The 115,343-nt window shown below is 46.0% G+C and carries 104 protein-coding genes, 4 pseudogenes and 2 riboswitches (2 of these 110 only partly in view); of the genes and pseudogenes, 36 read left to right on the plus strand and 72 right to left on the minus strand.

The window, feature by feature from the left end:
* The 4 genes from PWYN_RS09285 to PWYN_RS09300 form a co-directional block, all read left to right on the plus strand.
* Positions 1–658 carry the 3' portion of a hypothetical protein gene (locus PWYN_RS09285; RefSeq protein ID WP_036650601.1) on the plus strand. The gene continues 242 nt to the left of window position 1, outside the view, so only the last 658 of its 900 coding nucleotides appear in the window; its start codon lies off the left edge, out of view; the stop codon is at positions 656–658.
* A gap of 46 nt (positions 659–704) precedes the next feature.
* Positions 705–2,585 (plus strand): FAD-dependent oxidoreductase, encoded by a 1,881-nt coding sequence (locus PWYN_RS09290; RefSeq protein ID WP_036650603.1) that lies wholly within the window; start codon positions 705–707, stop codon positions 2,583–2,585.
* Between the two features lie 204 nt (positions 2,586–2,789).
* Positions 2,790–3,239 (plus strand): hypothetical protein, encoded by a 450-nt coding sequence (locus tag PWYN_RS09295; protein ID WP_036653608.1) that lies wholly within the window; start codon positions 2,790–2,792, stop codon positions 3,237–3,239.
* A 16-nt stretch (positions 3,240–3,255) separates the two neighbouring features.
* On the plus strand, positions 3,256–4,236 hold the full coding sequence (locus PWYN_RS09300) for a polyprenyl synthetase family protein (RefSeq protein WP_036650605.1): 981 nt from the start codon (positions 3,256–3,258) through the stop codon (positions 4,234–4,236).
* Positions 4,237–4,355: 119 nt separating this feature from the next.
* Here the strand turns inward: PWYN_RS09300 and PWYN_RS28645 are convergent, their stop codons facing one another.
* Both PWYN_RS28645 and PWYN_RS09305 read right to left on the minus strand, forming a co-directional pair.
* Positions 4,356–4,523, minus strand: coding sequence for an aspartyl-phosphate phosphatase Spo0E family protein (locus tag PWYN_RS28645; RefSeq protein WP_084146665.1), 168 nt, complete (start codon positions 4,521–4,523; stop codon positions 4,356–4,358).
* A 267-nt stretch (positions 4,524–4,790) separates the two neighbouring features.
* A complete protein-coding gene (locus PWYN_RS09305) occupies positions 4,791–6,179 on the minus strand; it encodes a helix-turn-helix domain-containing protein (RefSeq protein ID WP_036650606.1) in 1,389 nt (462 codons plus the stop codon).
* Positions 6,180–6,447: 268 nt separating this feature from the next.
* Between PWYN_RS09305 and PWYN_RS29180 the strand changes: the two are divergent.
* Positions 6,448–6,692: pseudogene (locus PWYN_RS29180) on the plus strand (IS5/IS1182 family transposase); the annotation flags it as partial.
* 115 nt (positions 6,693–6,807) lie between these two features.
* On the plus strand, positions 6,808–7,104 hold the full coding sequence (locus PWYN_RS09310) for a hypothetical protein (RefSeq protein ID WP_052087861.1): 297 nt from the start codon (positions 6,808–6,810) through the stop codon (positions 7,102–7,104).
* A 290-nt stretch (positions 7,105–7,394) separates the two neighbouring features.
* Here PWYN_RS09310 and PWYN_RS09315 read toward each other — a convergent pair whose 3' ends face one another.
* From PWYN_RS09315 to PWYN_RS09360, 10 genes and pseudogenes are all read right to left on the minus strand, one after another.
* The gene (locus PWYN_RS09315; RefSeq protein ID WP_052087862.1) at positions 7,395–8,279 is read right to left on the minus strand and encodes a UbiA-like polyprenyltransferase; all 885 of its coding nucleotides are present in this window, start codon (positions 8,277–8,279) and stop codon (positions 7,395–7,397) included.
* A gap of 16 nt (positions 8,280–8,295) precedes the next feature.
* Positions 8,296–9,585 (minus strand): aspartate aminotransferase family protein, encoded by a 1,290-nt coding sequence (locus tag PWYN_RS09320; protein WP_036650607.1) that lies wholly within the window; start codon positions 9,583–9,585, stop codon positions 8,296–8,298.
* A gap of 46 nt (positions 9,586–9,631) precedes the next feature.
* A complete protein-coding gene (locus PWYN_RS09325) occupies positions 9,632–11,557 on the minus strand; it encodes a peptidase U32 family protein (protein WP_036650609.1) in 1,926 nt (641 codons plus the stop codon).
* A gap of 31 nt (positions 11,558–11,588) precedes the next feature.
* A complete protein-coding gene (locus PWYN_RS09330) occupies positions 11,589–12,383 on the minus strand; it encodes an energy-coupling factor transporter transmembrane component T family protein (RefSeq protein ID WP_036650612.1) in 795 nt (264 codons plus the stop codon).
* Positions 12,376–13,272 (minus strand): energy-coupling factor transporter ATPase, encoded by an 897-nt coding sequence (locus PWYN_RS09335; protein WP_036650614.1) that lies wholly within the window; start codon positions 13,270–13,272, stop codon positions 12,376–12,378. The genes PWYN_RS09330 and PWYN_RS09335 overlap by 8 nt, the downstream gene beginning before the upstream one ends.
* Positions 13,263–14,120, minus strand: coding sequence for an ATP-binding cassette domain-containing protein (locus tag PWYN_RS29185; RefSeq protein ID WP_052087863.1), 858 nt, complete (start codon positions 14,118–14,120; stop codon positions 13,263–13,265). Before PWYN_RS29185 ends, PWYN_RS09335 begins: the two co-directional genes overlap by 10 nt.
* 21 nt (positions 14,121–14,141) lie before the next feature.
* On the minus strand, positions 14,142–14,702 hold the full coding sequence (locus PWYN_RS29190; protein ID WP_036650622.1) for a Gx transporter family protein: 561 nt from the start codon (positions 14,700–14,702) through the stop codon (positions 14,142–14,144).
* Positions 14,686–15,072, minus strand: coding sequence for a NusG domain II-containing protein (locus PWYN_RS09350; RefSeq protein ID WP_036650625.1), 387 nt, complete (start codon positions 15,070–15,072; stop codon positions 14,686–14,688). Before PWYN_RS09350 ends, PWYN_RS29190 begins: the two co-directional genes overlap by 17 nt.
* Before the next feature lie 178 nt (positions 15,073–15,250).
* Positions 15,251–16,365: pseudogene (locus PWYN_RS30640) on the minus strand (HD-GYP domain-containing protein).
* Positions 16,366–16,842: 477 nt separating this feature from the next.
* Positions 16,843–17,781 (minus strand): alpha/beta hydrolase, encoded by a 939-nt coding sequence (locus PWYN_RS09360; RefSeq protein ID WP_036650626.1) that lies wholly within the window; start codon positions 17,779–17,781, stop codon positions 16,843–16,845.
* Between the two features lie 469 nt (positions 17,782–18,250).
* On the opposite strand from PWYN_RS09360, the gene PWYN_RS09365 reads away from it, so the two are divergent.
* Positions 18,251–18,670, plus strand: coding sequence for a YhjD family protein (locus PWYN_RS09365; RefSeq protein ID WP_052087866.1), 420 nt, complete (start codon positions 18,251–18,253; stop codon positions 18,668–18,670).
* A gap of 396 nt (positions 18,671–19,066) precedes the next feature.
* Here PWYN_RS09365 and PWYN_RS27985 read toward each other — a convergent pair whose 3' ends face one another.
* The 10 genes from PWYN_RS27985 to PWYN_RS09420 form a co-directional block, all read right to left on the minus strand.
* Positions 19,067–20,056 (minus strand): IS4 family transposase, encoded by a 990-nt coding sequence (locus PWYN_RS27985; RefSeq protein WP_240479706.1) that lies wholly within the window; start codon positions 20,054–20,056, stop codon positions 19,067–19,069.
* A 16-nt stretch (positions 20,057–20,072) separates the two neighbouring features.
* Positions 20,073–20,468 (minus strand): Imm7 family immunity protein, encoded by a 396-nt coding sequence (locus PWYN_RS09375; protein WP_036650628.1) that lies wholly within the window; start codon positions 20,466–20,468, stop codon positions 20,073–20,075.
* A gap of 9 nt (positions 20,469–20,477) precedes the next feature.
* Positions 20,478–21,662, minus strand: coding sequence for a restriction endonuclease fold toxin (locus tag PWYN_RS09380; RefSeq protein ID WP_036650630.1), 1,185 nt, complete (start codon positions 21,660–21,662; stop codon positions 20,478–20,480).
* 25 nt (positions 21,663–21,687) lie between these two features.
* Positions 21,688–22,032, minus strand: coding sequence for a hypothetical protein (locus PWYN_RS09385; protein WP_036650631.1), 345 nt, complete (start codon positions 22,030–22,032; stop codon positions 21,688–21,690).
* A 23-nt stretch (positions 22,033–22,055) separates the two neighbouring features.
* Positions 22,056–25,004, minus strand: coding sequence for a hypothetical protein (locus PWYN_RS29195; RefSeq protein WP_157261122.1), 2,949 nt, complete (start codon positions 25,002–25,004; stop codon positions 22,056–22,058).
* A gap of 197 nt (positions 25,005–25,201) precedes the next feature.
* On the minus strand, positions 25,202–26,311 hold the full coding sequence (locus PWYN_RS09400) for a glycosyltransferase family 4 protein (protein ID WP_036650639.1): 1,110 nt from the start codon (positions 26,309–26,311) through the stop codon (positions 25,202–25,204).
* Positions 26,305–26,550, minus strand: coding sequence for a hypothetical protein (locus PWYN_RS09405; RefSeq protein ID WP_036650642.1), 246 nt, complete (start codon positions 26,548–26,550; stop codon positions 26,305–26,307). The genes PWYN_RS09400 and PWYN_RS09405 overlap by 7 nt, the downstream gene beginning before the upstream one ends.
* A 579-nt stretch (positions 26,551–27,129) precedes the next feature.
* Positions 27,130–27,558, minus strand: coding sequence for an ASCH domain-containing protein (locus PWYN_RS09410; protein ID WP_036650645.1), 429 nt, complete (start codon positions 27,556–27,558; stop codon positions 27,130–27,132).
* 19 nt (positions 27,559–27,577) lie between these two features.
* Positions 27,578–28,351 carry a sugar phosphate isomerase/epimerase family protein gene (locus PWYN_RS09415; RefSeq protein ID WP_036650648.1) on the minus strand — a complete coding sequence of 258 codons (774 nt, stop codon included), beginning with the start codon at positions 28,349–28,351 and terminating at the stop codon, positions 27,578–27,580.
* 42 nt (positions 28,352–28,393) lie between these two features.
* A complete protein-coding gene (locus PWYN_RS09420; RefSeq protein ID WP_036650650.1) occupies positions 28,394–28,702 on the minus strand; it encodes an MTH1187 family thiamine-binding protein in 309 nt (102 codons plus the stop codon).
* A gap of 429 nt (positions 28,703–29,131) precedes the next feature.
* Positions 29,132–29,353: riboswitch (cobalamin riboswitch) on the plus strand.
* A gap of 206 nt (positions 29,354–29,559) precedes the next feature.
* Here PWYN_RS09420 and PWYN_RS09425 point away from each other — a divergent pair.
* From PWYN_RS09425 to PWYN_RS09440, 4 genes are all read left to right on the plus strand, one after another.
* A complete protein-coding gene (locus PWYN_RS09425) occupies positions 29,560–31,494 on the plus strand; it encodes an anaerobic ribonucleoside triphosphate reductase (RefSeq protein WP_420805762.1) in 1,935 nt (644 codons plus the stop codon).
* Positions 31,491–32,006 carry an anaerobic ribonucleoside-triphosphate reductase activating protein gene (gene nrdG / locus PWYN_RS09430; protein WP_036650656.1) on the plus strand — a complete coding sequence of 172 codons (516 nt, stop codon included), beginning with the start codon at positions 31,491–31,493 and terminating at the stop codon, positions 32,004–32,006. The genes PWYN_RS09425 and nrdG overlap by 4 nt, the downstream gene beginning before the upstream one ends.
* A gap of 56 nt (positions 32,007–32,062) precedes the next feature.
* A complete protein-coding gene (locus PWYN_RS09435; RefSeq protein WP_036650659.1) occupies positions 32,063–34,396 on the plus strand; it encodes a ribonucleoside-diphosphate reductase subunit alpha in 2,334 nt (777 codons plus the stop codon).
* A 230-nt stretch (positions 34,397–34,626) separates the two neighbouring features.
* A complete protein-coding gene (locus tag PWYN_RS09440; RefSeq protein WP_036650662.1) occupies positions 34,627–35,658 on the plus strand; it encodes a ribonucleotide-diphosphate reductase subunit beta in 1,032 nt (343 codons plus the stop codon).
* 380 nt (positions 35,659–36,038) lie between these two features.
* Here PWYN_RS09440 and ssuE read toward each other — a convergent pair whose 3' ends face one another.
* Positions 36,039–36,581: an NADPH-dependent FMN reductase gene (gene ssuE / locus PWYN_RS09445; RefSeq protein WP_036650664.1), complete on the minus strand. Its 543-nt coding sequence runs from the start codon at positions 36,579–36,581 to the stop codon at positions 36,039–36,041.
* A 436-nt stretch (positions 36,582–37,017) separates the two neighbouring features.
* Between ssuE and serS the strand changes: the two genes are divergently transcribed.
* The gene (gene serS, locus PWYN_RS09450) at positions 37,018–38,310 is read left to right on the plus strand and encodes a serine--tRNA ligase (protein ID WP_036653621.1); all 1,293 of its coding nucleotides are present in this window, start codon (positions 37,018–37,020) and stop codon (positions 38,308–38,310) included.
* 77 nt (positions 38,311–38,387) lie between these two features.
* Here serS and PWYN_RS09455 read toward each other — a convergent pair whose 3' ends face one another.
* The 10 genes from PWYN_RS09455 to PWYN_RS09500 all read right to left on the minus strand — a co-directional run bounded on the left by PWYN_RS09455 (position 38,388) and on the right by PWYN_RS09500 (position 53,119).
* A complete protein-coding gene (locus PWYN_RS09455; protein WP_036650668.1) occupies positions 38,388–39,026 on the minus strand; it encodes a histidine phosphatase family protein in 639 nt (212 codons plus the stop codon).
* A 394-nt stretch (positions 39,027–39,420) separates the two neighbouring features.
* A complete protein-coding gene (locus PWYN_RS09460) occupies positions 39,421–41,004 on the minus strand; it encodes a response regulator (RefSeq protein WP_036650670.1) in 1,584 nt (527 codons plus the stop codon).
* A complete protein-coding gene (locus PWYN_RS09465; RefSeq protein WP_052087868.1) occupies positions 41,001–42,932 on the minus strand; it encodes a cache domain-containing sensor histidine kinase in 1,932 nt (643 codons plus the stop codon). The genes PWYN_RS09460 and PWYN_RS09465 overlap by 4 nt, the downstream gene beginning before the upstream one ends.
* A gap of 54 nt (positions 42,933–42,986) precedes the next feature.
* The gene (locus PWYN_RS09470; protein WP_036650674.1) at positions 42,987–44,669 is read right to left on the minus strand and encodes a type 2 periplasmic-binding domain-containing protein; all 1,683 of its coding nucleotides are present in this window, start codon (positions 44,667–44,669) and stop codon (positions 42,987–42,989) included.
* Between the two features lie 111 nt (positions 44,670–44,780).
* Positions 44,781–45,671: a carbohydrate ABC transporter permease gene (locus PWYN_RS09475; protein ID WP_036650677.1), complete on the minus strand. Its 891-nt coding sequence runs from the start codon at positions 45,669–45,671 to the stop codon at positions 44,781–44,783.
* An 18-nt stretch (positions 45,672–45,689) separates the two neighbouring features.
* A complete protein-coding gene (locus tag PWYN_RS09480) occupies positions 45,690–46,619 on the minus strand; it encodes an ABC transporter permease (protein WP_240479762.1) in 930 nt (309 codons plus the stop codon).
* 233 nt (positions 46,620–46,852) lie between these two features.
* Positions 46,853–50,080 (minus strand): hypothetical protein, encoded by a 3,228-nt coding sequence (locus tag PWYN_RS09485; RefSeq protein ID WP_036650681.1) that lies wholly within the window; start codon positions 50,078–50,080, stop codon positions 46,853–46,855.
* Between the two features lie 25 nt (positions 50,081–50,105).
* Entirely contained in the window at positions 50,106–51,446 is a 1,341-nt protein-coding gene (locus PWYN_RS09490) for a glycoside hydrolase family 30 protein (RefSeq protein ID WP_036650684.1), read from the minus strand.
* A 114-nt stretch (positions 51,447–51,560) separates the two neighbouring features.
* Positions 51,561–52,583 (minus strand): LacI family DNA-binding transcriptional regulator, encoded by a 1,023-nt coding sequence (locus tag PWYN_RS09495; protein WP_036650687.1) that lies wholly within the window; start codon positions 52,581–52,583, stop codon positions 51,561–51,563.
* A gap of 53 nt (positions 52,584–52,636) precedes the next feature.
* Positions 52,637–53,119, minus strand: a complete 483-nt coding sequence (locus tag PWYN_RS09500; RefSeq protein WP_157261123.1) for a hypothetical protein — start codon at positions 53,117–53,119, stop codon at positions 52,637–52,639.
* Positions 53,120–53,373: 254 nt separating this feature from the next.
* On the opposite strand from PWYN_RS09500, the gene PWYN_RS09505 reads away from it, so the two are divergent.
* Complete coding sequence (locus PWYN_RS09505; RefSeq protein ID WP_052087997.1) at positions 53,374–54,177, plus strand: HNH endonuclease; 804 nt, start codon at positions 53,374–53,376, stop codon at positions 54,175–54,177.
* 440 nt (positions 54,178–54,617) lie between these two features.
* Positions 54,618–56,063, plus strand: a complete 1,446-nt coding sequence (locus PWYN_RS09510) for a transposase (protein WP_036647382.1) — start codon at positions 54,618–54,620, stop codon at positions 56,061–56,063.
* Between the two features lie 212 nt (positions 56,064–56,275).
* On the opposite strand, the gene PWYN_RS09515 is transcribed toward PWYN_RS09510, so the two are convergent.
* The 3 genes from PWYN_RS09515 to PWYN_RS09525 form a co-directional block, all read right to left on the minus strand.
* Positions 56,276–57,727, minus strand: coding sequence for an IS1182 family transposase (locus PWYN_RS09515; RefSeq protein WP_052087777.1), 1,452 nt, complete (start codon positions 57,725–57,727; stop codon positions 56,276–56,278).
* Between the two features lie 179 nt (positions 57,728–57,906).
* Positions 57,907–58,422 carry a YfiT family bacillithiol transferase gene (locus PWYN_RS09520; RefSeq protein WP_157261124.1) on the minus strand — a complete coding sequence of 172 codons (516 nt, stop codon included), beginning with the start codon at positions 58,420–58,422 and terminating at the stop codon, positions 57,907–57,909.
* Between the two features lie 36 nt (positions 58,423–58,458).
* Positions 58,459–58,653 carry a YwbE family protein gene (locus tag PWYN_RS09525; protein WP_036650698.1) on the minus strand — a complete coding sequence of 65 codons (195 nt, stop codon included), beginning with the start codon at positions 58,651–58,653 and terminating at the stop codon, positions 58,459–58,461.
* A gap of 108 nt (positions 58,654–58,761) precedes the next feature.
* Here PWYN_RS09525 and PWYN_RS09530 point away from each other — a divergent pair, with 108 nt between their 5' ends.
* The gene (locus tag PWYN_RS09530) at positions 58,762–59,064 is read left to right on the plus strand and encodes a hypothetical protein (protein WP_036653626.1); all 303 of its coding nucleotides are present in this window, start codon (positions 58,762–58,764) and stop codon (positions 59,062–59,064) included.
* A gap of 8 nt (positions 59,065–59,072) precedes the next feature.
* Here the strand turns inward: PWYN_RS09530 and sdaAA are convergent, their stop codons facing one another.
* The 4 genes from sdaAA to PWYN_RS09550 all read right to left on the minus strand — a co-directional run bounded on the left by sdaAA (position 59,073) and on the right by PWYN_RS09550 (position 61,682).
* Positions 59,073–59,951, minus strand: coding sequence for an L-serine ammonia-lyase, iron-sulfur-dependent, subunit alpha (gene sdaAA / locus PWYN_RS09535; RefSeq protein WP_036650700.1), 879 nt, complete (start codon positions 59,949–59,951; stop codon positions 59,073–59,075).
* On the minus strand, positions 59,948–60,667 hold the full coding sequence (sdaAB, locus tag PWYN_RS09540; RefSeq protein WP_036650703.1) for an L-serine ammonia-lyase, iron-sulfur-dependent subunit beta: 720 nt from the start codon (positions 60,665–60,667) through the stop codon (positions 59,948–59,950). The genes sdaAA and sdaAB overlap by 4 nt, the downstream gene beginning before the upstream one ends.
* Positions 60,668–60,802: 135 nt before the next feature.
* Positions 60,803–61,219 carry a GNAT family N-acetyltransferase gene (locus PWYN_RS09545; protein ID WP_036650706.1) on the minus strand — a complete coding sequence of 139 codons (417 nt, stop codon included), beginning with the start codon at positions 61,217–61,219 and terminating at the stop codon, positions 60,803–60,805.
* A gap of 16 nt (positions 61,220–61,235) precedes the next feature.
* Positions 61,236–61,682, minus strand: a complete 447-nt coding sequence (locus PWYN_RS09550; protein ID WP_036650710.1) for a GNAT family N-acetyltransferase — start codon at positions 61,680–61,682, stop codon at positions 61,236–61,238.
* A 272-nt stretch (positions 61,683–61,954) separates the two neighbouring features.
* Here PWYN_RS09550 and PWYN_RS27990 point away from each other — a divergent pair, with 272 nt between their 5' ends.
* Positions 61,955–62,410 (plus strand): hypothetical protein, encoded by a 456-nt coding sequence (locus PWYN_RS27990; protein ID WP_052087869.1) that lies wholly within the window; start codon positions 61,955–61,957, stop codon positions 62,408–62,410.
* A 9-nt stretch (positions 62,411–62,419) separates the two neighbouring features.
* Here PWYN_RS27990 and PWYN_RS09560 read toward each other — a convergent pair whose 3' ends face one another.
* Entirely contained in the window at positions 62,420–64,030 is a 1,611-nt protein-coding gene (locus PWYN_RS09560) for a bifunctional ADP-dependent NAD(P)H-hydrate dehydratase/NAD(P)H-hydrate epimerase (RefSeq protein WP_036650713.1), read from the minus strand.
* A 102-nt stretch (positions 64,031–64,132) separates the two neighbouring features.
* Complete coding sequence (locus PWYN_RS09565; RefSeq protein ID WP_036650717.1) at positions 64,133–64,765, minus strand: NAD(P)-dependent oxidoreductase; 633 nt, start codon at positions 64,763–64,765, stop codon at positions 64,133–64,135.
* Positions 64,766–64,953: 188 nt separating this feature from the next.
* On the opposite strand from PWYN_RS09565, the gene PWYN_RS09570 reads away from it, so the two are divergent.
* Positions 64,954–65,262: a hypothetical protein gene (locus PWYN_RS09570; protein ID WP_036650720.1), complete on the plus strand. Its 309-nt coding sequence runs from the start codon at positions 64,954–64,956 to the stop codon at positions 65,260–65,262.
* A 479-nt stretch (positions 65,263–65,741) separates the two neighbouring features.
* Here PWYN_RS09570 and PWYN_RS09580 read toward each other — a convergent pair whose 3' ends face one another.
* From PWYN_RS09580 to PWYN_RS09605, 6 genes are all read right to left on the minus strand, one after another.
* On the minus strand, positions 65,742–67,241 hold the full coding sequence (locus PWYN_RS09580; protein WP_036650727.1) for an alpha/beta hydrolase family protein: 1,500 nt from the start codon (positions 67,239–67,241) through the stop codon (positions 65,742–65,744).
* Between the two features lie 208 nt (positions 67,242–67,449).
* Positions 67,450–68,154, minus strand: a complete 705-nt coding sequence (locus PWYN_RS09585) for a hypothetical protein (RefSeq protein ID WP_036650731.1) — start codon at positions 68,152–68,154, stop codon at positions 67,450–67,452.
* Positions 68,155–68,699: 545 nt separating this feature from the next.
* Positions 68,700–68,915: a YezD family protein gene (locus tag PWYN_RS09590; protein ID WP_036650734.1), complete on the minus strand. Its 216-nt coding sequence runs from the start codon at positions 68,913–68,915 to the stop codon at positions 68,700–68,702.
* Positions 68,916–69,016: 101 nt separating this feature from the next.
* Positions 69,017–69,883 carry a sulfate ABC transporter permease subunit CysW gene (cysW, locus tag PWYN_RS09595; RefSeq protein WP_036650737.1) on the minus strand — a complete coding sequence of 289 codons (867 nt, stop codon included), beginning with the start codon at positions 69,881–69,883 and terminating at the stop codon, positions 69,017–69,019.
* 33 nt (positions 69,884–69,916) lie between these two features.
* Positions 69,917–70,756: a sulfate ABC transporter permease subunit CysT gene (gene cysT / locus PWYN_RS09600; RefSeq protein WP_036650740.1), complete on the minus strand. Its 840-nt coding sequence runs from the start codon at positions 70,754–70,756 to the stop codon at positions 69,917–69,919.
* A gap of 73 nt (positions 70,757–70,829) precedes the next feature.
* Positions 70,830–71,927: a sulfate ABC transporter substrate-binding protein gene (locus PWYN_RS09605; protein ID WP_036650744.1), complete on the minus strand. Its 1,098-nt coding sequence runs from the start codon at positions 71,925–71,927 to the stop codon at positions 70,830–70,832.
* A gap of 365 nt (positions 71,928–72,292) precedes the next feature.
* Between PWYN_RS09605 and PWYN_RS09610 the strand changes: the two genes are divergently transcribed.
* A complete protein-coding gene (locus PWYN_RS09610; protein ID WP_036650748.1) occupies positions 72,293–74,563 on the plus strand; it encodes a poly(ethylene terephthalate) hydrolase family protein in 2,271 nt (756 codons plus the stop codon).
* 245 nt (positions 74,564–74,808) lie between these two features.
* Here the strand turns inward: PWYN_RS09610 and PWYN_RS09615 are convergent, their stop codons facing one another.
* Positions 74,809–75,858 (minus strand): lactonase family protein, encoded by a 1,050-nt coding sequence (locus PWYN_RS09615; protein WP_036650750.1) that lies wholly within the window; start codon positions 75,856–75,858, stop codon positions 74,809–74,811.
* Positions 75,859–76,082: 224 nt separating this feature from the next.
* Between PWYN_RS09615 and PWYN_RS09620 the strand changes: the two genes are divergently transcribed.
* The 3 genes from PWYN_RS09620 to PWYN_RS09630 all read left to right on the plus strand — a co-directional run bounded on the left by PWYN_RS09620 (position 76,083) and on the right by PWYN_RS09630 (position 78,318).
* Positions 76,083–76,343, plus strand: coding sequence for a GlsB/YeaQ/YmgE family stress response membrane protein (locus PWYN_RS09620; protein ID WP_036650754.1), 261 nt, complete (start codon positions 76,083–76,085; stop codon positions 76,341–76,343).
* A 221-nt stretch (positions 76,344–76,564) separates the two neighbouring features.
* Entirely contained in the window at positions 76,565–77,065 is a 501-nt protein-coding gene (locus tag PWYN_RS09625; RefSeq protein ID WP_036650758.1) for a CcdC family protein, read from the plus strand.
* A 290-nt stretch (positions 77,066–77,355) separates the two neighbouring features.
* Positions 77,356–78,318 carry an L-lactate dehydrogenase gene (locus PWYN_RS09630; RefSeq protein WP_036653630.1) on the plus strand — a complete coding sequence of 321 codons (963 nt, stop codon included), beginning with the start codon at positions 77,356–77,358 and terminating at the stop codon, positions 78,316–78,318.
* 61 nt (positions 78,319–78,379) lie between these two features.
* Here PWYN_RS09630 and PWYN_RS29975 read toward each other — a convergent pair whose 3' ends face one another.
* Both PWYN_RS29975 and PWYN_RS29980 read right to left on the minus strand, forming a co-directional pair.
* Entirely contained in the window at positions 78,380–78,619 is a 240-nt protein-coding gene (locus tag PWYN_RS29975; protein WP_036653632.1) for a YiaA/YiaB family inner membrane protein, read from the minus strand.
* 45 nt (positions 78,620–78,664) lie between these two features.
* Positions 78,665–78,802: pseudogene (locus tag PWYN_RS29980) on the minus strand (YiaA/YiaB family inner membrane protein); the annotation flags it as partial.
* A 398-nt stretch (positions 78,803–79,200) separates the two neighbouring features.
* Here PWYN_RS29980 and PWYN_RS09640 point away from each other — a divergent pair.
* Positions 79,201–79,647, plus strand: a complete 447-nt coding sequence (locus tag PWYN_RS09640; protein ID WP_036650761.1) for a cytidine deaminase — start codon at positions 79,201–79,203, stop codon at positions 79,645–79,647.
* 45 nt (positions 79,648–79,692) lie between these two features.
* On the opposite strand, the gene PWYN_RS09645 is transcribed toward PWYN_RS09640, so the two are convergent.
* The 14 genes from PWYN_RS09645 to deoB all read right to left on the minus strand — a co-directional run bounded on the left by PWYN_RS09645 (position 79,693) and on the right by deoB (position 95,572).
* The gene (locus PWYN_RS09645) at positions 79,693–81,870 is read right to left on the minus strand and encodes a heavy metal translocating P-type ATPase (RefSeq protein WP_036650764.1); all 2,178 of its coding nucleotides are present in this window, start codon (positions 81,868–81,870) and stop codon (positions 79,693–79,695) included.
* 174 nt (positions 81,871–82,044) lie between these two features.
* A complete protein-coding gene (locus PWYN_RS09650; protein ID WP_036650767.1) occupies positions 82,045–82,410 on the minus strand; it encodes an ArsR/SmtB family transcription factor in 366 nt (121 codons plus the stop codon).
* 95 nt (positions 82,411–82,505) lie between these two features.
* Positions 82,506–83,240: an ABC transporter permease gene (locus tag PWYN_RS09655; protein ID WP_036650769.1), complete on the minus strand. Its 735-nt coding sequence runs from the start codon at positions 83,238–83,240 to the stop codon at positions 82,506–82,508.
* Positions 83,241–83,242: 2 nt separating this feature from the next.
* Entirely contained in the window at positions 83,243–83,959 is a 717-nt protein-coding gene (locus tag PWYN_RS09660; RefSeq protein ID WP_036650772.1) for an ABC transporter permease, read from the minus strand.
* On the minus strand, positions 83,952–84,866 hold the full coding sequence (locus PWYN_RS09665) for an ABC transporter ATP-binding protein (RefSeq protein ID WP_036650775.1): 915 nt from the start codon (positions 84,864–84,866) through the stop codon (positions 83,952–83,954). Before PWYN_RS09665 ends, PWYN_RS09660 begins: the two co-directional genes overlap by 8 nt.
* A gap of 70 nt (positions 84,867–84,936) precedes the next feature.
* On the minus strand, positions 84,937–86,379 hold the full coding sequence (locus tag PWYN_RS09670; protein WP_036650778.1) for a sensor histidine kinase: 1,443 nt from the start codon (positions 86,377–86,379) through the stop codon (positions 84,937–84,939).
* Entirely contained in the window at positions 86,376–87,050 is a 675-nt protein-coding gene (locus tag PWYN_RS09675) for a response regulator transcription factor (RefSeq protein WP_036650782.1), read from the minus strand. Before PWYN_RS09675 ends, PWYN_RS09670 begins: the two co-directional genes overlap by 4 nt.
* On the minus strand, positions 87,047–88,093 hold the full coding sequence (locus tag PWYN_RS09680; protein WP_036650784.1) for an EAL domain-containing protein: 1,047 nt from the start codon (positions 88,091–88,093) through the stop codon (positions 87,047–87,049). The genes PWYN_RS09675 and PWYN_RS09680 overlap by 4 nt, the downstream gene beginning before the upstream one ends.
* Before the next feature lie 268 nt (positions 88,094–88,361).
* Entirely contained in the window at positions 88,362–89,648 is a 1,287-nt protein-coding gene (locus PWYN_RS09685) for an NCS2 family permease (protein ID WP_036650787.1), read from the minus strand.
* 48 nt (positions 89,649–89,696) lie between these two features.
* Positions 89,697–90,650, minus strand: a complete 954-nt coding sequence (locus PWYN_RS09690; protein ID WP_036650788.1) for an ABC transporter permease — start codon at positions 90,648–90,650, stop codon at positions 89,697–89,699.
* Between the two features lie 4 nt (positions 90,651–90,654).
* Complete coding sequence (locus PWYN_RS09695; protein ID WP_036650790.1) at positions 90,655–91,722, minus strand: ABC transporter permease; 1,068 nt, start codon at positions 91,720–91,722, stop codon at positions 90,655–90,657.
* On the minus strand, positions 91,709–93,250 hold the full coding sequence (locus tag PWYN_RS09700) for an ABC transporter ATP-binding protein (protein ID WP_036650792.1): 1,542 nt from the start codon (positions 93,248–93,250) through the stop codon (positions 91,709–91,711). The genes PWYN_RS09695 and PWYN_RS09700 overlap by 14 nt, the downstream gene beginning before the upstream one ends.
* Positions 93,251–93,316: 66 nt before the next feature.
* On the minus strand, positions 93,317–94,351 hold the full coding sequence (locus PWYN_RS09705; RefSeq protein WP_205622740.1) for a BMP family lipoprotein: 1,035 nt from the start codon (positions 94,349–94,351) through the stop codon (positions 93,317–93,319).
* Between the two features lie 33 nt (positions 94,352–94,384).
* Entirely contained in the window at positions 94,385–95,572 is a 1,188-nt protein-coding gene (gene deoB / locus PWYN_RS09710; RefSeq protein ID WP_036650793.1) for a phosphopentomutase, read from the minus strand.
* A 49-nt stretch (positions 95,573–95,621) separates the two neighbouring features.
* Here deoB and PWYN_RS09715 point away from each other — a divergent pair, with 49 nt between their 5' ends.
* Both PWYN_RS09715 and deoD read left to right on the plus strand, forming a co-directional pair.
* Entirely contained in the window at positions 95,622–96,338 is a 717-nt protein-coding gene (locus PWYN_RS09715) for a Crp/Fnr family transcriptional regulator (protein WP_036650797.1), read from the plus strand.
* Positions 96,339–96,521: 183 nt separating this feature from the next.
* Positions 96,522–97,226 (plus strand): purine-nucleoside phosphorylase, encoded by a 705-nt coding sequence (deoD, locus tag PWYN_RS09720; protein WP_036650799.1) that lies wholly within the window; start codon positions 96,522–96,524, stop codon positions 97,224–97,226.
* A gap of 505 nt (positions 97,227–97,731) precedes the next feature.
* Here the strand turns inward: deoD and PWYN_RS09725 are convergent.
* On the minus strand, positions 97,732–98,172 hold the full coding sequence (locus tag PWYN_RS09725; protein WP_036650802.1) for a pyridoxamine 5'-phosphate oxidase family protein: 441 nt from the start codon (positions 98,170–98,172) through the stop codon (positions 97,732–97,734).
* 152 nt (positions 98,173–98,324) lie between these two features.
* Between PWYN_RS09725 and PWYN_RS09730 the strand changes: the two genes are divergently transcribed.
* The 9 genes from PWYN_RS09730 to PWYN_RS09770 all read left to right on the plus strand — a co-directional run bounded on the left by PWYN_RS09730 (position 98,325) and on the right by PWYN_RS09770 (position 107,356).
* Complete coding sequence (locus PWYN_RS09730) at positions 98,325–99,536, plus strand: MFS transporter (protein WP_036650804.1); 1,212 nt, start codon at positions 98,325–98,327, stop codon at positions 99,534–99,536.
* Positions 99,537–99,609: 73 nt separating this feature from the next.
* Complete coding sequence (locus tag PWYN_RS09735) at positions 99,610–101,052, plus strand: hypothetical protein (RefSeq protein ID WP_036650806.1); 1,443 nt, start codon at positions 99,610–99,612, stop codon at positions 101,050–101,052.
* Between the two features lie 28 nt (positions 101,053–101,080).
* Positions 101,081–101,191: riboswitch (TPP riboswitch) on the plus strand.
* A gap of 160 nt (positions 101,192–101,351) precedes the next feature.
* Positions 101,352–102,392, plus strand: coding sequence for an ABC transporter substrate-binding protein (locus PWYN_RS09740; RefSeq protein WP_036653635.1), 1,041 nt, complete (start codon positions 101,352–101,354; stop codon positions 102,390–102,392).
* Positions 102,393–102,623: 231 nt separating this feature from the next.
* Entirely contained in the window at positions 102,624–102,917 is a 294-nt protein-coding gene (locus tag PWYN_RS09745) for a thiamine-binding protein (protein WP_036650808.1), read from the plus strand.
* A complete protein-coding gene (locus PWYN_RS09750; protein WP_036650810.1) occupies positions 102,914–103,675 on the plus strand; it encodes an ABC transporter permease in 762 nt (253 codons plus the stop codon). Before PWYN_RS09745 ends, PWYN_RS09750 begins: the two co-directional genes overlap by 4 nt.
* An 80-nt stretch (positions 103,676–103,755) precedes the next feature.
* Entirely contained in the window at positions 103,756–104,538 is a 783-nt protein-coding gene (locus tag PWYN_RS09755; protein ID WP_240479763.1) for an ABC transporter ATP-binding protein, read from the plus strand.
* A 98-nt stretch (positions 104,539–104,636) separates the two neighbouring features.
* Positions 104,637–105,797 carry a trans-sulfuration enzyme family protein gene (locus tag PWYN_RS09760; protein WP_036650813.1) on the plus strand — a complete coding sequence of 387 codons (1,161 nt, stop codon included), beginning with the start codon at positions 104,637–104,639 and terminating at the stop codon, positions 105,795–105,797.
* Between the two features lie 102 nt (positions 105,798–105,899).
* Positions 105,900–106,637 carry a glycosyltransferase family 2 protein gene (locus PWYN_RS09765; protein ID WP_036650815.1) on the plus strand — a complete coding sequence of 246 codons (738 nt, stop codon included), beginning with the start codon at positions 105,900–105,902 and terminating at the stop codon, positions 106,635–106,637.
* A 2-nt stretch (positions 106,638–106,639) separates the two neighbouring features.
* Entirely contained in the window at positions 106,640–107,356 is a 717-nt protein-coding gene (locus PWYN_RS09770; RefSeq protein WP_036650818.1) for a glycosyltransferase family 2 protein, read from the plus strand.
* A gap of 9 nt (positions 107,357–107,365) precedes the next feature.
* On the opposite strand, the gene PWYN_RS09775 is transcribed toward PWYN_RS09770, so the two are convergent.
* Entirely contained in the window at positions 107,366–107,929 is a 564-nt protein-coding gene (locus tag PWYN_RS09775; protein WP_036650820.1) for a YdeI/OmpD-associated family protein, read from the minus strand.
* Between the two features lie 80 nt (positions 107,930–108,009).
* Positions 108,010–108,474, minus strand: a complete 465-nt coding sequence (locus PWYN_RS09780; RefSeq protein WP_036650822.1) for a VOC family protein — start codon at positions 108,472–108,474, stop codon at positions 108,010–108,012.
* A 118-nt stretch (positions 108,475–108,592) separates the two neighbouring features.
* Here PWYN_RS09780 and PWYN_RS09785 point away from each other — a divergent pair, with 118 nt between their 5' ends.
* Positions 108,593–109,504, plus strand: coding sequence for a helix-turn-helix transcriptional regulator (locus PWYN_RS09785; RefSeq protein WP_036650825.1), 912 nt, complete (start codon positions 108,593–108,595; stop codon positions 109,502–109,504).
* 90 nt (positions 109,505–109,594) lie between these two features.
* Positions 109,595–110,347, plus strand: coding sequence for an SDR family oxidoreductase (locus tag PWYN_RS09790; RefSeq protein WP_036650828.1), 753 nt, complete (start codon positions 109,595–109,597; stop codon positions 110,345–110,347).
* 129 nt (positions 110,348–110,476) lie between these two features.
* Here the strand turns inward: PWYN_RS09790 and PWYN_RS30645 are convergent.
* From PWYN_RS30645 to PWYN_RS09805, 3 genes and pseudogenes are all read right to left on the minus strand, one after another.
* Positions 110,477–111,998: pseudogene (locus tag PWYN_RS30645) on the minus strand (IS1182 family transposase).
* 330 nt (positions 111,999–112,328) lie between these two features.
* On the minus strand, positions 112,329–113,312 hold the full coding sequence (locus PWYN_RS09800; RefSeq protein ID WP_036650830.1) for an effector binding domain-containing protein: 984 nt from the start codon (positions 113,310–113,312) through the stop codon (positions 112,329–112,331).
* 174 nt (positions 113,313–113,486) lie between these two features.
* A complete protein-coding gene (locus PWYN_RS09805) occupies positions 113,487–113,849 on the minus strand; it encodes a helix-turn-helix domain-containing protein (protein WP_420805731.1) in 363 nt (120 codons plus the stop codon).
* Positions 113,850–113,966: 117 nt separating this feature from the next.
* On the opposite strand from PWYN_RS09805, the gene PWYN_RS09810 reads away from it, so the two are divergent.
* Entirely contained in the window at positions 113,967–114,605 is a 639-nt protein-coding gene (locus tag PWYN_RS09810) for a nitroreductase family protein (protein WP_036650838.1), read from the plus strand.
* Positions 114,606–114,780: 175 nt separating this feature from the next.
* Here the strand turns inward: PWYN_RS09810 and PWYN_RS27995 are convergent, their stop codons facing one another.
* On the minus strand, positions 114,781–115,343 hold the 3' end of the coding sequence (locus tag PWYN_RS27995) for a glycosyl hydrolase 53 family protein (protein WP_052087871.1). 3,781 nt of this gene lie beyond the right edge of the window; only the last 563 of its 4,344 coding nucleotides appear in the window; its start codon lies off the right edge, out of view; the stop codon is at positions 114,781–114,783.

Raw genomic sequence — 115,343 nt, forward strand, 5'->3', positions numbered from 1 at the left:
CGGCAAAATCACCAAAGCTGATTGGAATGCATTCAACGTTAACACTGCCGGCGACCTGAAGAAAAAGGTTTCTGAAGACGGTAAATACGGAATGAAAGAAAAAGGCGGAGCTAAAGCAGACTGGCATGAACAAGCAGCTACAGCCGAAGCTTTCCTGATCGAGAAACAAGATCCTGCAGCAATCACATTTAATGCTGAAGGTAAAACTGATGCAGTCTCCGGTGTTTCCATCGGAGTTAACGATTTCGTAGTAGCAGCACAAGCAGCTCTGGCTGCTGGCCCTGCACAAGCCGGCGCTCTTAAAGATGGCGGATACCATGCTGAAGGTGCTGAATTCGATCCAAATAACGGTTTCAAATCAACTGTTGATCTAACTGTTGCTAACGGTAATGTTGTTGCTGCTAAATTCAGCGGCGTGAACAAAGACGGCGTTGACAAACAACAATACTCCGCCGATGGTAAGTACGGCATGAAAGCTGCAGGCGCTCAAGCAGAATGGCATGAGGAAATCGCTAAAGTTCAAGCTTACTATGTTGAGAACAAAGCCACTGCTCCTGCTCTTAACGATGAAGGTAAAACAGACGCTATTTCCGGCGTTTCCATCAGTGTAGGTGAATACTTTACCCTGGCAGAAAAAGCACTCGAAGGCGCGAAGTAATACGCGATCCTCTTGCAGCTAATCAGATGAATGAGGTGAGTTTCTTTTGAAAAAAATAGTCATTTTGGGCGGCGGCTACGGCGGCGTACTAACGGCCAAAAAACTAGCAAAGAAATTTAAGAACAACAAAGAAGTAGAAATCAAGCTGATTGACCGAAATCCATATCACACCCTTTTGACTGAGCTGCATGAGGTTGCCGCGAACCGCGCTCCAGAGGATTCGATCAAGATTGATTTGAAGAAAATTTTTGCAGGTCTTAAAGTGGATGTAGTGCTTGATGAAATCAGCAATATTGATTTCAAAGGCAAAAAGCTGCAATCCGAAAAAGCAACATATGCATATGATTATCTGGTAATCGGTACGGGCAGCAAACCAACATTCTTCGGTATTCCTGGAGCAGAAGAGAACACTTTGTCCTTCTGGTCTTACGATGATGCTGTTGCCCTGAAACGTCAAACCCGTGATATGTTCACTCTGGCAGCCAAGGAAAAGAATGCAGCCGTTCGTCGCTCCATGCTTACCTTTGTCGTTGTTGGCGCCGGCTTTACCGGTGTTGAGTTGATCGGTGAGATGGCTGAATACCGTGAAGATCTTTGCAAAGAGTTCTATATTGATCCATCCGAAGTTCGCTTGATCGTTGCTGATATGGCACCTAAGATTCTGCCGATTCTTCCAGACAAGTTGATTCAGAAAGCTGAATCGTACCTTCGCAAGATGAACGTAGAAATCGTAACCAACGCTAAAATTACAGAAGTAGGCAAAGGCAGTGTTGCCCTCGGTGAGAAGAACGTTGTAGATACGCATACAGTAGTTTGGACCGCAGGTGTTGAAGGTTCCGAAATCGTCGGCACTCTTGATGTTCAACAACAAGGCCGTAAACGTATCGTTACCAACGAACATCTTGAAAGTGTGGACCACAAGAACGTATACGTTGTAGGGGATAACATTTTCTTCATTCCTGAAGGCGAAACACGTCCTGTACCTCAAATGGTTGAAAATGCTGAGCAAGCAGCTCCTGTGATTGCTGCCAACATCACTGCAGACATCAACGGTACGCCTAAAAAAGCATACAAACCAGGCTTCCACGGAACAATGGTATCTATCGGTAGCCGCTACGGTGTAGCAAACGTTGGTTTGCCAGGCAAGTTCTTCATGCTTACCGGATTCATGGCTATGTTGTCTAAACACTTTATCAATATGTTCTACCTGTCCCAAGTTGTTGGCTTTAACAAAGTATGGACTTACATGATGCACGAGTTCTTCCATGTTGAGAACCGCAAGAGTTTTGTGGGCGGCTACTTCTCCAAGCGTTCACCTAACTTCTGGCTCGTTCCGCTACGTATGCTGCTCGGTGGGATGTGGGTCTATGAAGGTGTCGACAAGCTCAAAAAAATCTGGGAAGATCCCGATAAGATTTTCCTGATTCCAGCCGCTCCTAATGCAACAGATGCAGCTTCGGCAGCAAGTCAAGCAGTGGATGCTGTAAAAGAAACGGTAGACGCTCAATCAGCAGCTTCAGCAGTTACAACTGCCAAAGAAGCAGTTGAAGCCCTTCCAGTTCCAGGTTTTATATACGATACTACTAACTGGTTCATGGATCTGATGTTCTACAACCCAGATGGAACTTACACTTTCTTGGCCAAATGGTTCCAACTTGGTATGGTATGTGCAGAAATCGTCTTCGGTATTATGCTTATCGTTGGTCTGTTCTCTGCTATCGCCTCTATTGCCACAATTGGTATGGCTGTAATGATCTGGTCTACAAAAATGGCATCCACAGAGATGTTATGGTACGTAGCTGCAGCTATTGCCTGCATCGGTGGATCCGGAAGTGTGTTCGGCCTAGATTACTATGTCCTTCCTTGGCTTAAGAAACATTGGAAGAAGATTCCTCTGGTCAGACGTTGGTATCTCTACACTGACTGACGGTAATAATCTTTCATACCCTCTTTGCACCATTATATAAACAAGATATGTAGATCGTATGTGCTTTTCCATAAAAATTAATATAGTTTTTTCTAGAGTAATGTGTCCTCCGGGGCACATTACTCTCCTTATTTAAAGAGTGGTTTTGTAGGGATGATCAGGGGATGGTTGCTCCAGCAAAACCGACAAGAAGGAGAGAATCTTGTGAACAGTCAACTCATGGAAGATAGCTTCCGGTTGCTTCAGGCGGATATGTCACCGATCGCCGGGATTCAGCTTCAGCTCTCTCCGGCGGAATGTGAGCGTCTGCTTCCGGTACTGGAACGCTATAATGTAGATGAATGCCGCAGAGCTCCATTACTGGGCATATACATCATATTGACATTGGCTGCACAGCGCCATATGGAATGCACTCCGCATCATCCCAACCTGATCCGAAATATATTGGATGGAGATTATTTGTATAGCTTTTATCTTCAGTTTGCGGTGAAATACCGGGAGCTGGACCTGGTTGCTTATTTAGCTCCTTCTATTAAAAAAATGCAAATTAGACGGTCAAATGGGAACTTAGCGGAAGAGAATCTGGCTTCTGGAATGGAACAATTCCTGATACAAGAGCGCAGGCAGCAAAGCCGCACAAGCAAAGCCATTTGACGGGTGGGATAAATAGATGAAATTGCACGAAGCCTTGAATATAGACCTTGGAGAAATTGACCGTGAGATCGAACAACTAGTGACTCGGGATAAAGATGTGCCTAAGCACTCTCAGCTATCCAGCAGTATCCTCGAGCTCATTGGTTCCGGCGGCAAACGTCTTCGACCGCTTATGGTTATCGTTGGCAGCCGATTTGGCAGGAAGACCTCCGGCCGCCGTACTATACAACTAGCCGCTGCTGCCGAATTTATACATGTTGCTTCACTAGTCCATGACGATATCATTGATTCTGCAGAGCTACGGCGTGGCCAACCTGCGCTGCATACCAAGACTGGCATTACTTCTGCTGTTCATATCGGTAATTATATGTCCGCACGGGTGATTGAGCTCTTAAGTAAATACACCTCAGACAAAGACAGATATGTACATGATTTATCAGCTGTCGCTACCGCTCAGCTATGTCTCGGGGAATATCAACAAATGGAGCTTGCCTACAATTACGACATTTCGATGGAGCAATACCTCGAGAAATCTCGTAACAAAACAGCCCTGCTGATGGCTACCTGCCTACGAGTCGGTGCTTTGTCCTCTGACAGCACAGAAGAAGTTGCTAAACTGTTGTATGCCTTTGGAGAAGCCTTAGGAATGTCTTTTCAAATCCAGGATGACCTATTGGACTTCACGCAGTCTGAGGCGGTACTCGGTAAGCCTGCGGGCAGCGACCTTCGGCATGGTCAGGTTACCCTGCCTGTGCTTTATGCATTGCAGGACCCGGCGCTGGAAGCTGTCATCCGTAAGATTGGCCCCGATTCGACCGAATCTGAGGTAGCCTATGTGCTAGAGCTTATTAAATTTAGCGAAGCCTTATCACGGGCTGAAGAGATCAGCCAGGACTACCTCGATCAAGCCGCATCCATCATACAACAGCTTTCCGCCTATCCGGCGCATGTTGACTTGGAAACATTGCTGCAATATTTTGCAGCACGTGATCGATAAATGCCAGTCCACATACCTGCTGATACCAAAAACACGGATACCGCCCATTAAATGAGCTGGAATCCGTGTTTTTGTGTATAGGGTATCCCCTGGAATAACTATTCTTAAAGCACTAAACATCAGCACATAGACTTTTTAGATGAGTATTGATTAAGAAGTCCATCCAATACGATAGATTGTTTGATAACCTCGGGATGTGTTAAGAGGCCATACCTTTGCTGAGTTTTATACAGTTTTTGTCTAGCTCTCTCCACACGAAGTAAAGTCACATCCTGATTTCTCTCCATGGTACAACCCCCTTATGTCATATATTAGAACATATCGTCTAAAAATGGAGATTACCATAAAGTGCAACTCCAAAAATGACTAAATCTGTATAGAAAAAGACGCCCCCCGGTTAATCAGGGAACGCCCACATTCATAGTATATGGTTTTCTTTTTCAAAATGAATACAGTTTGCTCTTTAGCCCCCAGCACCATGAGTCATAGGCTGAAGAATATCCGTTGGAATGCTAATAGACAAATCCCCTGCGGTAAATAGGACAAGCAAAATACTACCTGCTGCTAGCAATAAAGCAATCTTTCTCTTCATTGTTCCTTTGCACCTCGCTAATTAGATTTGAATACGTTCTCTTATATTCCGGACGAGCTACCTCAAGGTATTTTTCAAACAATCCCACACATCTCACAATATTGGAATTACTCCTAATTTTAACACAAGATTCCAAACTTTCTAGTAGATAATTTAAGCCTATATCAATTTTTTTTGCAGCCAAATGATAGATTGCTAGTTCCATAAGGAACCGAATATACCTGTCGGACGTTAATTGCTGATTAAACTCTCCCAGCCGACTATGTTGTGCTTTGTAGGATAGGTAGCTATCGAATCGCAGAAGAATAGGATCTACGTTGAACTTGTGGCGGTTAGCTGCCTGCATAATTTTAAACAGCGCAGGAAAGATTTCATCTTCCCGTGACTCCACATAATGGAGATAATCAGGCAGCACCTCTACTTGTCCGTCCATCAGGCGATACAGATAAGTATTTGCTTTTGCCCATTCCTTAAACTGTTCCATAACCCTTTGTTCACCTTCATTGGCTGGCGTCTTTATCCAACTCATATCCGAATACAATCTAGCATAATACAAAGCCTTTTCGTAATTGCCGCTTTCATCATAAACCAATGACCTTAGTAATTGAGAATATAAGATGTAATATATGTATGGGCGTACTGGGTGCTTTTGGAGATGATCTCTCTTCCAGAACTTGTATTGAGCAGACGCCTTTTTCTCTAATTCCTGAGCCAATTCATTAACCTTATCCCAACGATGCAGCGAACTAAACACATCAGCTAAGTGCTTAAGTGCATCCAGCTGTTCTGCTTCATCCAGCCGTTCCACAAAAGGCTCAAACCGATCGGCTAGTCGAAGATTTGCATCCTGGCACTGGCCTAAGGAAATTATAAACAAGCGGTATTGGCATACTGCCAAACGTTCAGAATGCTGGAATTTCTCCGCTTCGGATACACTCTCATACAGCAATGTTGCTGCAGCTCGTCGGCCTAGCCTTAATAATTCCTCTGCTGTATTAAAAAGCATGGACGAATACATAAGATTATCCATGATATGCTGAACTATTCTCTGAATAGAGTCGAGCTTGTCCAGTTCCGCACATCGATGCAGCAAAGGCCCAATCCGCCGCCAGTCCGGAGATCCCTCAATGATATAATTATCTATATACATATCATAATAATAGCCCTCAGAATGCCCCATTCCCTTAGTGATTTGATCCAACTGATGCATCGCTATAGGGCGATGTCCGTGAAGTAAATTACTAAGTGTTCCAGAATGAAGACCAGATCGCTCCGCAAATTGGGCTAGTGTTAGCGATTCTCTTTTTAAGTAGTTTTCTAGCTCTGCTAGGATCGTAGATGTAGGTTCCAAAACACAACCCCTCCCATACTTAAAATCCAAAAATAGGATAACATTCCCATTAATCTTTATTATACAAAATACCAGTGGTTAATAACATACATAGGACGAAAATTCTAATTTTCTCCTAATAGAATCAATTGCATAATTCCAAGACCTTGTTATGCTTGAGTTTTTAAGGCATAAAAAAAGGAGTACCTCCCCAAATTTCGAAGTGTTAAGTACCACTACAAAACACCGAAAGAGGAAGAAACTCCAGACGTATAGTATTGAACAAGAAAGTCTGTTGCAATCCCTTTTTATTCGAATCGCAGAACGTATACCGACGATTAAAGATTTATGGAAACGTTTGAAACGAAGTATCGAATTCAGCACAGATTGCGGTTTTAGTGGTTCCGATCGCATTCCAAGTGAAGCTTCTTACACCCGGTTAATCCAAAAGCTCTAAACATCTCAGGTTTTTCAGCGATCGCAATGGATGCCACTCACGTTGAAGCTAGGGACCGCCAGCCAGAGAAGAAAAAACACGCATCTGTTAACTTTTTTTCTCTAACTAGCGTAAATAGCGAACGAAGCATAGCTCGTAAGAAAAGATAAATGGCATCCAGACACCAATCAAATAACAACTCGGAGGAATAAAATGCGAAAAGTTGATCGGTTTATCCTGCTACTTCTGGCGGTTACCCCCCTTTTAATAGTGGCAAATATCGCCTTAGCTCAAAATTACTCTGCCAGTCTTGTTGAGAATAGCGAAGGTATAGGAATTTCAAATTCAATCGCTTCCCTCTTAATTAGAGAGGATGGTTGGTCTGTGGAATCGTTTAAACAGGCCTATCATTTATCAGCAATTCTAGTGATCCTGACTTCACTGCTCAACTTAGTTCTCATCATCTACCGCCTTATAACTTCAAACACACGAAAGGCTACCCTAGGTTAAAGGGTAGCCTTTTGTGTGTATTTTTTTAAAAAGCAAGGAAGGAAGAAAAGCAACATCACGCTTTTCTTCCTCCTACCCTCCCACGTTGGGTAGGCATGGTTGTCTTTTGTTGTTAGCTAAGGGAAGGTTGGGGCGGAACGCAGAGGAATTTTTGGAACTGGAGAAGCGTAGCGTTCGCCTTTATCGTTGGATTTCAACCGCATAGGCGGTTCCAATCAAGAAATCCAAGGATAACAGCGATCGGAAGTCCAAACATTCCGCGCAGTGACGTTCACCCAACCACCCGCTCCCTAGCTGACATAAAAATAATCAACCAGCGTACACAACAATATAACGATACTGATCACCTGATTCAAATTATAAGAAGCCACCTTCATCATGCGACGATTCGAGGGCTTAATAATTTTATGTTCCGTCATCAAGAGCAGCGTAGCCACACCAATTCCCACTAGGTACATCCACCCAAGATCACGCCATACATACAAGAAAAGCAGCAGCGTAACCATAATGAAATGCAGACCTTTCGATATACGAAGAGCATTCTCCAATCCAAAAAAGCTTGGTATGGACCACAGTCCGTGCCGCCGATCAAACTCAATATCCTGTGTACCATAGATAATATCGAAGCCTGCTATCCAGAGCATCACTACCGTCCCGATAACAAATGGTGTAAACGCGATATTACCCGTTACGGCAAACCATGCTCCAATGGGTGCTGAGGCGATAACAAAACCTAAGTAGAGATGGCTGAGAAAGGTAAACCGCTTCGTATAGGAATAAGAAGATATCAGGACTATAGCTATCGGTGACAGCAGCAGACAGAGCAGGTTCAACATTCCTGATGCAACTATAAACAGTGCGTAATTGATAATGATAAATAGAATAACTTCTTTTTCAGCAACCATTCGCTGCGGCAGGTGACGATGTGCCGTACGTGGATTTTGTCCGTCAAAAGTACGGTCCACAAGCCGGTTAAACGCATTGGCACCGTTCCGGGCACCGATTAAGGCAATAAGACCCCAGAGCATGAGATGACCTGAAGGCCATCCCCCTGCTGCCCACACCATCGAAATGATGGCAAACGGCAGTGAAAAAAGGGTGTGTGAGAACATCACCAGATCACTGAACAATTTTAGCTTAAGAGCTGTATTTTTAAAGACATTTACTATAGCCATAACTTTATCCTCTTTCTTAATTGCTGAATGCTTCCAACAGCACTTCATTCAGTGCAGCCAACATTCCATCAATATCGTCCTCTGTAATGATGAGAGGAGGCTGGAAAGCCAACACATTGCGATCCACACCGTTTTTACCGATTAGGTATCCGCGGTCCTTCATTAATTCCAGTACATCATCCGTTATTGCTGCCTTGCCGGCGGCATCTGCACCTACTAATTCCGCTCCCAGCATCAGTCCCGTCCCACGTACATCGGAAATCCACTCAGGGTATTGTTCCTGAAGAGATTTCAGCCCTTCTTTAAGCTTACCGCCAAGCCGCTCGGCTCGCTGTGGAAGCTGTTCCGCACGAATAAAGTCTAGCACAGCCAGCGCTGTAGCCGCCGATACCGGATTACCGCCAAAAGTAGAAGCCGAGGGACGATTTAGGGACAATGCAATCTCATCTGTAGTTGCAAATGCTGCAACCGGAACCCCGTTGCCGAGCGCTTTTGCCATACTCACGATATCGGGAACTACATCAAAATGCTCCATAGCAAACATTACGCCTGTACGGCCAAAGCCGGTCTGAATCTCATCCGCAATGAGCAATACTCCATATTGATCCAGCAGAGCCTTAACCTCACGGAAGTACCACGACACGGGCATAATCATACCGCCGTTACCTTGAATCGGTTCTGCAATCATTGCGGCAATGGTGTCACCCTTCTCTCTTAGAACCTGCTCCAGATCCTTAAGAGAACGTGTTGCAGCCTCTTCCATGGTTAGCTCCGGGTGGTAAGGGCGGCTAATGAAATACACATCTTCATCCAAAAAGGCATCGGTACGCCACATAGGGAGTCCGGTTACGCTCATTGTAAGATTGGTACGTCCATGTAATCCGCTCTCCAAGGCAATAAAGCCTTTACGTCCCGTATGCATTCTAGCCAGCAGCAGTGCGCCCTCATTCGCCTCAGAGCCGCTATTCACGAAGAAGCTGCGCCGTAGGTTGCCTGGTAAGATTTCCTCAAGCCGCTCGGCTAAATCCACACTAGGCTGCGTTAAGTAAACCGTGGTTGTATGCTGCAACTGCTGCAACTGTTCGATCGTCCGTGCAGTAATGATTGGATTGCAGTGACCGCAGGCTACCACAGATACTCCGGCAAAAAAGTCCGTATAGGCCTTATCATTTTCATCGTAAACAAACTGCATAGATCCGCGTACTATTTGAGGCGCATTCCGATAAAAGTGCTGTGTGCAAGGGTAGAAATATTGCTTGCGCTTAGCCGCTACCGCTTCTCTGCCGATGGCTTTTACTTGTTCCATGAAAGATTCCCTCTCTTTCTATTGCTCCCACACGAGCCTAAAAAAACTAATTAAATTGCAAGGACCCTAACGTATAACCCGCATAAACCGGTTTCATTCCACCCAGCAGGTCCTCTTTATCATCCGTGCCCTTAATTTTATGTTGGTAAGTTCTTATAACTTCCCGCAGCTGTTCTTCACTATAGGTAGATCCCTCAATACGGTAGCAGGAAATCCCAATTGCCGTCATCTCATCCAACATCGGTAAATAACAAAGCTCTTTAGCAAACAATAGGTGACATCGACCATGCTGATCACGATATACCGGGTTTTCACCTTTATCCGTCATAAGAACCAGTACATCATTGCTGACATAACGATTGTCTTCTTGACCAATAGGCTCCATAACTTCGGTATTCTCAAACAAATCATGATCCATATACATGAGTGCTGGCGTACCGTGAACGATAACTTCCAGCGGGAGTTGGCTGCGGGAGGTGAAGGATGCAAAGTGCTCCAGCGTCATTTCCGGTGATACGGTAAGTCTCGAAAGTCCAAGTCCAGCATACAGGCCGGCAGACAGACCATTATAAATATTAAGATTGGCATCGCCAACCAAAGGATAACCCGAAGATTTATAGCGGCGAATGGCGCCCAGATTCGTTACCAGCAATCCGTCAATTGGCAACCGTCCCCCGCCAAGAAGCTGGTCATATTGGTCAAAATCAAGCTCCATCATCATCCGCGGCAAACCCAAATATAGCTTAGTCTGTCCTTTGATCAAGCCAAGTTCTTCCACATCACGCTTCGTAAACGGCCGGTCCGGCTCGAATACATCGCCAGATAGATATAAGTGCTCTACGCCCAGCTCCAAGGCCACCCGTGCTTGGTTCATGTTATTGACACGTACGGCAAGCTCCGGCTTAGCTGTTGTTGGCCGTTTCTCTACAGACAAACGTTCCCGCAGCTCCATTACACGCTCTTCCGATAACTCCCGTTCAGCAGTCGGTGTACTGAATACTTTCCCCGTACTATAAAACTTACCTGTACCTTCATACCGGCGGTTAATATTAGTGAGCCCAGGCTTCCCGAAAGCATAGGCTGTTGAAAAGTCGCGCTTACGGTTTTTGTGCAGGATCTTGGAATCTACTGTACGGTCAAACCCTATCGGATCCTCAATATATCGATCAATGGCTTCGCCATAGCTGTTCGCTAGCATGACAACGAAATCCTTATCATGCATCCGTCCCTCAATTTTGAAGGAAGTGATACCGGACTGGATCAGCTCCGGAAGATGCTCATACATAAACATATCTTTAACAGCAAGCGGATATTCTGTTGGGAACACAAAGCCGTCCTTCTTGATCCGGTAATCCCAGCGGCATGGCTTCATACATTTACCCCTGTTACTGCTCATGCCGAATACCTGAGAACTGAAGTAACAGTTCGCGCCGTGCACGGAGCACATATCTCCATGAATGAAGTATTCCAATTCCATTCCGCTCTGCTGTCCCAGCAGCTTGGCAGTCTGCAAGTCCATTTCACGGGAGGTAACCACTCTGCTTACACCCAAATCCCGCAGAGCATAAATCATTTCTAAGTTGTGCACATTCATCATGACTGATGCATGTATAGGTACAGTAAGGCCCATCTCGCGTATCAATTCCAGCACTGCCATATCCTGAACAATTAAGGCATCCGGTCCGGCTTGATCGAGAAAACGCAGATATTCTCTAGCCTCCTCCACGTCCTCTTCACTGAACAGGTTATTAACGGTGACATATACCTTTTTGCCCAGACCGTGAGCGATAGCAAGCGCCTCGACAATCTCTTCATGCGACAGGTTATAGCCCTTGCGCATCATTCTCATATTAAGTACAGGCCCACCGAAGTAGACCGCATCACAAGCCGATTGAATAACCTCTTTAAAAATATCAAATGTCCCTACCGGTACAAGCAGTTCGATCTCTTTGCCATTAAAATAACGTGCCATTCCTTTTCCTCCTAAATAACGGTCCTCTAATTTACAGTATTGCTACAGCCAACCCCATCACGATAAACATACAAATAAAAACAGTATCTGCAAAACCCCAACTTAAGCGGTGGTACCGGGTACGCGGCGCATCCATGCGGAAGCCCCGAGCTTCCATGGAATACACTAAATCCTGCGCACGGCGAAAAGCACTGGAAATGACAGGCACGAGCAGCGAGACAAGCATCCGCGCTTTTTCCTTCAAGGGCAGCTCTGCCAGATCCGCACCGCGCGAGGCTTGTGCCTTCATAATAATCTGCGATTCATCCAGAATGGTAGGAATGAAGCGCAAGGCAATACCAATCATCAAGGTAAGTCTGTCCGGAGACATCCCGATCTTTTTGAGCGGTGAAAGAATGCCCTCAAGCCCCTGATTCAGCTTACCCGGTGTCGTTGTAAAGGTCAGCAGCGCTGTAAAAGAGACGAGAAAGAGCATTCGGATCACTGAAAATGCACCCAAACGCAGTCCCTCCTGATGCAGCGAGAATGACCCGAGGGTAAGCCATACCTCTCCCTCTTTAATGGACAGCACCTGAACAATAAAGATAAATAACATCAGGTAACGCAGCGGTTTCGCAGCTTTCACAAAATACTTAAGCGGAATTCTCGTGGAAGCCATTATTGAAATGGAGAACACTGCGAGCAGCGCCATTGTCTGCCAGGAATGGGAGAGCAAAATAACAGCAACATATAATAGCATTCCGATAATTTTTCCGCGTGCATCCAGCTTGTGTACCCATGACCCCGTCTCAATAGTACGCCCCAGCAACAGTTTCTCGCTACTCATGGATATCCCCCTTTTCAATCCCCGTGTGGGATATCTCAGATGACAAGGAAGCGATACATTCTGCAAGTGCCTTCGGTGTCAATCGGGGAACCTCGCCCTCCAGATGGAAACGATCTGCAAGTGCCCGCCAGTAACGGAGAGATTGCGGTATTGCCAGTCCGCAGCGCTCCAGAATGGTAGGATCGGAGGCCAACTCCTGAACACTTCCCTGAAAAGCAGCTTGCCCTTCCTTAAGCACAATCCAGCTGTCCGCAATAGGAAGCAGTTCATCCATTCGGTGTGTCACTATAATGATAGTCCGCCCTTGTTCCCGGCAGAGACGTTCCAGCAAAGAAATAAGCTCTGCGCGGCTAACAGGATCCAGTGTGGCCGTAGGCTCATCGAGCACAACAATTTCCGGGTCCATAGCCAATACAGAAGCAATGGCCGCCTTGCGCATTTGCCCTCCGCTCAAGCGGAACGGATTGCGTTCGAGCAGCTCCAAATCGAGGCCCATAGCTACCATTGCTTTACGCGCGCGCTCCTTGGCTTCTTCCAGACTCATCCCGAAATTAAGGGGCCCGAAGCATAGATCCTTCTCCACCGTTTCTTCAAACATTTGCTGTTCCGGAAATTGGAAGACGAGGCCCACACGACGCCGCAGCGCCATCAGCTTAGGAGATTTCTCTCCCGCCTGAAGAGTTACATCAAGCACTTTCACGGTTCCCTCCGTAGGCTTCAGAATCCCATTGAACAGTTGAAGCAGCGTAGACTTACCGGAACCGGTCGCACCTGCAATGCCGACTATGGAACCCTGCGGAATCGTAAGGTCAATGTTATGTAGTGCAGTCTGCTTCCATAGACTTCGGTCGGAGTATACATAGCTCACTTGCTGTAGTTCTATGGCCATAGCTTCTCTATAAGCTCCTTTTCACTGGCAGGCACGCCAGTATTTATGCCAGCCTTTTGCAATTCACGGGCCAACTGCCAAGAAAAAGGCATACGTAAGTTACATTTATCCAGCAGGTCATCATTGCTGAACAGCTCGGCAGGCGTCATATCCGCTGCAAGTCTGCCTCCGCACAGCGCCAGTACACGGTCTGAGGCCAATATCTCATCCGCATCATGGGTAATCATAAGGATTGTATAATTGCCCTCCGCACACACACGCTGCAGAATATCCAACAGCTCATTTCGGCTTCCTTCATCCAACATAGAAGAGGCCTCGTCGAAGATGACGATGCCTGGCTCCATAGCAAGAATGGAAGCTATAGCTACACGTTGCTTCTGTCCTCCGGATAATTCACCCGGATGCTTGTCCAGCAGGTGAGCGATTCCTAGCTTGTCGGTATATACTTGTAAACGGCGTCCCATTTCGGTAGGCTCCAGACATAGACCTTCAAGACCGAATAAAATATCTTCCTCTACGGTTGCACCAATAAACTGGTTGTCCGGATTCTGAAATACCATTCCTATATTTTGTCGGATCGCCCCGATATTTTCTTCATTTAGTTGCAGTCCGCAAACTACGATTTCTCCGCCACTCTTAGGCAACAGTGCATTCAACAACTTAACGAGTGTTGACTTACCGCATCCGTTTGCACCGACCAGGCTAACCCATTGCCCCTGAGGTATGGAGAGAGAGATATCTTGAAAAATGAGCTGTTTCGGATCGTACCCAAACGATACCCCGCTTAAAGTAATAACTGCAGGTTGTTCTTCTGCTTCGGAATTCTGTAATCTATTCGTTTCAATCATGTTAGTCTTCCTCCCGCCGCTTTAGGCCGTTCTATCCAGGAACTCTTCAAACAGCGATATTTTGGACAGAGAATCCACCAGATACCGAACTGCAAATCCTACGGCAATCCCAGTTACCACTCCAGTGATGAGCAGCAGCGGCAAGTAGTATAGAATACTTGATGAAGAAAATACGACAGATGCTGCCAAGAGTTGTCCTATATTATGCGCCAGACCTCCGGCAATACTGATACCTATCAGACTGAATTTCTTGCGGCCAAATCGTACCATCAGGAACATTATAAGAAAACTGAGCAAGGAGCCGCATAGACTGAAGAGCAAACTTGAGAAAGTACCAAGTAGAAAGGCGGTAAGCAAAGTCTTCAGAATAACCAGCAGGAGAGCATCCCGTCCGCGTAAAAAGTAAATACAAGTTAAAATCATGATATTAGCAAATCCAAGCTTAGCGCCGGGCATCAGCCCCATTCCAACCAAGGGAATCTGGGCCTCCAAAATACCCAGCACTACAGCTACTGCAGAAAAAATGGCTATAATTACAGTTCTTTTCAGCGCTGTGGCTGACTCACTACTGGACATAGGCATCTATTTCGTCCTCCCCCGAAGCACTTGCGATTTCTACTAAAACCCGATGCGGCAGACAAACAATAGTCTGCTTAGGCAGAGTAATAAATCCGAAACCGAGGCATACCTTGTCGGGACAGTCGGCGTCGTACATTTCAATACCATAATCATGTACCTTTATAATGTTGTAACCACGGTCTGTACGAATATCAATCGTTTGATTTTCTTTAGTAAGCTTGATTGTTCGATATTGCTTGCCGTCTACTGTTATATTGGCCACAAGGTTTTTACCTGGTCCGCCCTTATCATTGCTGGAAAACCATCTCGGCGCCATAAAAGCAAGAGCAGCAACCAAAACGATGGAAATCAGCAGCACATCCCCACGTTTCATAAAATTCTCCCTTATTTTTTAATTAAAAACCAGACTTATTAATTATAACGGTCTGCTGTCAATCCTTCAATAAATGTAGTCGTTTATTGTCACTTTTAGAGACCAGTTCACAAAATAGGCACCTAACTATAAAGTGTCCAACCCAAATAAGGATTTTCAAGAAATATTAGGATAAAATTTAGGCCAAAACATGATCTTCCGATTTGTTCCGCGCTTCTTCTATGTTCACTTTGTACTCTTTACCATTACCTAAGTAGGAAAGGAATAAACCGGCAAATTCAGGGTCCCATTGACTTCCTTTACCCTGCTCCAAAATATCCAGCGCCCGGTCGTGATCCATCCCCTTTCGGTAAGGCCGATCTGAAGTCATGGCATCATAAGCATCCGCAACTGCGATAATTCGCCCATACAACGGGATTGATAAACCAGCCAAGCCATCCGGGTATCCTTTTCCATCGTAGCGTTCGTGATGCGATCTTACCCCGCTGAGATACGGAGCCATCTTCTCTGCCGGCTCTATCTGGCGCAGTATATTCTCACCTTGCACAGGATGGCTCTTAATCTGATCAAACTCTTCATCCGTTAGCTTCCCATCCTTGAACAGAACACTGTCTCTAACACCGATTTTGCCGATATCATGCAGCAGTGCGGATTTGCGTAAATTATCGAGCGTCTTCCCGGACAGACCGGCTAATTGCCCAATGATAACGGAATACTCCGCCACACGCAGCGAATGGCCCGCCGTATATGGATCTCTTGCATCCAGCGCAACAGCGAGTGTGGTAAAATAACTGTCCAGCAATTGGGGATTATAGCTGAACTTGTAAGAAAGAATTCAATCAGCGCATGCATGCAGGCGATCAGAACCGCGCCGGCCACTCCGAGTCCCAGATAGAAATAAGGAAGATTAACAAGCCCGGATCGGATCATCCATACGGTAATCAGAACCGCCGGCACACTCAGTCCGAGCAAGTGAGGGCCAATAATACGATATACCGCCTTCTTGGGCAACTGATGGGTATGATAATAGGCCATTTCTAGAACGGCGAGTTTCGGTTTCGGTTCTTTTAGAGCGATACGAATAAGCCTGATATGACTCATAAATACTGCGATTTCCACTACGGCCATAATGACAAAGGAAATACTCATGCCAACCATAAGCCTCAGGTATTCAGGGGCCGTAATTTCCAGTGAGGAGAATAGAATCAAACTTCCTACAGCTAATACTGCAACAGCTGATCCGAATAAGTAATTACGAATTTGCTTTCTAAGAAATGCGGCATATAAATTCATTCGTCCCCTCGTTTCCAGCCCTACCAGCTTTAACTACTTGCATTCGTCTCTAATATATGTTATATTCATATAATATTTGATTTCCCCTATATCTGTTCCTACTTAAGAAAATGATAACCGATGGGTTACTGTAATATAGTTATCGGCAATTCTGACACATAATCTTACGTTTTCTTTGCAGGAATCTCCTTTTTATGAGACTAAATTCACACATAGCATCCGATTCACACTGGCGCGGTCACGGAACCGCAAGGACAAAAGAGAGGTAGGGCTTTTGTCGTATTGGAAGGATTATCTCGCCACAGTGCTGGTGGAAATAACAGGGAATTATACGACCCGTACTTACGAACGGCGGGAAATTAAATATACATGAACACAACCGACCTTTGTTAAAGGACGGTAAAGTGTGTGGAAACATATAAGCGCCCGATAACCGCTACTTGCGGATATCGGGCGCTGTCTACGTTCAGGGGCTATTTACATATACTTTGTTACAAAGTTTGTCACTCGACTTACATAACCAGTCTTATCTCTATCATAGGAGGTTCCGTGTCCGGCACCATGCACGATGAATTGCTCCTTGGGACTGCGACAAGCCTCGTACAACTCATTCATCATACTAAAGGGTACAAAGGTATCTGCGTCTCCATGAATGAATAGAATGGGCACCTTTGCTTTTTGTACCTGTTTTAATGCAGAGGCCTCACCAAAGAAGTAGCCTGCCTTTAGCCGGGTCACCAGACTGGCGCTGTTCACAAAAGGAAAGCCGGGCAAACGATACATACGCCGCAGCTGATAAGACAATTGAGCTTTAACGGAAGTATAGGCGCAATCCGACACGATGACCTTTACCTGCGGCGGCAGGTCTTCTCCGGAGGTCATCAGCACCGTTGCTCCGCCCATAGATACTCCGTGGAGGACAATTTTCGACTCGGGACCCATCTCGCCAATGAGATGCCTTATCCATTGCAGATAGTCACGGCGTTCATGCCAACCAAAGCCGATATAATTCCCCTCGCTCTCCCCATGACCTCTAGCGTCAGGAATTAGAACGTTATAACCCAAGAGCTCAGCGTATATTTTGGCGTAGGCCCCCATATCCTTACCTTTTCCGGAATAACCATGTGCAATAATTGCCGTGCGGCCCTCGGCACTGCTGGAAGGGATCATATAGGCACGAAGCTTCAAGCCGTCAACAGATAAGATCTCCACGTTCTGAATCTTCTGGCTGGATACCCAATTCTGCCCCTCCCCCCAAGAAGCCCCGGCAACCGGAGGATTAGCCTTCAAATCACGATTCGTACTTAAAAACACCTTCGGTGCCCGCCTAATAGCAATCTTGTAAAAAAAGAATCCGCTATATGCCACTACCCCGGCTATAACTATAATAATTAACCATCCGATCAAACTCCACACAGTTGTTGTCACCCTTCTGTTTAAAATTCCAAAGCAGTAGTTCTGAGTAGTTCTGACTAGAAAATAGTATAACATGTAGTCCGCGATCACTAAAAATCCGCAAAAAAAACCCAGTGCTGTCCATAAAGAACAGTACTGGGTTCAAGGAGAGAACTATTAAAAAGGTTAGAACTGATAAATTTATAAAAGCTGGATCCACCCGATCATGGATACCCATAAAGGAATACTTAGGAATACGCCAAATACCAACCCACGACGGAAATTTCCTTCATATTTCATTTTACGTCCTTCTTCCCCTAAGTAGATAGTAACAATTTGCTTATTTCAATTTTAATATAAACTATCCTTCCCTTTTCTTGTGTGAAATATGTCACAATTATCCTTATGTTTAGAAATACCATTGATTATTTTTTGATTACCGGGGTAGAATAGGAATATACGTTCCCATTTATCGAAAGGGTGGATAGCTATGCAGAGGGCTGGAAGTACAGAAAATATACTGGTTAAATCATATGTTCTTCTCCCACTCATTTTATCCGCTTTCGAGCGTGATGCAGGGCTTATATCCACCCATTTGCGGACACCTGCCCCATATTTGGATATGCTTAATGCAGCTGCGTCTGCAGCCACTGGAGATTTAAGGGATATACGACATGAAATGAGGAGATTAGGAGTTAAGGTATATGACCAACAACGCCTTAAGACCGGAATTGAAGCCAAATTCATCTGCCGGGGCTATCATGATCGAATGCTACTTCTCTACGATATGATTGCCGCGCAAGCTGCTATACATATGAGGAGATACCTTGGGATGGATATATCGGCTTTTAAGAGCTATGAAGAACAGTATTGGATTAAGCCGGGAGCAGGAGAAGGAGAAGGAGATTAGCTCTAAGATCTCCTTGAATGTCTACGATTTCAACCAATCCTCCAGGTCTTGATTCAAAGCCGATCAATGACTTCCAACGCGTTCGCATGATGCTTCTCATACACATAACAACGTTAATCCGAATGGCATGAGAGTAGAAGTATCCCCAGGTATCCGCGACAAATACGGCAAATCGTCTACCTACATGCGTTTCAATATATATAGTTGCACAATGTACACTTATATTTCTCTCTTAGCACACTTTAGGGTGTTTAATTGCACTTTTTACACTTATTTTTGGGTATTCCGGGGTTCATCCGGCATATTCGTATTTTTAGTTGTACAAAGTACATCTATCCATACATCCGAGCGCAAAAAGCTAGAAATAAGTGTATAAAATACACGTCTGTTGATTAGCTAATTTATGGGAGCGGAAAACGTTACATTAGCTAAATAGATCCTCCACTCCGGCGATAAAGTTTGCAACGTAAATAATCGGTCAAAGTCAGCGAATGTTAGTCTAGCACTTAAATGCACGGCTGCATTTCCTTGATCGAACAGGAATTTAAGCAAAACATAAATCAGTAAACCCATGTACAGCTGTCCATACACTGCATTAGGCGTTCTTCCAAACAGTTTTGGAATGTTGAGATGCTGCTTAATCCAACGGAAAAATACTTCTATCTGCCAACGTTTTTTATAAATATCTGCAATTCCCTCGGCAGAATGCCAGTGCAGATTTGTGGCAAGAATGACGGGATTGCCTTTAGGGTCCTTTAAGATGACTACCCGAAATCTATTCTTTGTGAGTGCTTTGTTTTTTCCCAATTGGCAGGTTAAATCCTGCTCAACGCTTCCCGTGAAAGGACGTTTTCGTTCTCGTAAAACCGGATTTTGGAAGGTTGTATTATCGCGAAGCCGAATCACAAAATACTGCCGGTCTTTCTGTTCCTGGTTATAGTCAAACCGTTCATGCTTACCATAAGGCCGATCTGCGACCAGAATGAATCTCTGGTCCAGCAGATGAGGACAACTTTTTAGATCAGGTTCATATCCCGTTGTTTCAGTAACTTTGTGCAACTCACCAGCATGATCATAATAACCTCCACCTGGTTTTGGAACAGGGTCACCAACTAAGTCCCTCTGTGCACCTGTTAAATCCATTTCGGTTAAATGTGAGTATGTTCTTTCCTGTTGATTCAAAGTAGCCCTCTGACTAGTAGTGATTTTTGATTTTGCAACATCTGATAAATCATCAACGTTTGAGAATATCCTGCCATGTATTTCAAAGGTTTCCGGATCGTAGCCTTGAGCCAGTGTGAACTGCTTAAATTTCAGCCCCTGTTCATTGTAATTAATTTCTAGCCCCCACCAAAAGAAAACCTTGACAGGCATAAAGCCAATCAAGGTTTGATAACACCATTTACTCATCTTCAACTATCGGAACAAATGGAGAGAGAAATGCATCCTTTTTGTGCTCTATTCTCCCTCGCGCTAAAATAAAAACTCTAAACTCATTATCAAAACCTTCGATGTCCTCATCATCCCTTGTATAGAGCAATCCATAAGAACCAGGGGCTTGTTGTGCAATGAATTGAAATAACTTGATTATTTCTTCGGCTTCCGTACCTTTACGATTCAGAAGTCCACCTACAGAAAGATGATAAGCACCGTTTGCCGGATAGACTTTTAGCAGTCCGCTATCCCAATGTAAATTCGCGACAAAATTTTGTATGTTTTTAGCAATTAAATCTAAATTACCTGCATCAGCTTCTGTAGTTGATTCATGGACTGTAGCCCAACCATGAAATTCGAACATTGTTATCACCTACTTTAATGGTTTAGTATCAATCACGACATCAATTCCATATCTACTGCTATACTCATTCAATTTGTCAATTACTGATTGTGCAGGTTGCCCTTCGAAATGGTAATAGACCTTTCTCCCCGTCTCCTGAGCCACTTCAAAGGTCGCTTTCATTTGGTCGCGAACACTTTTATTGACTGTTTGCAAAGCAGGTTTAGACTGAGCAACGTATTGGTCACTGATAGCATCAAACTCTCTACCTGCTGAGTCGCCGGAGAACTTCACACGGGATTGACCACCAATCCTATCTGCTAGTGCATCAGCCGCCGCATCAGGTTTATTAACCTTCTCTAAAGTACCTGAATAGCGACCTGCATCACCCGCCCCCTCAGTCTTGCCAAAATCAATCTTCTGAATTTCTGTACCTGGTGAATTCTTAACGGTTATGCGGACGCCTTCTGGAGTAGTTAACGCTACAGACGAACCAGACTGAGAGAGGCGGCGGGATGTTGCCTCTGCCGTTTCTTTTAGTACCCCTTTCACTTCAGTAGCTAAGCCCTTGGTCGCTCCTCCCGCTCCCTTCATCAGTAAAGCGTCGAATGCTAAAGCTCCCGTTTTATCCCCCAGCACGGTTGCGCGCGCCTCCGGCGACATTTGCTTCAGCTCATTGAACGTTCCTACTGCCGACTGATAAGCGCTTGTGACCGTTTTAATCGGATGACTTACGGCGTATGCGGTGTCGCTTAGCTGGTTATACACTGCATTGGCCGCTGCGGGCTTATCCGTTACCGCTAATCCGATGAATTTGGCTGTACCCTGCATTTCCTTCCAGGCTCCATCTACCATGCCTTCACCAAAAGCAGCTGCTACTTTGACTTTCATCGGAACCATGCCCTGATATGCATCCACCTCTGCTTGCAGATTACCGAAATATTCTTTGTCGTACTTCCGGTAAGCCGCCGATCGGTCTTGGGGGTTAATGTATTCAAAGGTTTCCGGATCGTAGCCTTGAGCCAGTGTGAATTGCTTAAATTTCAGCCCCTGTGCATTGTAATTAATTTCGCCTTGATACAGGGTGTATCCTTTTTCATTTCCGTACTGTTTAAGCAGACTCTGTATATTGTTATCATTTACCTTTACTGGTTGTGTGGCGGTGGTTGTGCTGAAAAGAAAAAAACCTTGATTGAGTGACGAGCACTCGATCAAGGTTAAGTATGATTGGTTCTGTTTTTTACAACAACACGAATTCCTCTATTGGCAAGATATTTCCGTTATCATCATCAACATAGATGCCTCTTAAAAAATTTTCTTGGCACAATATTTGTTTCATTAATTTTTCATTAGTATATGTCATCATGATAAATCGGGGATTTGAAAAAGGAATTTTCTTTAGATCTTCTTCCTCGTAATCATTAATAATATCCTCCGCATTCTCATAAAACACATGGTCATCACCATAATCCACAACAAATCTATCTGTATATAGACTCGTCGTTTTATTTTCACCATCATGTTTTATTTCACTAATTTGATTAAGATTCAAATATTCATTTCCAATAAGTATAATCCATTGCATTTCGTTCTACTCTCCCTTCTTTACTATCTGCCAACATGATTAATTAAGTCCTCTTGATTCGTAAAGACACTGAATCCTTCTTTTTGTAGTCCTTTAACAACTGCAGAATTTGGGCTTTGATCCGGCAAATAAACAATAACTTCTTTATTTGTGCTGGAGGCAGTATTAATTGCCTGTCTCGTAGAACCTTTTCCTCCACCTTGTTTAACTTGTATTATCGCATTATCAAGTTCAATATCATAATCTGTTAATGGCGTTCCATCTGGCCTATATACCTTTTTATTTACGTCTACGACTTTACCGGGATATTTAACTTCAATTGCATTTGCAGTTTCACCTACGTACTTGTCAGCAGAAGTAAAGGTTCTAACATCACCCGTCCCCTCAGCCTTGCCAAAATCAATCTTCTGAATTTCTGTACCTAGTGAATTCTTAACGGTTATGCGGACGCCTTCTGGAGTAGTTAACGCTACAGAAGAACCAGACTGAGAGAGGCGGCGGGATGTTGCCTCTGCCGTTTCTTTGAGTACCCCTTTCACTTCATTAGCTAAGCCCTTGGTCGCTCCTCCCGCACCCTTCATCAGCAATGCGTCGAATGCTATAGCTCCCGTTTTATCCCCCAGCACGGTTGCGCGCGCCTCCGGCGACATTTGCTTCAGCTCATTGAACGTTCCTACTGCCGACTGATAAGCGCTTGTGACCGTTTTAATCGGATGACTTACGGCGTATGCGGTGTCGCTTAGCTGGTTATACACTGCATTGGCCGCTGCGGACTTATCCGTTACCGCTAATCCGATGAATTTGGCTGTACCCTGCATTTCCTTCCAGGCTCCATCTACCATGCCTTCACCAAAAGCCGCTGCTACTTTGACTTTCATCGGAACCATGCCCTGATATGCATCCACCTCTGCTTGCAGATTACCGAAATATTCTTTGTCGTACTTCCGGTAAGCCGCCGATCGGTCTTGGGGGTTAATGTATTCAAAGGTTTCCGGATCGTAGCCTTGAGCCAGTGTGAATTGCTTAAATTTCAGCCCCTGTTCATTGTAATTAATTTCGCCTTGATACAGGGTGTATCCTTTTTCATTTCCGTACTGTTTAAGCAGACTCTGTATATTGTTATCATTTACCTTTACTGGTTGTGTGGCGGTGGTTGTGCTGCTGCCCGACGACGGACTTTTCACTGTGCTGCTTCCCGACGCGGTATATGCTAGTGGCACACCATTCGCTCCTACCGCTGTCGTCACCGGTCTGCTGATGGTGGTGCTTCCACCCGACGACGGGCTTTTCACCGTACTGCTGCCCGACGCGGTATACGCCAGTGGAACACCATTCGCTCCTACCGCTGTCGTCACTGGTCTGTTGATGATGGTGGTGCTGCTGCCCGACGTCGGGCTTTTCACTGTACTGCTTCCCGACGCGGTATACGCCAGCGGGACACCGTTCGCCCCTACCACTGTCGTCACCGATTTGTTGACGGTTGTGCTACTGCCCGACGACGGACTTTTCACTGTGCTGCTTCCCGACGCGGTATATGCTAGTGGCACACCATTCGCTCCTACCGCTGTCGTCACCGGTCTGCTGATGGTTGTGCTGCTGCCCGACGACGGACTTTTCACTGTGCTGCTTCCCGACGCGGTATACGCTAGTGGCACGCCATTCGCTCCTACCGCTGTCGTCACCGGTCTGCTGATGGTTGTGCTGCTGCCCGACGACGGACTTTTCACTGTATTACTTGTCGGTGCGGTATACGCTAGCGGTACGCCGTTCGCTCCTACCGCTGTCGTCACTGGTCTGTTGATGGTGGTGCTGCTGCCCGACGATGGGCTTTTCACTGTGCTGCTGCCCGACGCGGTATATGCTAGTGGCACACCATTCGCTCCTACCGCTGTCGTCACCGGTCTGCTGATGGTTGTGCTGCTGCCCGACGACGGACTTTTCACTGTGCTGCTTCCCGACGCGGTATACGCTAGTGGCACGCCATTCGCTCCTACCGCTGTCGTCACCGGTCTGCTGATGGTTGTGCTGCTGCCCGACGACGGACTTTTCACTGTATTACTTGTCGGTGCGGTATACGCTAGCGGTACGCCGTTCGCTCCTACCGCTGTCGTCACTGGTCTGTTGATGGTGGTGCTGCTGCCCGACGATGGGCTTTTCAATGTACTGATCGCCTGCGTGGTATACGCCAGCGGTACGCCATTGGAACCCACTTTTGTCGTTGTACTCGACGCCGCTGGCGTTGTCACTGGGTTTTTCGTCGTGTTGCTCGCCTGCGCGGTATACGCCAGCGGTACGCCATTGGAACCCACTTTTGCCGTCGTACTCGACACGACTGGCGCTTTGGGTGTGTTTGCCGCCACTGGCGTTGTCACTGGGTTTTTCGCCGTGTTGCTCACCTGCGCCGTATACGCTAGCGGCACCCCATTTGCACCCACTTTTGCCGTGGTACTCGACGCCGCTGGCGTTTTGGGTGTGCTTGCCGCCGCTGGCGTTGTCACTGGGTTTTTCGCCGTGTTGCTCACTTGCGCCGTATACGCTAGCGGCACCCCATTTGCACCCACTTTTGCCGTGGTACTCGACGCCGCTGGCGCTTTGGGTGTGCTTGCCGCCGCTGGCGTTGTCACTGGGTTTTTCGTCGTGTTGCTCGCCTGCGCGGTATACGCCAGCGGTACGCCATTGGAACCCACTTTTGCCGTGGTACTCGACGCCGCTGGCGCTTTGGTCGTACTTGCCGCTGCAGCTGGCGCTTTGGCCGTGCTAGTCGCCGCTGCCGGCGTTACCGCCTGGCTTTTCGCCGTGTTGCTTGCTGGTGTGGTATACGCTGTTGGTACGCCATTGGAACCCACTTTCGGGCTCGAACTTGGCGTCGTAGAAATTTTGGCCGCAGGCATGGATGTGGCGGTGTTAGTATTTTTGGCGCTGGTGGATATGTAACTTATAGGTACTCCGTTTGCTCCGACTTTTGTCGCCATCTTCTGAAGCTTCCCTTCTTCATTCGAATTGCGAGCTCCTGTTCTGTATGCTTGTCGAATCCGTTCAACAATACATGCAATGCCCGTTCCCTGTCAGAACCTGCTGTCCACACCCGGAATAATCTCCGGATTGGAGGATACGCGTTCGGTAGCGCTCGACACAACTCCCCCTTTCATAAAAGTTAATTTGTATCCTGTTATTGCGTGCCGGCTGTCACCTCCTTCACTAAATCCCCATAGGCCTTCCGCATCCGTTCCGATGTGAAATAAGGTTTACGCCGCTGCAATCCGGATAATTCTTCCCTCAGTACATCCTCGTCAGCTTCCTGAAAGTCGCGAATCGCCGCCTCGAGCGCACCTTTCTCATAGGGATCAAACTGGAAACGATAGTTACCCACAATTTCCGCAATTCCTCCGCGTTTGCTACATAGGATAGGAACGCCCACGTCCATGGCTTCCAACACCACATACCCGAAGGGTTCATACAACGATGGAACAATTAATGCGTCCAAAGACTGCAAAAAGCTTTGCTTCCGCGCACCTTGGCACCAGCCGTAAAATTTGACCTTCTCGGTCAGTCCGGCTGCCTCCCGATATAACAATATCTCGCTAAGATGCTGGGGATCCTCCCTGCCGCACGCCACCCGAAGTTCCCCGTCAACGTCCCGGAAGGATTTGACACAATCCAGCAACCCCTTCCGGTAGTCCATCCGGCCCAAGAATCCGAACACCTTCCGCTCACAACGAATGTCCCGTACTAGCTCCCCTGTATTGCTGAAGCTCATTCCATTGGAAATGACTCTGATTTTGGGCTGCATATCCGGATACAACGTCGCGAGCTTATCTGCTTCAGCAAGGCTAACGCAAACGATTGCATTCGCGCGAAAAAGGCACCGTTCAAATTGAGTCTGTACATCTGCGTTATCACCAAACGGCGCTTCCAGGGCAAACGGCTCCGTTGTTGGCACCGAATGTACAACATATATCAGAGGCCTCCCCTGCAAAATCGACTCATCCAGGACGAAAGACAATCCATAATAATGAATGACGGCTGCATCGAAAGACAATGAAGCCAGCCTGTCGGTCTCTGTCAGAGGAATCGCGGCCAGATCCCTATCTCCCGGATACAGTTCCGCCGCCAGATCAGGAATAGCCGCCGGGTCATACATATGAATAAAACCGGTGTCTTCTTCCCGCCCTTCATAGAGCTGGTTCATAAACGAGGCTATGCCTCCGATAATATATCCTCCAATTTCATTGGTAATATGAACAGCCCGGTAATGCCTTGCGAACCTAATCGTTACCATAAATCCTCCGCCGTTCCCAGAATGACTTCATACTTTCGGATCAAATAATCTTTTTCCAAACTATCCGAAGCAAGCAAAAGAGCAGGGAGACTGTTCAGATCTGCTTCCTCAAATTTACGCTGCCAGTCCAGCACTACATAACCTCTAAATTCCTTCCTTATCCGAAAATTCTCAATAAACACCACAGTTATGTCGTTTATTTCTACGGACTCCGGGATTTCAATCCATTCGTCACCCATTCGCTCAACTCCTTTGGTTGATTGTTGGCGTTAACCATTGACCCGGATAGGGCTGCCGATATCAAATTTCTAATACTGCGGTGCATAGCCTATTCGTGCCTTCACCGGTTTTCCGGTAGTCAAGATTGACTATACCTGTTTTTTTGCAAGCGTTTGCACGAAAGGCTGTTGAGTTTAAACTGATTAATTAACTGCTCTATTTCTTTATCGGGATTTTATTCCATTAAATTAATATCTATCCACACTACCCAATATTTTTACTGAGGGAGTGCAGATTTACCCGTACAGAACTCTCGAAATCTCTCGTTACTTACTTTCAGTTCCTATAATGTCTTTAGAAAAAAAATAGGCCTTGCCTTTGGTAGTAGGCAAGACCCGGATCATATACCACAAAACACTAGGGGGTGGGTGTTTGGTATTCCAATATAAACCCCCAACCTGAAAATTACCTGATCGATACAAATTACATTAAACCAAAACTAGCGGTTGACGATTGTGAACAAGCCGCTACGAGTTCGGAGAGTTCTTGCGATCACTATTAAAGTAAACCTCTGATTTTAAGATAGTGCGAAAAGGAAATCAGGCTTCTTGATCGTTACTAACTGATGGATATTCCCACAAACTCAATTTCCCCTTGGCCGAAATAGGTTGGATTAAAGGTGTGATATCCGCAAGCTTCCAAGCAAAACGCCCTTCGGTATAATCTCCAAAGGCGTATTCATTCCCACTGACCCAGCCCTTGCCGTTCCCATCATGTGTGATCTCATAACAGTCTTCCAGCAAACCTTTGGCTATAATGACTCCCACTGGCAGATTATCCTCTGTATAGCCATGTTTCAATAGCACAGATTTGAAAGGCTCCTGCCTGCAGATCGCTTTATCGATTTTTTTGCCGGCATGAATGGCCAGCTCTCCTCGATGGTTCGTTCTCCATGAACGCGTCTCGAATTCTTTCTCCCCAAGCGCAATTAGCGTCGCCCAGGGCTGCCGTATTGTTAAACAGAGCATCCTGCATAATCTCCTTGTCCTATATCAAATTCAACTTTCGGAAATAGTCCAGAGACTGCTTGGCGCTCTCCAGTGAAGAGGAGGCGTACGTTTCCTGTTCTACGATATAGTAGAGAATTCCCGCTTGATCGGCAATGTCGAAGATTCTACTGAAATCGACTTGCCCCATGCCCAGGTCGGTTTCGTTGTGAGCGATATCGAAATCCTTGATATGGACGAGCGGCACACGGCCTGCATATCGGGACACATAATCCACCGGATTTGCGCCGCCCACATACACCCAGCCCAGATCAAACTCAGCTATCATATGTTCAGCAGGAATTTTCTCCAGCCAAAGGTCGATAATGGCTTGCCCGTTAACTTTTTTAAATTCAAAGTCATGGTTGTGATAACCATATTTCATACCTGCTGCACGAACCATCTCGGAAGCCTTTTCAAAAAAGGGAATCAGTGAAATTACATCCTCTAAGGAAGGGTTGGCCGGTACAGGAGATCCCGGTGTGATTATATATTGAAGTCCAAGCTCTTGAGCATACTCAATTTCTCGGGACAATGCCGTTTGCATATTATCCAGACTGCTGAAATCAAGACCAACGTGTGCAGACGGAGCAGCCAGTCCAAGATCATCAAGAGTTTCACGCAACTCCTTGGCAGTAACGCCGAAGTAACCGGCAAATTCCACCGCCTCATAGCCGATATCCGCCACCTTGCGCAAGGTACCTAGAAAGTCTTGTTCAGTCTGATCCCGCAGGGTATACATTTGAATGCCTACCTGTTGTACTTTTGTCGCCATGAAAGTCCCACTCCTAATAGTTGGATTTGTGACTGAAGTATTCTAATTTCCTAGCAGCTTACGTTCCACAGATTCAATCTTCCCACGGCTGGTAGAGGTTGTATCGCGGCGGTCGTCAATTTTAACAGATGTCGATACACGCTGCGCACCACCTGTGAATGGAGACTCATGCAGCGCCTCTACTGCTGCGAGAATCCGCCCCAACGGGCCTTCGATAATCGTTCCCATGGAAGTAAGCTCGTAGGTTACACCTTCTACTGTCTCCAGCACACGCTGCATATCCGCAACATAGCTGCTGAGGCTTGTACTGCCTGTTCCAATCGGAATGACCGACACTTCAGCAATAGCCACCGGAATACCTCCTTAACGTTTATAAGAGTCCTATACATTCTTCATATCTATCTTCCTTCTATTGTAGCAACTACACCCTCGTCTCACAAACTTAGGTCCGTTATAATTTCCTCTACATATACATTGGATTACCTCTAAGGCTAAATTCCAGTACCACGCTCACCCTAATTATGGACGATTTGCGGCATATTTGAGGATGATTTATGAATCATTTACGGCATATTTGTGGATCAATTGTGGATTACCTGTGGACTAGCTGTGGATGGTTTGTGGAGTACTTGTTAGGAAGCCGCCCCCAGTATGGGTTTGCTAAAAAAATGTTTACAAACACAACATCTTGGGTTATTTTTATGTAACGACAACAAAATATAGTGGAGACAGGCGCTTTGACCCTTTGTTGACCTATAGATAAATGATAAGTTTCACAGCTTATTTTGGGTCTATATGTCCTATCGGATTCAAGCTTAATAGGGAAGTGCGGTTAGATTCCGCTGCGGTCCCGCCACTGTTAACCGGATGCCCGTGACTTGTACAAGTTAGTGTCGCGGACGATCTCCAGCATGAGCCACTGAGGGCGACAAACTGTCCTTCGGGAAGGAGCTAGGGAGAAAAACCGGAAGCCAGGAGACCTGCCTGTCTCGACGACACCATTAACAACTAACCTGCGATGAACAGGGACGGTGTCCGCATGCGTCTTACATAATAGACTCTGTAAATATCCAAGGTGGATAGTTACGTTACGCATACGGGCATTTTCTGCCATCCGGCAGGAAATGCTTTTTTAATATCGAGAGGAGAACGGTACAATGACGTTGCTGGAGAAGCGATACAACGCTGTGAACGAGACTAAGGGAATTATGCTGGAGGAAGTAATTAGTCTGGGACGGGATATTATCGAGAGTCTGGACCTGGATCTGCTGCGCGAGAATGCCAATTTGAACGGGGAAAGCTTTTCCGGTAAAATGAGCAAATTCGGCAGTGAGTACTCTAAGTGGTATGCCCGCAACTTCACCATGCCTCCACAACTGGTCCAAGCCATTGAGGATAACGTAGTATATGTCCACGATCTGGATCAATATGCCATTGGGACAACCAATTGTATATTCATTCCGTTCGAAAGACTTCTGCGCGAAGGTTTCAATACCGGCAACGGCAGCGTCCGTCCTCCGAATTCCATCATGACAGCAATGTCACTGGTGGCGATTATTTTTCAATCCCAGCAAAATGCCCAATACGGCGGTGTATCCGCGAATAAAATAGATTATGATCTGGCCCCTTATGTAACCAAATCCTTTGCCAAGCTGTTCCGCAAGGGTCTCGGATACTTCGAAGAAGGACAAGCTAGCGAGCATCTCGGTGAAATTACGATGAGCCGCACAGATCTTGCTGACCAATACCCAAGAGCCTTCCGCTATGCGTTGAAGGAAACGGAGAGCGAAACGCTGCAGGCTGCTGAAAGTATGATACATAACCTAAATACGATGTCCAGCCGATCCGGCGGACAAATCCCTTTTACCAGCATCAACTACGGAACCTGCACTTCTCCTGAAGGTCAGCTTGTCATCAGCTCTTTGCTGACAGCTACTATGAACGGACTCGGAAGCGGCGAAACGCCGGTGTTCCCGATTCAGATCTTCAAATGCAAACAGGGTGTGAACCAGCAGCAGGGCGATCCCAACTATGACCTGTTCTTGAAGGCTGCCGAGTGCTCCGCCCGCAGATTGTATCCTAACTTCGCTAATCTGGATGCACCGCTCAATATACAGTATTATGATCCGACGAATCCCGATACAGAGTTTGCTACCATGGGCTGCCGCACCCGCGTGCTGGGTGACCGCTTCGGCCGTGATCACTGCTCCGGCAAAGGCAATCTGTCTTTCAATACATTGAACCTGGTCCGGCTCGGTTTGGACTACGGCATAGCAACAGGCCGCCGCACAGCGGCTAATGAAGAAGGCTTCTATGATGATCTTACTCATTATATGGATATCGCTTTAGAGGGGCTCCTGCACCGTTTCCGTATTCAATCGGCCCAGAAAGCCAAAGCCTCTGATTTCATGATGCGTGAAGGTGTCTGGGAGGGCGGCGAACAGCTGCATCCCGAGGAAAGTGTAGGCGAGCTTCTGAAGCACGGCAGTCTGTCCCTGGGTTTCATTGGGATGGCTGAGTGCATGAAGGCGATGTATGGCAAACACCATGGCGAGGATATGGATGTTCATGCCAAAGCAGTGGCTATCGTGCGTCATATGCGCGAATATTGCGACCGCAAGAGTGATGAACTGAACCTCAACATCACCTTGTTCGCTACGCCGGCGGAAGGCTTGTCGGGTAAATTCACGAAGATTGACCGTAAAAGTCTAGGAGCTATCCCGGGCATCACTGAGCGGGAATACTATACAAATTCTTTTCATATCCCTGTCTATTACAACTTGGGCGCTGCCCAAAAAATCAGTCTGGAAGCTCCTTTCCACGAGCTCTGCAACGCAGGCGCGATCTCTTATGTCGAGTTAAACGGCAATGCCCGCAGCAACCCGTCCGCTTTTGTCAAAATTATCAAATATGCTCTTGAGCAAAAAGTTAGCTACTTCAGCATTAATCACCCGATAGACCGCTGTTCAGGATGCGGATATGAAGGTGTAATCGGTACAAACTGTCCTTCCTGCCATACGCATGAGAGTGAAGTACACATCCGTCGGCTGCGCCGGGTAACCGGTTATTTGACCGGTGATTACCAAACCCGCTTCAATGCCGCCAAGCAGGCAGAAGTTAGGGATCGGATTAAGCATCTATGAATATTTGCGGCTATTATCCGGAGTCCATTAATGAGGGAGATGGCATGCGTGCCGTCATCTTCCTCAGCGGCTGCCGTCACCGTTGCCCGGGCTGCTTCAATCCCGAGACGTGGAATTTTAACTTTGGCGATGTATTTACCCCTGAACGTCAGCAAGAAATCATTGGGGAGATTGCCGCAAATCCACTGCTTGACGGTTTGACGCTGGCGGGCGGCGATCCTTTCTTTTCAGCTGGTGAGGCTGCGGGGTTCATCAATGAACTTCGGTCCACACTTCCAGGCTTCCCTGTTTGGATTTACAGCGGATACACCTATGAGGAAATTACAGCTATTCCCGGATCTCCTGAATACCAACTGCTACAGCAGTGTCAGGTACTCATCGACGGACGTTTTGTGGAGGATTTAAAAGATACTACCCTTCCCTATCGGGGAAGCACCAATCAGCGAATTATTGACGTTGCCGCTAGTTTAACCGGTCCTGAGGTTGTTCTTTGGCAGCCTTCTGCGCTTTAATACATCAATTTTTGATATTGAAAATTCATTCTATTCTAGAAGGGAAGTTGAAAACAATGCCACAACTCGTAGTAAAACCGGATAACCGCCATCTGGCCTTTGATGAAATCCGTCTCTCCGTCTATGCCGACCGAATTTTGAAGGATCTGGATCAGCTTAGCAAAGAAACACTGCTTCGCGGTGTACAGTCCAAATTGCGCCGTGAAGAAGTCAGCGGAGAAGAAATCAGCAGTGCCTTTACCATGAGTGCCCTGGAGCTCGTAACTAAGGAAGAACCGGACTGGAAGTTTGCTGCTGCACGTTCTCTTCTAACCTCTCTATATAAAAAAGCTGCGGTCAACCGCCGCTACAAAGCGTATCCAGAAGAACCTTACGGTGAACTGTACCCACTGATCGTTGATTTGGTGAAAAAGGGGATTTATCGCGAGGAATTGTTGACCTTCTACACGAAAGAGCAAATTATTGAGCTGGAACACAGCATTGATTATACGCGCGACCTGCTGTTCGATTATATCGGCCTGCTAACCCTGTCTGACCGTTATTTGGCACATGATTTCGAGGGACGCGTCATGGAGCTCCCGCAAGAACGTTATATGATCATCGCCATGTACCTGATGCACCGTGAGCCTGCGGAGAAACGTATGGAGCTTGTTAAAGAAGCCTACTGGGCAATGAGCAACATTTATATGACGGCTGCCACTCCAACTATGTCCAATGCCGGTAAAAAAGTGGCCGGACAGCTCTCCAGCTGCTTCATCGATACCGTGGACGACTCGCTTGAGGGGATTTTTGACTCCAATACAGATGTTGCCCGTTTAAGTAAAATGGGCGGCGGTATTGGCGTGTATCTGGGTAAGGTACGGGCTCGCGGTTCAGACATTCGTGGTCATAAAAATACCAGCTCCGGCGTGATCCCATGGATTCGCCAGTTGAACAATACCGCAGTCAGCGTAGACCAGCTTGGAACGCGCAAAGGTGCTATCGCTGTCTATCTCGATGTGTTCCACAAGGATATTCTAGCCTTCCTCGACCTCAAATTGAACAACGGTGACGAGCGTATGCGTGCGCATGATGTATTCCACGGCGTATGTCTGCCTGACCTGTTCATGGAAGCGGTAGAGTCACGGGGACACTGGAATCTATTCTGCCCGCATGAAATCAAAAAGGTGATGGGCTGGAAGGACGCTAATGGTCGCCCTCTTGGACTAGAGGACTTTTACGATGAAGAGCTTGGACAAGGCGCCTTCCGTGAAAAATATGGCGAGGCAACCGCTAATTTAGAACTGTCACGCATCACCGTCCCTGCCATTGATATCATGAAACGGATTATGAAATCACAGTTGGAGACGGGTACACCCTACATGTTCTACCGTGATACCGTTAACCGTGCTAACCCTAACCGCCATGAAGGTATGGTATTCTCCTCCAACCTCTGTACAGAAATCATGCAGAATCAATCGGCTACCGTTGTCGAATCAGAAGAACTTGTGACCAAAGACGGCCAAACCCGTATTGTTATCTCCAAGATCCCTGGAGACTTCGTGGTCTGCAACCTAAATTCCATACATTTAGCACGCGCCATTCCAGCTGGAGTTCTGGAACGTCTTGTACCGATTCAGGTTCGTATGCTCGATAACGTAATCGACATCAATAATATAGAAGTACTTCAAGCACAATACACCAACAGCCAATACCGCGCTGTCGGTCTCGGCACGTTCGGCCTGCATCATTTACTTGCGCTGAAAGGTATCCGCTGGGAGTCTGAGGAAGCGATTGAGTTCAACAACCACCTGTATGAACACATTAACTATTTGCTCGTTCGTTCCAGCATGGAGCTGGCCCGGGAGAAAGGACGTTATCCGAAATTTGCCGGCTCCGATTGGGAGACGGGTACTTACTTCACTTCACGCGGCTACCTCAGCGGTGAGCAGGAAGGTAAGTACGTAACTACGGAACAATGGCGTCAGCTACAGCAAGAGGTCGCTCAAGACGGCGTTCGTAACGCCTGGATGTTCGCCATTGCGCCGAACGGTTCCACTTCAATCATCGCCGGCTCCACAGCGAGTATTGACCCGCTCTACGAGCTGCTCTCCTACGAGGAGAAGACTACTTACAAGATTGCTAATCCTGCACCGGATCTGTCCGAGAAGACAATCTGGTACTATAAAACGGCCTTCACGATTGACCAAAACTGGTCAATCCGTATGGCATCCGCCCGCCAACGCCACGTGGATCAGGGACAAAGCTTCAACCTGTACGTGCAGCCAGACATTAAGGCCACCGATTTCCTGGAGTTGCATCTCAACGCCTGGAAGGGCGGCCTGAAATCAACCTATTATGTGCGGAGTCGTGCACTTACGATCGAAGAGTGTGAGTCTTGCGCTAGCTAAGTACGTTTGAACTATAGACCGTCGCATAAGCGTCACTACGAGGAATGTTTGGACTTCCGGTCGCTGTTATACTCAGATTTCTTGATTGGAACCGCATTTGCGGTTGAAATCTGAGTATAAAGGCGAACGCTAACGCTCCTCCAGTTCCAAACTTCCTCTTCGTGACTACTGCGTAGTCTTTAGTAACAAACACAAATTTCACGCACAAGAAATAAGGAGGAGACAAATTAATGTTACTTCAAAAGATTTTTAATACAGAAGCGCCTAACCAATCCACTCGCATCATTGATGGGGAATGCTCGGGGATTTTGAACTGGAACGATATACGCATGCCGCATATGTATAAGCTGTACAAAGTTCTGCTGCTCAATCACTGGATCGCTGATGAAATTCCGATGTCGAAGGATGCTCAGCAATTCCAGATACTAGATGAAGAGGAACGGCGCGTATTCAAGATCAACATTTCGCTGCTAGCAGTGCTAGATTCGATGCAGACGATGTTCGTGGGCGATGTGAAGCGATATTTTACCGATTCTTCATTGGAGGCCATTTCGGCGATTATCGGACAACAGGAGGTTGTGCATAACCAGTCCTATTCGTATGTTCTGTCCTCTATTGTGTCGGATAGTGAGCAGAAGGAGATTTTTGAGTATTGGAAAAAGGACCCTGTCCTTCTGGAACGTAACCAGTTTATCTCCGAGATTTATCAGGAATTCCGGGATAATCCCACAAGACAGACGTTCTTCCACGCGCTGGTGGCCGATCTGATTCTGGAGGGAATTTTCTTTTACAGTACCTTTGCCTTCTTCTACAATCTGGCCCGTGACCAGAAAATGATGGCAACCAGTCAGATGATCTCTTACATTCAACGTGATGAGAACCAGCACTGCTACTTTTTTGCCGAAGTATTCAAACAATTGCTGGCTGATTTCCCGGAACTGAATACCAAAGAGAATATGGAATATGTGTATCGCACCATCGACCGTGCAGTGGAGCTGGAGACCAATTGGGCGCATTACACCCTGACTAATGTAAGGGGCATTGACCTGAATGAGCTTGGCGATTACATCAAATATACCGCGAACAAACGTCTTACGCTGATGGGTATGGAAAAAGCATACGCGGGTGTCGATGTGAACTGTATGCCGTGGATCAAGCCTTTCTCGGATGATGCACTGAACGCCACTAAAACGGATTTCTTTGAAGCCAAGTCCCGCAACTACGGCAAGGTCGGCGATGATAACGGGTTTGACGATTTGTAAAGTAACATTAGAAGTAAGGGATGCTTTTTAGTTGTATTTTATACACCTATATGGGATGATTTAAGCTATATTTCACTAATAAGTGTAGTTTGTACAACTAAAAGTTAAGAATTACCTGTTATATGACCTTTTCCCGCCAAATAGCTGCACTAAGTGCAATTAAGTAGCTTTTAATACGTACACAGTGATTTTAATTGCACAAACTGCAACTAAATAGAGAGCAGAGTAGCAGCCTTAACTCACCGTGCTCACCGTACACACAATTTCAGTTCCATCACGATCACATAACTTTTAAAAAAGCCCCTTCCTGCCTGAAATCAGGTCGAAGGGGCCTTTTGCTTTTTACTTTAGGAATCTGTAAGGGGCTATATCCCCAACTTTTATCGCAAAGCTCTATGTTTTATTTCCTCGGTTAACTCCTGCAAGGCTTCACTTAAACGCAGCTTCAGCTCATCTGCAAGCTCTACCTCGCCAAGATCATTACGGACAGCCTGAGAGTCCACTGCATATACACCGCCCAGAATATATCGTGCGCCAAGCACAGACAACACCGGCTTCAACGCATAATCAATCGAGAGTAGATGTGCAAGACTGCCGCCCATGAAAAGCGGAAGTACAATTTTGCCGGCTAAGCCTTTTTGCGGGACAAGGTCTAAGAAGGTCTTGAGTACACCGGTATAGGAGGCTTTGTACACAGGGCTTACAACAATAACAGCGTCCGCTTCTGCTACTAGTCCGTTGGCTTTTACAATGTGTTCACTTTCAAACTTGGTATGAATCAAGTCCTCTGCCGGGAGCTCCACTACATTAATCCGATCGACCTCAAGACCATTGTCCCTTAAGTGGTCCTCCGCATACTCAATCACAGAGTTGATACGGGATACCATAGAGGGTGTTCCGTTAATAACTACAATTTTAGCCACTGCTTCCACCTCTTCTATCACTTTTATGGGCTGTATCAATAATTCCGACAAAAATACTATAGATTAGTTAATGATGATCGTAACAAAAAGGACACATAGTTGTCAAACTCCCTTGCATCCGCTGTTATACTACGATATACTAAGCGGCAATAATACATTTAATCAGGCCAATGAACGGCATCCAACCGTGAGGCGTCTACGACCGGAGCACAAGTGTTATGCTCTCTAAGTTCACCGGGATTCGCCCGTTACAGCGATAACCAAAGAGGTTCGGATCTCCTGTAAGATAGGGGTTCGTTCAACCTGGGTGGCACCGCGAGCTAACGCTCCTCGTCCCATGGATGAGGGGCGTTTTTTGTATTTTTTTAGAGAAACGGGCGCAAGTTCTACTAGAACAGCGCAGCTGTTTCATCTTCTGACAAAAGGGGCGAACGGTATGCTGGACATGAACTGGATTAGAGAAAATGCGGAGTTGGTTAGAAAGACTGCGGAGTGGAAAAGAATGGAGCTGCCTTTGGATGATTTATTGGAATGGGATAACAAACGGCGGGCTTTGCGGCAGACAACGGAAGTGCAGCGGGCGCTGCGTAATAATCTGACCAAAGACGTAGAACAGCTTATAAGGCAGGGGGATAAAGGAGCCACTGAGACCCTCAAAGAACAAGTACGGGAAATAAACAATAGTCTGACTGCGCTTGACGCAGAGCTTATTGAAGCGGACCGAAACTGCCGGGAGCTGCTGTTAAAGGTACCCAACCCGGTATCGGATGATACGCCCATAGGGCGGGATGACAGCCAGAATGTTAAGATCCGCCAGGTAGGTGTACTGCCTGAATTCACGTATACACCACGAGACCATGTAGAGCTTGGAGAATTGCATGATATGATCGATATTCCACGCGGTGTCAAAGCAGGCGGCCCCCGAAGCTATGTCCTTAAAGGAGCGGGCCTCTACCTTCACCTTGCGGTACAACGGCTTGCCTTAGATGTGTTAACGGCGCGGGGCTTTACGGTGATGGATGTACCGGTAATCGTTCGGCCGGAGGCGCTGGAGCGTACCGGGTTCTTCCCGACAGGAATAGAGCAGACGTATGAACTGAACGGGGAGAACCGCTGGCTCGCCGGAACCTCGGAGGTATCGTTGGTTTCACTATATAGCGATGAGATCATAGAGATGGATTCACCCCTCCGGCTGGCCGGGATGTCGGCCTGCTTCCGCCGCGAGGTAGGTTCAGCGGGGAGAGATGTACGAGGATTGTACCGAGTGCATCAGTTCTCGAAGATCGAGCAGGTCGTCATGTGCGAGAATGATGCCGCCACTTCGGAGAATATACTGCAGGAAATAACCGCTAATGCGGAGTATATTTTGGAGCTGTTGGAGTTACCTTACCGGGTAATGGCAGTCTGTACCGGAGACATGTCGCAGAAGACACATAAGCAGTACGACATTGAGACTTGGATGCCCAGCCGCAATGCCTACGGGGAGACACATTCGGCATCGAACCTGCTCGATTTTCAGGCCCGCCGTTCGAATATCCGGTACCGCGGTCCTGATGGGCGGCTGCAATATTGTCATACTCTGAATAACACTGCAGTTGCCACACCAAGAATACTCATCCCACTGCTGGAGAATCATCAGCTTGAGGACGGCTCGATCTACATTCCGCCTGCGCTGCGTAAATATATGGACGTCAAAGATAGATTGGAACTCCCTAAGGGGCAGCTGTAACAGCCATATTCAGGAGAAAAAAGCGGTTCCGGGGGCAGAAAAGAGAAACCCCGGAACCGCTTTAACTATAATAATTACTAGGATTGCATCCCGCTTGGATTCTTTTCATAATGGCTTATATCCCCGTGAAGCAAGATTTCCGCGTTCCCGTCCTTAAAGTCAATTCTGGACAAACAGGTTGGATGAATATAAGGCAGATCCCAGACCTTATTCATAGCTCTTCCCTCAAAATAGGCCATCAACACCTTAATGACTACCGTATGAGTAACAATTAGAACGGATTCGCCTTCATGCTTAGAGACAACTTCCTCCAGTTTATTCAAGGCCCGCGATTGGACCTCTGCGAATGTTTCACTACCCTCTACACTGAATTTGTCAGGATCGTCCCAGAAATATCGGTATTGATCCGTGTACTCAGACTCGAGCTCCGAAGACACGCAACCCTCCCATGCCCCCATACAAATCTCTTTGAATTCATCAGCAGTCTTCAAAGGAACCCCGCGCTCCCCGAGTATAATCTCTGCCGTCCTCAGCGCACGAGGACTGGGGCTTGCATAGACGGCATCTAGACTTACCGCCTGCATCCCCCGATTCAGCCACTCTGCCTGCTGCAAACCAAGCGGTGTAAGCGCCGAATCCATATGTCCCTGCATACGCTGCTGTACGTTCCATTCCGTTTGTCCATGACGAGTCAAATAAACGGTTGTTACTTTCATTGATGGTCTCTCCCCTTACGGTTTCGTTTGCTTTAGGTTACCTCACATCCGTAAGCCCTGTCTATTACGGGGAATTCCACCACGGTCGCTATTTTTTCGAATTCAAATGTACTTTTACACTTCATTCCGCATCATGAGCCCGTTATCTCGAATTCAAATGTACTTTTACACTTCATTCCGCTATAGGAGCCCGTTTCCTCGAATTCAAATATACTTTTACACTTCATTCCGCATCATGAGCCCGTTATCTCGAATTCAAATGTACTTTTACACTTCATTCCACGTCACGAGCCCATTTCCTCGAATTCAAATGTACTTTTACACTTCATTCCGCATCACGAGCCCGTTTCCTCGAATTCAAATGTACTTTTACACTTTATTCCCGTACGCCGTGCTATAGCTCCTGATCATCCCGGGAGAAATAGCCATCAACCAGTGACTTCGCTCTATATTCACCGGGAGAAATACCCTCCAGTTCCTTGAAGACACGCGCGAATTGCTTGCCGCTCTCAAAGCCGACGGCTTCCGATACTCCGGCAAGCTTGCAGCGGCTTCCAGCCAACAATTCTTTGGCATGGTGGATGCGTACTTTTTTCAAATATAGGACAAAGCTCTCTCCCGTATAGGCCTTGAAGGCTTCGCTGAAGTAGGAATAGTTCAGGGATACATGATTACTCACCATAGCCATATTCAGCGGACGGAAATAGTTGGCTTCTATATAGGCCAGCGCTTCCTTCATATCAGCATGCTCGGTGTGCGCGGACCTAACTCCCATAATATATTCATTCAAGTCGATGAGCAGGTGCTCCAGCGCCCGATAATAGTCGTGAAAATGGCGGTAGTTATACATATTACCAACCGTCCGGTACAGCTTTAGAATCTCCACAGAGGCCTCTCCATGTACCCGAAATACCTCATCTAACACCCGTTCATTTATTTTGCGACCCACGGTCTCTAGATAGGACAAATCCAACAACTTGAGATGCTCCGTCTGAAAAATAACAGCAAGCAGGCTCTTCATTTCCTTCTCTCGTTCGGTTCCTAACATATTAAGCAGCTTACGGAGTTCTTCCTCCGGTGCAGGGAAGCTGAGTCGTCCCTCTCTAACCTCTTCGAAGTCGATATAGTTGGATTGAGGGTACAAAAAAGTGTACTGCATAGCCCGGCAGGCTTTCAAATAGCAGGAGCGAATCTCTTCAAACGATTGGCATTCACTGCTAATCCCAATTAACAGACCTCTAAGTTCCCTGGCCTCCGCCTGCTTGGAAAGTTCTTCAAAACTCTGCTTATGACGCCCGATCAGCACTAATTTTCCGTCCCAATCCGTCAAAGTCTCCATAAACATACTCGTCAGAGGACCGTTCAGCCTTTCGATCAGTCCCTGTACTTCTTCAGGTTTCATTCGTGAACCATCGCTATAATAATAATTCAGCACACCTAATGTAAAAGGAAAGGCCAGATCTTTCAGAACTTCCTGCTGTTCACGTTCCAACTGCACATCTTTTTGCATTAGCAGTGCCCGTAATCGGGTGGAACGCAGCTCCTTGCGGAATTTTTCAGCTTCTTGCTCCAATTTAAAATCTGATTGCTCCTGTTTTTTCAGTTCCTTGTCGATTCTCTCCAGAATATCAAAAAGTTCATCGCGGCGTATGGGCTTCAGCAGATAGTCTTTGACACGGTACCTAATCGCACTTTTGGCATATTCGAAATCATCATACCCGCTCAAAATCACCACCGCCGGGCCTTCACCAGCCCCACTACCTGTAGATAAATGTTCCAAAAGCTTTATTCCATCCATCACCGGCATACGAATATCCGTGATTATAATATCTGCGCGTTCCTTCTGAAACATTTCCAATGCCTCAGCGCCATTCCCAGCCATTTCGATCGTATAGTCGGATGGAAATTCCCGTTCGATCATCGCTTTCAACCCTTGGCGGATATTCTTCTCATCATCTACAATTATCAGTCTCTTCATGGTTGTTTATCTCCTGTCAAAAGAACTTTCGGTAACGTCATAAACACCGTTGTCCAGCTCCCGGCCTCACTTTGCAATTCGAGTCCATACTCTTCCCCATAGAACAGCTGCAGACGCTGATGTACATTTCTTAGTCCGATCCCGCCAGCTCTACGGTCACTGATGCCCACTCCAGGTAGACTTGGATTCGACTCCTCCTTAGCGTAAACAGACGCGTTCAGAACCGATAAGCGCTCAGGTGTAAGACCGATGCCGTTATCACGAACCGCTATGAAAATATCACCCTCTGCTTCCGAGATATCGATATGAATGGTCCGGTCCTCGAGTCCTGCTTTATCGCCGGTCCAAGCATGCTTGACGCTATTCTCAACAATAGGCTGCAGTGACATCTTCAGCACCTCTAGCTCTAAATATAGGGGCTCCATATTCATAATCAGTACAACAGGATATTCAAAGCGGATATTCATCACTTCAATGTAATTCTCTATATGACGTATTTCATCCCGCAGCTTCACATATTCCCCTGACCATTTGAAATTGTAGCGCATCATGCCCCCTAGCGAAGTCAGGGCGTCCGATATGGTCCGCTGATTCTCGATTTCAGCCAGCATCTTAATATTTTCGAGCGTATTATATAGAAAATGTGCGTCAATCTGATTGTGTAAAGTACGAAGCTCCGCTTCCTTCGATAAAGCCTGCTTCTGTACGGCTTGAGCCACCAGGGTATTAATTGTATTCATCAGCTTCGAGAAATGATGCGCCAATTCACCGACTTCCCCGCCGCCCCGGATGGTAATCCCGCTATAGGATTCACCTCTGCGCACTTTCTTCATGGTTTCGGTCAAGCGCCGCAGGTTCTTCAGAATAAATGCATTAAGCACGTAAGCAATGGCGGTCACTAATATAATAAAACCGATGTTCACCCCGATAATTAAGTTTCGGGTATGTGAAATGTCCTTCATGACACCGTCCATGGAAACAACATTGAGCAGGTAGGCATTAATATGTTCCAGGGGTGTATTAATCAACAGATATGATTTACCGTTCTCCGTATAATTAATATCCCATTCGCCTGTCTCTCTGTACGATTCAAGACGACTTTTGATCGCTGCGGACATTTCCTTATTATCCGGTAGGAAGGAATGGTCCAAACGTGTAAACAACTGCATATCCTCATCGACCAGGAACATTTGAGACTGGCTGTCCTGTACAGTGGAATAAGTCTTGGTTGTAAATCGTTCCAGAAGCATGTCAACTTGAACCATTCCGATGTGATTATCTGACGGAATGCTCATTTCACGCAGCAGGGATACCTTGGGTACAATCTTCGGGGGCTGCGCGGAGTAACGTTCCATCAAATCAGGGTCATTATTCTGAAAAGACCATGACAACCTCCCTTTCAGTTTTAGCGCTTTCTGATACCATAGTTCAGAAGCTACCCGACTCTCACGGAAAATATTTGGCCAAATCTCATGGACATCGCTGTTCGAATATAGGCGCAAGTGCTCAATGCTCGGATTATTGTACTGGATGCGTGTAATATTTTTAAATACGTAATCATTAAAATTAATCAGCTCTCCTACATCCGGTTCTTCCGTATTGTTGAGATAATCCTGTACATCCTTATCCTCATATGCCATTTGAACAGCCCGTTCCATCACTTCAACCTGATTATTGATATGCAGCTTCTCCATCTGCAGCAGATAGCTGTTCTTATCGATCGCATCCCGGACGTAGGTATTATTGATGGCCCTGTACGAATAAAAGGACACCATTAAGCAGGGTCCCAAAATAATGAAAATATAGGCGGCAATCAGACGGCTCTGCAGTGAGCGTCTCCCCCACCAATACGTAAATGAATCCCATAAGGCTGCACTTCGCTTACCCGGTTCCACGCTGTAATGTTCACCTCGCTGTTGTACGTCCATTTATTATAAACGCCCAAAAGCCCGCGGTTAGCGGGCGTTTTGAACAGTGCTATATTACATACCTAGTTTTTTCTTGTTTTCTTCATATTTCGTTTGTTGGAAAGCTAGCACCTTATCAAAGCCCAGTTCCTTTTGTTTGTTGAGGTACTCTGTCCAAATCTTGTCGAATTCAGCATCGGATGGAGCCATCAACGCCTTAGGAAGAACTTTGCTGCGTAGCTCTTTCGTTTTAGCTAAGATGATACCTTCAGGAGAATTGGCCATTGGATCAATCTGGTCAAACTCAGAGATACTTTGTGTTTTTCCTCTCGTCCAGTCTTCCAGTTGTTTGAATGGCTCTACAGATTTAGGTGTCCATTGAGCTGTAATATTTGTATTCATAAGCATCCAGAAAGTAAAGGAAGAACCGATTTGCTTGTCAAATGCTGAGCGGTCTTTATTCATCAGATCAAATACTTCAGGCTTGAATTGATCTTTACCATCAATAGTATCATAGCTGACGCCTTTTTCACCCAAGTAAAGATCCTTATTGCCCTCTTCACTGTTCAGGTAGCTAAGGAACTTGATAGCACGAGCTTTATCCTTCACGTCTTTGGAAATAAGGGTTACTGTCCAGCCGGAAATAGCAGGGCCGTTCAGAGTCGGTGCATCCATCTTGGTGTTAGCAGGTCCGTCTACAGCGATATAGATTTTGTTCGGGTCTTGTTGATACAGCGTACCTAGCTGTGCAGCGAAGTCAGAACGTTGATACAACATTGCGAAATAACGGCCTTGAGCGATTTTTTCTTCCATTTGTGGACGTTTGTCGATAAAGATATCTTTAGCAAGCAATCCGTCTTGGTTGGCTTGACGAAGTGTCTTCATCCAGGCAATGTACTCAGGGTCTGCCTCACGTTGATACAGCTTGCCGTCTTTTTGTCTTGGAATAGCTAGGAAGTTCTGAATGTATTGTTCCAACGAATCGTTACCGGTTGCGGTAAATTCATGCAGACCCAGTGGAATGATCGGTTGTCCATTAATATCAGGGAATTTCTCTTTAGCCAGCTTCAACGCATTCAGGAATCCTTCCGGTGTGCGCATATCCGGGCTACCAATGGCTTCGTACATATCCTTGCGGACAACGAAGGTTTGGTTGGATACATAAGTATCTCCATATTTCTCGTAGTCGGCTGGGGAAGAAGAAGCATTAGGATAGCCATAAATATTGCCGTCAGGTTGAGTATACCATCCAATCTTGTCGGGATCCGATACTTTGAAGAAGTAAGGATCATATTCATCAGCTAATTTGTTGAGCGGAAGGACGAGATCGCCCTCGATCATTTTCTTCACAGCATCTTCATACCAGCCCAGCGTAATGAAGTCAGGCAGCTTGCCAGATGCAATCAGGGTGTTCAGCTTCTCGTTCTCATTACCTGCAGGAACGATGAAGTTAATATCAACACCGGTTTTTTTCGTAATATATTTGGAGGTTGGGTCTACACCCCATTTATTAGGGAACCAGGCGAAATTCAAATACCAGTCAAAAGTAATCGGTGAAGTATCCGACATCCATCCTGGTTCATCCGCAGATGGCGGAGCCTTTGTAGGCTCTGTTGTTGCATTTGCCGTTTTCCCGTTGTTAGCCTTTCCCTCGTTATTCTTGTCACCGTTGCCGCTTGAACAAGCTGCTGTTGAGAGTGTCATAATTAATGCCAGCAACATCAGCACCATTTTCTTTGGCTTACGTTTTATTCCCATGCTTTTTTACCCCTTTTCTGAGAATGTATAATTATAAGTTATAACTCCAGGATCGCTGTAAACGACTGGAGGAGTTACCGTAGTGCTGGAACTTTAGGTTCCATTCTTCACTTAACCCTTGATGGAGCCAATCATCATTCCTTTGACAAAATAACGCTGTAGGAACGGATATACGAACACAATCGGGAGTGTGGTGACGACCATGGTAGCCAGCTTAATCGACTGTGATGTCACCGTCTTAGTAAGGGCGCTGCCTTGAACGGCAACCATCATCTGGCTAGAGCTGGACTGCGCCACAACCCGGTACAAATACGTCTGGATCGGCTGCAAGCTCTCATTGTTGATGTAAATCATCCCCGTAAAATAATCATTCCATTGATAGACACCATGGAATAACGCGATGGTAGCGAGGACAGGCATAGATACCGGCAATACAATTCGTAGGAAGATAGACCAGTCATTAGCTCCGTCAATCCGGGCTGCTTCCTCTAATCCTTCCGGAATTTCCCGGAAGAAGGTCATAAGTATAATCAGATCGAAGAAACTGAACAACACCGGGATAATATAGACCCAAAAATTCTCCAACAGGTGTAGATCCCGAATCAGCAGATAGGTTGGAATGAGCCCTCCCCCGAAAAAGAGAGTTACCGTTCCCATCAGAATATAAATCTTCCCACCAACCAGATCCTTACGGGACAGTGCATAAGCAACCATGGCCGTAAAGAATACGTGGGCAACTACACCGACTAATGTCTTGGCCACGGTAATCCACATGGCTTGCATAATGCCGGGGCTTGCGAATACGGCTTCGAAATTCTTAAAGGTGAACATGCGGGGCCACCAGTAAATACCGCCCAGCATAGCGTCTTTACCATCGTTAAAGGCATTGATCAGTACGTACCAGATAGGATATAGGGTGATGAAGCATATACATAACATGAAAACATTATTGGCTAGATCAAAGATGACTTCGCCCGTCGTTTTTCTCTTCAGAGCAAACATGTGCAGGTCCTCCTTGGCCTAAAACAACGATGTATCGTTGATTTTTTTGGATACTTGATTGGCAATCAGCAGCAAAATGAGAGCGATAACTGATTTGAACAGCCCGATAGCAGCAGAATAAGAGTAACGACCCGAAAGAAGGCCCGTTTGGTATACATAATAATCAATAACGTTACTGGAGCTGTCATTTAGTGAATTGCGCAGAACCAGGATCTGGTCAAAGTTGGAGTTCAACACTCCGCTGACGGCGAGAATAAACAGGATACTGATCGTTGATTTGATGGATGGAAGAGTAACAAACCACATCTTCTGGAACCTTCCGGCTCCATCAATCGTTGCCGCCTCATACATCTCGGGAGACACGCCGGCAATCGCTGCCAGGTAGATGATGGCTGACCAACCAAGCTCTTTCCAGATGTCAGAGGTGATGATAATGGTCCAGAAATGCTTAGGTTCAGCCAAATACGTAATCGGTTGATCTATAACATTTAGCGCCATCAACACATGGTTGACAATCCCTACATCTGCCAGCCATGTAGCGAGAATCCCTCCAAGCACTACCCAAGAGAGAAAATGGGGCAGGTAGGAAATCGTCTGAATGGCCTTCTTATACTTGATTGAGCGAATCTCATTTAGAAAAAGGGCGAATATGATCGGTAACGGAAATCCGATAAACAACTTGATTAAACTTATACCCAGTGTGTTTTTCATGACATTCCCGAAATTGTCATCCGCTAGAAACTCCTTGAAATGGGTAAGACCTACCCAAGGGGCCTCGGAAATCGACTTAATGATGTTGAACTCCTTGAAAGCAATTATGATTCCGTACATTGGAATGTAGTTGAATATAAACATCCACACTACACCGAGGAGAGCCATGGTTTGTAAATGTCGCTGGGCTACGATTCTCCTCCAGAGTCTATGTCGCGGGTTCAAACTGCTTTTCATACCCTCCGGTATCATTGGATCCATTTGCAGGGGTATCGCTCCCCCCTCAGTTTTATTGTTTTTCATCTTCCAAACCTCCAGGCTGTCTTCTCTCTAAGCTCCTTTAAAAGCGCTTACAATCTATATATTTATTGTATTTGCTTTCGCCTGAAGTAGTAAGGCTTCATATTTTGGAATAGGGGGTCCATTTTTCGGGTTGCTTGTATCACACCGTAAAATAACCCCCATTCCGCTTATTCCAGTACTACTTTAATTGCTTTTATCTCTCCTCGGCGCAAGGCTTCCGCATGTCCCCCTGATAGCAGCGAACTGGCAACTTCAATCACGGTTCCGTCTTGATAAACCAACTTCAGACTCTTTATTACAGCCCCGTTCTCGCCAAAAGTATCTGCCCGCTTCGGATTGTAATAGGTCACTTCAGTGCTTCCGAGGAAAGTAAAAGAGAGATTTCCACGCTCATCGAACAGCCAGCCCGGCAAAACCGGAGCCAAGCTTAACGCAAGCTCTCCGTCTACAACCGAGAACACCTTTTTACCTGCCATCATAACTCTCCACATGCTGAGGAATTCGGCGGTGGAACCGCTAAGTCTGGCCACGAACCCTCGACCATGAACACCGGGATCCGGATTTCCTCCTGTAGCAATAAACGACGAATTCTCTAAAGTGCTGCGCCCGTACACTGCAGGATCAAGGAACGGTACTAGCGAAGTATGGAGTTCTCCGTAGAACTCCTCATAAAGCCCGGCCTTCAACAGCTCCAACAAATACTTGTAAGTCATATGAAGGAAATTCGACTCCCGTTCAAGCCAGCCTGGTGTAAAGGCCCGCATGCGCCCGATCTCATGAGATTCCGCTTCAAGACTGACTGAGGTCTGGTACATGGACGTTTTGGGATCGTACAACCCTGTTTTTTTGATAGAATGATAGACGTTCTTTGCTTGATCACGGTCTTTCAGTGTCTTCAACCAGCGTGTCGGACCTTCTAGAAAATAGGGAAGCGCAAAGACTTCAAATCCCTCTACTACCGCCTTTGGAAGTCCGTAAGCGCTGATTACCGGTTTCCCCTCATCATCCGTTACAGGTTGAAAGCTTGTAGCCTCAAAGCGGAAATAAGTCGGTGTCAGCCCGTTGCCGAGCGCGATCGCTTGGCTGATACCTTCTTCGATTTTGACCAGAAATCTAGCTAGAACCCTCCTGAGATCCTCAAGTGAAACTACGGATTGCAGGCCTGTAATTCCAAAACGAACAGATTCGCGATAAACCTCACGCGCCGTTGCAACAGTATCCCAATAACGGAATTGCGTAAGCTCCCCATCAAGTACTGAAATCACCGAATGGTTAACACTCTCTAGAAATTGAGAGATTTCCACCGGCAGTTCAACGGTCTTTCCTTCATTCTTCCGATCTGCGAGCAAATCCAGCAAGAAGACTACATTTCGCTTCAGTTCAAATGTCTCGCTCATCCCTGAACCAAACAGTCCCGGTAAGCCGTTCATAGCATCATTCCAGCCCGGTTTGTTGCCCTCCATCTCCACACCCATTCCGTATGGATCAAGGGTAGCGAACTTATTCAGAGTAAGAGAAAACATCTTCACGAATAAATTACTGCGGTAGATGGCGCCATGTCCGCCGTCCGTTCGCAGCCAATGAGTATCCCCTGCCTTCCGATGCAGCTTGTGCAGCTTCTCCTCATCCTCCAAGAGAGCACCATACTGGCGGACCTTGTCTCCGTTCAACACATATTTCTCACTGCGTGGCTGAACATAGGCAGGGCTGTCATAGAAAGCGTAGCTCTCATCATCAAACAGCAGCTCTTGCTTTTTGTCCGGAAAAATATCCAGATAGCCCTCAACCAGATCCAGATTATACGTCCAATGATCAGACCAGAAGCCTTCACCGAAAGAAGCTTCTATATTCTGCTGCGAAACAGAAAGGATAAACGTCAGGAATTCATCCTCGCTCACGGTCAGCGTAAGGTTATGGTCAGCAATATAATTGATCAGCCTTCCCGGAGTGAATTTCCCTCTGCACAGCTTGACCAGCTCTACATGATGATCGGGTGCAGCTCCTTCAAGCCAGGTTTCCAGCTTATGGGCATGCTCAGTTTTCACTTCGAAGCTCGTCCCTAGCACACTCAGCGGATTATAACCGTCTGCCTGTATCAGACTGTAGAACATTTTGATATTAAAGCTGCCTACCTTTGGATTAAAAAACACATCATTGCGGCGATTCTGGTTCATGTCCCGAAAATTTCCGTTCCCCTGTGAATAATATTCCGGTGCCAGTGAGAAAAAGTTATAATCCCGCTCCATATCACCATGTTTACGAGAATAAAGATGAACCACATTGCCATCTGCTCCATTGTCAAAAATAAACGGATATCCGCCGCGCAGGAAATTGTCTAAATAGGACTGCTGGCAATAGGCATCGAACAATGGCGATGACGTATGCGTGGCAATGTCAGCCGTCAGCTCCCCGGTTAAATTCGCGGCTTCCTGCGCTTTAGTAGTTATATAAGCTTCTGTACATAATACATTGGATTTTTGATTGATTTTGTCGATATCATTGACGTGCCCAACAAGTGTGCTAAGGAGTAGACTGCCGCCTGAGGCTAAAGTGCGTGTCACTCCACTGAACCCGCATGGAACCTTATTCACCGGATATTGCGGCAGCTTCAATAGCTCTGAAAGTGGCATTTCGGCAAAACGGTCGGGATAAGCAAGCGAGGTATTCGCCCCGAACACAACCTCGAAATCTACAATCGGCGCAATTTTCTCCCCCTCTGACGTAAAGGACAGATAGAAATGACCGCTAGTGATTTCGCTAACCTGTGCATCATCATTCGTACTGGAACGCAGCTTGTAGAACGGAATACTGTTCTCCAAATTGTATACATCCATCCAGCTGCGCAGCAGATTGCCAATCTCCTTATAGCTGCTGTTCTCAACGCCGTAAGGCAGGACTTCAGGCAGACCGTCCAGCAACTCAAGCTCGATCTCCCGCCCGCTAATATTCTCTATCTCTACCCGCCGAACCAATGCTGCGTAATCATCGTTTGGCAGGTTGAAGTAATGAATACGGGTCTTCAACCCATACCCGGCATGGCTTTCCTCAATTGTTAGTCCGTTCGGAAGAACGGTCATGGTCCGCTTCGCCGCCGCATCGGGCCGCGCGGATTGAAAAGGCTCATAGATTTCCTGCTCGCCTTTGATTTTGATAAAGGTACGGAAACCCGTAGCCGCAACGTTCTTATAGGAAATGTTCGCCGGGGAAAACTCCATAATCGGAGAGTTCTTATCCCTAACGCCGAAGCTGCAAATCCCCTGTCCCCGATTCACGTAGAAGGTCCACATCGGAATGCCTTTTAGCCCGGCCAGTCCCGGTAGAAAGCTGGCAAACGGCTTCCCTTCATCAAATCCCTCAATTACGAATTTCCCGGCATCAAAAAAATAATTAGTCATGTGTATTATCCTCCCAAACAGTTAGTTATTCAGAAATTACATGAGTGACAATAGAGTGCGGCGGCAAGTGTGATTCAGCGATGTCACCGCTGAGCTCTAAGGTAACGGAACAAGCCTCGTCACTTTCATTCATCAGAACAAGGGCAAGGCTTCCATCCGGGTTCCGGAAGGCTGTGGACAAGACACCCTTTGCTTGCGAGTCCAGCCCGATGCGAACCGCGCCAGGCGCGATATACTTGCTGAAATGGCCGATATAGTAATAGGAACTGTTATAGTGGATCTCATCTGTAGTCGTATCCGCAATAATCGGGGCATCGCATAGATTGCCTACATGATTTGGTCCCCCGGTCTCATCCAGTACCAGATTCCAATCCAGATAGCCTTCCGTCCACTGATTTAAATCACCGATCATATTCCGTCCGTAGCGTTCGCCTGTGAACCACTCACCCAGCTTGACCCCGCCTTCCTGACAGCCTTCCGTGAAGAGCAGATGCTTATCTGGAAACAGATCATGAACCTGCCCGACCTTCTCGAATTCTTCTCCTCCGTACCAGTGAATACCCGTCCCCCAGACATATTTCGCCGCTTCGGGATCCGACAAAACAATGGAAGCACGCTCGACCATGATATCGCGGTTATGATCCCAGATCACGATGTTGACTGCGTCTAACCCGGCCTCATGCATCACCGGTCCCAGATGGTTTTTGACAAAATCTCTTTCTTGTTCGGCCGTGTACTCGCAGGAGTCCCAGACCTGAACCGCAGCCGGCTCATTCTGTACAGATACCGCCCAGATCGGCACACCTTCCTTGCCGTAAGCCTCAATGAATTTGGTATAATAACGCGCCCATGAATCGGCATATTCAGGTAATAAGGTACCGCCGTTATTCATTTCTCCATTGCTCTTCATCCAAGCCGGCGGACTCCATGGAGAAGCTAGCATCGTGAACTCCCCGCCTCTTACTTCCATAGCATCCTTGATCAGCGGCAACACCCACTTATGATCATGGGAAATATCAAAGGTCGCCAGCTCCTTGTCGTGGTCTTCCACATACGTGAAATTGCCTAGTGAGAAATCACAGCTGTGAATATGTACTCTGCCCATGCTGTAGGCCAGTCCCTCCACCGGATGGAAATAGCGGTTAATGATTTCACTCCGCTTCTCGGAACTCATCCGGGATAGCGTATAAGCGGCTGATTCAGTGAATGCCCCTCCGAATCCAAGCATCTTCTGGTAGCCAACCTCCGGCTGCAGCACGATATCAGCTTGCTGTCCTTGAGCTTTTGCCTTAAAGACAATGCCTTCAGCAGGACTTAATCGATCCCCTGTGTTTTTTGCTGTTAGAGTCGTTTGTACCTTTACCATTACGCTCATCTCCCTTTTTCTTAATATAATCGAAACCGGTTTCGATTTACACAAAAAAATTTTACTTCTTACAAAATTAACAATGCGCCTCCGCGCAAAGCGGCACTAAGCTTTCTAGCGCCCCGACACAGCTGGAGGTGCACATGAATCTCTCACGATAACTTGTGTAGGCAATACTAATGCTTCACGATCCTTTTGCGAACCATTAATAGTATCAAAAAGAAGCTCCGCAGCTCGACTTCCAAGCAGGGCTGTATCTTGGCGAACGGTAGTTAAAGCCGGCGAAACATACTTTGCCATATCGACATCGTCATATCCCATGACAGAGATGTCCCCAGGGACATTTAGGCCGCTGTCTTTCGCCGCCATTATAGCTCCGAGTGCAAGTAAGTCACCTGATGCAAAGACTGCCGTCGGTCGTTCCGGAAGCTCTAACAGCTGCTTCATGGCCTCATAACCGCTCTCAAGCGTATAGAATTCGCCTGTTACGATATATGACTCCTGGCGTTCTAAACCCCATTGATCCAGCGCCTTCTCATATCCCAACTGACGCCTGCGTCCCGGAAAAGTGTTCATACCACCTGAGATATGAGCAATTCTGCGGTGACCCAACGAGACCAGATATTCCATCGCCTGAAGTGCACCCGCTGAATTATCCGAGCAGACTGTATGGGACTGAGGAGTCTCAAAATCCATAATAACTGTCGGGATATTACTATCCAGCAGCTCTTGGAAATAGGGATCAGCATAGTCTGACAAGAAGACAACAACACCATCGACTCCACGAGTCCGGCAATTCTCCAGATAGCCGCTTTGCCTTCCTCCCACATCCTTAGATATAAACATGAGGTCATAGCCTTTGGCAACGGCAACCTGTTTGAAGCTCTCGATCACTGCACTAAAGAAGGGGTGCCGAATACCGACTCCCGTACTCTCCACGAACAGGATCCCGATGGTCCATGATTTCTTGGTGGTCAGTGTTCGGGCGTGTGCGTTAGGCACATATCCCATTTCCTGAGCCGTTCTGAGTATATCCAGACGGGTCTTTTCCCTAACATCCGAATAGTTATTGAAGGCTTTAGATACGGTTGTTGGTGAGTAACCGGTTTTTTTCGCAATGTCATATATAGTTGTCAATCCGGTACACCTCTGCCCTTAGAGAATGAAAGCCCTTTCTGTTCACTGACATTCTAACGTCTTTCTGCAGCATCGTCCAGTACAAAATATCTCTGTACAACAGGAAGAAGCGTAACTACCTGAATAAGTAGCCCCAGACTCATATAAAATACATGAATAAACTCGACCGCATTAACCATATAAGTCTCTACCATGATCCAGATAATCTGCCCGAAGCCGATGTATAGGGACAAGGCCCATGAGCTATGCCGTTCTTTGAATGGATTCAGCGTATCGGCAAATTTCCATTCCGGTCTTTTGACCAATCCGTAGATCACGAGCATAGGCAAAAAACCAAATACGAGCAGCAGCAGAATACCCGGCAGCAGGTAATTGGAGAAGGGCGATCTTTCTAGAAGAGAAACAGGCATACCTATCATTTCTCCGCTAGGATCGATAATAAGCACCGACCCGCCCCCAATCGCACCCAAACCTAAAAAAGCAAGAAGAATATACAATAACGTGACAGCAAACGGTCTTTTGTACCCTTGTTGCATTCCTATTCCCCCATTTCATTTATACCTAACCCTTGGAGCATGATAGTTAACCTCACTTTACAATATTTCCCTCACAAACGCCGAGACCCATATCACATTAGAGGACGTTTGAACTCACGGGCTTGGGTGTGAACAGTTTAACTTTGCGTTATACTTGAGAGAAGAATGTAAACTTTCGGGGCTGATCCCCCAAACAATAAATAATAACGAGGTGAACAGGACGTGGGCCGTCATCAGCCCATCCGAGCATGCTTATGACCGACACCTATCCGCTTTCATCCAAAATATGTGCGTATTGCCTTCAGGATAAGCCTCTGTCCGAATTTCGGCGCCGGACCGGCAAACGTTCTAAGGGCCAGTCCCGCCGCGGTGCCTGCCGCGATTGCCGCAAACAGCGGGAGGTAGAATCCCGAAAGATGCTGCCTGTGCCGTCCTCATTAATTCTTGAAGCACCGCCTGCAGCCAAGCCTAAACCGCGTTCTTCACCGAGGCGTTTACGCAGCGGCACAGCAGTTCCGGTGCTGCCTGAATTACAGACTATATCAGTAGGGATACGGGAACTGTCCACCCCTGTGCAATCCTTACCGGAACCGGACCGATCGCTTACTTCTGTTAGCACCATCGCGATGCGCCATGGAGCAGAGCAGCGGCGTCCTCATGTTTACCCGAGAGGCCCGAAGCCTGATCCTCAGGACTTCACTGCACTTATCCCCTCCGCTCAAGGCATGATTCTGATGCGGGGACATAGCGACAAGGGACGGCGATGGCATCAGGAGATTGATCTGGAGCTTGCCGTCATTCTGGTGAAGGAACAAGCCGCTGTCGTTGTTAACCGCCGCACGATTCGCCGATTGTTCAGCAACAGGGACTTTCGCCGTTATATTTTGACGCGGGATCGTTATACCTGTTATTTCTGCGGCTTATACGGTGATACTATTGATCATCTGCTTCCGCGTGCCAAGGGCGGCCACACCACACCTGTGAACTGTGTCTGTGCATGCAACCTTTGCAATCAGACCAAAGCCGACCAATATGTAGAAGAGTTCATGGGCCGGTAAGGTATTTGAACGAATCTGTTCCGAGCGAGTAGTCCGAGCGAGTAATCGGGTATGAACAAAAAAACAGCAGCGGTGGCCTCCCCTGTCAATCAAGACAAAGGTAGAAACTAGGCACCGAATGCTGTTTCTTTCTGCTCATATCATCCATATTCCGGTAGCGTCAAGAAGTTTGTGGATGAGAGTAGAAGTATCTCCCCGGGTATCCGCGCCAAATTCGGCAAATCGTCTACCTACATGGGTTTCAATCTATATAGTTGCACAACTTACACTTATATTTCTCCCTTAGCACACTTTAGGGTGTTTAATTGCACTTTAGAGTCAATTTCATAATTCAAAACCCTTGATGTATAAGGGATTTTGAGCACACAAAAAAGGAGTACCTACCCAATTTCTCGAAGTTTAAGTTACCACACCAAAACGAGAGAAAGAAGGAGGACCCCATGTATAGTATACAACAAGAAGAGCTATTCTCCATGGAAGATTTAATGAACATGCAAGCTGAACCCAAATGTGTGGCAGTACTGGACTATCTCCCGATGAATACGATTCTACGTGCAATTAACAAACGTACGGTGCGGGGACGGCCTGAAGAACTCAATACTCGGGCGATGATTTACTCTTTAGTGATTGGCAAAATGGAGCGTATCCCTTCGGTGAAAGATATCATTCGACGCTTGCATGACAATGAGTCCTTTCGAAAACGTTGCCGGTTTACGGAATCCGATCGAATTCCAAGTGGTCCCGCCTACTCACGACTTACAACAAAACTGCACCAGTGTGGGGTGCTGAATAACGTGATGGACCAGATTGTTGAGCAGGCGATTGCGGAGGGGTTTATTTCTGGCGAAACACTTGCGGTGGATTCTTCTCATTTGGAGGCTTGGGATTGTCATCCGAAAATAAAAGAACAAACGAAACCCAGAAAGGCAGCAAAACCCCAAAAAGCAGCCAAAGCCCTACTTAAAGAAAAACAGCCCGCCCCAATACCCGAAAAACCAGAAAAACCCAAACGGAATAAACGTGGACGGGTACCTCAAACGGAAAAGGCGGCTTGGGAAGAACAAATGGCGGCATACGAAGCATCCTTAACCATCTTCGAGAAAAAAGTAGCAGAAATGCTGGACGTCAGCTACGATGAACTGCTGGCTCAGATGCCCCAGTATCCCAGTACCGGTGGCAAAGGCGACCCCCGGGGAAATGGTCGGATGATGTACTGGTACGGATATAAAGCGAATCTGCTCGTAGACACGCAAAGTCAATTTATAGTCAGCAGTTTGTTTAGTTCTGGGCATGTATCGGACCAGCGACTGGCTATTGTTTTACTGAAAGGGTTGGAGCAAAAATTTCCTCAATTAACGGTGAAGTATGTGCTTGCAGACAAAGGGTATGATTCTGGAGCGGTCTACCAGCAGGCTCGAAGGAATGGAGCCTATGCGTTAATTCCGATGATTCAGCACGCGAAAGAAGTGCCCGAGGGCCAGGATGAAGAAGGCCGTCCGATTTGTAAACAAGGGCATCTCTACAGTTACGATAGCTTTGATGAAAAATATGGAACACTAAAATACACAAGTCCCAAAGAATGTAAAACCTGTACGTTTAGCGACAAAGGTTGCCAGAAAGTACACAAAATTCGAATCGAAACAGACCTTCGCCGGTATACAGCACCGGCGCGTGGAAGTAGCAAGTTTAAGAAGTTATTTAAGAAGCGAACAGCGATTGAACGCGTATTTGCCTACTTGAAGCTTTATTTCAATATGGGGGGTAGCCGTCAGTTAAACACACGTTCCAGGGTGGATTTCGAACTTAGTTGTCTCACCTACAACTTGTGTAAGTATGCACTTGAAAAGCTAAACCAAGAGATCTCAAAAAAGAAGCAAATCGCCTAATTTTTAAAAATAGAATATATGCTTTTGGAGTACTGCAGCTTTAATTCACAGGGCATTATGAAATTGACTCCTTTATACACCTATTCTTTGGTATTCCGGGGTTTAACCGGCATATTCGTGTTTTTAATTGTACAAAGTACATCTATCCATACATCACAGCGCCAAAAGCTAGAAATAAGTGTATAAAATCAGACTGTTGAGAAAGCAAACTTTCAAGCTGCAAATATCATGCGGAAACCCAAATGACGGTTAAAGTAGTGAAGGTTACTCTTTTTCATACACAAATGAAAAGCATAGGCCTCCATCTTTGCTAAGTGACGGGCCATTTTCTTCAGATTCTGTGCAATGGCCGTCATCAATGCCTGTTCCTGCATCTTGGCTTTGCCCCGCATTCGGCATCGACGGTACCCGTGGAGATTTTTGGCATCAGCAAAGCTACGCTCAATGGTTTGAGCGCGGTATTTGTAGATTTTCTCGCCTTCGGGACTTTTCCGGTTTTGGTGTACTTTCTCTTTGAAGTCTTCCCATACATGCCGCTGAATCGTACGCTGGTGCTTGGAGTTTTCAGTACATTGAGTGACTTTCGGGCAAGCCGCGCAGTGCCCCTTGGATGATATATACTCGTTGTAGCCTTGTCGGTTCGTCGTTCGGTACGTGAGTGGTTGTCCTAATGGACATACGTATACATCCTTTTTCGCATCATAGGTAAAGTCTTCTTTCGTGAGAAAGCCGGGTTTGCTGGGTGGTTTCCGCTCGGCAATTACAGTCATCCATGGCGTCGTTTGTTTGCAAATATGGGGCACCATGTATCCGGAATCCAAGGCTATGGCTTCGAGGGTGTCTCGAAAACCAAAGGTCTCCAGTTGCCGGGTTAAGCGCTCCATATACACGGTTGAATCATTGACATTGCCTGGCGTCACATACACATCGGTAATCATATTGTATTTGTGGTCAACCGTCCGGTGGTCTAAGTAAAAGAATCCTTCCGGTTTGTTCTTACGATTCATGTAGCCGCTCTCTGGATCAGTCAGGCTCACTTTCAGTTTTTTGGGCTCCTCCTCCCGTTTCCCGCGTGGAGGAGCTAATGGCTTTTTCCCGTGAGCACGGCGGCTTTCATGGACTGCGGTCTCCAACTCTTGCAGATAGGCGTGCGGGGACTCACTCGTCATTTGCTGCGTATAACGATTTTTATTGGCATTCGCCTCGATGTGCGTCGAATCTGTAATTAAGAGCCGCCCCGCAATCATGCGGTGGGAAATGGCAAGCCGCACCACTTCGTCGAAGATTTCCTGGAAGACATCGGTTCCCTGAAATCGTCCATTCCGGTTATAACTAATCGTGGAATGGTCCGGAACTGGTTCACTAAGGCCCAGGCCTAAAAACCACCGGTAGGCAAGGTTAACGTTAATGTCCTGCTCAAGGATGCGTTCGGAACGAATGTTAAACAGGTAGCCAATCAGCATCATTTTGAATAAACGGATGGGTGGAATCGAAGGTCTTCCTTGGGTTGCACTATAATAAGGGCGTACCTTTTCGGTAATGAACGAAAAATCCACATGTTTTTCGACCAAACGAAGGAGGTGATCGGAGGGAACCAACTGGTCTAAACAAACCATCTCCATTTGATATTTTCCGCTATCCCCTTGATCTTTTTCGTTTAACATAAGACACCGCGCTTTCTAGCAAAGTTATCTATATTATACCAAATTAACGCGGTGTCGTGTTGAAATTCGGACTTTCTCAACAGTCTGATAAAATACACCTATTTCACTGACCACTTCCGAGTTTTCGGAAATTAAGCGAGAAAATTCCCTGCTATTTATCGGAATTGGTCGTCTGAAGTTTAAAGTTTATTTCTCAGTGATGTAATGTGTGCAATATGATGGTTCCCGTGCCAAGCATAGAAACCCAGATTGTACTCCAAAGGTGTAGTTTTTCCAGACTCGGGGTGATGAAAGGTTCTCTTATAATCCTCAGCAGTAAGCGATTTAAGCAGGATAACCCAACGGGTATGCAGCGCCTCAATCAACGCCAGAGATATATGAATATCTGCCGTAGAATCGAACAGCTCCGCCCAACGATCTTCATAATAAGGTCTAATCGTCGGATTGTCTTCCGTCAGCGCCAGCTTAAATCGAATGTAGCTATTCATATGGCTGTCAGCAATGTGATGCACAACCTGTCGACTGCTCCAGCCTCCCTCCCTATAGGGAAGGTTAAGCTGCTCTTCGCTAAGTCCATGAACTGCAGCTTTAAGTTTCGCAGGAACTCCCTCTATGTCTTGGATCCAAGCTTCACGCTGCTGTTCAGAAATGTCTCCTTCGAATTCAAAGCTACCTATAGGATACCTCTCATCCATAATATCTCGCTCCTTTGTCTGGGGAATCATTGATTCTTATCCGGTAATTTTCTTGACCCTACCTACCTGTCCGTCGGCAAGTCGAACCTTAATCCCATGCGGATGACGGGGTGAGTTGGTCAAAATATCTTTGACGGTGCCATGGGTGAGCTTCCCGGTGGCTTGGTCCTGCTTCAGTACAATATCAACCTCAAGCCCGGCACGGATATCTGCTCTTACTTGCCCATTCATTACGATCACCCCTTTCTTGAACGGAAATTATTCTTGCTGTTATTATACCAAAAGAATGAATGGCGTTATAATGGAGCCAACTTATCTACAGATGGGAATGAGACAGCTATGGCCTTCGGAGTGAAAAGAGAAGAATTAAACGCATGGAAAAAAGCGGTCTCTAACGGGGAGATCGCCTTTTTAACCCATTATTGGCTGGATCCGCGGTTTCCCGGTATCACTACCGTCACCAAGGTAGGCTGCGCTGACCTTGATCGTCTTGCAGCCTGGTGTATTACTAACGAATTGCCTCCACAGCATATTCATAATCGGTCGCCGTTCCCCCACTTTGATCTCATCGGACCTAAACAACCGGAAATCCTTCGGCAGGAGGGGCTATGGGATCAGTTGAAACGGTTTAAGATGAACTGAGCTGAGTCTTACTTTTCACGCCGTAAATCTTCCATGATTTTGCGGCCCGTCGGGGTCTGAGCCAATCCGCCGCCGGCGGTCTCGCGATGCTTCTCAGGCATGGCTGATCCAACCTCCAGCATAACCTTGATAACTTCATCAGAGGGGATTACACTGCGCACACCAGCTAATGCCATATCGGCTGCTGCAAGTGCCGTGACCGCACCAAAGCCGTTACGGACAATACACGGAATCTCCACCAGACCTCCAACAGGATCACAGATCAGACCCAGTGTGTTCTTGAGTGCCAATCCAACAGCGTGCATCGCCTGGGCCGGAGTTCCGCCGCGCAGCTCCGTTAGAGCACCCGCCGCCATACCTATAGCTGAGCCCACCTCTGCCTGACAACCGCCTTCTGCACCGGATACAAAAGAGTTATTGGCAATGACATAACCGATAGCTCCGGCAGCAAACAATCCGTACACCATGAAGTCATCATCCCACCCAAAGCGTTGCTGACAGCTTAAAAATACGCCAGGAATAATGCCGCAAGAACCGGCTGTAGGCGTTGCTATTATACGTCCCATCGAGGCATTCACTTCAGAAACCGCCAGTGCATAGGCCATAGCTTCTCCAGCTGCGCCCCCCAGGCAGGGTTCTGCTGCGGCATTATATGCACCGACACGCTGGGCGTCCAGACCCGTAAGTCCGCTGCGCGAGGTTGTATTTTCATTCATACCGCGGTGTACAGCCTCTTTCATCACTCCATAATATTGACTCATCTTGGCGAATTCTTGCTCTTGGGTTCGCCCGGATTCCGCACTTTGCTCCTCGAGCATTAAGGCGCCGATGCTTAAATTACGTTTTTCACATAAAACAGCCAACTGGCTTAATGTTTGAAAATTCATGATGTACTTTCCTTCCCCTTATCGTCTTGCTTCAATTCTTGTATCTCGTTTAGATCCACCAGCGTTACCGATTTCACAGCAGGCAAGGCCTTCAAATCTTGAAGCAGCTCCGGCGTAGCCGACTCATCCAGCTCAAGCACGGTTAATGCTGCCCCGCTGCGGTTTTTTCGATCCAGGGACATATGCCCAATATTGAACTTCCCCTTGCGCATAACATCCGTTACACTCGCCAGAACACCCAAATAATCCATATGGTTAATGAGAATCGTAGGATACATACCGCTCAGCTTCACGCCGAAGCCGTCAATGTCCACAATCTCGATATTGCCGCCGCCAATAGAAATACCGGTGAGCGTAAGCTCACTGCCGCTATCTTTCCCAGTTAGCCGCAGTTGCACCGTATTTGGATGAGGAAACAATCCTGCTCCTTGCCGGAATGATATTTCCATTCCCAGCTCTTCAGCCAGTTCTATGGAATCAGGCAGACGGGGATCATCCGTGGAGAAGTCCAGCAGTCCGCCGGCAATCGCCCGATCCGTTCCATGGCCCTGATAGGTTGCTGCAAACGAACCGAAGAAAATAACCTCCGCCAAGCGCGGCATTTCTCCCAGCACCTGCCGGGCCGCTCTGCCGATTCGAGCCGCACCCGCCGTATGTGAACTCGAAGGCCCCACCATTGCCGGGCCAATAATAGAGAATACATCCTTAAATCTCATATAAAAGCCTCCACCTTGAATACTATACTTTCAAAAATTCGACAGATATGATTTAGACCCAACCGAATTGCTTAATATAGTATACTGCACAGACGACATACCTACACGTTAATAATTAACGTCATTTACAAATGGTTATGTATCCTGGGAATACAGGGCAATCCCATCCCTAAACTGCCAACCGAGTCCGCTCCAGAAACCCCGTCCCCCCTCATTGTCTCCAATCACCATTAGATGACATTTGGCGATTCTTTCCTCACGAAGTTTGTTCAGGCATCTGTTCACCAGTGCCCGTCCAACACCCATACCCCGGTAGGAGGTGCTCACGGCAACATGATATATATATCCCCGACGCCCGTCATGTCCGCATAGAGCCGTACCTGCAATAGTACCGTCCTCATCCTCGCAAATCTGACTTAAACCGACATTTCGCTGTAAGTAACGCGTAATTTCTTCTTCAGAATCAGCTGAACTGAGCCCCATACCCTCTGTTTTCTCCCATAACTTGTAGGCAGCGGAATAATCTTGTTCTAACATTTCCCTATAAATCATGACTCCGCTCCTCTCCCTAACGGTTCTTCACGAACCGATACCCTGTAATTTGATAGCCCATCGACTCGTAAAAAATATGGGCTTCACGAACCCTTCCCATACCACTCGCCAACCAGGTACCTATGCAGCCTCGCTCGGAAGCCAAATGTTCCGCATAAGCGATAAGACTTTTACCAATTCCGCGTCTTCGAACTCTCCGATCGGTAACCAGCAGGGAAACTTCCCCGTAACGGCCCTTTTCATTATTTTCCCGGAGTCTGAAGCCCAGGGCCCCCAAGACAGATGTTTTCCCCTCGCCGGTAGTCTCCGTGCACACATACAGCTCCTCTGTAGGACTCCTGTCGATAAAATCAAGACGGCGTTCCATCTCCTCGGGTAAAAGAGGTCTTCCGTTCAACTGCTCCATTAACCGACATAAGCCCTTGATATCCTCATTGGAGGCTTTACGGATCTGTAATTCCATGCAACTTCAACTCCTTCACGTACCATAGAATGTTCTATTGATTATATCAATGTAACATGTACCATCTGACCTAATCTACAAGGCATATGGACGAAGTTCATTAGTAATTATCACAAAATTTCATAAATTCATTTGGCGTTCCCTGTCGTTTGCACCCTTTTTTGGGCGGGTGAATAGAAATATACGAGCACATCAAGTTATCACAACGGGAGGAGTAACGCCGGCTTCATTTGAAGGGTGGATCTCGCTCCCAATGAGGGGACAAAACCAGTATGAACAAAACCCATTTTGACGAAATTCCGTCCGTCCGCCTGACAGCCGGAATGTATGCCCTCAGTAAATTGGCATGCGCAGGGCTAACCTTTCTTCTACTGTCTTTATTCGTACTCTGGGTGCCGGAAATCGAAGGCAAACCTCAGGGGTGGCCGGTCACCATCCCCTATGCCGTCTATGTCTATGGATTGACCGCATCTCTAGCAGCAGACGTCCTTCTTCGCCTACTGTCTCATAAATCTCCGGTTTTGAGCCTGATATTGTATGGACTTTCGGGCCTCGGGGCCGGACTGTGGGTAGCGGCGGAGGAAGGTGGCGTGTGGCTGCAGTGCGCCGTAGCGGGGGTATTGCTCCTGCTGATCTTCTACGCCACAGAGCTTATAACAGATCGGGCACCGCTGCTGCTCCCCGTATTCGCGCTGTTTGCTCCACTGCTTTACCTGCTGCTTATGTGATCCCAATGTCTATAAGGCTTCAATAATATCCCCAGCCATTAATGCAGACGGATCTTGCCGTTGATGTGACGCTCTTTCTCCGGCCAGTCCATGCAGGTATACACCGAATGCCGCAGCCTGTGTCGCATTCAATCCCTGTGCAAGCAGGCCGGAAATCATACCGGTAAGCACATCCCCGGCACCTCCGGTACCCATTGCTGGGCTGCCGGTTGTGTTAATAAAAGCTTGCCCCTCCGGGGTTGCGATGACGGTGTGTGCTCCTTTTAGCACAAGCGTAACGCTGTACTCTCGGGCATAATCAAGAGCCAATTGAATGCGGTTCCGCTGAACCTCAACCGTAGATATACCCGCCAGCCGGGCCATTTCACCGGGATGGGGAGTCAAGATAACCGGATGACGACGACTTGTCCAAATCCGGTAGTCGGTTTCAGCAAGAATATTCAGGGCATCTGCATCCAGCACCAGCGGACAATCCGTACCTTCCCAAATGGAACGCAGCCACTCTGTATCTCCCGCAAACCGACCCAGACCGGGGCCGGCAGCGGTAACATCGCGCTCGGCACTAAGCTTCAGCACCTCCACAGCGGTATCCTTATTCCAACTGCCGTCTTCTTCGCCACCAACCTCTGCCAGCATAAGCTCAGGTACAGAACCTATGGCATAGGGAAGCAGCCTCCGCGGGAGCGCCCAAGTCACGAGACCACAGCCGGCACGCAGTGCTGCCCGGGAGGCAAGCAGACCCGCACCGCTCATCCGCAGGGTACCACCTGCAAGAAGTACATGCCCGTAGGTTCCCTTATGTCCTTCGGGCGAACGTTGGCGTGAAGTATCCACGTTAAGAACATCACGAAGGACGGCGGGGGTCAGCCAGTACACGGCTGACCCCTGTTTGCGCACCAGAGCGGATGGAATCCCGATGGAGCGAACCACGATATGCCCGGCAGCTCCTGCGCCGGGGTACTGCAGCAGGCCTCGCTTGAGAAACGCGAGGCATACCGTAACGGACGCATGAATGCACGGCTCATGCGTCTGCCCCGTGTCCGCGTCCAGCCCGCTAGGGATGTCCGCGGACACGATGGGCTTGCCGCTGCTGTTCGCGGCGGCAATCAGCTCCGCATAGGTGCCGCGCGGGGCACCCGCGGCACCCGTGCCGAGCAGCGCGTCCAGTATGCCGCTGTATGCGGCGATGTCCAGCCTGTCCCTGCCGTAGACTACGGCGGACAGGCCCATCGCCGCAGCGGCATCGCGCTGCAGGGCAGCTTCGCCGGTCAGCGACTCCGGCGGCACAGCATACACCAGCGTGACGGCGATGCCCGCCTCGCTGAGGTGACGTGCGGCGACCAGTCCGTCGCCGCCGTTATTGCCTTTGCCGACCAGGACGAGCCATCGCTCGGCGGCGGCAGTGCCCAGTGTCAGCGCGGCATCTCCGCTGACATGGAACCCTTCGCGGCTCCCATTCCAAGCCGCGGGCTCTACCTTCTCTTGCCGCTTGCATAGCGCAATAATCTCCTCCGCAATGGCCCGCCCGGCGTTCTCCATCAACGCAATCGCCGGAATGCCCAGGCCCTCTATGGTCTCACGGTCCAGTTGACGCATTTGCTCTGCAGTTACCACATACATGGCTTAACCCTCCGTTCACTTACACTTTCGCTGCATCTTCACGTACACTCTTTACTTGCCCTTTATCTATTCTCTCTTCTCTCTTCTTCTTTTATTAAGATTCTAATAAGCTACTGTAAATCGGGTACGGCTGTAGTTGCCTTCTTCCAGCTCATCGATAATAGCTACCGCATAATCTTCAACACTGATCACACTGTTCCCGTTCTCATCTACTACCAGTTGATCCAGACCGATACGGAACTGCCCTGTACGGCGGCCCGATTGAATAACAGCCGCAGGTGAGGCATAAGAATAATCCAGCTCCGAACCGCTGTAAATTTCATAGGCATCGGAATGCGCAGCAGCTAACGGTCTTAGCTCTGTCGGGAAATCTCGTGTATCCATCAGCATTTCTCCCGACTCCGTTCGGAGACTACCTGCCCCTCCCACTATAATCAGTCGGTTAAGTCCTGCGGCAGTCAGTCCTTCTACTAACGAACTTGCAGCCTCAAGCAGTTCCCGTTCCTGTCCCCATTCCGGTCCATAGGCGCTAATTGCAGCCTTATGCCCATGGGCAGCAGCGCTAACTGATGCAGGGTCCAGAATATCCACTTTCAGCGTACGCAGACGTTCATGGACAACATCCAACTTATCCGGTTGACGTACAGTCGCCGTAACTTCATGCTTCCGCTTCAGGGCCTCTTGCAATATAGCCCGTCCAATGTTTCCCGATGCACCAAACAATACAACATTCATCTTAAATTCCTCGCTTTCTCAGTTTAAAGTACAGTCCGGCCTTCCATCATAATTTATCCTATATCCACCATCCGAAACCCTTTTGTAAGAGAATGATGTTAATATGAAACGATTCCTGTCTTTAGCCGTAAAAGCAATTATTAAAACATATACTTTCAATATACATTAAAAAAGGTTGGTGAACTAAGATGTCTCCTTTAGCCAAGTTACTAAAATGGGGAACTTTTGCGTACGAGGCTTTCCTCGCACTGCCGATTATCGGCGGATTATTTGTTCTAGCTAACGGATGGATTCCGCTAGGCATTGCATTCCTGCTTCATGCTTTAGCTATTATTGTGTTATTTAAGGAACGTGGACCTGTGATCGGGAACGTTGTTGGTGTGGTTACCTCTATCATAGGCTTCATCCCTATTGTCGGATGGGTTATGCATGGAATTACAGCTCTTATACTGCTTGTGGAGGGTATTTCTACTTCCCGGCGAACACCGCGTTATTAAGCAAGACATGCAGAAGAGGGTGTCCCATAACTTGGGACACCCTCTTTTTGTGGGGAGTCGGATAGACAGCTTTGCGAATTATCATACCGTCAGAGACCATAAGATAAATTTTTGACTTACCCTAGAAATTGAAACAGTGACCGCTAAGGACGAGAAATAAAGCAATAGACTGTCACTGTTACATTGAACTATCGTTTCCCGTTAGCGGAATAACTAAATTATGGCATAGTCATAAACAGATTGTTTATTATGTTATTTACCCATTCATAAGTGAAAATAGCCGTAAGTAACAAGGCGAAAGTACTTGCAGTAATCTTATTGAGTCTTGGGATTATTCCAATAAGTTTGTACATTAAAAAAAAGCATAATATCGTTGCCATCAGAAGTAAGAGAACAGGTATCCACATTATATTTCCCTTCCTTTTTAGTCTAACTTTGATACTAAATTAGCATATCAAAAACGCAGCCTGCTCCGTAATTTATAGCGAGGTTACGAACTTCACCTCCGGAAAGCGGCTATCCGGTCCTTTCATTAAGGCTCCGCCTTGATTTTTCAGATACATATCGAAGAAATCCAGCATATAAGCATTGATAACGGAGTTTGCTCTTTCGGGCGCAATCTTTCCTGTAATGCCCAGCAAGTTGAATATCGGAGAAATGAACTGTACGTCGGCAAAATTCAAATGCTCCGTATTTTCGATAATGAGGACTTGTCCCCCTTCGTCGACCGCTTCGCTCATCCGTTTAAGCTCCAACTTTTTATCTTCCGTTACTTGATCCTCCCACTCTCTTGTCGAGCCCATACGGTTAAGCTCTGTATCCGTGTAGACCCGGTTATCCATCACCCTTTTTAATTTTTCGGAATAGCTTTCCGAGTTGATGAACAAAACCGGCTTTCGCAGACTCACCGTGTCACGCAGTCGATAAAGCCCTCCATCAAGGTCTATTCCAACCACGATTCGCGGATCGTAAGAAGCGTCATAGGCCGTCGCTCCGCCGATGGAATGACCGAACACCCCGACATGACCGAGATCCATCCTCCCTTTTAGATGACTTGGAATCTGCCCCGATTGGATGAGCTCGAATTGGTCCAACGTAAACGACACATCGTCGGTTAACACTTTTCCCAACTTATCTCGAATTTCCCTTCCTGTCTGGTAATCATCGTCGGATGAGAATAAGTCGTCGGTTGTGCTAGTCGTGATTCGACCGTCCGGAAACTCGGTTGCTAATGTATTGTAGGTGTGGTCGATCACGGCCACAATATATCCGTGACTCGCGAAATTTTCGGCTTGCGCTGTGTGAAGGAACCTGGAAGACCCGTTGCCGGGGTTCGCAAGGATCAGCGGGTATGAAGTCTGTGCCGAAGAGATTTCTGCATCCGAATAAGCATGACTGGATACGTACTTCAGGTGTTGAAAAGTAAACCCGGGAAGACCATAGTTCGCAGCCATATAACGTAAAATCCGGGTATCGGGAATAAAAGAAGCGCGCTTGCCACTGCCAGCTTGAGTCGGATACCATACCTGAACCATCAATTCTCTCTTACCCTCTCTGGCTTCGTCGAAAATCTCTTCCCTCTTTGTATCCACGAAATGAAAAGTTTGCGTTCCTACCTTAAATTCGCCTGTCAATTCAGGGAGTTTAAATACAGGAAAAGCATACATGAGGCCCGCTGTTCCGACCAGCATGATCGCTATTGCGGTATAAACTGAACCCAACAGGAATCGGGGGATTTTTTTGAAACTGTTTTTTTTTAAATAGCTATAACCTGAAATCGCTAAAAAAATGATCGTTATGCAATATGGGAAAAACAGCTGAATTCTGTATCCTTCCACTGTCCAATGAATGACCAGTAAAACTGCGGCGATCCCGCTTGCAACGAATACTGTAATTCTACGCCGTCCTTTTTTTAATAGGACTGTTAATGCAAACAAGCCGATGTTTGACAAATATATCAATAATTCAAACAATCTCATCTCAAGTCTCCTTTTAAAAAGTTTCCATTTTCATTTGTTCCAATCTTACCTTCCAGGCAAGCCTAAGCCCCCCTCCTTTCTTCGCTACTTTAGTATAAAGACGGTTTCGGAATCCAAAATGTATCAGTTTCGTTACTGTAAACTGCCGTTACTTCAATATAAAAAGCAGATGGCATCAGCAATCTGCTCTTTACGCTATCGTTTCCCGTTAGTTAATTCGTGTAAATATAAACTCATTCACTTCAGGTAAATAAACTTGTTTACCTTCCAATAGGAAACTATCTCCGTTTAATACCAAAGTTGTTTTTTTATTCGATCTTAAATGTATGATTATGCGGGCAGGGCCACCTTTTGGAGTAGGACCTTTATATTGCGTTATATTATCCTCCTGCACTCCCTTTAACAATGATACAAGTATATAAATTTCATTTTTCTTTAACATAATTCGGTTATTGACTAACCACTTGATTTCAGCGAAATTAATATCGTTTACTGATAATTTAAAGAGACCCAAATTCATCGTTTCATCTGACTTTTCATTGCTAACAGCATGAAAATTAATCGCTTTGTATCCATCTGTACTAGCTTTGAAAGTGATTTGAACTATATCCGATGTAGAATCTTGCTTCGTAACTCTCCCTTCAAGTATGAATTCTTGTAAAGGATAAGAATCTGATTTCTTTATCGGTATGATACGAGCGTTGCCGATGAGAAAGTTATTATCATACTCCTTTCTAAGTACGCTCATAAACTTAGGACGTAGTTCAAAAATAAGGACCTCTTCCAAGCACTTACGTTGAATATCGGCATTATATTTAGTTGGTGACTCCTCGCTGTAAGCTTCAGTACAATGCATTACTGTAAAGTTAGATAGCCCTATTACCCAAACCAAAATTATACGCTTCCACCACATGAGAAATAACCTCCATCTTTTTTGGTTATTTTGTCCAAGTGGTTATCGAGCTATCCTGCCCATTAGCGTAATGAAAAGGTCAGCCGATCGTCTGGCCGGCTGCCGTCGTGTCTGAATTGAATTATTGTTTCCATTAGAGCTTAATACCCTGTTTAGAGGGAGATTTTCCCTATAAATCATAAATAAAACCGTTTAATCAACCTATAGAGGAAAAAACTCCCTATAAATTCAACGAAACTATCTATATTGAGCCAAAACCTGAAATTTTAGGGGAGAATTCCTTCTAAATGACTCCAGGGGGGTTGAATCCTTATATTAGTAGTAAAAATTCCTTCTAAGGGTAATATGATTACCATAGGAGAGATAGCAAGCGCCTTGTATCTGAATCAACGTTACTGCGTTTATAAGAAGCATCCATGCAAACCGTTGGTAGTCCATGATCAACTTTGAAAAACAAAAGAACCGTCCCATTCGTAGAAAATTCTACTAATAGAACAGCCCCTTCTTTTATACTATAAATTCTCTGAATTCCCTTGACGGGATCACTAACTCCGCCCTGCAGAACGGGAATCGGTCCGCCGGCTTCCGGCTTCTCCACTAATTCGTGCTGAGCTATTCTCAAAACGTTTACGCTCTGTTCGCTCCATTTGAACAATCTGGCCTTCATGCACAACAATATGCAATGAGCCGAATTCCATATCATCCAAAAGTTCTGCAATCCGTTCCAACCATATTTCATCCACCTTCAGCGGTTTAGCCATTCTCCAGCCTCCCTTTCCCCGGACGGGGGTTTATCCCAAATAAATCCCGTAATTACCTACCTACATACTATGTTTTAAATTAGCATGGAACAAAACGGCTGTCAATGGACACTTTTACGGGTTAACCAGCTTTTGATAATCATCGTTACGAGGGCTAACAGCAGCAGGAGAGAAGCCACCGCGAAGGATGCGGAGAACTGATATTCGTTATATAAGATTTCGACATGCAATGGGAGCGTATTGGTTTCTCCGCGAATATGCCCTGACACTACAGAAACCGCACCAAACTCTCCCATCGCCCGCGCGTTACATAATATGATCCCGTACAGCAAACCCCACTTGATGTTAGGAAGCGTAACTCTGAAAAAGATTTGCCAGCCTTTCGCACCTAATGTGATTGCCGCCTCTTCTTCCTGCGTTCCCTGATCCTCCATAAGCGGGATTAATTCCCGCGCCACAAACGGAAAAGTTATAAACAAAGTCGCCAGAATGATACCCGGCAAGGCAAAAACAACTTTGATATCATGGTCGCTCAACCAAGGTCCAAACCAGCCCCGAGCGCCAAAGATCAGTACAAAAATCATTCCGCCAATAACAGGTGATACCGCAAAAGGCAAATCAATCAGCGTTATAAGCAGTCCTTTACCCCGGAACCTGAATTTAGTAATGGCCCAAGCGGCAATGACCCCGAATACCGTATTCAGCGGAACGGTAATGGCAGCGATGAGTATGGTAAGTCTAAGAGCCGAACGTGCATCAGGATCGGTCAAGGCCGCCAGATATACATCCCACCCCTTCTTCAACGATTCCGTCAGCACGATGATCAGCGGAAGAGCAATCAGCCACAAGAGCACCAGCCCGGCTGCTCCAATCAGAACCCACTTTACTAGGGATGATTCTGTGGTAGCGGGTGAAGATGAACTCTTCTTTGGACGAGCGGCGGCATAGATGGGAACGGTACCCGCCATAAGTATTCCTCCTAACCGTTTTATGGTCTAAAATTAGCTTGATGTCTTCCGTGCCCACCGCTGAAGCGTGTTAATGACCAGCAGCATGAGGAAAGAAATCAGTAGAAGTATTAATGCAACAGCCGTTGCGCCGGCGTAGTCGTATTGCTCCAGCTTAGACATGATGAGCAGCGGAGCAATCTCTGTTCTCATCGGCATGTTGCCGGAGATGAATACAACCGATCCGTATTCGCCAATCCCGCGGGCAAACGCCAGCGCAAAGCCTGTTAGTAAGGGAGGGAACAATTCTGGCAGAAGAATGGTGAAAAAAGTTCGCAAGCGTCCCGCTCCCAGCGTCGCCGCCGCCTCCTCCATATCCTTTTCCATATCCTCCAATACCGGCTGAACGGTACGAACCACGAACGGAATTCCAATAAACATCAGAGCGATCGTAATGCCCAGAGGTGTATAGGCCACCTTAATCCCCAACGGATCCAACATCGACCCGATCCAACCGTTGGCGGCATAAAGAGCGGTCAGCGATACACCTGCTACGGCTGTCGGCAACGCAAAGGGCAGATCAATCAAAGCATCAAATATCCTCTTTCCGGGGAAGTCGTACCGCACCAATACCCAAGCGAGGAGCAGACCCAGAAATCCATCCACAAAAGCTGCGGCGGCAGCTGTACCCAGGCTTACCCGGTACGAAGCCAGAACCCTGGGATCTGTCGCCACATCCCAGAATTTACTCCAGCTCAACCCTGTCGAATTGAAGAGCAGCGCAGATAAGGGCAGCAGCACAACCAGACTCAAGTATAATACGCTGAAACCCATCGTTAGCCCGAAGCCAGGTAGCACTCTCCGCTTTGCCGCACTAGTATTGGTGACAGTCATCCTTCAATCATCCTCTCCCTGCCTTCGGCTCTTTAGCCGATTAGCACTTCCCACAACCGCTTAGCTGAAGCTATTAACTGCCGGGAACGTAAATCTTGTCAAATATACCGCCGTCATTAAAGTGTTTCTCTTGCGTTTCTTTCCAGGTTCCAAATTTATCTGCCAGTGTGAACAGCTTGATCTCCGGGAATTTATCCTTGAACTGTTCTTTTACACTATTCAGGGTAGGGCGATAGTAGTTCTCTGCAGCGATGGTTTGCCCCTCTTCACTGTAAAGATATTTGAGGTAAGCTTCAGAAACCTCTCTTGTTTCTTTTTTATCCACTACCTTATCGACAACGGCTACAGGAGGCTCTGCCAGAATGCTCTCGGACGGGTTAATAATTTCGAATTTATCGGGTCCCAATTCCTCTACTGACAGATAAGCTTCATTCTCCCAAGCAATCAACACATCACCGATCCCACGCTCTACAAAAGTTGTAGTCGAACCCCGCGCACCTGTATCCAGTACGGGTACATTCTTGAATATGCCTTTTACAAACTCTTCAGCCTTAGCTTCATCATTATTATTGTGATCCAGTGCATAACCCCAAGCCGCCAGATAGTTCCACCGTGCTCCTCCAGAGGTCTTCGGATTCGGAGTAATCACATCTACATCTTTCTTAAGCAAATCCGGCCAGTCTTTAATTCCCTTCGGATTGCCTTTACGTACCAGAAATACTATGGTCGATGTATAAGGGGAGCTGTTAAGATCGAACTTGCTCTGCCACCCTTCATTAATAAGACCCTCTCCCTGCAATGCGTCGATATCATATCCAAGCGCCAATGTGACTACATCTGCTTCAAGACCGTCTAGAACAGCACGGCTTTGTTTGCCTGAACCGCCATGGGATTGCTTAATGGTAACCTTCTGTCCGGTTTCCTTCTCCCAATAAGCAGAAAAGGCTTTATTATAGCTCTCATACAACTCTCGGGTTGGATCATAAGACACGTTCAACAATTCAACCGGATCCTTGGCAGTTGGCGCTTTCGTCACGGAGTTAGCAGCATTTGTGGCCGTTGAGGCATTGGCAGCATTAGTCTTACTATTATTGGTTCCGCAAGCTGTAAGCCCTGCTGTAAGTACCCATGCAAAACCCGTAATAAGCCCTTTTTTAATTATCTTATTCATCCCTAACCACTCCCCCAATGTTGTTAAAAAAAAGAACGAAGGAAGCCCATTGTGGGCAGGTCAAACCGGTTCATCTACAACCGTGTCTGCGAGCCTTATAACGGGCGTTCCTCCGTTCGTACGGTAAGAACTATCAAATTTAATTATTCCTACCTGCTTAGTAGGTTATAAAGCTAATCATACGGATTCCCCTTTGTCCTGTCAAACCTTTTTTTCTCTATATTAGTCTTCCGTTATACCCATACCTAAACGGTGGGTGATGTTCCTGCAAGACCCACTTGTCATCTATGCTGTAAAGTAATATTATTGCTACATCTTATGGGAAGCTGAATAATCACCGCAAAAGTCGGGGGAGAACATCAATCATGGGTATGGAGATAGAATATGTCCCTGCGCCGGCGAGGCCGCGGCTGCATCGGCGCATATTTGGTGAAATGGGTCGGCGGATTAGGGAAACCTACCGATACGATACCGTACTATGGCGAACAGCTTTAGCCGGTCTATGGATCGCTTGTTTTTTAGTCTTTGCAGTTACCATGCTGGGTGTGCCTACAGGGTTTGGAATCCCGGCTGATATTACACTGGCAGCCGGAGCTGGAACCATTGTACTCGCGTTTGCAGGAAATCTACTGGCTGTACTGCTGTCATTGACAGGACTACGAGCTCCACGTTTATTCTTAGGAAGTTTACTAACGGATATAGGCATCATTTTTACTATCCTTTATTACAGTGATCTCGAAATAGAAGCAGCTGCTGCGGTAGCTATTCTGGTCTCCTTGCTGGGGGCAGTCTTAGGGCTGGTTATAGGACTGTTCCGGAGCAAACGTATAATTATGGGTCTGCTACTGGCAGCCATGCTGACCCTGTCGCCACTTACTTTGGCGATTGGCGGTTCAGAGGAGATCCCTGTTAGCGGCAGCCCTACCTTTAATAACCGTGTTGACCCGTTGACAGCCTTGAACCCCGGACTTCCGGGGTCTTATGCCTATCACAGCTTTACGTATGCTAGCGGTCGAGACCCGCACCGTGAAGAATATGGGGCAAAGGCAGACTTATTGTCCTCTGCCGTAGACGCTTCTGCTTATATAAAAGATTGGCCGCAGCTGCGTTCTCTTTTCTGGGGATTTGATTACAGCTCTCTACCACTCAACGGACGTGTCTGGATGCCCGATGGAGAAGGACCTTTTCCAATCCTGCTCATGGTGCATGGCAATCATATGATGGAGGACTTCTCAGATGGGGGCTATGCCTATTTGGGGGAACAGCTGGCAAGCCGCGGCTTCATCGCGGTCTCTCTGGATGAGAACTTTTTGAATTACTCCGCTTGGTCAGGCATTCCCGACAAAGATTTCGAGGTTAGAGCTTGGATGATATTGAAGCATCTGGAGCAAATTCGAGACTATTCGGAGAAGCCGGATAATCCCTTCTACCATAAAGTTGATTACGAGCAAACCGCCCTTCTGGGGCACAGCCGCGGCGGGCAGGCCGTCGCTATGGCTGCAGACGCTGCACGTTGGTTCAAGGGAGATTCCGCATTGGCTATAACCAAGCAGTTTCATATTACTTCGGTCATTGCCTTAGCACCTACCGACAAATCAATAGACAGTCAACAAGCCCGGCTTACCGATATTAGCTATTTAACACTGCAAGGTGCCCGCGATGGGGATGTGCATGACTTCTATGGAGATCGGCAGTATATTCGCTCGTCTTACTCCCGGGGTTCAAAGGCTTTTAAGAGTTCCTTGTACATCGCTGATGCCAACCATAGCCAGTTCAACAGCGATTGGGGTCTACGTGATCAATCCCTCCCGGCAGGGTTATTTCTTAGCCGCAGCGAGATCATGGACCCGAACGATCAAAGGCAAATTGCAAAGGTTTATGTATCTGCATTTCTAGAAACTACCCTTCATGGAAATAAAGAATATCTCGGATTGTTCCGCGACTACCGCAGCGGGTTGCAATGGCTGCCGGAGACCTCCTATTACAATCGATTCCAAGGCGGAGGTTACAGGCAGATCGTTACCTTTGATGAGGATCGTAATAAGACAACAGCCGGACGAAGCGGAACTGCTAATGCTGAAGGCCTGCGATGGACGGAGGATCTGGCTAAAGACCGTGAATCTAAGAGCAAAGCCACCTATGGTCTTGTCCTGGAGCGGACTGCCTTGAAGGATGCCAAAGCCGCTTACAGCATTCAACTCCAATCGGGTACTGTAAACGATGCTGCATTATCTGGTGCACTAGGCTTAACCTTCTCCATGTCTAACCTTAATCATTTTAACTCCGGGGATACAAGCCCCTCCGTAAGCCCCCCAGATATAGTGGTGGAGTTAACAGATAGCAACCAGAACACAGCACGTCTGGCACTTGCAGAGGTTAGGGAGGTTTTACCGCTTCCACGAACCCTGTTCACGTTGACTCCATGGTTGGAAGATCGCATCAGTGATCATAAATACGGCGATCCCTCTGAGGCTGTTTTTCAAACGTATGAGCTTCCATTCAGGAGATTTGCACAGGAGTTCCCCTCCTTCGAGCCGAAGACTATTGCAGAGATCACCTTTTATCTGCAAGGCCCCGGGGATAAAATTATGCTGGATGATATAGGCTTCTATGACGAAGGCACCTCATACCAATAACTATATGGCTCCATCTCAAAATTAGGGTTTGACCAAGAGTTTTCTGCTTGCTGAACCTAAAGATAGAGTTCGTCAGGAAACGGACAGAGAAGACCTTATTTGAGCAAAACCGGAAGATTGGGCAGACTTAAATAGCGCCTATACAGTCCGCAGCACAGAGGTGTGAGGTGAAAAGAGTCCGATCCTTGGTCTATTACATGACAAGGTCGGACTCTTTTGTTGTACTTAACTATGAGTCGATTTAATTAGAGGAATTTGATGCAGACCGGAGCCGAGACACCCAATTCATTTCCCGTAGGTATAAGCCGTCCGTTATCAGCATCTATAATAAAAGATGTAATCGTACCGCTGCTCTGATTGGCAACGAGCATAATATTATTAAAGATCGCGAAGTTGCGAGGGTTCCGCCCACCCGAGGTTTGCCAATCGGCAGCTGTCAGCAGACCGCTTGAATCATCAATAGTGAACAACACAATGCTATCATGACCCCTGTTGGAGGCATAAAGGAATCGCCCGCAGGAAGAGATATGAATATCAGCAGCCGTATCATCACTTCCCGCTATATAATGCTCTGGAAGCGTTGGAATATGCTGTAGAATGTTCAGATCCCCAAATGTCTCATCATTTGTGAATACCGTTACCGTATTATTTAACTCATTAATTGAATATACCCACTTTCCGGAGGGATGTAACGCCAGATGGCGCGGTCCCGATCCCGGTGGCAAGTTCACTTCACGATGAGTGGTCAGCAGACCGCCTTCCATACGGTAGAATATAATTTGATCCAGACCCAGATCGCATACCATCACTCGTTCCCCGCTGCTGTCTGGAATGATCGAGTGCGGATGAGGAGCGTCCTGTCGATCCTCGCGAACCCCTTGGCCGGTGTGCCGTACTTGGGAAGACATCTCTTGTAGCGAGCCGTCACTATTTACAGGAAATACATTTACGTTTCCCCCTGAGTAATTAGAGACGAATATGTAATCCTCTTTCTGACTAATTGACACATAACACGGGGAGCCTCCACCGGTTGATTGGCCTCCAAGGGAGGTGAGGGCTTTAGTCCCCGGATCCACAGAATAGGCATGAATTTCCCCGGCATCCTTTTCACTAACAGCATATAAAATAGTTCCTGCCCCGTTTAGCGCTAAATAAGAAGGATTCTCTATCCCTTTGGTTCCTTCAAGAGTCCTCATTTCACCTCCGGCAAGATTCAAGGTGCATAAGAATAGGGCTTCCTCTCCTTCTGGACTGTAAGTTCCAACAAAGAATAAAACTTGATCAGAGCGTTCCATAACAGCGACTCCTTTAAGATAGGGTGAATGATATTTACATGTAGATTGTTATATTTCACCACTATAGCATGTTTAGGTTTTGCATTCATCTGAGTATTGCTCCGCTGACTCTAGGACATACTTAAACTTAACTCGCCAAAATATGACACCTGATTTAAACGCTCAGCATTAGGTTATATAGTTAACATCCAAGACAATAACAAATTAAAAGGAGCTGAAGCATAATGAGTTTTTTATGGATGCTGATTGTTGGCGGTATTATCGGTTGGTTGGCAGGATTGATCATGGGTCGCGATATTCCAGGAGGAGTTATCGGTAACATCATTGCCGGTATCTTGGGTTCATGGCTAGGCGGATTGATTCTTGGCAGTTGGGGACCAGAGGTTGGCGGATTCTTTGTCCTTCCTTCATTAATAGGGGCCATTGTACTCATCTTTATCGTGAGTCTAATCCTCCGTTCGGTCGGTGGACGAAGCCGTTCTTAATGCCTACAACACCGTAGTTAGTTAATTTAAACTAGGGGCTGTCCCGAAAGCCATAGAATTGTGGCTGCCGGGATAGCCCCCTGCTTTTTTTTGTGCAAATCCCCTGCACAATCCCAGCATATTAACTCCCTAATGAAGGCTGCTTAGCTCAATGTTTTGCCATCGGCTTTTCTGTTATAATGTAGGCACAAGTGACTCAAATCACAGGGAGGTCGTGAATTATGGGCAACATTAACCCTTCGTATCTACATATCGGCTCTACCGTAGGTGCCGTATTCATGGCGCTGATGGTTATATTTATTCGCCTCAAGGCAAGTGAGCGTCCAGTGACCATCCGAAAAATATGGATACCGCCGCTCGGTATGTCTACCGGCTTTGCCATGTTTGTCGCTCCTCAGGTCAGGTTCCCTTTATGGTGGGCCGCCATCGCCTTTGTCATCGGGTGGTTTATCTTTGCTTATCCTTTAATACGCAGCACAACGTTTGAACAACGTGAAGGAGAAGTTTACGCACAGCGCTCCAAGAGCTTTGCCTTTATATTGCTTGGACTGCTTTTAGTCCGTACGTTGCTGCATGAATTTATCAACCAATATGTTTCCGTACCGCAATCAGGCGGAATTTTCTTCATTTTGGCCTTCGGAATGATCGTTCACTGGAGACTTTTCATGTATAAACGTTACAATGTTCTTGTCCACTCCAAAAAAACACCATCCACCACCTAACTTGTTTACACCTATACCATTCGCCGGATCATCGGGGCTGAGTCATTCAACCCTGTTTCCGGCGTTTTTTTGGGCGCATCTTTACTGTTTTTGCATACAATAGTACATATAACTGTTCAGATAGTTCCCATCTCCTACGCATTTTCCGTTCCTTGTGTCAGGTAACTTACGGCAGGATACGTTAAAATAAGAGCATACTACGCATATGCAACCGAGGAAGGTTCTTGCTCTAAAGCAATACCTTACACCGCATGGGCATTGTAAATTTTTATAGAGAGCGGGGATTGAATTTGAAAAGTAAATCGAGAAAAGTTGCAATCGTCGGCTCCGGCATGGTCGGCTCAAGTTGTGCCTACTCTATGGTTAATCAGGCTATCTGCGATGAAATCATGATGATTGACCGTACCTATGACCGCGCGATGGCTCAGGCCCTTGATCTCTCTCACTGTATGGATTTCACAGGAACACGCACTAAGGTATACGCTGGAACTTACAAGGATTGCGCCGCTATGGATGTTATTATTATTACAGCCGGGGCCAATCCGAAGCATGGACAGACACGGTTGGATGTATTAGATGCAGCCGCAGTTATTACGGAAGACATCGTGAGCAATATTATGGCCGGAGGCTTCGACGGTATCTTCGTTATTGCCGCTAATCCAGTTGATATTGTAACTTATATGGTTTGGAAAAATTCAGGTTTGCCGCGTCACAGGGTCATTGGAACAGGAACCTCTATTGATTCATCCCGTCTAAAGACACTGCTCTCGGATGTGTTCTCCATTGATCCACGTAGTGTTAACGGCTATGCCCTTGGAGAGCATGGCGAATCCCAGTTTGTGGCCTGGTCGCATGTAACGATTGGGGGGAAGCCGATTCTGCAGATTATCGAGCAGCACCGTGAGCGGTTCAGCCATCTGGACCTTGATGATATCGCCAGGAAGACGAAGGATGCTGGTTGGGAGATTTTCACCCGCAAAGGCTCCACCCACTTCGGAATCGGCAGCGCATTGGCCTATATTACCCGTTCCATTCTGAACGATGAACATAAAATCATTGCCGTTTCGGCTATTCTAGACGGAGAATACGGGCAAAGTGATGTCTGCTCCGGCGTCCCTGCTATCATTGGCAGAGACGGTATCAAGGAACTGCTGGAGCTCAATCTGAATGCAGAGGAAGTTGGCAAATTCAGCGCTTCCTGCGATATCATTCGGGCGGGGATCCACAGCCTCCACTTAGAGGAAAGAGCCTAACGCCCCCTTGGTAAAAAATAAGACCGCACCCTAGAATTAATCAAAGGGTGCGGTCTTATTCTTATTCCGTGGGTGCCGTAGCAGCTCCCAGGTTAAAGTCATCTTCTTCATTATCGCGAATCGTCTTTTGCAGTACGAAGCAAGATACGATCAGGAAGGCAGCAGCTATGGCGTAATAACCTTTTACATATAGCGGCTCCTCCAATGTATATAGTCCTATGTATTCGAAAAGCACGGCAATGACGAAACCTGCCCAAGAGAGAAACGTAAACGCAGAGGTATTGCGCTTCCGATGGTTCATGTTCTGCTCCTGCAAAAATTCGTCTTCATCGTTATCACGGACAACCTTCTGCAGCATAAAAGAGGAAATGATAAGCAGCACTCCGCTTACAGCGTAATATCCTTGGACAGACAAGGGTTCTTTAAGCGTGTAGATTCCAATAAATTCAAAGCCTGCTGCAAGGACAAAAGCCGTCCACGCCATAAAAGTATAAGCTGCAGTGTTACGTCTTCTGTAGAAGTTTGGTCTTCTTGGAGGGTTAACGTTTGTAGTCGTCGTTTGCAATTCCAGATATATCGCCTCTTTCGCAGTAAAATACTGATTCCCTAATATTTTACTATATAGTAATAAAAATTGTCATTCTTTGATTTAGATCGGGTGAAGAACATATACGGACTACAGATCCCTTATAGTCTATAATTTGCTCTATAAGTAATTTATGCGGACACAGATAGGAAATTCAGGTAAATGGAGTAAATAGCGTCCGCTGAGTCCGTTAAGCTTACGCATTCATTTTGAGCAGAGATCCACGCCTACCGATTAATTAGAGAGTCCTTTGTTCTAAAAATCAACAAATTACACTAAATAAAAGGAGCTAATATATGGAACAGCAGAGGATAATAGAACAGGAAATGTATCGCAGAGCCATTGAATTTATTCCTAAAAGGTACCCAAAAGGCTGGGGTGGTGTAGCAATAATTCATTCAGAAGACGAACAATATTTTACTAGTGTTTCTATTGAAACCGCTAATTCTAGTGTGGATTTATGTATTGAAGTAGGTGCAATGTGCGAGGCACATAAATGCAATGTACGTGTAACCCACTGTTTATGTGTTGTAAGAGATGATGAAAATAGTCCTTTTAAGGTACTTTCGCCTTGCGGTGTATGTCAAGAAAGATTACGTTTTTGGGGTGTAGATGTTAAGGTAGGTGTTACTACTCCAGATCATTCGTTACATTTTGTGACCTTAAATGAATTACAGCCGTACCATTGGACGAATGCATATCCTGAAGAAGAGTTAGAACATTATCGTACGGTTTTAACTTAATAAAGCCTGCCCCATCCGTTTAATGGATGGGGCAGGCTCATTCAATTAGGAATGAAATACATCACGTACCTTCAATGCCCGAACACTGTTAAGCACAGCCAATATGGTTACCCCTACATCGGAGAAGACGGCCTCCCACATGGTAGCATATCCGAAGGCACCCAATAGCAGGAAGATTGCCTTGACTCCCAATGCGAAGATAATATTTTGCCATACGATGGTTCTTGTGCGCTTGGCAATACCGATGGCAACCGCGATCTTGGACGGCTCATCGTTCATAATCACGATATCCGCCGCTTCAATAGCTGCGTCCGAGCCCAATCCCCCCATAGCAATACCGACATCCGCTCTTGCCAATACAGGGGTATCATTGATCCCGTCACCGACAAAGATAATTTTCTCCCGTTGTGCTTTGAGTGACTCCAACCGTTCGATTTGTTCCACTTTATGCTGAGGCAGAAGCTCTGAGTAGACTTCATCTATCCCTAACTGTTTCGCTACAGACTCTGCCACTGAAGCCGTATCGCCCGTCAGCATCACCGTCTTGGTGATACCCAGCCTCTTAAGGGCTTGAATCGCCCGGGCAGCATCCTCTTTCACTTCATCCGCAATAACAAGAGAACCTGCGTACTGCTTGTCGATAGCGATGTGGACAGTGGTTCCCGCTTCCGCAGGTATCCGGTAAGGAATTCCCTCGCGTTCCATCAGTCTTGCATTACCCGCCAGCACAGTCTTTCCTTCTACGGATACCTCAATACCATGTCCGGATATTTCATTATAATTGCGTACAAGCTTATTATTGATGACGGCATTATAGGCTTCCCGAATGGATTCTGCAATAGGGTGACTGGAGTGGCTTTCGGCATAAGCAGCCACCTGAAGTAGTTCGTTCTCTGAGCGTCCCTCAGCTGGGAAGATTCCGGTGACTTTGAACTGCCCTTTTGTCAATGTTCCTGTTTTGTCAAAAACCACAACTTTAACATCGCCCAGCGCCTCTAAATAGTTGCTGCCTTTGATTAGGATACCGCTTTTTGAGGCCGCTCCAATCCCGCCAAAGAAACCGAGTGGAATTGAAACTACAAGGGCACAAGGACAAGAGATGACAAGAAAGATCAGGGCACGGTAAATCCAGTCTGAAAAGGTTGCCCCGCTGATCAACAACGGAGGAACAACGGCTAGTATCAGCGCTGTAATCACAACTACTGGTGTATAACTCCGTGCAAACTTACGTATGAAGTTTTCAGTTTTTGCTTTATGGCTGGATGCATTCTCAACCAATTCTAATATTTTGGAAACCGCTGATTCTCCGAACGTCTTAGTCACTTCTACGGTAATTACACCGTTCCGATTAATGAACCCGCTTAGTACAGTGCTGCCAAGCCCAACGGAACGCGGTACGGATTCTCCCGTAAGAGCCGATGTATCCATCATGGTGCTGCCTTCGAGGATAATACCGTCCAGAGGAACCTTCTCACCGGGTTTAACCACAATCCGGTCCCCAATCGAAACTTCCTCCGGGGAGACACGCCGTGTATCCTCTCCCACCTTGAGGTTCGCACTCTCAGGGCGAATATCCATCAGTGCAGTGATCGATCTGCGGGAGCGGTTAACCGCTAAACCCTGAAATAATTCACCAATCTGATAGAATAGCATAACCGCAACACCTTCAGGATATTCACCAATGGCGAAGGCACCAATTGTAGCCAGTGCCATCAGGAAATTCTCGTCAAACACCTGACCCCGGACGATATTCTTAGCTGCCCGCCATACAATTTCACCGCCTACCACAAAATAGGCCAGCAGGAAAATCAGCAACTCTGTCAAACCACCTACAGGGAGCAGCATTCCTGCTGCCGCTAGAATACCACCGCCTGCCAGACGCAGTATGGTGCGGCGAGTATTATTCTCCTCATGCTCATGAGCATGACTGTGCCCCTCTGAGTCAGTATGTGCATGTTGATGTTTCAAGCCCGCTCCAGCCTGCTTTGCTCTCAGTTTCACATGCGGTTCAAGTGCGGTTACGGTTCTCTCCGCTTCAAATAAGGCAGATTCTGCATAACCTGCGGCAGTCTCCATCGTCAGTGTCTTGGTTGCAAAATTAACGGAGCAGTCGGACACGCCTTCAATATTCTTCACTTTGTCTTCAATTTTCATCGCGCAGTTCGCACAATCCAAACCTTCCAATATCCATTGGCGTTTCAAGCTCTGTTGAATGGTATTCATGTAGTCCCACTCCCTTATCACGCTATATATGAGCACTTATTCATATGTTATTCTTACTTGTATTATATTCCCTATCCTTTAACAGTGTCAATGCATGTCGAGTATAATTGGGTCCAATTATAAAAATAAAAAAACCGCCCGAAGGCGGCCTTAGCATCGTATGTGGTTATGTGGTTATTCGTGACTGATATGTTCATGCGTCTGCAAAAAAATCTGCTCTACATGGGCGTCATTCAGCGAGTAATAGACGGTCTTGCCTTCTTTGCGGCGTTTAACGATACGCAGATTCCGCAGATAACGAAGCTGGTGGGATACCGCTGACTGCCCCATATCAAGAATGGTCGACAAATCATGTACACACAGTTCTTTTCGGGATAATGCGTAAATAAGCCGCACTCTTGTGGGGTCACCCAATGCTTTGAACATCTCCGCCATTTTGTCGGTCGTTCCCCGGTCAGGCAGGATCAGCTCCAAAGACTCCAATTCCAGCTCCGATCCGTTGCAGGTATTGTCACATTCCTCAATTGTTGCCGGTTCCACGTCTCTCGCCCCCCGATGAATCATCCGGCACTGCCGGCTCCATATTCTATACATAATTATATGGAAAACTGCCTGCAAAGTCCATTCGGTGAGATTTACACGGCCTTCCGATGGAAGGAGAGCAACCCTGCTGCGAAAAACAATACAAAACTCCCTAACACAACAACCAATAAACTCTCAAGCGGTAAATTAAGCGCGCCAAAATTTCCATCCGCTCCATAAGGAGACATTGCTATGAGCGGCTGTACCCATGGGTAGTATGGTCCGTATGTGGTGGAATTTGCCACCAGCATGTTCGGCAGTGTAAAGGTTACATTGAGGGCAAGAGGTGCTGCGAAGCTGCTCCACGCTTGAGATACAGCCAGCTGCAGCGCAGCAAGCGGTAAGGTCGCCAGCCAACTGCCTAGAATACGCGGAAGTACCATCTCCCAAGGAGGAGGCCCTCCGGCTTCACGCCACCAACCTACTCCCAGAAAACATAAGAGAAATAGTAGTTGTACTGCAGCCAGCAGAACCGCTGCTACTATAAACTTGGATAAATAGACTGATCCTCTGGATACAGGCAAGGAGAGTAGCTGCTTCCAACCTCCATTATGATGCTCATAGCGGCATAAGAGTGCTGTGAACAGGCCGGACAATATCGGCAAAAACAGCATCCCATGAATAGCTCCCATCACAGACAGTATAAATTCCCATGAAATCGGCCCCTCCTCAGATTGCGACATCCCCATAAGTACGGCAAACGCTGGGCTGACCAGAATAAGAAGCCATAAATAGCGGCTGGACATTTTCACAATCTCTACAGACAATACTCTACCTATAGTTCTCATACTCAGATCACATCCTTCCGTGCGAAGTGCAGTGCTCCGGGTAGAAGAAGCAGCATTCCCAGTAGAACTCCAGATATGGAGTAGAACATAGGCTGAAGACTTTTCCAAGCTAAATACGGCCAGCCCAAGGGGACCCATTCCGGTAAATAAATAGAGAATAGCGACCCTATCGATAGGATCAATCCAAATGAAACGGATACTGCCTGATTGCTGAATGTCAGCGACAGCCATAGCTGCAAGGCAAGAATGGGTAAGGCTGCACCATAAGGCCAAAGGCCGATGCGTACGATCTCTCCGTAAGGAATAGAATCCGTGCCAAAACCCAGGACAAGTCCTAGGGTCAATACCCCTGCTGATAATAGAACACAAGATATCGTCAGCAGAATTAGACAGAGAATTAACTTGGACGAGAATACGGCAACACGAGATATCGGCAACGCCAGAAGCTGTTTCCATGAGCTAGTCTGATGTTCAATATTCGCCATTAACGAACAGATAAGTGTACTGCCTAAGTACAAAGCAACGGGAACAAAAAAAGAGATGTTTTCTAAAAGTGCTCCCCATAAATCCATTGCATACTCTTGCTTGATATAATCGTAGCGTAATCCAAAGTTCAAGGCCTGCATCGCTACCAGCCCGAGCGGCCCCAGACCTACCAAAAACCAAAGACCCTTGCCATGAATTTTCAACCAGTCCGCCGACATCACGCGCCTAATCATGGCTTACCCCGCCCACAACCTGCAGGAAGAATTCCTCCAACGATTGTCTTCGTTCTTCCACACGGTAAATAGCATGCCCCTTCTCTACCAGGACTTTAACCAGTTGGGCCACTGTGGTGTCATTCATCCGGGTGAAGCAGAGTGTTCCATTCTGAAGCACTCCTGCATATCCTTGATTCTCCACGAAGGATAGAGCCATCTCCGGTTCGGAGACCACCAGTCTCATCTCACCGGCTGCCCGCTGCTGGAGATTGGTAATGCTGTCCTGATAGACCATGCTTCCTTGGTGAAGGATGCCTACGGTATTTGCCATTAGTTCAATCTCGCTTAACAGGTGGCTGGATACCAGAACCGTTATCCCATGCTCCTTCGGCATCTGCTTAATCAGATCACGAATTTCCTGAATGCCGGATGGATCAAGCCCGTTGGTCGGTTCGTCCAGAATAAGCAACTCGGGATTGCCAAGCAGTGCAGAGGCTATACCAAGACGTTGCTTCATGCCGAGTGAGAATCCTTTCACAGGGCGCTTTTCTTCCCCCGTTAACGAGACAATATCCAATACCTCTGAAATCCTAGACTTGGGAACATTCAATATCCGCCGAATAACCTCCAGATTCTGAATCGCCGTAAGGTGCCCATAATAAGAGGGCGACTCAACCAACGACCCTACTTTGCGCAGGATATTCATCTTTTCATGTCTAAGATCCTTGCCGAATATTTCAATCGTTCCGGCAGTTGGCGCGATCAGACCCAGAAGCAGGCGTATGGTTGTAGTCTTTCCTGCACCGTTTGGCCCAAGGAAACCGTAAATCTCACCTTTACGGATGTTCAGATTCAAATCCTTCACAGCCGCCCGGCCTTTGTATTTCTTCAACAAACCTGTAGTTTCAATAATGGTTTCACTCATTGTATTCACCTCGGTATACAGCTTAGCTCTCCGAGGTTAAAAGGATGGCGGGGTTAAGTTTAAGTTTTGTTTAAATATTCGTAAGAGCAGGAGAGTAAATCACAATCGAGGTGCCCGTTGACGAACTTTCGACTTCCCATTTCAGGTTCATTCGGGAAAGGAGCAAATCTACGATAGATAATCCCAGACCTGCACCTTTAGTGTTGGGATCGCTATTCATGCCGCTTCCGTGATCTGAGATAACAATAGCGTGTATCCCCTTGCGGATTTGTGTGGATAATCCCACATAAAGGCCCCTGTGTGCATGCCGCATAATATTCTGGTACAAATTATCAAGGACACGTCGAAACCAGATTTCATCAACCTCCCAATAGATCGATTCCTCGTCCAGTTCGATTTCTGCAGAGAAACCTTCCCTCTCCCAAAGCGGATACCATGCCGCTGCACTTTCCCTCAGTAGCCGAAGGATATCCTTTCTCTCCAGCTTCAATGAAATTCTGCCGCTTGTCAGCAGGTTGTAGGACAGCAGATTGTCCATTAGAACACTGAGGTCGGCAATACGCTCATCCATAAGAATTAGGGACCGCGCACCCTCTTCCGACAGCTTTTCCTTTCCCAGATTATATACATGACTACGGATAACCGTAAGCGGAGTCCGCAAATCATGCGACAAATCAGAGATCAGACGCTTGCGCAGTTGCTCCTCATCTAATTCTCTCCTGCGGCTGTCCTTAAGCTCAATTACCATCGTGTTGAAAGCTTCCTCAAGCTTGCCAATTTCATCAGTCTTACCCTTCTGGATCAGTCCGGGAAAGCCGTCTTTCTCAGCCCTTGTCATGGCGGTCTGCAAACGCAGTAACCGTCTGCGAATTCTATCAAAAAACAGCCAGGACACAACTGCGAAGCCCAGAAATAGAACCAGCAGAACCGTACCGTAAATAATAACGGGGGCCGGAGAAGGCCTTACTACTTGAAGCAACGAACGGGGAATTTGCATCACCATGAAGCCTTGTCCAAGCTCGGCCTTATCCCCAACAAAGGCAACTACTGTAAACGGATTACTATCCGTGCTTGCCTTCATAAAGGCGATAGACTCGGTTGCAGTCCATTTAACGGGGATATGAGCTTCATCGACAGCATCCTCTACTACAGCAGAATGTGGAGATGCGACATGTTTCAATTCTCCTTGTCCATTCACCCAGAACATTAAAGCACTGGTATAGCTTTCACTTAGCTGCCGCAACTGTTCATTCACCTCTTCAGGCGAGGCATCCTTTAGCTGAAGTGCCTCCGTGTGCCACATTTGCTCCAGCTTTTCCCCGTTGGTATAGAGCTCCGCCTCCGCTGTCAGGTTGGATGTAGGCTTATCTATAATTAATTCATTAACAAAATTGTAGAGGATATAGCTCAGCGGGAAAACAATAGGCAGAAAGAGTAACGCCACCATAATGATTAGAAGGTAGCGGAATAAAAGCGATTGTCTGAACGAGTAGAATCTCTTGTTTTTTGTCATGCCCTTACCCGGTAGCCCACACCGCGAATGGTCTCAATGATTTGCGGTGTAGCGGGATCCAACTCCAATTTTTCACGCAGATATCGGATATGGACCATCAAGGTTTTATCACCCTCCATATAAAGCTCACCCCATACCGCTTCATATATTTGTTCCTTCGTCATAATCTGATTTAAATGCCGCAATAAATAAAAGAAAATCTGATATTGCTTGCCGGTTAGCCGTATTTCATCTCCGTTCTCGGCATGGACAATGCGGTTTTCTTCTTCATATATAATAAGATGCTTCAATAATAGTTCTTCTGAGCCAGAAGATCCTGCGCGTCTAAGAAGCACTTCTATCCGTGCTGCCAGTTCTTCAGGGTGAAAAGGCTTCGTTAAATAGTCGTCAGCAAATTGCAGTCCCTGCAGCTTATCATCAATAGAGGTTCTGGCAGAAAGCATCAATATGGGCAGCTTGGGATACGCCTTCTTCAACCGCTGGCCCACCGTAAAACCATCCAAGCCGGGGAGCATAACATCAAGAATCGCCAACTGGCAGCCCTCTGCCTGCTCCATGGCTTCTTCTCCGCTCCGCAGCCACCGTACAGTGTAATTCCGCTCAATTAAATCAGCCGTTACCACACTGCCGATCTCTTTGTCATCCTCGATATACAACAACGTAGTGCTCATCGATTCTCCCTCTCACAATCACCAAAGTGGGCCGGCGGCTTGTCCTCCGGCTTCCCGAATAAATAGCCTTGTGCTAAATCCACCCCTAATTCTTTGCAATACAGAAACTCTTCACGCCGTTCAATCCCCTCAGCTAAGACCTGTCCTCCGTAATGACCGACACGCTCAATAATATCTTGAATCGTCTTCTGCTTCTCGGGATCTTCGTCACAATAGCTGATCAGACTTCGGTCAATCTTCACATAGTCCGGCTCCAGGCTGGACATAACATCCAGTGTGGAAAATCCTGTGCCAACATCATCGAGCGCAACCTGCATCCCTTGCCTCCGGTATTCTGCGAAGATCTTACTGAGGTGGGATATATCCCTGATCTTCTCTGTTTCCACCACCTCGAACACAAAATCCTTGGGATCTTGGGCAAGTCGTTCAATAGCCGCGAAGGTATGGGTGAGACAATACTTCGGATTATAGATCGATGAGGGCAAAAAATTAACAAAACGTTTGATGCCTTTGGGTAAGAGTCTGGCACTGGTCTCAATTGCAGAAATACGGGCTGCCCGGTCCAAAAAGGAATGAAATCCAGTCTGTCTAGCTGTTTCAAAAAGCTCATAGGGCTGAAAATAGTCCCCTAGCGGTGTCGGCCGCAATAAAAACTCGAAAGCGACAATTTCCTCGGAGCGATTAACGATGGGCTGCATATGGCTGCTGAATTCATTATTAGATATGATATCGATTAGTTTATGATTTGAGAATCGCAAGGCAAGCTGCGCAAGGGATACCCATCGTTCAACAACCCCAATCTTGCTCTTGCCGGTTATGTATATCGATAATGGCTGTGCAAGTTCTTTTTCATGCCATTCCAGTGCTTCTAATATACTTAATAGCTCTTCACGTGAATTGTATAGAAGTCTGCCGTCTTCCAAAGCGCCCACAAACTTATAACCCTTTTGAACCAGCGCAGAGATCAGTAAAGAAGCAGGTCGCAAGTTCACTATACCTTCGTCTTCAATTGGTTCAATGGCTGAGCAATCACTACAACTCATAGGTACCCCCCTGATGAAAATCTCAAAAACTGTGAGGTCATTATAGCATAATTTTACAGATAGAGAGTGAAACATACCTTTGTTTATCACAAGAAGAAACGGCTTTGCCGTCCTCAATGGGACGGTATCCGTTTCTCGTAGAAATATAAGCAAAGTATACTGAAATCCTATACTTTCTGATATTTTCAAAAAAGGTGCCCGGGGAGTTTACACTCCAAGACACCCTTAGAAAAGATATTCTTTAGAAAAGATTTACATAGGCGATCTTTTATATGGCACCAAGAATAAAGTAAAGCAAAAAGAAGACGGCAATCACGTACATCGTAGCCGATATTTCTTTTCTTCGTCCGGTGGCCAGTTTAACAATAGGATAAGCAATGAAGCCAAGTGCAAGTCCATTAGCAACACTAAAGGATAAAGGCATGATGGCCATCATTAAGTAGGCTGGAAAAGCCTGCGTAAAGTCACTAAGATCGATATCCTTGATACTTTGTACCATGAGGCAACCCACAATAATGAGCACCGGAGCAATAGCACTGTTAGGAATCACTTTGAAAAGTGGAATCAGAAACAGGGCTGGAATAAACAGAATTCCCGTTGTGAGGGAGGTTAACCCTGTTCTGCCACCCGCAGCAATACCTGTGGCGGACTCTGCCGCTGTCGTGGACGGGCTACAACCCAAAAGGGAAGCACTTACCACGGAAAAGGCATTGGCCTGAAAAGACTTCCGGAACTTCAATTTATCGGGGAGTATCCCAAGCTGGGTACCCATATTCTGAAATATAATAATCATGGATAAGGAGAAAACTGCAGTCCAGAAATTAACGGTGTTTATGGCACTAAAATCAAAGGCGAACAACACCTCTTGATACCCGCTAAATGAGAAACTAAAATCATGCAATACGGAAAAATCAACGATGCCAAGTAAGGCTCCAATAATCGTACCTGTAATAATCCCTATCAAAAAGTTTCCTTTCACATTACGCAAAAAAAGCGGTAGCGTGATCAGCAAGGTAAGAAGGGTAGTTAAGGCTTTTGGATCACTAAACTTAGCCAATGCAACAAATGTACTTTCGCTTCCTACAATGAGTCCTCCATTTTTCAATCCTAGAAAAGCGATAAAAAGTCCGATCCCTGCAGTCATTGCGCTAATCATAGACTTCGGAATGGAGCGGGATAGAAAGTCCGCCCATTTACTAATTGAAGTTAAGGTAAATACAATACCGGCTATAAAGACGGCAGCAAGCGCTTGCTGCCACGTAAGCCCTAAAGAAAATACTAGCGTAAAGACAAAAAATGAAGTATCCCCTAAACCTGGAATGAGGATTAATGGCGACTTAGCCCAAAACGCCATGAACAAACAGCCGATAATAGAGGTGATTGCCGTGGCGATCGTCGCAGCTTCATAGGGCATACCGACGGAGCTCAAAATCGCCCCATTTACTGCGATTATATAAGCTGCCGCCATAAAAGAAGTTAGTCCTGCAATAACCTCCGTGCGAATCGTCGTATGGTTTGATTGAATTTGAAACAAGTTATCTAATCTCTTATTCATTTTTGAAACTCCACCCTTACTCGTTGTTGAAACGGATACCTTTTTTCTTTATCTTTTCCCAATGTCATAAGGCTGACCCAATGCTTTTGGTGCCCGGGACTTTCCAACTGCTCCGATTAATACAAGAAGTGTTAACAAGTAGGGCAGCATATAGAAAAATTCACTTGGAATCTTTGAGGCAAATTCAAAAATCTGGAATTGATCCTTCACAGCTTGCGCTAAACCGAACAACAAAGCGGCTAGCATAGCGCCGACTGGGTTCCATTTCCCAATGATTACGGCAGCCAGCGCAATAAACCCTTGACCTGAAATGGTATTATAAGCAAAGTTGCTATTCGAGGTAAGGACAATAGTCGCTCCACCAAGAGCCGCTATGGAACCGCTCAAAATAACGGACATGTACCGCGTACGGTTTACTTTTACACCAACCGTCGCCGCAGCATTTGGATGTTCACCCACGGAACGAAGTCTAAGTCCATTGGCGGTCCTGAACAAGATAAAGTGAAAGACTATAATTAGAGCAATGGCAACATAAGTCGTTGGATAGGCATTAAAGATTACTTTTCCCACAAACGGAATGTCGGTTAAATAAGGAATCTTCACCTTATGAAATACATTAGTTAAGATGGGAGTTTCAGCCGAGCCTGCAAAAATCATCTTTACCAGATAAAATGTCGAGCCTGAGGCAAGAATATTAATTACCGTTCCACTTACAACTTGATTGGCGCCGTACGTAATACAGGCAACAGCATGAATAGTTGAGAAAATAACGGAGAATACAAAGGCGCCAATTAAACCGATCCATGGGGAGAATGCCCCAAACCCTGCCGTTTCAGCATAATAAGCCGTAACCGCTGAGAAGAAGGCGCCTGATACCATGAACCCTTCTATCCCAATATTTATGATCCCCGAACGTTCTGAAATAAGTCCACCAAGTGCAGCGAAAATTAAAGCCGTAGAAAAAACAAGGGTGCCATTTAAGAGATTCGCAATAATATCCATAGAATTATGCCTCCTCCTTAGATTTCTTGTGGAACGGGCGGAAGAGTAGCTTTACAATCCCGGGTGCAGCAACAAAGAAGATAATAAACCCAATGACCATTCGAATAATTTCAGCTGGAACACCCGCACCAAAACTCATTCCCTGAGATCCATAGGTGAGTGCTCCAAATAGGATACCTGACAACAACACACCTACTGCGGTATTGCCACCTAGTAGGGAAACTGCTATTCCATCGAAACCAAGGCCCGAAGTCGTGGAACTGATGGCCACGTATTTAAATACACCCAGTACATCAAAGGCTCCCACTAAACCCCCAAACACACCGGAAATGAACATAGTTTTCACCAAAATATGAGGTACATTCATCCCCGCATAATGTGCTGCATGTGGATTAAGACCTACGGCACGCAGTTCATAACCCCACTTCGTTTTGTTTAAATACACTTGATAGAATATAACGGCTAGGATGGCGATTACGAATCCCCAGTGAATACGTGCACCATCTACTAGATTAGATAACCAGCTCATTTGAATACTTGCAGAATCTTTGATCGTTTCAGATCTTTGAGTACCTTCTTGCAACATAAAGAGATTAATCAGGAATTGGCTGAAATAGAGTGCAATAAAGTTAAGCATAATAGAGGTAACGACCTCACTAATACCCTTCTCCGCCCTTAAATAGCCTACTAGCGCACCCCATAATCCTCCCAAAAAAGCACCAGCCAGGATAGCTACCAGCCCATGCAGGAAAGGCGGCAAGTTAACTTGTGTACCTACGATCAGTGCACCAAGTGAACCCATGATAATCTGGCCATCTACTCCAATATTAAATAGCCCGGCGCGAAAAGAAATGGCCACAGCCAATCCGCACATCACGAGGGGAACAATGGTCCGAATGGTTTCTCCCATATCAAAGGTACTTCCAAAAATTTTTGTGATCATGGAATGATAAGCTAAGATTGGATCATATCCCCCGACATACATAACAAGTGCCCCAAGGACCAATCCAACAATAATGGCGATAATAGGAACGAACAGAGACTCGCGTTTAAAAATATTACTCCTTTTCATTCGTTCCACCTCTTTCATATTTACCTGCCATCATCAGTCCTAATTCTTGTTCATTTGTTGTATGTGGAGTGGTCTCACCCACAATTTGACCACCAAACAGAACTAGAATACGATCAGCCACATTAAGGATCTCGTCTAATTCAAAAGAAACGAGCAGTACAGCTTTTCCTTGATCCCGCTGAGCAATCAGTTGTTGGTGAACAAACTCGATAGCACCTACGTCTAATCCCCGTGTAGGCTGAGCCGCTATCATAACCTGAGGATCCTTGTCAATTTCGCGTGCGATAATGATTTTTTGTTGGTTTCCCCCGGACATCGATCCAACTCTTGTATCAATTCCTGGCGTCCGTATATCGAACTCTTCTACTAAGCGTGTTGCCATATCGTTCCTAGCCTTTACATTGATGAAGCACCGCTTAGTAATCTCAGGATGATGGTAAGTCTGCAAGATTGTATTTTCACTGACAGAAAAGTCCAGAACCAATCCATGTTTATGTCGATCTTGCGGGATATGTGAGATTCCCGATTCAGAGATGCTACGTGGCGTATGATTTACTATGCTTTTGCCTTTTAACAGAATGTCACCTGATTTCACCGACTGCATTCCCGTTAGAGCTTCAATTAATTCGGTCTGCCCATTTCCATCCACACCGGCAATTCCAACAATCTCACCCGCATGCAAAGAGAACGAGAGATGGTTCAGTACATGTTTTCCATTGGGGTCCACCATAACTAAATCCTTCGCTTCTAAGAAGACCTCCGTAGGCTTAGCTAGTTGTTTCTCTGTCTTAAAGTTGACGGCTTTCCCCACCATTTTTTCTGCTAATTCCTGTGGATTGGTATCTGCGACTGTAACACTGTCAATGACCTTACCACGGCGAATAATCGTACAGGTATCGGCGATCTCCATGATTTCTTTCAATTTATGAGTAATTAGAATAATCGATTTCCCTTCGGCAACAAGCCGCTTCATAATCTCAAGTAATTCAGTAATCTCTTGAGGAGTTAAGACCGCAGTAGGTTCATCAAAAATTAGAATATCGGCACCACGATAGAGAGTCTTTATAATTTCAACCCGTTGCTGCATCCCTACGCTAATGGAATCAACCGTCGCCATAGGGTCAATATCAAATCCATATTGCTCTGAAAGTGCCTTTACTTTCTTACATGCACCTCTAATGTCAATCTGCATCCCGCTTTTGGGTTCCGTGCCCAGAATGATGTTTTCCGTTACTGTAAAAGGCTCTACTAATTTAAAGTGCTGATGCACCATGCCAATTCCGAGTTCAATAGCTTTATTAGGACTATCAATCTTCACCTTCTTCCCATTGATTTGGATCTCACCTTCTTCAGGTTGATATAGTCCAAAAACAATGTTCATTAAAGTGGATTTGCCAGCTCCATTTTCCCCTAGCAAGGCATGAATTTCTCCACGCTTTAACTGAAAGCTAATGGAATCGTTAGCCACAATGCCGGGGAACCTTTTGGTAATTCCTTTAAGCTCCAATGCAGTATCCGCTGTAGTCACAAGAATTCCCTCCCAATCATTTTTTCGTCCCTTGCGAATCGAAATTCACAAGGGACGAAATGGTATTTATTCTGTGGGTACGACAATCTCACCGCTAATAATTTTTTGGCGATATTCTTCTACTTTCTTAAGCGCTTCAGGTGTCACGTTCTTAATAGAGGTTGGAGCTATATCAACGCCATTCTCCTTGAGTCCCATCGTAGTAACCTTACCTCCCGGGAAGTTACCTTCAGCTAAGTCTCTGGAGATTTGATAAACCGCTTCATCCACTTTTTTAATCATGGAGGTCAAAGTAATATCGTCACCGAAGGATAAGGACTGATCTTTGTCTACCCCAATGACCCATACATTTTCACCATTTGTTTTGCGTTCTTTGGCTTCATTAAACACACCATTACCTGTTAATCCAGCTGCATGGAAGATAATATCAGCACCATCGTTATAAATCGTAGCAGCGGCTGATTTTCCCACATCCACACGGTTAAATACTCCTGTATAGTTGACAATCAATTTGGCATCAGGATTTACAGCTTTAATTCCTTCTCTAAAGCCAGCTTCAAAGCGTTTAATAACAGGGATTTTCATACCCCCTACAAAGCCAATTTTATTTGTTTTTGTCGTTAAGCCTGCAATGACACCAACAAGAAACGATCCTTCTTGCTCTTTAAAGGATACGGCTGCCACGTTTGGCACAATAATATCAGAGTCTACAATACCAAATTTGGCATCAGGGTTTTCATTTGCAAGCTGTGTGACCGCATCTGCTAAGGTAAAGGCTGTTGCCCAAGTTAAATCATAGTTACCTTTTACAAATGTCAGGAGGCTTGGCATAACCTCACCGTCGGATTTGGGCTCTAAATACTTCACGTCGTAACCGTAGACATTATTCAATTTCTGTAAGGCTTCCCAAGCACTTTGGTTAAACGATTTATCGTTAATGCTCCCTAAGTCCGTTACCATACCGATTTTAAGACTTTTTTTGCCTTCGGCAGCACCACTGTCCGCAGACTCTTTATTTGTCGTGGTTTTATCCCCACATGCGGTAAGTAGTAATGAAAGGATCAATAACATGGGTATAAATGTTTTCATTAATTTCTTCATCTCTTAATTCCCCCTGATTTTGTGTTGGTCAGCCTATTCATTACCCTTCAAAAGATTTAAAAAACTTTGCCCAATTCCTGTCTTGGCGACATCAAAATTGTCTGCAATCGTAGCAGCTAGATCGGCAAAACTGTTTCTTACCCCGATGGAGACAGTGTTCTTGGAAAGTGAAGGATTGTAGATCAAGATCGGCACATATTCGCGGGTATGATCCGTACCTGGTGCTGTTGGGTCATTCCCATGATCGGCTGTAAGGATCAGCAGGTCCTTTTCTCCAATTTGCTGCATAATTTCAGGTAAATATTGATCAAACTCTTCAAGACAAGCAGCATATCCTCTAGGATCACGGCGATGTCCATATAAAGAGTCAAAGTCAACTAAATTTGTAAAGAGAAACCCTTTAAATGAACGCTTCAACAATTCAATGGTAGTTAGAATGCCATCTAAATTGCTCTTGGTTGGATGGGATTCTTGAATCCCTTTTCCTGTAAAGATGTCATTGATCTTACCTACGGAGATCACATCATAACCTTGGTCATTTAAGTGATTGAGTACGGTATCTCCAAAGGGTTCAAGTGCATAATCGTGCCGATTCGGTGTGCGGGTAAAGGCTCCTGGTTTTCCAATATAGGGTCTTGCAATAACACGTCCAACCATATATGGATCGTACAAAGTTAGTTCCCGAGCGATTTCGCAAGCACGATACAGTTCCTCAAGAGGAATAATCTCTTCATGGGCTGCGATTTGAAGAACACTGTCGGCAGAAGTATAAACAATCCATGCGCCGGTGCGCATTTGCTCTTCACCGTACTCGTCTAAGATGACTGTCCCGGAAGAGGGCTTGTTTCCAATCACCTTTCTGCCCGTCAACTCTTCAAACTTCGCCATAAGCTCTGCAGGAAATCCATTTGGATACACCTGAAAAGGCACGTCCACTTTCAGACCCATCAATTCCCAATGTCCGGTCACGGTGTCTTTACCAACCGAAACCTCATTCATTTTTCCATAGAAGGCTTGAGGCTTATCCAACGCTGGGATAGCTGAAAGTGGCGCAATGTTGCCTAAGCCAAGTGCGGTAAGATTTGGCAGCTTGATCTCGGGCACTTGCTGGCATATGTGGCCTAGTGTGTGGCTTCCCACGTCACCAAAGTTGGCTGCATCAGGTAACTCGCCAATGCCAACACTATCAAGTACAATGACACTAATACGTTCGAAATTCATATTGTTACTGCCTCCAGTCTAAAGACTTAAAATGAAAGGATCGACACTAATGATTACTAACATCTCTGACATTACGATCTTCTCTGATCTTCCTGAGGATGCACTGCTGCGTATCGTACCCTTACTAAAGGAACGTCAATTTAAAAAGAACCACGTCCTCATGTTTGAAAATGATCTAAGTGAAGAGGTTTACTTAATTCGCTCAGGGATGGTGAAAGTGTATCGCATTAGCGATGATCGAGAAATTGTTCTTAGTATCGCTACGGCAGGTGATATTTTTGGTGAAGCTGAAGCTTTATCCAATGACATTCATCGAATTTCTTCGGTTGAAGCTTTGGAGAATGTTTCAGCTTGGCAACTTGGCAAGCAGGATTTTCTTCATATTGTGGAACAATATCCTTCTGTTCTACGAAAGGCTTATACCATCCTTATTGAGCGAATTCGTGTACTCAATCGTTTAATTCGCTATTTGTCGTTTTATGATGTTCGAACAAAGACAGCGAATTTAATCATGGATCTGTATTTTAACTTTGGGAAGCAGAGTGATAACGGTTACAAAATAGATTTAAAGATTAATCAATCTTTGCTGGCTAATATGCTCGGAGTCACTAGAGAGTCCATATCTAAGACCCTAAACGACTTTCAAACCGAGGGAATTCTCAACATACAGGAAAAATATTTTTATATCTTAGATAAGAGCAAACTCGAATCGATTTGTAACAAATCGGAAGAGGTTCAAGAACTCCGAAAATGGAATAACCAATAGACATGTCGTGCACTAAATATAACAATGTAAGCGTTTTATTTCAGTTAACGCCTTAACGATTATTTTGTTAACCAGTTCACAAAAGTGCGGTTAACCCATTAACAGAACGCAGATTTATATTGTGATATGATTTTGTTGTAATCGTTTTCTTGAGGAATAAATAACATTATTGGAGGCAATGACATGAGTACTCATATTGAAGCTAAAGCTGGGGAAATTGCAGAATCTGTTCTACTGCCCGGCGATCCATTACGTGCAAAGTATATTGCAGAAACTTTTCTGGAAGGCGCCGTCTGCTACAATAATGTACGTGGCATGCTCGGTTATACAGGCACTTATAAAGGAACCCGCGTATCGATTCAAGGCACAGGAATGGGTATGCCTTCAGCATCGATTTATATCCATGAATTAATTAACAATTATGGAGCACAAAATTTGGTTCGTATCGGAACTTGTGGTGCCATCCAATCGGATGTGAAAATTCGAGATGTTATTATTGGACAAGCGGCTGCGACGGATTCGGCCATCATTCGTAACAACTTCCCAGGATACGATTTCCCGCAGATTGGAAACTTCGATCTAATTAAGAAGTCATACGAAATAGGAACTGCTAAAGGCCTTCATCTTCACGTAGGAAATGTATTGTCATCTGATATTTTCTACACAGAAGATAATACAATTGTGACTAAGCTGGGCAAACATGGCGTATTAGCTGTAGAAATGGAAACAGCAGTACTTTATTACCTAGCTGCGAAATTTGGTGTAAGAGGCTTGTCTCTCTTAACGGTGAGTGACCATCTCATCACAGGCGAGCAAACCACTGCGCTTGAAAGACAAACCACGTTTAATGACATGATCGAGGTTGCTTTGGAAACGGTGACGGGGTAGAGTTCAGGCATAACCTTTTGTACTTCAAAGCGAATAAATAAAATCTGGACGGACAGCAATTATAGCAACGATCCGTTCGCGGAGTGCCCTTATAAGCACAACCATCTATCCGACTCCAAAAACGAGGGGTGTCCTAAGTAGCCATTTCATGGCTTATGGGACACCCCTCGTGGCATTCGCTGCCGCTCTTCCAACTCCATTGCATAAAGCTATTGTCAGAACCATTTAGATGTACTTTGTACAATTAAAATTGGGTGATTTGAGCGAGGAAGTGGTTTAGTTGCACTTTCTGCAGTTATATATCTACAATATGGTCATATAGGTCTTGAAGATAGTTTTTAGTTGCAGAAAGTGCAATTAAAGATCATCCTAAGTGGATTTCAAGGTAAATAGGTGTATAAAGTACACTTAAACTAACATCTTAAACGAATTAATTAGTCTTCACAAAAATGAGGCTGTCCCAGTAGCCATTTGCATGGCTTTTGGGACAGCCTCTTCTCTCTTGTTATTTACCTGTATTTACAGCCTGCTTTTCCCATACCCCATTCTCTTTATTCTTACCCGTATACTCCATACGGGTAGGTGACAGCTCAAGAATTACATAGTTAGGATCATCCGGTCCTTCGAACCATTTCTCCAGCTCTTTGCTCCACACCTTGGAACGCAAGCTCTCATCTTTTGTCACTTCTACCGTAGCTTCAATTTCTAATAGGTCCTTGCTACCACCCTCCTCAAAGCCGAGCAATAGACAAGCATGGGGGTTATCCTTCAGTTCTACAACCTTATGCGTCTTTCGGCTGGTAGCCAAGTAGATTTTCAATCCGTCATGAAATACTGCCATGTACCGCACTTTCGGTTTGTTGCCAAATTCAATGGTCCCCAAGGAACCATACTTGTTGTCATCCAGCGCCTTGATGATCTTCTTCTCAAGCTCTTGATTGTCCATGCTCGAAATAGCTCCCTTCAACGTGTAGATATAAAATTATATATCCACATTCACATTTTGGATTTATCATAAATACGGTATTCATATTTGGTACCCGCCTGAGCCGTAATGAATCGGTCCGGTCCATAAACTACCCTACAAGGAGCTTCCTCATGAAAAAACTGATTTGGATTGGCTGTCTTTCCTATTTCGTTATCGGATTGGCTCATGTTGTACTCGGTTCTATACTTCCCGTATTGCTAAAATCTTATGATCAAAATTACAGTGCCGGCGGCCAGCTGATTTTCAGCCAATTCTCCGGCTTTCTCGTAGGTGTTCTGGTCTCACCGCTTCTCAATCGACGCTTTGGGAAACGCGGGAGCATCCTAATTGCTACAGGATTGTTACTGGTGGCTCAAGTAGCCTACTTTTCCCTTCCCCCTTGGGGCTGGATGTATGTGATCGCTATGGCCGCAGGTTTTGGCTTCGGTATGATTGAAGCTGTGATCGGTACGATCATTATTGCAGCCATTACCGAAGGAACTGCCGTCGCCATGAGCCGTCTTGAGGTTTTATTCGGTGTCGGTGCACTCGTTATGCCCCTGATCGCCAGTCCGCTCATTGCCGCAGGCTGGTGGAGATTATCCTTCCTTATTGTGGCAGGCTTCACTCTGGTTTCGCTCCTATTTTGGGGAAGGGGCCATTTCGGCAGCTTGCAATCGGTGCTTGATGATCGGGCTCCGCGCCGTGACAAGACGAAGGAACCTTCAGATAAACCCAACAAACCGCTACCCTACTCTGGAAAACAATGGGGCATCCTTGGACTGTTCATTGTATTTTTCTTTCTGTATGTAGGTACTGAAATGAGTCTGGTCAATTTCATGCCGGCGATCTTTATTGCCAAGCTTGGCATGAGTGAATCCTCCGCAGCGCTGACCGTAACCTTCTTCTGGTTAGCTATGTCGACAGGTAGATTATTTGCCGGCATCCTTGCGGAGAAAATTTCTTACCGTGTTTACGTTCTGGGCAGTTGCTTTCTCACCCTTCTGCTTCTTATAGCGTTCCCGTTTGCGGATCACCGCTTTGGAGCATTCGCTGTAATCCTGCTTCTTGGGCTGTTTATGTCCGGCATTTTCTCCATAGCTCTAGTGTTCTCCAGCAAACTGCTGCCGGGTGCCGAGGAGACAACCCCAAGTATTATGATTGCTGCCGGAGGTATTGGCGGCGCTTTACTGCCACTGCTAATGGGCTGGGCCATGGATCATCTGGAGGTAGCTAAAGTGGCAGGTCTCCTTGCTGCTTTTGCGGCTGTGTTGTTTCTGCTTAGCCTTGCCGCTTGGAAAGTCCGCATAGAACAACCCGACCGCAAGAGCCAAGTCCACTGAGTATGATCAATGAGCCGCTTTTAGGGTAATTTAAGATTATATTTATATCTTAAGTAAAAATGGGGAATAGACCATGGACTTGCTGTCACCCGATCCTGTTGTAGAAAAAGCTCTTCTGCAATTTATATTTCCGTTCTCCATCAAGCAAGGTGAGTCCCAAGAGCTTGAGCAACAACTGGTGAGAGATGGCTTCACACGCTTTTATCTCGATAAAAGTGAGCTTGAGGATGCCTACTACGGAGAAGGCTACTGTGTATCCCACAAAAACATGGAACGGGTCTATCTGCCTTTTGCCGCCCATGTATTGTTCCCAAAGAAGGAAGACAAGGATTCCTTCCATCGCTTTTCCCGGGTGAATGGACTGGATTGCCTACTGGAAATGCCGCTGAACAATCTTCCTTTTCGGATATTATCCACGGATGTATTCCTCTGTCCCTTTCAGTTGGGTTTCGTAACGATTCGAGTTGATCTTGGCTCCCAGAAGCTCCCGTTCAGTCGGGCCCTGGAGTTTGCAGACCGATTCCGTACATTGGAGGATGTGTCCAAGAAGGATTCCCATACACACATTCATCATAATGGCCGCGTGTTCGAACAGGTGGGAGATTTCGTGTTCAGTGAGCTGGTGCCCGGTCTTCGTTCTTGTCTGGATTCCTCGGAGCTGAGCGGAGCCTACTTTGAGACCTTGCCTTATTTCGTAGATGAGCGGATGCTTGTACAAGCCTTTTACCAATTTGAAGAAGATGCCGAGATTGATATCCACCTCCGGTATAGAGCCTCTCAACTGGATGGTATCAATCTCAAAGGACAACCTCATAAGAGTGCCAGTGATCCTACCTACATCGACAATTATTGCAGCACCCATTCCTATAACCGATGGGGACCCAACACTTATTACATGACCAACGAGCAAACCTTCTGCTGTCTTACGCGGGAGGGATCAGATATCTCCACCAATCTTGCCAACGAGATGTACGGGGAATATTATTATGGACTGTTATTGAGTGTTTTCCACAAAATCGTATTGCTCAAGCTGGCAAATATGCATTCGCGGCTGCGGATCGATAACGATTATGAGCAAATTGAGAATCTGATCTATTCCATTAACCGCTTCTCGGCTAAATTTTATTTCCTGGAGCTTATTTCGCAATCACAGGGGCGGGAAATCTTTTTACAGATGCGGAAGGTATATGGCAATGACGCTTTATTCGTAGAAGTAAAACAGACACTGGATGACCTGTTTCAGTATCAGGATAAGTTTCAGTCCAAACGGCGGGATAATCTTCTTATGATTCTTACGGTATATACTGTTATCAGCGGAATCTATGGTATGAATCAGGTCATTGAAGATCTAAAGGGTCAGATTAAGTGGAGTAAAATGCTGGAGTATTCTCCTTTTGAATACCTGGCCTTATTTTTAGCGATGACCGGTATTGTAGTAAGTCTCTCGCTTACCGTGCGGGCATTGTGGGGAAGAATTCAGGATCGCCGCAAGAAAAGGTTTCATCTTGAAGATTAATCGTCTATAATACACCGTAACCCGCTAACTTTATAAGCAGGGGTGCTGGAATTGGCCGGCTGAGATTGTATCCCATAAGATACTGACCCTTATACCTGATCTGGATAATGCCAGCGTAGGAAACGCCATAAGTCTTGGTTCCTGTAACCATAACTAATTCAAGCGCCTGCCGCGTCCCGATCTTCGGGGCGCTTTTTTGGTATTTCGGATTGTTCAATTTGTACGGTGAGACGGGAATAGATCAGGAGATGTCAGGCTTAGCCTTACGTTTCCGCACATTCAAAGGAGAGAAACAGAAAATGGGAGTCAAAAAAGTACTAATGTTGTGCCTTACCTGCATGCTGGTTATTGCTATTGCCGGATGCGGCAGTACTAACGGAAACACGGGTGCTGCCCCGGAAGCAACTACTGCTGCAGCTACAGATGCACCCAAGACACTCACTAAAATTAAGGTTGCCCTCGACTGGACGCCGAATACCAATCATACCGGACTTTATGCAGCCAAGGATCTTGGCTATTATACTGAGGAAGGTCTGGATGTAGAGATCGTGCAGCCGGGCGCTGCAGGCGCGGATACCATGGTTGCCTCCGGCGAAGCAGCTTTTGGAATTAGCGCTCAAGAGGCTTTAACATTGGCTCGCCTTCAAGGAGTGCCACTGGTCTCCATTGCTGCCATCATTCAGCATAATACATCCGGTTTTGCAGCTCCGAAGGACCGCAATATCAAGACCCCTAAAGATTTCGAGGGCAAAACCTATGGAGGCTGGGGCTCTCCTGCCGAGGAAGCAGCCATGAAAGCGATTATGGATCCTGATGGCGGCGATGTTAAGAAAGTAAAAATTGTCAATATTGGTGAAGCCGATTATTTCACAGCTGTTAAACGTGATATTGATTTTGCCTGGATATTCTATGCTTGGACAGGGATTGAAGCTGAACTGCGCGGAGAGCCGCTGGATATGCAGTATCTGAAGGACTACGCACCGCAACTAGATTATTACACCCCTGTGCTTACCACAAGTGAGAAAGCGATTGCCGAGAATCCGGAACTGGTGAAGGCATTCTTGAAGGCTACGTCGAAAGGATATCAATATGCCATCGACAAACCGGAAGAAGCTGCTGCCATTCTAACCAAAGCTGTACCTGACTTAGATGCCAAGCTGGTTCTTGCCAGTCAGAAATGGCTCAGCCCGAAATATACGGAAGATGCTGCCCGCTGGGGTGAGCAAAAGGCTGAAGTGTGGAAAAACTACGCAGACTGGATGTATGGTCTAAAGCTGCTGGATAAACCACTGGATACTACCAAAGCATTTACAAATGACTTTTTGCCGGACGGGCAGTAAAATCTTACAATAAAATAAACAATAGGAAAGTAGGAACGAAGGGGGATTTTGGAACTGTAGGAGCGTTAGCGACCGCCTTTGTCTCCGGATTTACACCGCTAGTAGGCGGAACAAAATCAAATAAATCTGGAGACAACAGCGGCCGGAAGTCCAACATTCACCGTAGTGACGACCGACCCTTTTTGCGAAATATTTAGTTTATTTTACTTCAAACTGAAAGGATGATTTCACATGGCAAATACCCTATTAAGCATTCAAGTGATCCCAAAAACTCCGAACAATGAGGATTCCATCCCGTATGTGGACAAGGCTATCGAAGTTATTCAGCAATCCGGTGTTAAGCATCAGGTGAATCCGCTGGATACGACCATGGAAGGGGAACTGACAGAGCTGCTCGAGATCGTCCGCCAGATGCATGAAGCGTTGGTTGCGGCAGGCAGCCCAAGCGTGATTTCGCAGATCAAGATCGCTCATAACCCGAACGGAATCAGCATGGATAAACTGACGGAGAAATATCGGCCGTGAGATCAACCTGGAAGCAAATATGGCCGCCACTTGTGGCGGTCGTCTTCTTTTTAGCCGTATGGCAGCTGTCCGTGTCACTCTTCCATATTGAAGCGTGGATTCTACCGAGTCCGACAGATATCGCCCGGGAGTCTACCAGCAACGCTGCAGGAATTGGGGAACATACGGTTGCAACGCTTCGCCTTACTTTGATCGGCTTTCCCATAGGAACGGCGGTAGGGCTGATAGTTGCTTTATTGCTGCACCTGCTGCCTTGGGCCAAACGTGCTTTGTATCCACTGCTTATCCTGAGTCAGAATGTCCCTTCCATCGCACTTGCACCGCTGCTCGTCATCTGGTTTGGCTTTGGCCTGCTGCCGAAGATTGTCCTCATTACCTTAGTTTGTTTCTTTCCTATTGCTGTTGCTACGATGGGTGGACTCTCCCAAAGTGACCGAATGATGATGAACTATATGAAAATGGCGGGTGCAAGCAAGTGGCAGATATTCACCAAGTTGGAGCTCCCTTCATCCTTGCCTTCACTATTCTCCGGTTTGAAAATATCCGCCACCTATGCCGTTATGGGGGCCGTGGTCGCAGAGTGGATCGGTGCGGATAAAGGCATCGGGTATTATATGCTCTTGCAAAAATCAGCCTATCGTACAGACCGGGTGTTCGTCGCTATTGCGATCATCGTACTGCTCAGTCTGGTGCTGTTCGCAATTATTGCGCTACTGGAGAAATGGCTTGTACGCTGGAAACCTCGCCGCAATTCATAGAAAGGAAGGTGTGTCCGATGTCCGATGTGACGCAGATTCCCCACAGAAATATTGAGAAATCAGATTCTACACTTAATCGCATGACACCTCCTGCTCTTGAAGTTAGCGGCATCTCCAAATCCTTCTCTCACCGCCGCCGCGAGACGGAAGTACTCCATAAGGTTTCACTCCAAGTGGAGCCGCAGGAATTTGTATCTATTGTCGGCCCTTCAGGCTGCGGAAAAAGCACCTTATTCCATATTATCGGCGGTCTGGAGTCGCCCGATGCCGGAACCATAAGCATGAACGGAAAAATTGTTACAGGACAGCGCGGAAAGATCAGCTATATGCCGCAACAGCCTGCCCTATTTCCTTGGCGAACCATCGAGGATAACGTACTTCTCGCCAGTGAGATTACGGGAGAGATCCGGGATCAGGCTCGGGAGGAAGCCCGGCATTGGCTTGCCAAAGTCGGATTAACCGGGTTCGAACGGTCTTACCCGCATATGCTGTCCGGTGGAATGCAGCAACGGGCCGCCTTCCTTCGCGCACTATTGGCCCCGCAAGAACTGATGCTGCTAGATGAACCGTTCAGTGCGCTGGATGCGCTCACCCGCAGTGAAATGCAGCGGTGGCTGCTGGAATTGTGGGAGGAGAATCGCCGCTCCGTATTATTCATCACGCATAATATTGAAGAAGCGCTGCTTCTCTCCAACCGGATATATGTCTTTTCCGGACGTCCCGGCTCCATATTGCACACCATAGATATCCCCTTCCCGCGTCCGCGCCGTGAAGAGATTACCGATTCTCCTGAATTTATCAGGTTGAAGCGGCAGCTGTCCCAGTGGATGCGCGAGGAGCAGGCCAAAAGGGCGCTGACCTAAATCCCCCTTAAGTGATGCAATACACAGAATATTTACGGACCCGGTAGAGGAAACTATATCAATATCCGTAAAAAATCTTCTGAACGGGGTGATCCAACATGGGGTATACCGAAGATGAACTAATCTGTTATCAATTTGAGGATAAAGAGCACCGTTTTCTCAGGGCTGCTGCTCCCCCCATATACGAGACTGCCCCCTTTTTTTTCGATACCTACGAAGAGTATGCCGAAGCAGCCAACCATGAGAAAGAGCATTATGTATATTGGCGGGGAACCAATCCGACCGTTCAGATCGCGGAAAAAATGCTTGCCGCGCTTGAAGGGGGAGACGCCTGTAAATGCTTCGCCTCGGGTATGGCTGCCGTTAGTGCGGCGTTAATGTGCAGTTTGTCTTCAGGTGATCATTTGATTCTTATTGGTCATGTTTATGAATCATCCATTGCCCTCGTCAAGTACCTAGCCAAGTTCAATGTGCAGCATACGATTGTTCATTCCATGGAAATTGAACAGGTTCAGGCGGCCGTAAAGAAGAATACGAAGGCCATTCTTATGGAATCACCAACCTCTTTTATCTTCGAAGTCGTTAATATAACTGCCGTTACGGAGTTGGCAAAAGCAAATGGTATTCGTACCCTTATGGATAACTCTTGGGGTACCCCACTGTATCTGAAACCCTTAGCGTTTGGTGTAGATATCGTTGTACACTCCGCATCCAAGTATCTGGGGGGTCATAATGATCTAGTCGGCGGAGCTGTTATTGCTTCCAATGAGATTATCGACCGGATGTATTTGGAGGAATATGAGCTGATGGGTGCTTCGTTAGCGCCTTTTGAGGCTTGGCTGTTAATTCGGGGTCTTCGGACGCTCCCCCTTCGCATGGAGGTGCACCAGCGGAATGGTCTGGAGGTTGCCCGTTATTTGTCAGAGCATCCTGCCGTCTCCAAAGTAAACCACCCCGGGCTGCTCTCCCATCCCCACTATGAATTGGCCCGCAAGCAGCTAAAAGGATATTCCGGATTATTCAGCTTTGAATTGAGAGATGCCGCCTATGAGGAAATTCGTTCTACGCTCAATAAACTCCGTATGATCCGAATTGGTGTATCCTGGGGCGCTATGGAAAGCCAGATTATCTCCCCTAATTACGGCTATAATCAAGCCGATTTAAAAGACCAACATATCCCCGAGTCTCTGATCCGCCTTGCCGTAGGCCTTGAACCCCCAGCTTTGTTAATTGAGGATTTGGAGACCGCTTTAAGCTGAAATTCCGCGTGTACAAGTAGTGGATTTGCCGTGACCCTATCCTATCTAAAACATATTGTAGTATGAGACTTTCACAAAAAACTCATATGAGGGGTTGGTTAAATGAATGCTGCACCCAATAATTCAGCAGCCCTACAAGGTGTATCCATTATCACTTGTACGAATCGTCAAAACTATTTAGTCAACCTGTTTGAGAATTACAGCAGACAACGTTACGCGAAGAAAGAACTCATCATCATTATCAATAACAACAAAATCCCGCTGTTACCCTACCAAAAATTAGCTAAAAAATATAAAAATATAAAAATATTTCGCAAACCTGAGCATCATTCTCTTGGGGCATGTCTAAATTACGCCGTAAAGAAAACCAAATACAGCTATATCGCCAAATTTGATGACGACGATTATTACGCTCCCAACTATTTGACTGGTAGCTTGCAATCCTTTAAAAGAACAAACGCAGATATTATCGGAAAAAGGGCTCATTATATGTATTTACGCGGATCAAAGACGCTTATCCTACGTTTTCCACAGGATGAGAATCAATTCGTTGCTAGACTTCCGGGTGCTACACTTATCATTAAACGAGATGTATTTAACCATGTTGGATTTCCTAATCAAAATGTGGGCGAAGACGATCTTTTTTGCCTTAGAAGTAAGAAGAAGGGGTACAAGGTATATTCTGCAGATAAACATAATTTTGTCGCTATACGTAGGAAAAACTCTTCAAAACATACTTGGATTATCAGCGATAAGAACCTAATCACCAACCATAAAGTAGTGCCTAATGTTAAAAATTATAAGAAATTTGTGCAGAAAAGGTCAAAGGGCGTTCATTGAATATGAAAACAGCCCCCTATTCTACCCAGAATGCTATTTCTATTGTCACTTGTACGAAAAGGTTGGATTGCCTAAATACACTATTCGAAAATTATCAAAGACAGAATTACAAGAATAAAGAGCTTATTATCATTCTTAATAAGAACAGCTTGAAAATGAGCGATTATATTACCGCAGCCAAAAAGTATCCCAACGTAAGGATTTATAGAATGCCTGAAAAGGCTTCACTCGGGCGCTGCTTAAATTATGGGGTGCAGTTATCGACTTACAGCTACATTGCAAAATTTGACGATGATGATTACTATTCGACGAATTATTTAACCGACAGTATGCGTACCCTTCGTAAGACGAACGCTGATATCGTTGGAAAACGGGCCCATTATATGAGTCTATCCGATAAAAAACTACTTTTGCTCCGTTATAGCAGCATGGAAAATAAATATGTTTCTATCCTCCAAGGAGCGACCCTCCTAGTCCGTAAGCACGTATTCAATCAGATCTCTTTTCCCAATCGAAACAGGGGTGAATGCGTCAAGTTTTGCTCCGATTGCATAGCACATGGCTTTAAAATTTTCTCTGGAAGTAGATACAACTTCGCTGCGATCCGCAGAAAAAACTCTAAAGACCACACCTGGATCGTTAGCTACAAAAAACTCCTAACAAAGAATGTTAAAGTACTAAAGATGGAAAATTTCAAGAAGTTTGTAAGTCGGGGATGAGTATGCTGCTTATAGTAGACGTCCATTATCGTTCCATTGACCATACATTTTGTTTTCTCTCGTGTTTGTTATGAATTTGTCTAATCTGCTCTTAAATAATTCCGGCTGATTCCTAGTGCTTAGTATCGTATCGATCCGAACTCTTTTATAAAGATCTGGAAATGCCATGAAATTCTCATATACTTGCTTTTCCTCTTTTAGACGTTGCTCTATAACTCTATCTATTTTAAAAGAATCGGGATTCATATCAGGAAGAACCATTCTTCCTTCGTCTCTCATGAACCCCAACTTTTCGAGGCGGCGGACACGTTCTTTATTTAATTCAGTCCATGAACTTTTTTTACTTCTAGGAGATAGTCTCTGAGCCAGCCCCGTTTCAGAAATTTTCTTTTTGACTCCATCGATCCATCCAAAGCACAAAGCTTCCTCGACCACGTCCAAATATAACAACATATCAGGGGTGGTCGTCATACTAAGCAAGACCCAGCAAAACTTTTCAGTCTTGCCATTTTTCTGCAGCCAAATCCTTAAATCTTCTCTCGATTGTACTGGAATTAAATTTTCAATTTCCATAAAAAAACACATTCTCCTTTCTGAACATATAGGTTATGCAAAAAATGGCCTTTAATTGCAAGACCATTTTTATGAAAGAATTACTGTTTGTTGGTAATGACCCTATCAAGGAACTTTTCAGCATCACTATTAAACTTCCAAACAATGCCAAATTTATCAACCAACATTCCGAAGCAAGAAGACCAAGGCATCTCTGATAACGGCATGATAACATATCCACCTACAGACAAATTAGAAAAATAATTTTCCAGTGTCTGTTTATCATCAATAACGATACAAATCATCATATTGTTGCCTTTAATCCATTCACCCGTTACCCTCTTCATCGAAGGTAGAATATCCGACATCATTATTTTTCCACCAGCGAATTCTAACGATGACTCCATAATCATATTCAATTCATTTTCTGGCAAAGGGTAGTTTGGATCTTGTGTAAAATCCTTAAATTTCACTTTTTTCACTTTACTTGAATTCAGTGCTTCTGAATAAAACTCAATGACCTGCTCTGTGTTTCCATCAAAATTTAAATATGCCACAACTGACATGAAAAAACCTCCTTTTTGTTATACATGAAGTATAAGCTATAATAGGTGACAGCTTATTTGTCACCTATTATAGCTTTTTTAAAAAAATAATATCTTCATGCCTAACCGGAGGGACGATATGAATAAAATAGAAAGATTAATATCTATAGTAATGATCTTGCTTCAAAAGAATGTTGTTTCAACAACCGAGTTCTCACAATTATTTAACGTATCTAAAAGAACGATTCTACGTGATATGGAGACCCTCAGTTTTTCTAATATACCCATTTATTCTAAAAATGGAGTTTACGGCGGCTACGGAATTATGGATGAATACAAATTAGACAAACGACTTTTAAGCAGTAAAGACTTAGAAAATATCTTAACAGCACTGAGTGGATTGGGACAAATTCTATTTAGTGATGAAGTAGAACTAACTCTTAAAAAAATTGAAGCGATGATAGGCTCAGCATCCTGGAATGGTTCAATTCACCTCTCATTTTATGATTGGGAGGGTCGGTCTGAGATTCATCAAATTCTGAAGATATGTCAAGAATCAATATTGAAGAGAAAGTTAATTTCATTTGATTATATTGATAAAAGTGGTATTAAAACGAATAGAATTGTCGAGCCCTATCAACTTCATTTTAGCCAAACGAGTTGGTATTTGAAGGGATTCTGTATACATCGTCAGAGATATAGAACATTTAAATTATCTAGGATCGATAGTCTTAGTATGGATGAAAAGACATTTAACCCTAGAGATTATTTATTAGAACAAGAAGATGAAGCAAGTTATCAACCGCAACTAGTCGCTATTAAGGTGTTGATTTCACCTAGTATTAAAGATCAATTCATTGAACGGTACGGTCGAAAAAGTATTGAAACCTATAGTTCTGAATATTTCCTAGCAACAATCGATGTTCCTCAAAACAGTATTGGATTTCAATTTTTAGCCGGTTTCGGTACAAATCTTGAAATCGTAGAGCCCAAAACATATGTTGAAGAATTTCGAAATTATTTAAATAAAATGATGGAGATATACTCTTAAAATTGGGATAGAAGAATATAAAGCTAAACTTAAAACCATTGACGAGGGATTGGTAAGTTTGGAGCAGTTATTGCAAAAGGGGGAATAATTATGAAAACCATTTTTATCACGGGTGCTTCATCGGGCATTGGGAGAGCCAATGTAAAACATTTTGCTGAAAGAGGATGGAACGTAGTAGCCACTATGCGTTCACCTGAACAAGAAACTGAATTTATCACACTTGATAATGTGTTGGTACTACGGATTGATGTTCTTCTCAATAATGCTGGATATGGAACCATGGGTCTTATAGAAGTAGCTACGGATGAGCAGATTAGAAGACAGTTTGAAGTGAACGTTTTTGGTCTTATCCGTATGACTAAAGCCATGTTACCGCACTTTAGATCTAATCAAGATGGTATGCTGATCAACATCTCATCTATGGGAGGGAAAGTGACCTTTCCTACGATGTCTCTGTATCATTCATCTAAATTCGCGGTAGAAGGTTTTTCTGAATCAGTGTCTTATGAATTAGCATCACAAAACATCAAAGTAAAATTGATTGAACCAGGTGCTATTAATACGGACTTTGGCGGACGATCGATGGAGTTCTTTTTTAATGATGCATTAGAAGAGTATAAGCCGTTTACTACTGCATTTTTGGGTAGACTGGGTGAGATGGAGAAACAGCCATCATATGCTTCGCCCCCAGAGATTGTTGCCCAAATCATATATCAAGCGGCAACAGACGGTACAAGTCAATTCCGCTATGTAGTCGGAGAAGATGCAAAGATGCCCATTCATATGAAAGAAAACACGAACGAAGAAGAGTATCTAACGAATATAGCTCAGCATTTTTCTTGAAAAGAGAAAATTTGAAATCAGGCAGGGCAAAATTTAAAGGGGCTGTCCCATAAGTAGATTTTTACGAGCGGAGAAAGACCCTCTTCATTTTCAAAATCGCAAAAAGTCAACAGAGCAGCGATTCTCCTGTTATTGGAGGATCGCTGCTCTGCGTCTTTGGTCATTTGCAGCTTGCTTCAGTAGATTGTGGGCAAGGGAAAGCCACCCGACTTCAAGCGTCACTTTTTCCATGCCGCGAAGCAGAAACCGCCGGAAGCCCCGGTTATTCTTCAGTTGTCCAAACACACTTTCTGGTTCTGTCATTCGACGTACAGCCAAAGCGTAGCCTTCCTCGCTTTGCAAGATTGCCCGAGCTTGCTTCTGGTACCGCAGTCGTTCCAGACTTACAACCACTTCCCGATTTCCTGTTGCCTTTGTACAGCGTTCCTTCAGCGGGCAACCGTCGCAACTTAAGCTGCGGTAATGACGTTTTCCAATTTCATATCCACTCTCCAAGAGCTCCTTACTTTCCTTGCGGAAATGCAGCGTTTGTCCGGTGGGGCATATCCACGTATCTTTGGCTTTGTCATAGGTCCAGTTCTCAATCTTTCCGACATTCTCTTTCCATGCTTTGCTCTTTTCTTTATGGTAGCTGCCGTATTTCACTACCGCCTGAATCTCTTCCTTTTCCAGATAGGCGTAGTTTTCTTCACTGCCGTAGCCTGCATCCGCAACTAACGTCCCAGGAAGTTTTCCTAGGATCTGCCTTGCCTTTTCCAGGTGCGGCTGTAAACAACGGGTATCGGTAGGTCTTGGGTGTAGGCTGTAGGCCAAAATAAATTGGTTTTCCGTTCCAATCTGGTCTTCCTTCATCCGCATGAAGGTCGCGTCCGGGTCGGTCTTGCTAAAGCTGTTCCGGTCGCCAAGCAGTATTTGGTACTGCTCATACTTCAGTAGCCTAGGCAGCAAATCCTTGCGAATCTTCCGAACGGCTTTTTTTAGGGGTTTGTCTTTGGGTTTTTCCAATAGCTGGGCTTCAAGCCTCTGCGCTGCTAGTTCGAGTTTTCTCGCTGTTCCACTCAGAAGACTCCCCGAGTTCAAGGAGGTTGTTTCCGTGGTGCTCGCGTTCTTCTTGGTCTTCTGCCGCTTCAATGCTCGCGAACAGGGCGTGTACCTTCTCCTGTAATTTCAATTTGTTCTTGTTGACCGCTTTGCCCCACACAAAGGTGTAGCGATTGGCATTCGCCTCGATTTTGGTTCCGTCCACAAAGTAATGCTCCAGCGAAACGTATTTTTCGTCAGACAAAAACTGAAGCACGGCGGTAAATACCGTTTCAAGGACGTCCTTCATTCGCTGGGAACGGAAGCGATTAAGAGTGCGGAAGTCGGGTCGCTGCCGTCCGGCCAGCCACATAAAGGGAATATTCTCCCGTACCGCTTTGGCAATTTGGCGAGACGAATAGATTTGCTGGGTGTACGCGTAGATAATATCTTTGGTGAGCATTTTAGGGTGGTAGCTGTCGCGGCCGCCGCCAGGATAGGCAGCGTCAAAGATGGTGTCGTCCAGCCGATTGACGGCTGCGTTCACGACACGAACGAGGTGATTTTAGGGTATGTCTTCTTCCAGATCCATTGGCAAGCAAAGTTGGTCCATGGTATATTGAATGTACAAAGAAATCGCTCCTTTTGAATGGTTGGGTGGTACCTCCATTTTACCAAAAGGGCGATTTCTTTTTGTGATTTTAAAGAAGATTGTAGAAACTTTTTCTGCTCAAAGCAGCGGAGAGGACGGACTGATTGCGGAAAAGCGGTAGCGGTCGCCTTGGTCTCCGGATTTTTACCGCTAAGGGAAATAAATAAAATCTGGAGAGCACAGCGATTGGAGCAACGGTCCGTTCGCGGAGCGTCCACACCACGTACACAAGTCAATCCGACTCAAAAACAGCGGGGCGGTCCCAAGCAGCCATTTCATGGCTTATGGGACAGCCCCTTATTTGTTCCCTTACGATTCCTTTAACTGGATTGGGAATAGCAAATCAAGTTGATGTTCATCGCTCTCCGGCCAATTGTGATGGCAATGATAGACGTAGTTTAAATGTTCTTCTAATAATCCACCCATATTTTCTCCATGGTCATTCAATGTATTGGCTTCATACTTCGCATTATCCTGACATACCCAGTCCGATAACAACTTCCACTCATGGAAATTCCCTAAGGTAATCGTATGTGCTGCATACAAACCGCCGGCAACCCGCTTCTTCACGAGAGGGGCAGGAACATCCAAATCGTCAGGGATCGTGACCCATAGCTCATACCCATAATGGGGTCTATCCGGAGAAGGGCTCGGGTGGTTAAACCCAAATACACGGGCTTCCGGCTTGATGCTGTATAGACCGATCTTCTGCATAAATTCTGCCAACCACTCTCCAGCATGCTCCTCGGGGTTTTCACCAATATAGTGACTTGCCGCTACCGTGCAGGGCGGAACATGCACAATTCTCACATTTTCAAGCGTCACTGCTTTCTCTGCTGCCTTGTTCAAATCAGTCATTGACTTTTCCTCCTTTAAATCAAATTGAGATAAGGAGGATAAAGACTCTATTAGAGTTTCATCAGACAAAAGATCAGCGTTAATTTCAAGCACGTGATTTTTTTCCAATCCTTCAATAAGCCTCGATAGAATTCCTTTGATCGTCTCCAATGACTCAATCTTACTATTTAAATCTTTTACCTTCTCTTTAAAAATATCTACTGCTGTTACTGCATCTTCATTCTCAAGGATGACAGCAATTTGTTTCAAGGGAATACTTAATTTCCTTAAAATCATGATTTGCTGCAGACGTTGAAGAGAAAATTGATCGTAAGTTCTATACGCATAACCTTCTTTTTTTGTACTGCCTATAAGCCCTAGCTGCTCATAATATCGAAGTGTTCGGGTCGTTACTTGGAATAACCTTGATACTTCGCTGATGGTTACCAAATCCACATTTATCCCCCTTTCCTTAATCGAAGTTTAAAGTACGCCGCGACGTCAAAGTCAATATACTGACTTCATATTAATTAGAGATTGACCAAAACTACAACGGAAGTTAGAAACATCATCTACATAAAGGGGTAAGTTTCCGCAATGGGGGACCTCAATACTTGTTTAGATTAGTCCTTAACATTTTGTTTGAAAATTCGCTTTTCCTTCCAAGGTTGCATGCAAGAATTTTTTCGACTTTCTCAATCGCTTCTGGATTGCTTCAATTTCTTTGATTTTTTGTTCAACTATTTTTTTCTTTACCTCGTATGATGAATTAAGTTGTTGATTTACTAGTAAACCTAACTCTTCTACAGAAAAGCCCACGGATAAAAGTGCCTTCACATCTTCTAGAAATTCAACAATTTCTTCTGAGTAAATACGATAATTATTTACATCTCTTTTAACAAATGTGTCCGGAATTAGGCTTTTACGTTCATAGAATCTCAATGTTGATATTGGCAGACCCGTTAATTTTGAAACATCATTTATTCTCATCATATGGCCTCTCTTTATTTATTTGCTATAAACCTCAGTTTATAGTTCATAATGCGAATATGATAACGAACGACATAAACAATGTCAAAAAAATCCTATGTTATCAAAAGGAGAGATTCTATGTTTAACCATATTCTAAATAACGATTTCGCCAGTATAGTCAAGGGACGACGTTCTGTGCGTAATTATGATGAGAACATTAAAATATCGAAAGAAGAGATAAGCGAAATCATTTCGGAAGCCAGTTTGGCTCCGTCCTCTGCAAATATGCAGCCTTGGCGTGTAATTGTGGTTGATACTCCGGAAGGAAAAGAGAAACTGAGACCTCTTGTACGTTTCAATACATTACAAAACGATACTTCATCTGCCATGTTATTAATTTTTGGTGATACCCAAAGCTATTTATATGTTGAAGAAATTTACAATACCGCCGTGGAACAAGGAAAAATGTCAGCTGAAGTACGAGATAGTCAACTCGAAACCATTCTATCGATATATCCAACTCTACCAAAAGAAATGAAAGTTGAAGTTGCAAAGGTCGATAGCAGCCTTTTTGCAATGCAGTTAATGTTAGTAGCTCGTGCACATGGGTATGATACGAATCCAATGGCAGGCTTTGAAGTTGACCAGGTAGCAAAAGCCTTTGATTTAGATGAAGAACGCTATGCTCCAGTAATGATTATTTCAATAGGAAAAGCCAAGGAGGACGGATATGAATCCGTTCGATTAAGTTCTGACAAGATTACATTTTGGAGATAACCACGTACCCGTAATCTATGTATATACTGTTTTACTAACTTTAATAATAAGAGCAGCAGCCGCGGTTTTCCGAAAAAAACATACCCCTACGCACTCCCCCTTTATCAAACAATAGGGCACCATAATCGGCGCCCTATTGTTTGATATATTTAATTCCTTCTTCCTATCCCTCTAACTATTTCAGCATTCTCCAAATAATCTGGGCCGCTTCGGCCCGGGTAACCTTAGCCTTGGGAACAAAATATCCTGCTTCTCTTCCGCTCATCCATCCGAGCTCGGATACGCTTTGCACGTAAGGTTTGGCCCAAGCCGATGCTAGATCCGCGTCTATAAACGTTGAGGACTCCCCTTGGTTCCCAGTCCCTGTGGAATTCTTCAGGCTAGTGACCGCCAGAACGGTGATTTTCGCCATTTCCTCGCGGGTGATCGGGCGGTTAGGCTCAAATCTGTTAGCCTCTCTGCCTTGGATGATTCCAAGATCGGTGGCAGCTGCAACAGCTCCGGCATACCAAGCATCCTCGGATACATCTGTGAACTTTGAATGGGTGGTTGTAGCTTCGAGCTTCAAAGCTCTCACTAACATGGCTACGTATTCGGCGCGGGTAACCTCACGGCTAGGCTCGAAAGTATTAGTTCCAACACCGGAAATGAGAAGTCTTCCAGCCAATTGCCCGATAGCATCACTTGCCCAATGAGTCGCTGGAACATCCGAGAAGGATTTCTGAACCTCCAGCAAAG

It is taken from the genome of Paenibacillus wynnii, from assembly GCF_000757885.1.
In the GTDB taxonomy this organism is placed as follows: Bacteria; Bacillota; Bacilli; order Paenibacillales; family Paenibacillaceae; genus Paenibacillus_AQ; species Paenibacillus_AQ wynnii.

Excerpts from the sequence above, each read along its gene's own strand:
- PWYN_RS09300 (WP_036650605.1), top strand. The coding sequence starts at position 3,256 with ATGAAATTGCACGAAGCCTTGAATATAGACCTTGGAGAAATTGACCGT.
- PWYN_RS28645 (WP_084146665.1), bottom strand. The coding sequence starts at position 4,523 with ATGGAGAGAAATCAGGATGTGACTTTACTTCGTGTGGAGAGAGCTAGA.
- PWYN_RS09310 (WP_052087861.1), top strand. The coding sequence starts at position 6,808 with ATGCGAAAAGTTGATCGGTTTATCCTGCTACTTCTGGCGGTTACCCCC.
- PWYN_RS09315 (WP_052087862.1), bottom strand. The coding sequence starts at position 8,279 with ATGGCTATAGTAAATGTCTTTAAAAATACAGCTCTTAAGCTAAAATTG.
- PWYN_RS09320 (WP_036650607.1), bottom strand. The coding sequence starts at position 9,585 with ATGGAACAAGTAAAAGCCATCGGCAGAGAAGCGGTAGCGGCTAAGCGC.
- PWYN_RS09325 (WP_036650609.1), bottom strand. The coding sequence starts at position 11,557 with ATGGCACGTTATTTTAATGGCAAAGAGATCGAACTGCTTGTACCGGTA.
- PWYN_RS09330 (WP_036650612.1), bottom strand. The coding sequence starts at position 12,383 with ATGAGTAGCGAGAAACTGTTGCTGGGGCGTACTATTGAGACGGGGTCA.
- PWYN_RS09335 (WP_036650614.1), bottom strand. The coding sequence starts at position 13,272 with ATGGCCATAGAACTACAGCAAGTGAGCTATGTATACTCCGACCGAAGT.
- PWYN_RS29185 (WP_052087863.1), bottom strand. The coding sequence starts at position 14,120 with ATGATTGAAACGAATAGATTACAGAATTCCGAAGCAGAAGAACAACCT.
- PWYN_RS29190 (WP_036650622.1), bottom strand. The coding sequence starts at position 14,702 with ATGCCTATGTCCAGTAGTGAGTCAGCCACAGCGCTGAAAAGAACTGTA.
- PWYN_RS09350 (WP_036650625.1), bottom strand. The coding sequence starts at position 15,072 with ATGAAACGTGGGGATGTGCTGCTGATTTCCATCGTTTTGGTTGCTGCT.
- PWYN_RS09365 (WP_052087866.1), top strand. The coding sequence starts at position 18,251 with ATGCAGAGGGCTGGAAGTACAGAAAATATACTGGTTAAATCATATGTT.
- PWYN_RS09375 (WP_036650628.1), bottom strand. The coding sequence starts at position 20,468 with ATGTTCGAATTTCATGGTTGGGCTACAGTCCATGAATCAACTACAGAA.
- PWYN_RS09385 (WP_036650631.1), bottom strand. The coding sequence starts at position 22,032 with ATGCAATGGATTATACTTATTGGAAATGAATATTTGAATCTTAATCAA.
- PWYN_RS29195 (WP_157261122.1), bottom strand. The coding sequence starts at position 25,004 with ATGGCGACAAAAGTCGGAGCAAACGGAGTACCTATAAGTTACATATCC.
- PWYN_RS09400 (WP_036650639.1), bottom strand. The coding sequence starts at position 26,311 with ATGGTAACGATTAGGTTCGCAAGGCATTACCGGGCTGTTCATATTACC.
- PWYN_RS09405 (WP_036650642.1), bottom strand. The coding sequence starts at position 26,550 with ATGGGTGACGAATGGATTGAAATCCCGGAGTCCGTAGAAATAAACGAC.
- PWYN_RS09410 (WP_036650645.1), bottom strand. The coding sequence starts at position 27,558 with ATGCTCTGTTTAACAATACGGCAGCCCTGGGCGACGCTAATTGCGCTT.
- PWYN_RS09415 (WP_036650648.1), bottom strand. The coding sequence starts at position 28,351 with ATGGCGACAAAAGTACAACAGGTAGGCATTCAAATGTATACCCTGCGG.
- PWYN_RS09425 (WP_420805762.1), top strand. The coding sequence starts at position 29,560 with ATGCTGGAGGAAGTAATTAGTCTGGGACGGGATATTATCGAGAGTCTG.
- nrdG (WP_036650656.1), top strand. The coding sequence starts at position 31,491 with ATGAATATTTGCGGCTATTATCCGGAGTCCATTAATGAGGGAGATGGC.
- PWYN_RS09435 (WP_036650659.1), top strand. The coding sequence starts at position 32,063 with ATGCCACAACTCGTAGTAAAACCGGATAACCGCCATCTGGCCTTTGAT.
- PWYN_RS09440 (WP_036650662.1), top strand. The coding sequence starts at position 34,627 with ATGTTACTTCAAAAGATTTTTAATACAGAAGCGCCTAACCAATCCACT.
- serS (WP_036653621.1), top strand. The coding sequence starts at position 37,018 with ATGCTGGACATGAACTGGATTAGAGAAAATGCGGAGTTGGTTAGAAAG.
- PWYN_RS09455 (WP_036650668.1), bottom strand. The coding sequence starts at position 39,026 with ATGAAAGTAACAACCGTTTATTTGACTCGTCATGGACAAACGGAATGG.
- PWYN_RS09460 (WP_036650670.1), bottom strand. The coding sequence starts at position 41,004 with ATGAAGAGACTGATAATTGTAGATGATGAGAAGAATATCCGCCAAGGG.
- PWYN_RS09465 (WP_052087868.1), bottom strand. The coding sequence starts at position 42,932 with ATGGACGTACAACAGCGAGGTGAACATTACAGCGTGGAACCGGGTAAG.
- PWYN_RS09470 (WP_036650674.1), bottom strand. The coding sequence starts at position 44,669 with ATGGGAATAAAACGTAAGCCAAAGAAAATGGTGCTGATGTTGCTGGCA.
- PWYN_RS09475 (WP_036650677.1), bottom strand. The coding sequence starts at position 45,671 with ATGTTTGCTCTGAAGAGAAAAACGACGGGCGAAGTCATCTTTGATCTA.
- PWYN_RS09480 (WP_240479762.1), bottom strand. The coding sequence starts at position 46,619 with ATGAAAAGCAGTTTGAACCCGCGACATAGACTCTGGAGGAGAATCGTA.
- PWYN_RS09485 (WP_036650681.1), bottom strand. The coding sequence starts at position 50,080 with ATGACTAATTATTTTTTTGATGCCGGGAAATTCGTAATTGAGGGATTT.
- PWYN_RS09490 (WP_036650684.1), bottom strand. The coding sequence starts at position 51,446 with ATGGTAAAGGTACAAACGACTCTAACAGCAAAAAACACAGGGGATCGA.
- PWYN_RS09500 (WP_157261123.1), bottom strand. The coding sequence starts at position 53,119 with ATGCAACAAGGGTACAAAAGACCGTTTGCTGTCACGTTATTGTATATT.
- PWYN_RS09505 (WP_052087997.1), top strand. The coding sequence starts at position 53,374 with ATGACCGACACCTATCCGCTTTCATCCAAAATATGTGCGTATTGCCTT.
- PWYN_RS09510 (WP_036647382.1), top strand. The coding sequence starts at position 54,618 with ATGTATAGTATACAACAAGAAGAGCTATTCTCCATGGAAGATTTAATG.
- PWYN_RS09515 (WP_052087777.1), bottom strand. The coding sequence starts at position 57,727 with ATGTTAAACGAAAAAGATCAAGGGGATAGCGGAAAATATCAAATGGAG.
- PWYN_RS09520 (WP_157261124.1), bottom strand. The coding sequence starts at position 58,422 with ATGGATGAGAGGTATCCTATAGGTAGCTTTGAATTCGAAGGAGACATT.
- PWYN_RS09525 (WP_036650698.1), bottom strand. The coding sequence starts at position 58,653 with ATGAATGGGCAAGTAAGAGCAGATATCCGTGCCGGGCTTGAGGTTGAT.
- PWYN_RS09530 (WP_036653626.1), top strand. The coding sequence starts at position 58,762 with ATGGCCTTCGGAGTGAAAAGAGAAGAATTAAACGCATGGAAAAAAGCG.
- sdaAA (WP_036650700.1), bottom strand. The coding sequence starts at position 59,951 with ATGAATTTTCAAACATTAAGCCAGTTGGCTGTTTTATGTGAAAAACGT.
- sdaAB (WP_036650703.1), bottom strand. The coding sequence starts at position 60,667 with ATGAGATTTAAGGATGTATTCTCTATTATTGGCCCGGCAATGGTGGGG.
- PWYN_RS09545 (WP_036650706.1), bottom strand. The coding sequence starts at position 61,219 with ATGATTTATAGGGAAATGTTAGAACAAGATTATTCCGCTGCCTACAAG.
- PWYN_RS09550 (WP_036650710.1), bottom strand. The coding sequence starts at position 61,682 with ATGGAATTACAGATCCGTAAAGCCTCCAATGAGGATATCAAGGGCTTA.
- PWYN_RS27990 (WP_052087869.1), top strand. The coding sequence starts at position 61,955 with ATGAACAAAACCCATTTTGACGAAATTCCGTCCGTCCGCCTGACAGCC.
- PWYN_RS09560 (WP_036650713.1), bottom strand. The coding sequence starts at position 64,030 with ATGTATGTGGTAACTGCAGAGCAAATGCGTCAACTGGACCGTGAGACC.
- PWYN_RS09565 (WP_036650717.1), bottom strand. The coding sequence starts at position 64,765 with ATGAATGTTGTATTGTTTGGTGCATCGGGAAACATTGGACGGGCTATA.
- PWYN_RS09570 (WP_036650720.1), top strand. The coding sequence starts at position 64,954 with ATGTCTCCTTTAGCCAAGTTACTAAAATGGGGAACTTTTGCGTACGAG.
- PWYN_RS09580 (WP_036650727.1), bottom strand. The coding sequence starts at position 67,241 with ATGAGATTGTTTGAATTATTGATATATTTGTCAAACATCGGCTTGTTT.
- PWYN_RS09585 (WP_036650731.1), bottom strand. The coding sequence starts at position 68,154 with ATGTGGTGGAAGCGTATAATTTTGGTTTGGGTAATAGGGCTATCTAAC.
- PWYN_RS09590 (WP_036650734.1), bottom strand. The coding sequence starts at position 68,915 with ATGGCTAAACCGCTGAAGGTGGATGAAATATGGTTGGAACGGATTGCA.
- cysW (WP_036650737.1), bottom strand. The coding sequence starts at position 69,883 with ATGGCGGGTACCGTTCCCATCTATGCCGCCGCTCGTCCAAAGAAGAGT.
- cysT (WP_036650740.1), bottom strand. The coding sequence starts at position 70,756 with ATGACTGTCACCAATACTAGTGCGGCAAAGCGGAGAGTGCTACCTGGC.
- PWYN_RS09605 (WP_036650744.1), bottom strand. The coding sequence starts at position 71,927 with ATGAATAAGATAATTAAAAAAGGGCTTATTACGGGTTTTGCATGGGTA.
- PWYN_RS09610 (WP_036650748.1), top strand. The coding sequence starts at position 72,293 with ATGGGTATGGAGATAGAATATGTCCCTGCGCCGGCGAGGCCGCGGCTG.
- PWYN_RS09615 (WP_036650750.1), bottom strand. The coding sequence starts at position 75,858 with ATGGAACGCTCTGATCAAGTTTTATTCTTTGTTGGAACTTACAGTCCA.
- PWYN_RS09620 (WP_036650754.1), top strand. The coding sequence starts at position 76,083 with ATGAGTTTTTTATGGATGCTGATTGTTGGCGGTATTATCGGTTGGTTG.
- PWYN_RS09625 (WP_036650758.1), top strand. The coding sequence starts at position 76,565 with ATGGGCAACATTAACCCTTCGTATCTACATATCGGCTCTACCGTAGGT.
- PWYN_RS29975 (WP_036653632.1), bottom strand. The coding sequence starts at position 78,619 with ATGAACCATCGGAAGCGCAATACCTCTGCGTTTACGTTTCTCTCTTGG.
- PWYN_RS09640 (WP_036650761.1), top strand. The coding sequence starts at position 79,201 with ATGGAACAGCAGAGGATAATAGAACAGGAAATGTATCGCAGAGCCATT.
- PWYN_RS09645 (WP_036650764.1), bottom strand. The coding sequence starts at position 81,870 with ATGAATACCATTCAACAGAGCTTGAAACGCCAATGGATATTGGAAGGT.
- PWYN_RS09655 (WP_036650769.1), bottom strand. The coding sequence starts at position 83,240 with ATGAGAACTATAGGTAGAGTATTGTCTGTAGAGATTGTGAAAATGTCC.
- PWYN_RS09660 (WP_036650772.1), bottom strand. The coding sequence starts at position 83,959 with ATGATTAGGCGCGTGATGTCGGCGGACTGGTTGAAAATTCATGGCAAG.
- PWYN_RS09665 (WP_036650775.1), bottom strand. The coding sequence starts at position 84,866 with ATGAGTGAAACCATTATTGAAACTACAGGTTTGTTGAAGAAATACAAA.
- PWYN_RS09670 (WP_036650778.1), bottom strand. The coding sequence starts at position 86,379 with ATGACAAAAAACAAGAGATTCTACTCGTTCAGACAATCGCTTTTATTC.
- PWYN_RS09675 (WP_036650782.1), bottom strand. The coding sequence starts at position 87,050 with ATGAGCACTACGTTGTTGTATATCGAGGATGACAAAGAGATCGGCAGT.
- PWYN_RS09680 (WP_036650784.1), bottom strand. The coding sequence starts at position 88,093 with ATGAGTTGTAGTGATTGCTCAGCCATTGAACCAATTGAAGACGAAGGT.
- PWYN_RS09685 (WP_036650787.1), bottom strand. The coding sequence starts at position 89,648 with ATGAATAAGAGATTAGATAACTTGTTTCAAATTCAATCAAACCATACG.
- PWYN_RS09690 (WP_036650788.1), bottom strand. The coding sequence starts at position 90,650 with ATGGATATTATTGCGAATCTCTTAAATGGCACCCTTGTTTTTTCTACG.
- PWYN_RS09695 (WP_036650790.1), bottom strand. The coding sequence starts at position 91,722 with ATGAAAAGGAGTAATATTTTTAAACGCGAGTCTCTGTTCGTTCCTATT.
- PWYN_RS09705 (WP_205622740.1), bottom strand. The coding sequence starts at position 94,351 with ATGAAGAAATTAATGAAAACATTTATACCCATGTTATTGATCCTTTCA.
- deoB (WP_036650793.1), bottom strand. The coding sequence starts at position 95,572 with ATGAATTTCGAACGTATTAGTGTCATTGTACTTGATAGTGTTGGCATT.
- PWYN_RS09715 (WP_036650797.1), top strand. The coding sequence starts at position 95,622 with ATGATTACTAACATCTCTGACATTACGATCTTCTCTGATCTTCCTGAG.
- deoD (WP_036650799.1), top strand. The coding sequence starts at position 96,522 with ATGAGTACTCATATTGAAGCTAAAGCTGGGGAAATTGCAGAATCTGTT.
- PWYN_RS09725 (WP_036650802.1), bottom strand. The coding sequence starts at position 98,172 with ATGGACAATCAAGAGCTTGAGAAGAAGATCATCAAGGCGCTGGATGAC.
- PWYN_RS09730 (WP_036650804.1), top strand. The coding sequence starts at position 98,325 with ATGAAAAAACTGATTTGGATTGGCTGTCTTTCCTATTTCGTTATCGGA.
- PWYN_RS09735 (WP_036650806.1), top strand. The coding sequence starts at position 99,610 with ATGGACTTGCTGTCACCCGATCCTGTTGTAGAAAAAGCTCTTCTGCAA.
- PWYN_RS09740 (WP_036653635.1), top strand. The coding sequence starts at position 101,352 with ATGGGAGTCAAAAAAGTACTAATGTTGTGCCTTACCTGCATGCTGGTT.
- PWYN_RS09745 (WP_036650808.1), top strand. The coding sequence starts at position 102,624 with ATGGCAAATACCCTATTAAGCATTCAAGTGATCCCAAAAACTCCGAAC.
- PWYN_RS09755 (WP_240479763.1), top strand. The coding sequence starts at position 103,756 with ATGACACCTCCTGCTCTTGAAGTTAGCGGCATCTCCAAATCCTTCTCT.
- PWYN_RS09760 (WP_036650813.1), top strand. The coding sequence starts at position 104,637 with ATGGGGTATACCGAAGATGAACTAATCTGTTATCAATTTGAGGATAAA.
- PWYN_RS09765 (WP_036650815.1), top strand. The coding sequence starts at position 105,900 with ATGAATGCTGCACCCAATAATTCAGCAGCCCTACAAGGTGTATCCATT.
- PWYN_RS09770 (WP_036650818.1), top strand. The coding sequence starts at position 106,640 with ATGAAAACAGCCCCCTATTCTACCCAGAATGCTATTTCTATTGTCACT.
- PWYN_RS09775 (WP_036650820.1), bottom strand. The coding sequence starts at position 107,929 with ATGGAAATTGAAAATTTAATTCCAGTACAATCGAGAGAAGATTTAAGG.
- PWYN_RS09780 (WP_036650822.1), bottom strand. The coding sequence starts at position 108,474 with ATGTCAGTTGTGGCATATTTAAATTTTGATGGAAACACAGAGCAGGTC.
- PWYN_RS09785 (WP_036650825.1), top strand. The coding sequence starts at position 108,593 with ATGAATAAAATAGAAAGATTAATATCTATAGTAATGATCTTGCTTCAA.
- PWYN_RS09790 (WP_036650828.1), top strand. The coding sequence starts at position 109,595 with ATGAAAACCATTTTTATCACGGGTGCTTCATCGGGCATTGGGAGAGCC.
- PWYN_RS09805 (WP_420805731.1), bottom strand. The coding sequence starts at position 113,849 with ATGATGAGAATAAATGATGTTTCAAAATTAACGGGTCTGCCAATATCA.
- PWYN_RS09810 (WP_036650838.1), top strand. The coding sequence starts at position 113,967 with ATGTTTAACCATATTCTAAATAACGATTTCGCCAGTATAGTCAAGGGA.